Here is a 115,343-nt window from a genome sequence, read left to right as displayed (position 1 = left end):
CATGGGCCTCAGTATCAGCAACCTGTCCAGCGTCCGTCCCTTCACCGACACCACGGACCCCTATGTCCAGGCGCTGAATGCCGCAGGCATCGTGGAGGGCTACTTCAGCAACGGCACCAGCACCTTCAAGCCCTACAACACTCTGACCCGGGGCCAGATCTCCGCCATCGTCTGGCGGATGGAGCAAGCCCAGTAAACCGGGAAAACAACAGCGGACCGCTGAAGCGGTCCGCTGTTCTCTGTTATACAAAAGCACCGCAGAAAACTGAATGCATCTTTCCCCGCTCCTTTGGGGCAACCGGAAACGATGCGCCAAACCTTTCACCACAGCATTTGCCCTTATCTACGATGCGCCCAATGCGTATAAAGGTTTATGGGGGAGAGCGGTCACTTCAGCAGGGCGCTGTACACATCCTGAGGGATGGTGAACTCCACCATGCCCATGTAGCCTGCAGCCACTGCGTACTCGTCGAACACCAGAACCAGATCGCCGTCGGCGTTCCAGTAAAAGCTCTGCTCCGGGTCAATAGCGGTGAATTCGTCCGTCAGATAGCTCAGGGATGCGTCCGCGGCCATCTGCTCCTCCATCTGCCGCAGGACTTCCGCGGACAGGACAGAGACGTAGTCCGCATCAGGCCGGAACAGATCGCTGAGGGTGACGGCTTCACCCGTAGCTTTGTTGATGTGGTAGAATCGGGTGAAATTGTAGCCGCTGGCCTCGGTCCTCGTGGCATCGATCCGCAGAGTGAACCAAGTATCGCTGTCCGTCACCACAGAGGAGGTCACATCCAGGCCCTGGTAGCTCTCGCCCGCAGCCTCGCAGTCCGTCTGGAACTGGGCGATCAGCTGATCGGTATAGGCCTGCACCTGGTCGTTGATCTCGTCTGCAGCGCCGCTGCCGCCCAGCTCCGGGACGTGGACGTCGGCAGTGCTGTGACCATCGTCATACTGGTAATCCCGGAAGGTGATGACCCGCACCACGGCGCCCAGCCCCGGGATTTCTTCCATGGCGGCAGCCGCCGCGGGAGATACATTGGGAATGGCCACGAATACGGCCAGGGCCGCGGCTACGCCGACCAGCCAGCGATAGGAACGTTTTTGCTTGTTTTCTTTCATGTTCGTCTCCTTTAAAGCGGCGCAGGTGTCCCGCACCTTTCCGGCATACGTCTCCGGCAGGGGGAAGGGTTCCTGCTTCGCCCGCTCTTTCAGTCGCTTGTCGAATGGCTCCACCTTGCGCACCTCATTCCTCGTGTAATAGTTGTTTTAGCCGGGACCGCCCTCGGGAGAGACGGGTCTTCACCGCCGCCTCGCTGATGCCCAGAACGGCGCTGATCTCCCGGATGGAGAGGTCCTCATAATAAAACAGGGTCACGACCGCCCGCAGGTCGCTGTTCAGCGCCATGACCGCCTGCCATAGAGACAGGCGCTCCGCCTGGTCTGCCGCCGGAGCCGGCAGGAAGTCCTGGATATCCGCCAGGTCCACCGTGGTCCTCCGCTTCCGGCAGAACTCATAGCACTTGTTGACCAGAATTTTCAGGATCCAGGGTCGGAACCGCGCCGGGTCCCGCAGACTGCCGCGGCCGGCATAGGCGGCGCAGATGGCCTCCTGCACGGCGTCCTCCGCATCTTCGTCCTGGTGAAGGATAGCCTTGGCAGTGCGGAACATGGTCTCCTGGTTTCGGATTACCTGGTCGCAGAATATTTCTTTGTCCAACAAAAAATTTGTCATGGCGGGACTGAGCGCTCCTTTGGGTTCGTTTGACCGGTCACTTATTAGGATGCGGTTTCCGCCGAAAAGGTGACAGCCGGAAGAAAGAAAAACAAAAAACCGTCCGCCTCTTTCCGGCGGACGGTTTCAGGCTCAGACAGACAGGGACTCGGCCAGCTCCAGGCCGGGGTTGTGCTTGGTGAGAAAGCCCACGGACCACTCCCCGCCGAATGCCACCAGCAGGCGGCCCTTGAAGTCCTCCAGCAGGGCGGCGCCGGTGCACAGCACCAGATCCTCCGGCTTGCAGGGGCAGGCGGTGATGACCCGCAGGTGCTCGTAGGGCAGTCCCTCCATGTAGAGCTCTACGCCGTACTCGCTCCTCATCCGGTACTGGAACACGTCGAACTGCAGGGTGCCCACGACGCCCACGATGACCTCCTCCAGGCCGGCGCCGGGCAGCTTGAAAATCTGGATGGCGCCCTCCTGGGCGATCTGCTCCGTGCCCTTGATGAACTGCTTGCGCTTCATGGTGTCCTTGGGAGACACCCGCATGAAGTGCTCCGGCTCGAAGGTGGGGATGCCGGAGAACTTGAATTTCTTTCCAGGCACCGTCACCGTGTCGCCGATGGAGAAGATGCCGGGATCAAACACACCGATGATGTCCCCGGCGTAGGCCTCGTCGATGATCTCCCGCTCTGCGGCCATCATCTGCTGGGGCTGTGAGAGGCGCAGCTTTTTGTTGCCCTGGACATGAAAATACTCCGTGTCCCGCTCAAACTTGCCGGAGCAGATGCGCATGAAGGCCAGCCGGTCCCGGTGGGCCTTGTTCATATTGGCCTGGATCTTGAACACAAAGGCGGAGAAGTCCTCGCTGAACACATCCACCTCCCCCTGGTCGCTGACACGGGGCAGGGGCGGCGTGGTCATGCGGAGGAACTCCTCCAGGAACGGCTCCACGCCGAAGGTGGTGAGGGCGGAGCCGAAGAACACGGGGGACAGGGTGCCGTTCCGCACAGCCTCCATGTCAAACTCCCGTCCGGCCCCCAGCAGCTCCACCTCCTCCCGGAGGGCGGCGGCCTTTTGTGCGCCGATCATGTCCTCCAGCGCCGGGTCGTCCAGGGCCACCTCGGCGGAGCCGACCTTCTTGCCCCGCTCCTCCGCCTGGAAGAACAGGATGCGCTGCTTCTCCCGGTCGTAGACGCCCTGGAACTCCTTGCCGGAGCCGATGGGCCAGTTGACGGCATAGGTGTCGATGCCCAGCTCCCGCTCCACCTCCTCGCACAGTTCCAGGGGGTCTTTGGTCTCCCGGTCCATCTTGTTGATGAAGGTGAAGATGGGGATGTGGCGGATGGCGCAGACCCTAAACAGCTTCCGGGTCTGGGGCTCCACACCCTTGGCGCCGTCAATGACCATGACGGCGGAGTCCGCGGCCATCAGGGTCCGGTAGGTGTCCTCGGAGAAATCCTGGTGGCCAGGGGTGTCCAGGATGTTGATGCAGAAGCCGCTGTGCTGGAACTGCAGCACGGAGGACGTGACGGAGATGCCCCGCTGCTTCTCGATCTCCATCCAGTCAGAGGTGGCGGCGCGGGCCCGCTTTCCCTTGACCTCGCCCGCCTGGGCGATGGCCCCGCCGTACAGCAGGAACTTCTCTGTCAGCGTGGTCTTGCCGGCGTCCGGATGGGAGATGATGGCGAAGGTCCTCCGCCGGGAAATTTCAGTGCGTAGTTCAGACATGGAATATCCTCCAGAAAAATATCAGAGTATGGGCCATCTTCGACCCACGGCGCTTTTGCGCCGTCCAAGCGTTTTGCCAAGGCAAAACCTTGGCGAAGGGCGGATTCACTCCGCCCGGAGCAAACGCAAATCAGGGCTCCCGCAAAAGCGCCAGCTTTTGTGGGACGATGATGGCGAGGGTCCTCCGCCGGGAAATTTCAGTGCGTAGTTCAGACATGGAATATCCTCCAGAAAAATATCAGAGTATGGGCCATCTTCGACCCACGGCGCACAGCTGCATGCGGAATCCGGGGCGGTCAGACCGCGAAAAACGGACGGGAGGAGTCTCCCGCCGTGTGTATTCTCGAACAATGTACCATATTTTGTGCCGCTTTGCAAGATTTCCCGCAGCTATCCCGCAAAAAATCCGATGATTCTGTACCACAGGGAAAACCAGCGGGGACCGGCTGATGCCGGTCCCCGCAGATTGCCTGTTCCTTGGCGGGAGATCACTTGATTTCCACGCCCATGGCGTCCTCGTAGTATTTGGCCAGTGCGCACTGGTCCTCGTCGATCATGCCGCGGGCGTCCATCCAGTCCATCTGCTCCTTGACGATCTCCGTCATGGGCAGCTCCACCCCCAGGTGGGCGGCCACGTCCATGGCGTTGTTGATGTCCTTCAGGTGGACGGCGATCCGGGCACTGGCGGAGAAGTCTCGGCTCAGGAGCTTGGGGACCTTTCCGTCCATCACTGCGCTCTGGGCAAAGCCGCCCTTGATGGCGTCAAAAAGGGTCTGAGGATCCAGCCCGGCCTTTTTCGCAAAGGCGAATGCCTCTCCCATGGCGCACAGATGGATGCCCACCATCATGTTGTTGGCCACCTTGGCGGTGCTGCCGCAGCCGGAGGGCCCCATGTAGGTGGCGGTCTTACCCATCATCAGCAGGTAGGGCCGGACCTCGTCAAAGACCTCTTTCTCGCCGCCGCACATGATGACCAGGGTGCCGCCGTTGGCGCCGGTCTCGCCGCCGCTGACCGGGGAGTCCAGCAGATAGAAGCCCTTCTCCACCGCCGCGGCGTGGAGCTCCTGAATCACATAGGGAGAGGTGGAGCCCATGTCCACAATGGTGGTGCCGGGCCGGGCAGTCTCCATGATCTCCGTGATGGTGGCCTTCACGATGGCGTTGGTGGGCAGGCACATGAAGATGATGTCGCAGGTTTTGTACAGCGTTTTAGCGTCGTCCAGGACCTTACCGCCCCGGGCGGCAAACCGCTCCCGCAAAGCGGGCACGGGGTCGTAGCCATAGATGTCGCAGCCGCTCTTGTCGATCAGATTGCCTGTCATGCCGTAGCCCATCACGCCAAGGCCCAGATATCCAAGTGTTTTCATGCCCATTGACCTCCTGTTCTAAATTCCGGAAAGGACTGCCCTGTTATTTCCTGCGGGGCGGGATGTGGACCGCGCGGCCCAGTGCGTCCAGCGCACACTCCCGCATGGTCTCGGTGACGGTGGGGTGGGAATGGATGGTGGCTGCCAGCTCATCCAGCGTCAGCTCGCTGCCGATGGCAAGCGCCCCTTCGCAGATCAGATCCGTGGCGCGGGGCCCAATGATGTGCATACCCAGCACCTCGCCGTATTCCCTCCCGGCGATGATCTTCACCAGGCCCTCGCCCCCGTTCAGGATCAGAGCCTTGCCGTTGGCGCTCATGGGGAACTTGCCCACCATGTAGTCGATCCCCTGCGCCTTGGCCTGCTCCTCTGTGAGACCCACAGAGGCAGCCTCCGGCTCGATGTACACGCAGGTGGGATTGGTGGATTCGTCGTAGTGGGCCTCCATGCCGCAGATATTCTCCGCAGCCACCTCGCCCATGGCGCTGGCGGTGTGGGCCAGCTGGGCATAGCCCTTGACACAGTCGCCGATGGCGTACACGCCGGGCACGCTGGTCTCCATCTTGTCGTTGACGATGATCCGGCCCCGGTCGTTGGCAAGGCCGGCAGCCTCCAGGTTCAGGCTGGCGGTGTTGGCCTTCCGGCCGATGGCCACCAGGACCTTCTCCGCCTCAAAGCTGACAGTCTCGCCAGCCTTGTTCCGGCAAGTGACCTTGGCGCCCACGGGAGAGGCCTCCACGGCCTGCACCGGGCACTCCAGGTTGAACGCCATGCCCATCTTCTTCATGTGGGCCACGCCGATCTTGGTCAGGTCGCCGTCCAGCATAGGCAGCATGTGGTCCAGCGCCTCCACCACGGTGATCTTGGTGCCGAAGGCCGCGTAGGCGCAGGCCAGCTCCAGGCCGATGACGCCGCCACCGATGACCACCATGCTCTTGGGCAACTGTTCCAAGCTCAGGGCGCCGGTGGAGTCGATGCAGTTGGGATTCTCCTTCAGACCGGGGATGGGCGGCTGGGCGTTGACGGAGCCGGTGGCCACGATGATGGCGTCGGCGGTCATCTCCTCCACGGAGCCGTCGGACTTCTTCACAGAGAGGGTCTTGGGGCCGGTGAAGCTGGCCTCGCCGTCGATCTTCACCACCTTGTTGGCCTTCAGCAGTCCCGCTACGCCACTGGTCAGCTGTTTGGAGACGGCGTTCTTGTGGGCGATCACCTGGGGGAAGTTCACCCGGACGCCGTCCGCCTCCACGCCGATCTCCGCGCCCTGGTCCTTGATCTGGGACACCAGCTCTGCGCTGTGCAGCAGGCACTTGGTAGGGATGCAGCCAATGTTCAGGCAGGTGCCGCCCAGGTGCTCCCGCTCCACCAGGGTCACCCTGGCGCCCAGCTGGGCCGCCCGGATGGCGGCCACATAGCCGCCGGGGCCGCCGCCGATGACCAGCACCGTCCCAGGCCCGTTGGGGGCAGCCGCGGCCTCCACAGCCGGGGCGGCAGGTGCCGCGGCTGCGGTGGGGGCCCCCACCTGCTCGCCGGGCCGGCCGATGTAGCCCAGCAGGCCCTTTACCGGCACGTCGGCGCCCTCCTGGGCCACGATCTTCAGCAGGACGCCGTCGGTTTCCGCCGCCACCTCGTTGGTCAGCTTGTCGGTGGTAATCTCCAGCAGGGGCTCACCGGCCTTGACGGGATCGCCCTCCGCCTTCAGCCACCGCTCCACGGTGCCCTCCTCCATGGTCAGCCCCAGCTGGGGCATTTTGATTTCCGTTGCCATTGTTTACGCTCCTCACAGCAGGATGTCCATGGGATGCTCCAGCAGATCCCGGACTGTCATCTCGAATTTGGCCGCCACCGCGCCGTCCAGCAGTCGGTGGTCGAAGGTCAGGGAGATCCGCAGCACCTGATGCTTGGCGATGGTGCCGTCGTCCTCCATCACCAGCTCATCCTCCGTGCAGTTGACGCCCAGAATGGCCGCGTCCGGCTGGTTGATGATGGGGGTGAAGCTCTCCACGCCGAACATGCCCAGATTGGACACAGTGAAGGTGGAGCCCTTGTACTCGTCGGCGCCCAGCTGGTTGGCACGGGCCCGCTCCGCCAGATCCCTGGCCTTGGCGGACAGGGCCTCCAGGCTCAGAAGGTCCGCGTCCCGGATCACGGGGACGATGAGCCCCGCGTCCAGAGCCACCGCCATGCCCAGATTCACATGGGCCCGGCGGATGATCTGCTCCCCGTCCAGGCTCACCAGGATCTCCGGATGACGGCGCAGGGCCTTGGCCACGGCCTTCAGCACAAAGTCATTGACAGAGAAGGCATGGCCCTCCTCCTTCAGCTTTTTGCGGAAGGCCAGCAGGGCGGTGACGTCCACCTTCACCGTCTGGGTGACGGTGGGGATCTCCACAGCAGAGGTGTACATCCGCTGGGCCACCACCTTCCTCATGCCGGTGAGCTTCTCCACCGTGTCACCCTCCATCAGCTCCAGATTCTTCACCGGGAAGGCGGTGCCGGAGACAGCCGCAGGCGCGGCGATCTTCCGATCAGCAGGGGCGGGAGCAGCTGCCTTGGGCGCGGATTCCGCCGCGGCCAGGATGTCCCGCTTGACGATCCGGCCGCTGGGGCCGGTGCCGGTGAGGACGGTGTAGTCCACGCCCATCTGTCCGGCGATCTTCCGGGCCAGGGGAGAGATTCGGATCCGCTTGCCCCCGGCCGCCGGGGATGCCGCAGGGGCAGAAGCCAGCGCAGCCGCAGGCTCCGCAGACGGGGCAGCAGAAGCCGCGGATACAGCGGGGGCAGTAGTCTCCCCCACCTGTTCGCCGGGCTGGCCGATGTAGGCCAGCAGTCCCTTCACCGGCACATCCTCGCCCTCCTGGGCCACGATCTTCAGCAGGACGCCGTCCTGCTCGCTGGTGATTTCATTGGTGAGCTTATCAGTGGTGATCTCCACCACCACGTCCCCGGCCTTTACAGCGTCTCCCTCGTGCTTGATCCACTGGGAGACGGTTCCCTCCTCCATGGTCAGGCCCAGCTGGGGCATCAGTACTTCATAAGCCATCTCACACGCCTCCTCACTTGTTCAGCACGCGCTTGACAGCCCGCACGATATCCTCCGGATGGGGGAAGTTCTTGTCCTCCAGCACCGGGCTGAAGGGGGAGCAGATGTTCAGGCCGCAGACCCGTTCCACCGGGGCGTCCAGCTCATCAAACAGCTCCTCTGCGATCTGGGCAGAGAGCTCACCGGCGTAGCTGCCCCGCTTGACCTCCTCGGAGACGATGATGACGTTGTGGGTCTTGGAGACGGACTTCACGATGGCATCCCAGTCCAGGGGCACCAGAGTCCGCAGATCCAGGACCTCCACGTCGATGCCCTCCGCCTCCAGGGTCTGGGCGGCCTCCAGGGCGAAGTGGACCTCACGGCTCCAGGTGATGACGGTCAGGTCCCTGCCCGCCCGCTTCACGTCCGCCGCACCCAGGGGGATGGTGTACTCCCCATCGGGGATCTCCTCCTTGTGGGCGTACAGCAGCTTGTGTTCCAGGAACACTACCGGGTCGTCGTCCCGGATAGCGGACTTCAGCAGGCCCTTGGCGTCGGCAGCGGTGCAGGGGGCCACCACCTTCAGTCCCGGGAAGTGGCAGAAGAAATTCTCCAAGCACTGGGAATGCTGGCCTGCGTTCCGGCGGCCGGCGCCCATGGGCGCCCGCAGGACCATGGGGACGCTGCACTGTCCGCCGGTCATGTAGCGGATCTTGGCAGCCTGGTTGAACAGGGGATCCGCGCACTCCGTGGCGAAGTCATCGTACATCAGCTCCACCACGGGCCGCAGCCCCCGCATCGCGGCGCCCACGGCCATGCCCACAAACCCCTCCTCGGAGATGGGAGTGTCAATGACGCGGTTGGGGCCGAACTCCTCCAGAAAGCCCTTGGTGATGGCGAACACATTGCCCATGACGGCCATGTCCTCGCCCATGATGAAAACCTTTTCGTCCCGGAGCATTTCCTCGTGCAAGGCTTCACCGATGGCCTTGCTGACGGTGATCTTCTTGCTCATCTCGCCACGCACCTTTCGTTGTCAGTCACATACATATCATCCAGCACCGTCGCGGGGTCCGGATATGGGGACGCATCCGCGAACTTCACAGCCTCGTCCATCTCGGCCTCTGCGTCCTGCCGGATGGCGTCCAGCTCCTCCTGGGCGGCGCCGCTCTCCAGCAGCCGCCGCCCCAGCTTCTCGATGCCGTCGTTTGCCAGGGCGTGCTCCATGTACTCCTTGGGGCGGTAAACCGCCGGGTCACCGCAGTAGTGGCCCTGATAGCGGTATACCTTGGCCTCCACCACATAGGGTCCCTTGCCGCTGCGGGCGTGGTCCAGGGCGACCTTCATAGCCTCATACACCGCGATGGCGTCCGTGCCGTCCACCACGGCGTAGGGCACGCCGTAGGCCGCGGCCCGGGAGGCCAGATCCGGGGTGTTGGTGACCCGGTGGATCTCCGTGGACACGCCGTAGCAGTTGTTCTCAATGAACCAGACCAGCGGCAGCTTCCAGGCGGCGGCCATGTTCAGGGACTCGTGGAAGGAGCCCTCGTTGGTGGAGCCGTCGCCGAAGCAGCCCACGGTGACGGAGTCGTCCCCCATGATCTTGGAGGCCAGGGCGCTGCCGGCGGAGATGGGCTGCCCGGCGCCCACGATGCCGTTGGCGCCCAGGTGGTTCATCTTCTCCATGTCCGCAATGTGCATGGAGCCGCCCTTGCCCTTGCAGTAGCCGGCAGCCTTGCCGAACAGCTCCGCCATGGCCCGCTTGGGGTCCGCCCCGCGGGCGATGGCATGGCCATGGCCCCGGTGGGTGGAGGTGAAGTAGTCCCTGGGCTCGATGGCCGCGAAGGCACCGGCCTCCGCTGCCTCCTGACCGATGCTCAGGTGGATGTTGCCCGCCAGCATGCCCTTGGTGAAGCACTCGGCGGCGTGTTCCTCAAAGGCCCGGATCCGGACCATGTCCCGGTACAGGGACAACAAAAAGCTCTTTTCATAGGTAGCCACGATTCAACACGACCTTTCTCAGTGTACGATGGAATAGTAGATAAATACAGGGATCAGGGACAGCAGCGGCAGAATGACCGTCTCCATCGCCACGTGCTTGTAGCCCTTCTTATAGGACACGCCGGACAGGGCGAACAGCATCACTACGGTGCCGTTCCAAGGCAGGGTGTCCAGTCCGCCGCAGGCGATGGAGGCCACCCGGTGGATGATCTCCGGCGTGTAACCCCAGGAGATGAAGGTCTCACCGAAGAGCTCCAGCGCGATAGTCAGGCCGCCGGAGGCGGAGCCGGTGATTCCGGCGATGATGGTGGTGATGGCCGCCACCTTCACCAGGCCCGGCAGCGGCAGGTTGATGATGTTCTCCTGCACCAGGGCAAATACATCGGTGGCGGAGACCACCTTGCCCACGCCCACCACGGCAGCGATGATGATGCAGGGGAAGATCCCGTTGTTGAAGCCCTCGGAGACAATTTCTCCAAAGCCCTTGACGCCGCCCAGGGATTTGCAGAAGAACAGGAGGGACAGCACGCACCCGGCCGTGAGGCCGTACAGCAGCTCCACACCGAAGCCGTTGATGAGGACGAAGGTCACCACCATGGGCAGCAGGGAGATCCAGAAGCCCGGAGCCCGCTGCTCCAGCTCTTTCTCGTCCAAAATGCCGCCCTGGACCTGGTAGAGCTCGATGGCCGCCTCCGGGTCGTCATGACCCTTCTTCACCTGCCAGTAGAGGTAGCCGACACCTACGACGATCATGAACAGCGTGGCCAGCACGCCCTCCACCGGGGCGGCGGTCAGCGCCGTGCCCAGAATCTGAGTGGGAATGATGTTCTGCATCTGCAGGCTGCCGGGCATCTGGCCCATGGCAAAGGTGGCGATGGCCAGGCCGGTGATGCCGGGGAACAAGTACCATGGGATGCCCGCCTTGGGGAACAGGATCTTGGCAAAGGGCAGCAGCACGAAGATCATCACGGTCACCTGGATGCCGCCGTACACCAGCAGGGCGCCTACCAGCACGTAGATCAGCAGCGTCCACTGGGTTCCGGCCTTGTTGATGAGGGTGCTGCTGATGCGCCAGGTGGCGCCGCTCTTGTCATACAGCGCGCCCAGCAGGGCGCCCAGGGCGAAGATCACCAGCCAGCTGCCCACGAAGTCCTTCATGCCGATGAGGAAGGGGCCGTCCGCCCCCACCAGGGAGGCCGCCACGTCCAGCCCGCCGAACAGGGCCACGATGGCCGCAGCCAGCACTGCCGCCAGGAACATGCTGATTTTTTTGTAAGCCGCAAAGATCAGCACCGCGAATGCCAGAATGATTCCAATCACGCTCACTACGATCATGTTGTCTATATCCTCCCGTCCTTCTCTGTCAGATTTGATGAAAGCGGCGCCCGTTGCCGTGTACCCTCCTTTCCCGCGCCCCCCAATATGTCTTCCAATTTGAATTTTAGCAACTGGCAATTCAATAGTGAAATACCATGTTTTTATGCAGGAATAACAAAAACTTATAAACAGCTAGTCAAAAAAATGTCAATTCGCACTTTTGGCATAAAGAAAATCTTGATTTTTCAATAAAACTCCTTTATTCTTAAAGAAAAGCGCGGCGGTGCGCCGCCGGAGGGATGGGAGGTCTGCCGGATGCTGAATCTGAAGCGGCTGCAATATCTGGACGCGGTCTACCAGTATAAGAATTTCACCCAGGCCAGCGAGGCGCTCTACGTGTCCCAGCCGGCCATCTCCTCCGCCGTCCAGGCGCTGGAGGAGGAGCTGGGGGTGCGGCTGGTGGTCCGCAGCTCCAAGGGCGTTACCTTTACATACGAGGGCGAGCAGTTTATGATCTGGGCGCGGCGCATCCTCAGCACCTGTGAAGCGGCGGAAAATGCCATGCGGGATCTGGCCGGCACGGCGGAACAGCGCCTGCGGCTGGGAATCTCCCACGTGCTGACGAATCCCATCGTGCCCATGATCTTCTCCACCTTTCTGCGGGAGCACCCCAAGGCGCAGATCTACCTGAACGAGGGCTCCATGAACAAGCACGTGGAGATGGTGACGGGTGAAATGCTGGACCTGGCTTATAACGCCTTCCCCACAGCGCCGGAGGCGGAGGAGCTGGAGATCATTCCTATGGGCACTATGGAGATCCACGCGGTGCTGCATCCGGACCATCCCCTGGCGCGGCTGGACCGGATCCCCCTGGCGCGGCTGGGGGAGGAGAAGCTCATTATGATGGACGCCCAATCCAAGGTGAAGGAGTTGATGAGCCGGGAGTTTGAGCGCCATCAGGTGATCCCGGACATTCTCTTCAACTATGACCAGGTGCTGTGCATGGCGAATCTGGTCCGCTCCTGCCGGTACGTGGGCATCATCAGCGTGGCCCAGGGCCAGCAGGCCCTGGGCTGCGAAGGGCTGGCGATCCGCCCCTTCGAGGAGCCGGTGGTGTTCGACGTGGGGTTCTTTCTCAAAAAGGGGCGCTATCTGCCCAAGCTGGGGTGGGAGCTGATCCGCTTCATCCAGGAGAACACCCTGCGGGGCGGCACCTAACCGCGGGAACTCCTTTCCAAAACATCATGGCAAAAAAGCTGGCTGCCCGACGGGCAGCCAGCTTTTTTGCGACGCAGCTGCATCGCAGAAATTTGTGAACGGTATTTCCCTGCCCTTCCCAGGCAGCAGGATCCGAATGCGCCCCCTCATGCGCAGCGGCGAGCGTTTCTTTTCGCGGTGCGCTGCCGTACTTGTGAAGCTCCGTGCCTGTTCAATGGACCGTATCCTGAAACAGCCGGACCATGGCCGCCACGGCGCGGTCCGCCCCGTCGGGGTCATGGGCGAGGACGGCTTCCATGATGGCGTAATGGGTGTTGTAGATCCGCAAATTGATCTCCCGCAGCTGCTCCGGTGTGTAATCCCGAATCGTCTCCACAAACACATCCGTGTTGAGGCGGACAATCACGTCATTAATCAGAGAGGCCAGCGTGTTGTGGCTGGCCTTGGCCAAAGCGCTGTGGAACGCCACATCATACTCCTGGAAGCTGAAGAGGCTGTCCAGGTTGGCCTTCGCGCCCTCCAGGGTCTGCCGGAGCGCCTCAGCATCCTCCTCCGTGTGGTGGATGGCAGCCAGACGGGCGCAGCTGCGGTCGTTGATATGCCGATACTCCAGCAGCTCATCCAGATTGATGGCCCCCATGGCCACCAGGTTTTTCAGGGGCTCTTCCACGGATTTCAGGGAGACGCCCCGGATCACCGCGCCGCCGGAGCTGCCCACGGCGGTTTCGATCAGTCCCTCCTGCTGGAGCATCCGCAGCGCTTCCCGCACCACAGGGCGGCTGCGCTGGAACATCTCCGCCAGCTCCCGCTCCGGCGGGAGCCGGTCCCCCGGACGCAGTTCCCCGGAAATGATCTTGGGGTAGATCTGATTGTAAATAGCCTCGGACGCCCGCTGGGTCTTGGCAGGCGTGAAGAGGGCCTTGGAAGAAGGCTGCTCCATCATGGTTCTCCTTACCCTTCCTGCTTTTTGTGAAAAGTATATCATACTCGAAAGCCGGAATCAAGGGAGAGTCCGTAGGATGCCTGCAGGAGTGGCGAGACATATCCGCACGCGACATTGTTAAAAATTGTGCAAAATAGCTCGTTATTTTAATAACGCTTGACGAGCATTGGGTAAAGTGCTATAAAATAAAGCAAGAAATATAAATGGTAAAACCATTTATAAGGCAACATATTTTGTTGTCAGGCCGGCGGCACGACTGTCATGTCCCGGCAGCAAGCGACCCTTCGCAGAGAATCGACAGGATAAAAGAAAAAGGAGTGTTTGATGTGAAAAAGACGTTGGCAATGGTATTGGCACTTGTGATGATGTTTACCCTGCTGACAGGCTGCGGCGGTGGAGGCGGTGATTCCGGCGGAGACGGCACCGGCGCGGAATACACCTGGCGCATGGCGCTGAACGGCAGTGCCCCCGGCGAGCTGGGCTATGATATGGCCACGTTCTTCAAGGAGAAGGTAGAGGAGCTCACATCCGGCCGCGTCTCCATTGAATTCTACGGCGGCAACAGCCTGGGTTCCACCACTGAGGTGCTGGAGGGCATGGCTGCCGGCGTAGCGGACATCACCTGCGAGTCCGTGGGCACGCTGGCTCCCTTCACAAATCTGGCAAATATCGACATCATGCCGTACATCTACAACGGTTACGACCACTTCCAGGCGGTCTGGGGCGGCGAGCTGGGCCAGGAGATTCTAGACACCGTGGGCAATGACTCCGGCTTCAAGCTGATGGGCGCCGGTTACCGTGGTGCCCGGATCGTGACCGCCACCAAGGAGATGAAGACCGTGGAGGACTTCGCCGGCTTCAAGCTTCGCAGCCCCAATCTGGAGGGCTACATCAAGGTTTGGGAGTGGATGGGCTCCGCCCCGACTCCCCTGGCTATGGGCGAGACCTACACGGCTTTGCAGCAGGGCACCGTGGATGGGCAGGAGAACTCCATCCTGGACTCCCAGAGCTATTCCTTCCAGGAGGTCTGCCCCTACTGGATTCTGACCAACCATGTATACAGCGCCAACACCATTATCATGGATAAGGCGTACTTTGAATCCCTGCCGGAGGACATCCAGTCCGCGCTGGAGGAGGCTGCCGTCTATGCCGGCGAGCAGATCGGTCAGGAGGTGCTGGAGCGGGAGGATGCCGCCAAGGAAGAGCTGACCGCGGAAGGCGTCACCTTTGTGGATGTGGACAACGCCGCCTTTACCGAGCATTTCAGCGGCTATGCGGAGGCCAACTTCCCCGATCTGGCCGACTGGTGCAACCAGATCCGTGCACTGGCTCCCAATGCCTGACAACCGCCACGAAGGACATAGCGAGGTGTCAAACATGCTGAGAGGATATTCCAAATTCCTAGATGTCCTGGAGAAGGTCGAGAAAGCGATCCTGGCTGTCACCGTAGGGATTATGGTCATCATCATCGCCTACCAGGTCATCATGCGGTACATCTTTGCCCACGCCAACTCCTGGAGCGAGGAGCTGGCCCGGTATCTGTTCATCTACGACGTGATGATCGGTGCAGCCATTGCCATCCGCCGCAACAGCCATCTGCAGATCGACATTCTCATCAATCTGATGAAGCCGAAGGTGCGGACCATCCTCACCATCATCGCCACTCTGGCCGGCATGGTGTTCATGGTATTCCTGCTGTCCTACTCCATCACCCTGGTGCAGACCGGCGCCCGCACCATGTCTGCGGGGCTTGGGATCCCCATGTCCATCCCCTATTCCTGTATGCCCGTCGGCATCGTGCTGATGCTCCTGACTTCCATTGAGGTCCTCTTCAAGAACATCTCTGCCCTGCGCGGGGCCGGAAAGGAGGCCCAGGTATGAACGCCGGCCTGTTAATCATCATTCTGCTGCTGGGTCTCGCCCTCCTGGGATTCCCCATCTACATCGCCCTGGGCATCGGCGCCCTGGCGGCCCTGAACCTGGCGGACCTGCCCCTGATTGTGCTGCCTCAGAGAATGTTCGCGGGCATGAACGGCAGCGCCCTGCTGGCCATCCCCTTCTTCATTCTGGCGGGCAATATCATGTCCCGCAGTATTACAGGAAAACTGATTGACATTTGTAATGCCATTATAGGACACATCAAGGGCAGCCTGTCCCTGGTGACCATTCTGGCCTCCGCCCTGTTCGGCGCTATCTCCGGCTCCGGCGTGGCCACCGCCTCCGCCATCGGCGGCATCACCATCCCCGCCATGAAGCGGGAGGGCTATCCCGCCCCCTTCGCCGTGGGCGTAGCGTCCATCTCCTCCATCCTGGGTCCCATCATTCCGCCGTCCATTGTGCTGATCGTGTACGCCAGCATCACCAATGTGTCCGTGGCGGAGCTGTTCCTGGGCTCCGTGTTGCCGGGCATCATTCTGGCGGTGGCTCTGATTGCCTACGGCCTGTATTACGGCCACAAGCACAATCTGCCGGCCCATGAGAAGCCCAACCTGAGGAAGATCGGCTCCTCCGTGCGCAAGGGCATCTGGGCGCTGCTGATGCCCATCATCATCCTGGGCGGCATCTTCGGCGGCATCTTCACCCCCACCGAGGCATCTGCCGTGGCAGTGGTGTACAGCCTGATCATCAGCCTCTTCGTATACAAGGACATGAGCTTCAAGGAGCTGCCCCAGGTGTTTGTGGAGGGCGCAGTTTCCACCGCCACCATCATGGTGATGGTGGGCCTGTCCTCCGCCTCCAGCTATGTAATCACCACCTCCGGCCTGCCCCAGCAGCTGGTCTCCTTCTTCAGCTCCATCACAAACAGCCCCGTCGTCATTCTGCTGCTGCTGAACATTCTGTTCCTGATCATCGGTATGCTGATGGAGGCCAACGCGGCTGTGGTGATGATGACCCCGATCCTGCTGCCGCTGTTGAATGCCTTCGGCATCGATCTGCTGCAGTTCGGCATCGTCATGAGCTTCAACCTCTGCATCGGTCTGGTGACGCCGCCGGTGGGCCTGTGTCTGCTGCTGTGCAACCAGACCGGCGAAACCCGGCTGTCTCACTCCCTGAAGGCCATGATGCCCATGCTGCTGATCTCCATTATCGTGTTGTTCCTCATCACCTATGTCTCGCCCCTCACCACCTTGCTTCCCAGCATCATGGCGGGCTGATTGCGAAGAAAGGAAGTCTTGGATATGCAAAAAATCGGATTTTTGGGAATGGGCGTCATGGGACTGCCTATGGCGAAAAACGTGGTGCAGAAGTGCGGGCTGCCCGTGCTGGGCTACGATGTGGTCCAGCAGCAGATGGACGCCTTCCGGGAGGCAGGCGGCATCCCCGTCAGTGACCCGGCAGAAATCTACAAGGCCTGCGACGTGATCCTCCAGATCCTGCCCACCCATCCCATCATCCGCAACAGCGTGGAGCAGGCCATCCAGTACGGCAAGCCCGGCAATGTGATTGTGGACCTGAGCTCCACCGCACCGGACATCATTCTGGAGCTGTACCAGCAGGCCAAGGACGCGGGGATGTTCCTGCTGGACTCCCCGGTCAGCGGCGGCAACCCCATGGCCATCGCCGGGACGCTGGCCATTATGACCGGCGGCGACAAAGAGGCCTTTGACAAGGTAAAGCCGGTCCTGGCGTGCATGGGCAGTCCCGTTTACACCGGCGGCCCCGCCAGCGGCAGCGTCACCAAGCTGGTGAACAACATGATCGGCGGCGCCATCCTGGTGGCCATTGCGGAGGGCTATGCCTTCGCGGCCAAGGCGGGCATCGACCTGCAGACCACGTTCGAGGCCACCCGGGGCGGCTTTGCCGGCGGTCCCATGTACGACAACAAGGTGCCCAAGATCATCAAGCGGGACTACACCCCCGGCGCGCGGATCGCCGTCCACCGGAAGGACATCCTGAACGCCAAGCACTATGCCCACAAGCTGGACATCGACACACCGCTGACAGATGTGGTCCTCCATGTGATGGACTGGATGAACGACAACGGCCACATCGACGAGGACCAGGCGGCGCTGGTCAAGTATTACGAGGACAAGATGGGCGTGAAGGTCGGCCGGGAGGAGACGGCAGACTGACGCTTGTCAGACGATCAATCTCAGAGTGCGCGGGGACCGGATGCCTGTCCGGTCCCCGCGCATTTCTGTAAAGAGGGGCCGCCGGCTTTGCCGGCGGCCCCTCTTTGATTCAGGAGATCAGGTCTGCTCCAAAGGCTCACGCCCCGGCAAGGCACTGCTCCAGCGCATCCAGCGCCTCTCCGGCATCCGCTCCGTCTGCGGTGATCGTGATCCGCGTCCCCGCTCCGATGGACAGGGAGAGCACACCCAGCAGGCTTTTGGCATTGACGTTGTTGTCGCCGTATACGACGCGGACGACGCTGGTAAAGCGGTTGGCAGTCTGGATGAACCGGGCCGCCGTCTGATGGTGCAGGCCGTCAGGGACCTGGACCGTGACTTCTCTCGTGCACAGCATAAGAAGACCTCCTCAGTTTCTCCTTGCCGCGGGCTGTCCGCCCGCTGTGATGGAACAAAATGATTATACCTTCTTTTTCCTGTCCGGGCAAGGGGGTAACGCAAACCCGAGAGCGCCGGGATGGCCCCTGACAGAAGCATGGAGACGTGCCGCATCCGAAGGCACAGCCATCCCGCAGCCTCACGGCCTGCCGCTCCGGGCAACCAGGGGTATCCCGCAGGGCCGCATCAGCTGGAGTGCGCAATGCCCAGCGGCAAAATCCCTGATGCGCCGGGTTCCATCCCAGGGGCTTTTCACAGTCTCCGCATCATTTGACACCCGAAAAAGTCCCATGCCTCGGCTCCCGCCCCCTGCTGCCCCGTAAATAGCATCCGCCCCAGCGCATCTCCTCTACGGCAGCATCTGCTTCCGGTCCAGCTCCTCCAGCCAAGCGGCCGTGTTTGCGAAAATGGTCCGGTAAAAGCCGCTGTCCATGAAATCGTCGAAATCCTCCATCTTCAAAAAGGCGGCGTTCTGGGTGTGGCGGCCGTCGATCTCATCCAGGTGATTCAGCACGCCGTACTCTTCGCCATAGAGGCCGATGAACTGCCAGAACACGGGGAAACGGGAGGTCTTGATGAGGATCTCCTCGATCTCCCAGTCGGACTGCAACCGGCCATCCGTCAGGAACAGCACCAGAATGGGCCTGCGCAGGCCGCCGTAGATCATCATGATGTCCCGCATGGCCTCCGGCTCGTTGTTGTACTGGTAGTTGAGCATGCTCATCCACCGCTCGTATCCGCCGGCCTGAGAGAAGGTGTAGTCCCGGATGTTATCCAGCGTCACCGGCTCCAGCTGGCGGCTCTTCGCAGCAAAGGCCCAGCAGTCCAGGGCGCCGCTGTCTGACAGGGTGGAGGACAGGGCGAAGAACTTGTCGAACATCTGCTGGACCCGGCCCCCGCGGTACAGGTCGAACATGGAGCCGGAGGCATCGGCGCACAGGACCGTCTGAAGGTCCCTCTCCGCTGCCCGGGGCACCTGGGCCAGTGCTGCAAAGGAGGCTTTGTACAACGGCGCCAGGAAGTCCAGGTCCCCTTGGCAGCGGCGGGCCAGCCCCTCCATGCGGGTGCAGACATGGGGCGGCAGGGAGCGCAGGATGTCCCCCACGGAAGGAGGCGGACCGCCGGCGGGCGCGGCCGGCTGCCGGGTTGTCCGGGCAGACACAGCTGTCCGGACAGGCGGCGGAGGCGGCGGGACCGGGTCTGACACCACGCCGCCGAAGCTCTCCACCAGGGCCCGGAGGCCGCCGTTGAAGCCCCGGCCCACGGCGCTGAACTTCCAGTCCCCGTTTTTCCGGTAGAGCTCGCCGGCCACGATGGCTCGCTCCCCGGAGAACTCGTTCCCCGCGTAGGCATACCGGGCCATCTCCTCCCCTCTGACCCACAGACCGATGCTGCCCTGTTCCAGCTCCCGCAGGGTGCGGCCGCCGTCAATGGCGGCAGTGAAGGAGAGCCGCTGGATATGGTCCGGCAGGGCCGCCAGATCCACCTGGAATCGGGCCGTTCCGCCGGATGCTCCCTCAGAGAGGGCCATGGCCCCTTCCGGCGAGCGCCGCTGGTTATAGAAAAGAAAATACCGCTCGTCGGAGAGGCGGCCTGCGCTGTCCAGGCCAAAGCAGGACACGTCGACCGCCAGGGGCCCCTGATGCCGCAGCTCCACCTCCAGGGTCCAGGTCCGGCAGACGGTTTGAATGGAGATCTTCTGTCCCCGCTGCAAATCCAACATGACTTCGGCTCCTCTCCCGTGTTATTTGTGGCCCGCCACCCAGCGGAAGCCGAAGTGGTAATGGGCGTCCACAGCCCGGTGGCTGTTGAAAAACAGGTCCTCCCGCCGGACCTCCAGCCCGCCGTCCCGGCCGGTGAGGCTGGCCAGGACGCAGAACCGTTCGTTGCTGTTGGGGTTGTCGATCTGGACCTCAATATCCGGCGTCCCCTGCTGGCTCAACACCACCCGGGCGTTGGTGGACCGCCAGTTGGGCACGCCCTCATAGATGAAGGCGAAAACCACGGCGAAGTCGATCAGCTCCGGCCGGAAGAAGTCCATGTTTTCGCCGTTGGCGCTGGCGCCGGAGCGGTCGTCCTTGTCCAGCTTGATGTAGGGGGGCTGATCGGCGGCACCGAAGCTGTTGCCCAGGGCCTGGATGACCCCCTGCCGCCCGTCCTTCAGCCGGTACATACAGGCCAGATCCAGGTCGATGCCCCGGCTGAACAGGCCCCGCCGCTGGTCCCAGTTCAGGTTCACGTGGATGCGCCGACGGTTTTTCGTCAGGTCGATCTTGTGGCTCTCTCCGCTCTTCTTCAGGCTGATTTTGGAGAAATTCACCTTCGGCTCCGGCGGAGCGGGCGCCGGGGTCGGCGGGTCAGGCTTGACCTCCTCCCCGCCGAAGTGGGCCAGCAGGGCGGAGAGTCCCCCGTTGAAGCCGCTGTCCACCACGGAAAAGCGCCAAATCCCATCCTTGCGGTACACCTCGCAGAGAATCAGGGCCTTCTCCTGCTGATACCCCGCACCGGTGAAGACATAGGCCGCCCGGTCCAACTCTCCTTCCAGCGTCAGGAGTCCCCGGGCCAGCGCCTGCATGGTGCCGCTCTCCGCCGCCACCGTCACCACCAGCCTCTGCAGGAAGCCCGGAAGGCGGTTCAGGTCCACCGAGAACACCGTGGACTCCCCGGACTGGTGCATGGAGACGGCGCCCTCCGGCGAACTGGTCTGGTTGTAAAAAATAAAATAACGGTCGTCGGACAACTTCCCCGCTCCGTCCACGCCGAAGCAGGTCACGTCCGCCTCGCTCCCCGGCAGGGACACCGTCACGGAGATTCGCAGCTGTCCGCTTCCGGTCAGGTCCGCCAGTTTGCACTTCTGTCCCTTCTGCAGTTCCATGGGATCCCGTCCTTTCTCGCATATCCGTTTCTCCGCCCTGCGGGTTTACCTCCCTATTTTAGTGGATGGCGGCCGCCGAATCAAGAAGTGGATCCGGTTTTTCAACCCAGCGGGCGCAGATCTATCCGGCCGCCGCAGGCCCGCTATGCGTCTCCCCGCAGCAGAAACAGCCGGAGGACCTTCTCAGCCAGCCGGACCTCCCGGGGCGTGCACCGGGCCAGCAGGGCCTCTATGGCGGTCAGATCCGCATCGGGCTGAATCTCCTCTCCCAAAAGGATATACTCCATTGAGAGCTGCGACGTCTTCGATAATTTAATCAGCGTGTCAATGGACATCTGCGAGGTCCCCACCTCGATCTGGCCGTAATAGCCGGCGCTGATATCCGCCAGCTCGGCAAACTCCTCCCGGGTGAGGCCCAGAAGGGTCCTCTGCTGCCGCAGCCGGTGCCCCATGGCGACTCGCTCCTGTTTTGTCATCTGTTTCACGCTCCTTTTAGAATAAGTCTATTCTGGAACGTGTCCATTCAAAATATGCTATAAGATATTGATTTTAGTTATCTTATAGTGTATATTTTGAGTGAGAAAATCTCCGTATCCATTGTGGTGCAATGGTTTAGGAGTTTTTTCAAAAGCGGTTTCACGTGTATAACAATTGTCACAAAAAACGTTAGCTTATAGAGAAGATTCCGTCACCCGCAGGCTTCCAAAAGCAGGAAGGTCATTTTTGTGACACACAAGCGTAACAAAACAAGGAGACGCCATGCAGAGTTACACGCTCAACCGCCCCGATGGAGCCTTGCTTTGCCGGGTGCTGGAACAGCATACAAATGATGCCGCGGGAGCCATCCTGCGGCTGGCGTGGATGGCCGGTCTGATGCGGGACGAAATCCAGCACCTCACCTGGGCTCAGGTGGATCTGCTGGGCGAACAGCTCCTGCTGCCGGACCGGGCGGTCCCGCTGGCCCCGGAGCTGGCCGCCTGGCTGGAGGCCCTGCGTCGGGAGCGGAACGGCAGCAGCGAACGGGTGGTGCTGTCGGACCGGGACCAGCAGCCCCTGGCGGCCCAGTCCATCTCCCGCCTGGCCCGCGCCGCGCTGGACGCCGGGGACCTGAAGGCCGTCCGCCTGATCGACCTGCGCCACGACTACGTTCTGCGGCAGCTGGAACGTCACGACTGGCAGTACGTCTCCCGGATCACCGGGCTGGAGGCCGCCGCCATGAACGTCCACTTCGCGGCCTACCTGACGGAGAAGAAGGTCTCCACCCGCATCCGCCGGAAGGCAGCGCCGCAGATCGACGAGTTCGCCCTCTGGAAGCTGCTGCAGGCGGAACAGGACACCCCCGCCGGGGCGGCCCTGTGGCTCACCTGGCAGCTGGGGCTCCAGGTGGAGGAGATCGCGTCGCTGCGGTGGGACCAGGTGGACCTGCAGAAGGAGCGGCTTATCCTGCCGGACAGGCAGGTCCGCCTGACCAGCGGCGTCCTGTCCATTCTCCAGAAGCTGCGCAAGGCGGCGCCGCCAGAGGCGGAGTGGGTCCTGATGTCCCCCCGCAGCCGCCGCCCCTATGAGCGCACCCGCCTGTCCAAGCTGGTGCGGGCGGCGCTGGTGCAGGGCGGGCTGGACGATCTCTCCCTGCGGGACCTGCGCCTGGACTACGACATCCGGGTGGGCGGCGAGAACCAGGTGCTGGACGTTGTCCGGCGCCAGGGCTCCATCACCCGGAATGAGGTGATGGCCCTTCTGCGGGTCTCCAAGAACACGGCCTACAACCGGCTTCGGCAGATGGTGGCCCGGGGAAAGCTGACCAAAGTGGGAAACCGCTATTACCTGCCCAGCACGGTGGTGCCGCCGGAGGACCAGGAGCAGGCGATCCTGGCGTACCTGTCGGAGGCGGGGTTTGCCTACCGCCAGGACATTGCCCGGGTGCTGCGAATCGGCCCTCGCCAGTGCTGGCCCATTCTCCAGCGGATGCTGGCGGAGCACCAGATCGCCAAGGACGGGCAGAAATACATCCTCTTGCAGAAGGAGGCGTGAGACCGGGCAGCCCCGGTTTCCCGCCTCTCTCTTTTTTGGAAATCTGCAACTTTTGTTACATAAATTACCACGAATCAGGCGCTTTTGAACGGCGTGTTTCGTTTGAATAACAATCACGCCGAATCCGTAGACAATCCGGAAAAACACTGATACATTGGCGTTGCGGACGGCGGGAGTGTCACTGGCGGCCGGCTCTGTGGTTGGTGTAGGCCGACACAAGTTGGTTGGCTAGCCCCCACACGAATCTCAGACCCGGCGGCAGGCATACCGGCGGACCGCAAATATTTTAAAGGAGGAGAAATCCCAAATGAAGAAGTTCCTTTCTCTGGTGCTTGCTCTGGTGATGACCATGTCTCTGGTCACCGTCAGCGCCGGCGCCAAGGACTTCACGGACGACAGCGAGATCACCTACAAGGAAGCTGTGGATGTGATCTCTGCTCTGGGCGTTGTCGACGGTTATTCCGGCGGCGACTTCCGTCCCGATGATGTCCTGACCCGCGGTGCGGCCGCCAAGATCATCTGCAACCTGATCCTGGGCCCCACCACTGCCTCCGCTCTGAGCGCAGGCACCGCCCCCTTCAAGGATGTTCCCGTGACCAACACCTTTGCGGGCTACATCACCTACTGCTCTCAGCAGGGTATCATCAGCGGCTACGCTGACGGCACCTTCCGTCCCACCGGCACCCTGAGCGGCAACGCGTTCATGAAGATGCTGCTGGGCGCTCTGGGCTATGACAGCTCCATCGAGGGCTACACCGGCCCCAACTGGACCGTGTCCGTCATCAAGCAGGCCGTGGGCATTGGCCTGGACGACGGCAACGACGAGTTCGTGGGCTCCAAGGCCGTGACCCGCCAGGAGGCTGCCCTGTATGCGTTCAACATGCTGCAGGCCACCATGGTGGAGTATGACCAGCAGAACACCATCGTTGTGGGTGACATCACCATCAACACCACTTCCAGCCGTTCCGATGTGGAGAACAACGGCAAGAGCGACAAGTACATCAATTCCGATGGCAAGATGCAGTTTGCTGAGAAGTACTTCACTGATCTGAGACTGGATGACAGCGGCGAGGATGACTTTGCTCGCCCCTCCAACGTCTGGACCCTGAAGTCCGACGAGATCGGCACCTATGCCAAGGATGCTGACGCCACCTACACCACTAAGGTGGAAGTGGGAGACATCTACAAGGATCTGGGCCTGAACAAGACCGTTGCCAAGGACGATGTCTCTGTGTATGTGGACGGCGTTTCCTCCAAGGATCACCCCAACATGAAGGATCAGCTGCCCGTGGCCATCAAGAAGGGTGACGATGACACCAAGTTCGGTGCCAACGGTGTGTTGACCGAAGTCTTCTATGACGAGGATGACGGCACCGTCACTATCACCGAGGTCAACACCTATGTGGGCCAAGTGAGCAAAAACGTGGCCGCCACTTCTAAGAAGGACGCCTATGTGGTTGTCTCCACCTTGGATGTCGTGCCCTCCGAGAGCGGCAATCTGGAGTTCGAGACCAACGAGGAGTTCGAGGAGGACGCCTATGTCCTGTACACCTACTCTGAAGCAGCTGAGGAAGTGAAGTCGGTTGCCGCAGCTGAGGAAGTCTCCGGCACCGTGACCAAGGTTATCAACAAAGCCTCTGACGATGAAAATAAGGGGCTGACCATTGCTGATACCGCTTACAAGACCTCCAGGACCGTTTCCGGTGAGCTGCTGGGTGACGTGAGCGTGAAGAACGACTACACCGTCTACCTGGATGCCTATGGCTATGTCATTTACATCGAGGAAGAGGAACTGACCGCTCAGGACTATGCCCTGGTGCTGGCCACCGCCAACAAGAGTGACTTCGTCGGCAAGAAGGCCGAGCTCCTGTTTGCCGACGGCACCACCAAGGTAGTCACCACCGAGAAAGACTACAGCAACGATATTGCTGACAACACCATTGTTACTTACAAGGTGGATTCCGACAATGTCTACACGCTGAAGGAAGTTTCCTCCAAGCAGGACAAGGGTGGCTATAACAAGACTGTAAAAGAAACCGATATTTCCAACTTCGTTCTGAAGAACGACAAGGCCAGCATTAATGTGGACGGCACTGCCGTGACCGCCAACTCCAAGACCCTGTTTGTGGTTCAGGATACCGAGGACACCGACGAGTACACCGCCTATACTGGCATCAAGAACGCACCCAGCATTACGGCTGCCAGCGGCAAGGATCGTCAGGTCGACGTGTACTACTTCTGCAAGAACGGCAGCATGGTCACTGTCATGTTCATCATGCCCGAGTCCAAGGTGGACGTGGAGGACGACAGCTCCAAGATGCTGTTCCTGGCCGGCGAGTCTGTCTCCGATCTGATTCACGACGCGGATGACGACTACTTCGAGTACAATGCTGTTGTCAACGGCGAGATCACCACTGTCAAGGTGGCCGAGGAGCTGGGAGATGGGCTGAACGGCCTGTACAAGAGTTTCTCCACCAATAAGTACGGCGTCATCACCAAGGTGACCCGTTACGATTCCTTTGACAACACCACGGATTCCAAGCAGGCTGTGAACGGTGGCACCGGCGTTGACAAGCGTTCCGGCGACTACACCGTCATTCTGGATACTGCGGATGACAACTGGACTGTCAGTGTGGATGATGACGCCGCCTTCTACACCGTCGACAAGAAGGGCAACATCAGCACCGGCTCTTACCGTTCCGTGGTGAAGGACAACAACGATAAGGTCTATGCTGTAATCAGCGACTATCTGGTGCAGTCCCTGTTCATTGAGACCGTTGAGGACGATGAGAAGGACAGCGGCAAGGTGGAGATCCCCTCCAATGTGGTAGTGGACATCTCCGATCTCAACAGCATGACGGTCACCTACCGCACCGGCACCGATAAGCCCAACGCCATGGATGCCGTGGAGTACCTGAAGACCGCCCTGGCCGACAAGGGCTATGAGGTCGGTACAATTAAGAACAACAGCGGCACCTATGAGTTCACTCTGAATGATGTGGAAGGCGCTGCGAAGTTCAACTCCAGCACTGGAATCATTGAGGGCTATGCGGTCTCCATCAACGGCTCTGCCAAGCTGCTGAACAAGACCACTCAGATTCAGAATCTTGGTCTGAAGTCCGGCCTGTATGTAGCAATCACTGATGACGAAGGCAATGTCATCTACGAGAAGATTGCCAGCAATTCTAATGCCATTAAGGATGGCTACCAGTATGAAGATGGCTTCTACAAAGTTATCAAAACTGTTGCCAAGACTGGTACTTTGAACGATAATAGCAGCATCACCGTTGCCATCTCCGATCTCGACGCCAACGCCCTGTACATCAAGTCCGGTGAAGAGGTCGAGATCGAGGTCACTCTGATCGCTCAGGCCGACACTGACTTTACACTGAACAAGGGCATCAATGTTGACACAGTTACAAGCAACAATGGCGGTGCTCTGACCGGCGATGTGAAGAACGTCTCCCTGTGGGATGCTGGCGATATCGCTCCCAAGTCCAGCGGTACTGCGGACTCTCAAACCCTGACGGTTAAGATTTCCGACAGCACTCCGATCACCAATGACATCACTCTGACTGTCACCCTGGCTGACGCCAACGCCTGAGATTCTCTTCGGTATATCAGCATTTCTTTATAACGAAAGCCCCCACTCTGAAAAGAGTGGGGGCTTTTGCTCATTTTAGTCCCGGGCACAGGTAGTCAGCCCAGAAACAAGCAGGAACTATTTTTCTGAGAAAGCCGCCACGCCGCCCCGGCAGAAACAGCCCATAAATCCAGACGCGCAAGCGTCCATCTTCCCAACAGCCGCGGCCTCCAGGAATATTCCTGGAGGCCGCGGCTGCCCCCTGCCCGGAGCACAACGCAGCGGGCGCCATCACATCAGGCACACCAGCAGCGTAAAGGCCAGGCTGATGGGGATGCAGAGGGAGTGGATCGCCCCCACGGCGCCGGAATCACAGCCGCACCGCTCACAGTAGGCCAGGGAGACAGAGGGCACCGGCGCCAGAAGGCTCAGCACCAGCACCTGCCGGACCCCGGCGGGCAGCGGCAGCATCCAGCAGACGGCGGAGGCCGCCAGGCCGAATCCATAGCGCAGCAGGACCACCCGCAGAACATCGGACCGGCTCTCCTGCGGGATCCGCGGCTCCAGCAGCAATCCGATCATCAGCATCGCCAGAAAGGCGTTGGCCTGGCCGAACATCCCCGCCACGGTGTAAACCGTCTGCGGCAGGCGCAGGCCGAGCAGCCCCAGGAGCAGAATGGCCAAAAAGGTGTCGAAGGGCACGGAGCGGAGCATTCTGCCCAGAACAGAGCGGACCGTCAGGCGCTCCCCGCCGGTGAGGGCGGCCGTCAGCGCATAGGCGCCGCCGCAGTTGAAGGGGCTGTTGCCCGCGTCAAACATGGAGACGGCCAGCAGCATGTCCGGCGGCAGAAAGCTCTGCACAAAGGGCAGGACAAAGGTGCCGATATTGTAGCTGGGGGCGTTGAGCAGGTAGAGCGCCCGGACGGGCCCCGGCCGCCTCCGGGTCACCAGGGCGGAGACAGCCAGCAGCAGGACATTGGCGGCTGCTGCCGCGGCGAGAACCGCCAGCAGGGACGGAACCAGCCTGAACGCGCTGAAGCTGGAGAGGAGAGCCCCCGGCAGCGTCAGGTTGACGATGATCCTGGACAGCAGACGGGCATCGCCCTGCTGAAAGACGCCCCGTCTCTTGAGAAGGTATCCCAGCGCCACGATCAGCAGCAGCCCGCCGGTTTTGATGAGTAAAGCGTCCATGCCGAAACCTCCTGAAATGGACACAGCCACCAGGACGTGCCTGGTGACTGTGCCGGAAAAAAGAAGAAAAGAAGATTGGGAAAAATCAGTGCTCAGAGTTGAGGCGCTGCCGGCTGCGGCTGACCACCGCCTGGATCACAATGAACAGGCACAGCAGCAGGGCGATGATGATGCGCGTCCACCAGGCGGAGAGCGTCCCCTGGAAGGTGATGAAGGTTTGGATCACACCCTGGATCAGCACGCCGAGAAGGGTGCCTGGCAGGAAGGCCACGCCGCCGGACATCAGCGTGCCGCCGATCACGGAGGAGGCGATGGCGTCCATCTCCATGCTGACGGCGTGGAGGGGATACCCGGAGAGCATGATGAGGGAGTAGACCACACCGGCCAGCGCCGAGCAGAAGCCGCACACCACGTAGGCGAGGATTTTCGTCCGTTTGGTGGGAAGGCCCATCAGCTGCGCAGACATCTCATTTCCGCCCAGCGCGTAGATGTTCCGGCCGAATCGGGTGAACTTCAGCACCAATGTGGCCGCAACCAGCGTCACCAGCGCGATCACCACGCCCACGGAGATGAATCCGCCGGGCAGGACATAGATCCGCGCGGACGCCAGCGAGGTGTACACGGGATTGTCAATAACAATCGTCTCCCGGGAGATGATCGCCGTCATGCCGCGGGCGAAGAACTGCCCCGCCAGCGTGACAATGAAGGGCTGCATGTTGAATTCCGTAATCAGCCAGCCCTGGACCAGGCCGAACACAGCCCCCATGGCCAGCACGATCAGGATGACGGCGGGCGCGGGCAGGCCCGTGTTCTGCAGCATCTGCGCCGACGACATACAGGTCAGCGCCACCACAGAGCCGATGGAGATGTCAATCCCGCCGATCAGCAGGACAAAGGTGATGCCGATGGTGGCAATGATCAGGGCCGCATTGTCGATCAGCAGGTTGCAGAACACCTGGGGCTTCATGAAGCCCCGGTAGTTCATCATGCCGACCACATACAGCAGCACGAACAGGCTCAGGGTGATGCCGAAGGAAAAATACCGGGAACCGACCAGGCGGTCTTTCAGGCTGCTCTTCTGCTTCATCTCTGCTTCACCGCCTTTTCTGCTGTGCGCTTCTCCAGAACACCCTTGAATTTTTCGGACTGGAGGAGGCAGATCAAAATGACCACAAGGGCCTTGTATACCGGCAGCTGCTCCGAGGAGACGCCCAGCGCGTACAGCGTGGTGGTCATCGTCTGGATGGTGATGGCGCCGATGATGGAGCCGCCGATGTAGAATTTGCCGCCGCTGAGAAGCGTTCCGCCCAAGGCCACGGACAAGATGGCGTCCATCTCCATGTTGAGGCCGGCGTTGTTGGGGTCCGCCGCCGCGATCATGGAGGATTCCATCAGTCCGGCAATGCCGGCGCAGATGCCGGAGAAGACGTACACCATAAAGATGATGGAGGAGACCTTGAGGCCCGTGCGCCGGGCGGCGTTGGCATTGATGCCCACCGCCTGGACGAACAGTCCCACAGACGTCTTTTTCTGGATTAGAACCACAAACAGCACCATGAGGGCGGCAATGAAGATGGTGGTAGGCAGGGGGCTGCCGGGAATGGTGGTGCCGATGTAGGTGAAGGGCTCATAGTACACGGTGACATTCTGCCCCTTGGTAATCAGCATGGCGATGCCTCGTCCGGCGGTCAGCAGGATCAGTGTGGCCACCATGGGCTGGATCTTCAGCTTGGAGACCAGGAAGCCGTTCCACACGCCGCACAGGGCGCAGACCAGCACGGCGATCAGACAGGCCGGCAGCAGCGGCATATTGGCTGTGCCGTCCCCTGCTCCGCCGATCAGGGAGCAGCAGATGGCGCCGGAGATAGCGATGACAGAGCCTTGGGAGATGTCGATGCCCCCGGTGGCGATGACGAAGGTCATGCCCATAGACAAGATCACCAGGATCGAAGCCCGGTTGAGAATGTCAATAATGCGCCCGTAAAACTGGCCGTTCTGGAACTCAATGGCAAAAAAGCCGGGGGTGGCAAACGCGTTGAACACCAGCAGCAGAGCCAGGGCAAACAGCGGCAGAAACAGGTGGTTGGACGTCACCTTTTTCACTTTTCCCATCATTTAGGCACCTCCTGCAATGGCTGCCATCACCCGGTCGGAGTTGATGTCGTCGCCGGTCAGTTCCGCCACCTTCCGCCGGTCCCGCAGGACTGCCAGGCGTGTGCAGGTGCGGGTCATCTCGTCAATCTCGCTGGAGATGAAGATAATGGACATGTGCTGCTCCCGGGCCAGCTGGATCACCATTTTCTGGATCTCCGTCTTGGTGCCGATGTCGATGCCGCGGGTGGGCTCATCCAGGATCAGCAGATCCGGCTGCGTCACCAGCCAGCGGGCGATGATGGCCTTCTGCTGGTTGCCGCCGGAGAGGTTGCGGATTAGCTGCTCCGGAGAGGAGACCTTGATCTGCAGCAGCTTGATGTACTCGTCGGCGATCCGCTCCTGCTCCTTCAGGGGGATGTGGTTCCACATGCCCTTTTTGGCCTGAAGGCCGATGATGATGTTCTCCCGGACGGAGAGGTCCCCGATGATGCCCTGAATCTTCCGGTCCTCCGGGCAGAAGGCGATCTTGTGGTGCATGGCGTCCAGGGGGGAGTTGAAATGGACTTCCCGGCCGTTCATCCGCAGTGCGCCCTGTTCGGGCTTGGCCACGCCGGCCAGAAGCTCTGCCGTTTCCGTGCGGCCTGAGCCCAACAGGCCGGCAAAGCCCACGACTTCGCCCCTGTGGATCTGCAGGTCAAAATCCTGGATACGGCCGAACGCGGAGAGTCCGTCGGCCTCGATCAGCACCTCGTCCCCGCACAGGGCGGTGTTTTTGCCCATGCTCTGAATATCCCCCAGCTCCTTGCCGATCATCTTGGAGATCAGCTCCACCCGGGGCAGCTCCGCCACGGCATAGGCGCCCACCAGCTCACCGTTGCGCAGCACCGTGATCCGGTCGCAGAGCTCATAGATCTGATCCAGGAAGTGGGAGACAAAGATGACCCCCAGGCCCTGGGCCTTCAGCTTGCGCACCACTGCGAACAGGCGCTGGGTCTCCTCCTCATCCAGGGAGGAGGTGGGCTCGTCCAGGATCAGCACCTTTGCGTCCACATCCACCGCACGGGCAATGGCAATCATCTGCTGGACGGCCACCGAGTAGCTCCCCAGCGTCTTTGTCACGTCAATGTTCAGATTCAGCGTAGTCAGCAGCTCCGCGGCCCGGCGGTTGATGGTCTTCCAGTCGATGCCGCCCGCCTTTTTGGGCTCACGGCCGATAAAGATGTTCTCCGCCACGCTCAGATTGGGGCACAGGTTGACCTCCTGATACACGGTGGAAATGCCGCACTTCATGGCCTCCAGCGGGCTGGAGGGGGAAATGGGCCTGCCCTCCATGGCGATCTTGCCGCCGTCCTTTGCGTGGACGCCAGTCAGGACCTTAATCAGGGTGGATTTTCCCGCGCCGTTTTCGCCGACCAGCGCGTGGACTTCACCGGAGTGCAGGGTGAAATCCACATTCTCCAGCGCGCGGACGCCGGGGAAGTATTTACAGATTCCCCGCATTGTCAACAGGGCTTCTTCTGCCACAGGTCATCACATCCTTTGTCTTGGATTCGGCGGGCCTGGCATCCCGCCGGAGGCCCTGGGGAGCCAGGGCAAAACAGTCCGCGGGCGGGGAGGACATCCCCCGCCCGCGGGATCATGGAACGGTTGGCGAAAGCCGGTCAATAGGTGCGGTTGGGCAGCTCCTGCTCGGCAATGTCAGCGGGGAAGATCCCCTCTTCCAGCTCAATGGTGGCGGGTACTTCTTCGCCGGCCACAATCTTCTTGGCGGTTTCCATCAGGGTCTCGCCGAAGTTGGGGGTGTGCTCCACGGCGCAGTTCATCTTGCCCTCGATCATAGCGTTGAACTCGCCCTTGGCGGCGTCGATGGAGACGATGACGATGTCCTCACCGGGCTTCAGTCCGGCAGCCTCAATGGCCTGAATAGCGCCCAGAGCCATATCCCCGTTGCAGGAGAAGAGAATATCGATCTTGTCCCCGTCGGACTTCAGGAAGGACTCCATGACCTCCATGCCCTTGGCACGGGTGTACTCACCGGTCTGGGAACAGATGACGTTGTACTTGCCGCTGTTGGGGGATTCGGCCATGGCATCGGTGAATCCCTGCAGGCGGTCGGCGGCCACGGAGGAGCCGACCGTGCCCTCCAGAATCGCCACCTGGAACTGATCGCCGCCGGCACGGGGAGTCTTGCCCTCAGCAGTCATATACTCGTCAACCCAATTGAAGGCATTAGCACCCTCCTTCAGGGCGTCGGCAAAGATGTGGGTCACATACAGAGAGGGGTCCGCAGTCACGCCGCGGTCCACCAGGACCACCGGGATCCCGGCGTCCTTGGCCTCCTGCAGGACCGTATCCCAGCCGGTCTCCACGATGGGGCAGAAGGAGATCACATCCACGTCAGATGCGATGAAGGAGCGGATGGCCTTGATCTGGTTCTCCTGCTTCTGCTGTGCGTCGGAGAACTGGAGGGTCACGCCGGCGGCCTCCGCGGCAGCCTTGATGTTGTCGGTGTTGGCAGTGCGCCACTCGCTCTCAGAACCGACCTGGGCAAATCCAAGGGTGATGCTGTCCTCACTGCCGGCATCGGCGCTTTCCGCGCCTCCATCACTGCAGGCGGCCAGAGACAGGGCCATCGCAGCGGCCAAAACGCCGGTCAACCATTTCTTCAGTTTCATACCTTTCAATCCTTTCTCGCTTTCTTCATCTTCCGAATGGGCGGTCTCGCGCCCTGTGTTAAATAATATACAAGACGCCTCCACCTTTGAAAAGAGGCGCTCCAACGGGTTTTTATTTGAATTTTACAGAAAAAAGTCCGGCCGGAAAGCCGGACTTTTGCTTTTTTCTGCTGCTTCTCAGCTTTTTTACGATTTTGCCGGAATCTGCAGTGTGACCCGAGTCCCGCAGCCCAGCCGAGAACTCACGTGAATGCCGTAATCCGCTCCATAGGCCAGCTGAATGCGCTTTTGAATATTGGGCAGCCCAAACCCGCCCTCGGAAATCTGGCCGAGATCTCCGGCCACCTCCCGTTGCACTTCCTCCAATTTCTCAGGCGTCATGCCGCAGCCGTCATCTGCCACCTGAACCACCAGGCAACCGTCCTTCACATCGGCGCAGACGCGGATGGTGCCGCCCCCCCGCTTCTTTTCAATGCCGTGGTACAGCGCGTTTTCCACAAGGGGCTGCAGGCTCAGCTTTTGGATCCGGCAGTCCAAGGCTTCGGGCTCCGCCTGGATCTCATAGTTCAGGATATCGGCATAGCGCACTTTCTGAATATAGAGATAGCTTTGGATGCAGGACAGCTCCTCCTGAAGGGACACCACTGCGCGGCCTTTGCTGAGGACCACCCGGAAAAACCGGGAGAGGGACTGGACCACCTGAATGACCTGCTCCTTGTCCCCGGACTCCGCCAGCCAGACGATGATCTCCAGCGTGTTGTAGAGAAAGTGGGGATTGATCTGTTCCTGAAGCAGCCGCAGCTCCAGCTGCTCCTGGGTGCGGGTGTCCTCCTCCACTTTTTCCATCAGGCGCTGGAGTTTTGCCGCCATGCGGTTGAAGCTCTTGTTGAGGATGGTGACCTCATTCTCCCCGGCATCTTCCATCAGGGCATCAAAGTCGCCCTCCGCCAGCCGCCGGGTGTTTTCCACCAGCGCCTGGATGGGGTCGTTGATGGTCCGGTTGATGCGCATCAGCAAAAATGCCAGAACCGCCACCATCAGCACCACCGCCGCCAGATCCCCCAGCAGCAGCAGCTGAAATCCGGTCTGGAGCATCTGATCAATGGACTCCCCCCAGAGCAGCTCCAGATAAATGTATTCCTCAATCTGGTTGTACACCAGGGCGGAGACATCCCGAATCTGCTCCAGCGTCACATTCTGCAGTTCCAGGGACACGTCCGCATCAATCTCCTGCCCCAGCTTCTGACAGTACCGCTGCAGGGTGCCGAAGGTGCGCGTGGCAATCTGCAGCTGGATCCGGCCGTTTTCAGAATTGTTCTCCTGCTTCAGCAGATACAGCCCCTGGCGAATTTCCTCCATGTGGTGGAAGAGCTGGGTCGTCTCCAGGGTGCGGCGCCCCGCCACCAGATAATAGGCGTCCAGGCTCACGTCATCCCGGACAGTGGGGATCAGCTTGTTTGCGGAAATGACCCGCTCCGCCAGGATATGGTATTCTCCCAAAAAGTGGTGGGACAGGCCGATAACCAGCAGGTTGATACTCAACATCCCCACCAGGATGACCGTAAACCCCGCCAGGATCTTGCTCCGTATGCTCCCACGGCGGCCCAGGGCGGTTTTCAGGGCGCCGGCTGCACGACTCATCCGTCTCATAGCGTGTGGGAGCGGCGGTACTGGCTGGGCGTCTGCCCGGTGTTTTTCTTGAACAGCATGCTGAAATACTCCATATTCTGATACCCCACCCGTTCTCCGACCTCACTGACCCGCAGATCGCTGGTAATCAGCAGGCGTTTGGCCTGGCGAATTCGGACCTCCGTCAGATATTCACTGAACCCGACGCCAATTTTGGATTTGAAAAGCGTGCTGAGGTGGTTGGGGCTTACAGACACTGCATTCGCAACCGAGGAGAGGGACAGCTCCGGGTCCATATAGTGGCGGTCGATATACGCTCTGGCTTGCTCTGCGGAGGGCGTGTGCCGGCTGCCCCCGGGGCGGACCTCCATCACCTCTTCGCAGAGCTGGCAAGCCAGCGTCAGGAAATCATCTACGGAATTCGTCAGCAGAATACGCTTTTCCAGCAGATCCTCCTGGCGCAGGGATTCCGGAAGGGGGATCCGGTTTTCCTGGCAGAACTCATGGACCACAAAGAAAAGCTCTGTATAGAGATAGCAGCGATAGACAAAGGAGGAATACCCGGACTCGATGGTCGGCCGGTAGTGGGCCCAAAATGACGGAAGTGCAGACGGCTTCCCAGTCCGCAAAAAGTCCAGCAGGGTGTCCCGCTGGAAGGAGGTGGAGTGGGACAGCGTCTTGCTGTCTGCGGACTCCCGCTGCTTTTTCTGAATCGTCAGCAGATGGTATGCTTTCGGCAGGTCGCTGAGCCGGGCCGCCTGTTTTCCAGGCAGCAGATGCACGCTCAGTCCCTCCTGCCCGGCCAGCGCCTCCAGCCATGCAGAGAACTCCCGCAATTTTGGGGGAAGCCCGGCCGCGTCTTCCGCCAGCAGCAGGAACGTGGCCCGCTCCCCATCAAAGCCGGAGCCGTATGCCATTGGCGCGGCATACAGCTTGTCCCGCAGCGCCTCCCGATCCGGTATCACACCGTCCAGCTCCGTCAGGATGATCTGGTAGGCTCCTGCAGCCAAAGAGATCCCAAGCTGCGCCGCACGCTGGAGCATCTGCGCCGGTCCCATCAGGATGCCGCTGTACAGATTGCTGAAAAAGAGCTCCCGCTGTGTGATGCTATGGCTCTGCCGCTCAATCCGCCGTGCGCGGCATTCCAAAATCTGCGCCTTGCTGCGGTCCACGGCTTCCAGAATATCCCTGCTGGAGACAGGCTTGAGCAGATAGTCATTTACGCCCAGGGTGATGGCCTTTCTGGCATATTCAAATTCATTGTGTCCGCTGAGGATGATGATGCGGGTATCCGGCAGCTCCTTCCGCACGATCCGGGCCAGCTCCAGGCCGTCCATAAACGGCATCTTGATGTCCGTCAGCAGAATATCCGGCCGTTTTTCCAGGAGCTGCGGCAGAGCGACTTCTCCATCCGGCGCATCCCCCAGGAACAGGATATCGTGTTCCTGCCAAGGAACATTGTCTCGGATACTCTCCCGGGCAATCCGCTCATCCTCAACAAGAAACAGCGAAATCATGAGTCTCCTCCCCATACGCAGTGTTCTGAATTTCAAACAGCTCCCGCCGGCAAATCCCACCGAATCCATTCCATGCAAACGGAGAGGCAGCGTCCCGGCTGTGGAACAGGCGTTTTTCTTTATTATATCGTATTTTGTCGAAAAGAAAAGGTGCTGAATCATTTTTGCGGATTTTCCGGCTGTCGGCGTATATGCAAACCGCCGCACGGACAGGCCCCTCCATCGTCCCGGTTCGTGGGGAGAGAGCTATCGGGGCGGCGGCTTTGTGAGGCGAAATATTCAATTCCCGGAAATGAAATGTTGGGGTCTTCGGGCGCAATCAGTCCGGCGGAGGATCCCGCCGTTCCGGCCAAGCAAAGCCACAAACCTGGAGCCGAAGGCCGCTAAGTCTTACTTCGGGAGTCGGCACACCTCTCACATAGAGAGTTTGTTCTCCTGATCTGCCGGCAAAATCTTAATGGTATGAGAATCGTGGGCAGCACAGTCCGGCCCAGTGCCTGTAACGGCTGCTTCTGCTCGCTTTTCAGTCCAGTCAATCGGCTCGAATTGAGAACCGGAAATGGTAGGAGACACGTCTACGGCCCACATAGCTGATTTCCAGAAGGTCCCTTGCCTTTCTCTCACTTAACTGCCAAATCCATTCATTGATGACGCCCATTCAGATTTCATCCGGACTTGATTCCTCCTTTTGTTCGTTCCGGTGGTTGGCAGCTCTCTTCCATTCCAGCAAAGGAGGATGCTTTTTCAGAGCTTAGGCTTTGGGGAACCTCCGGCTGTTCCGGCAGTTTTCTTTATGCACGGAAAAGCCGTCTGATTTCTTAAAAAATCAGACGGCTTTGTGGCTGCTGGGGCCGGATTTGAACCAACGGCCTGCGGGTTATGGGCTGCTGTCGGTTTCTCCATCTGCATGGCCTGGGGGCAGCATCAGTTGAGATGTACTTGGGTTGTGATTACCCGATCATCCGAATGAGCTCCGGCAGCTGGGACAAATCGTTCAGCACAAAGTGGGCTCCAGCGGTGCGGAAGGTCTCCTCTGCCCGGCGGCAGGCATCCCTGCGCACCTCCGGAGTGAGGGCCTCGTACTCTGTCTGGCTCAGACCCAGGACGGAGCTGCCCTCGATGACCCCCACTGACCACACGCCGGCGTTGACCCCCTCCCGGATGTCGGAGACAGTGTCCCCCACCTTCACGGCGTTCTTCACACTGGGGACCTCCAGCGCCTTCAGGTTTTCAAAGATCATGTAGGGATCGGGACGGCCCCTGCCGCCCACCCCGTCGGGGCTGATCCAGAAGTCGGGGGCGTAGCCCAGCCGGGCGGCCTTGGGTGCGACAATGTGCATCATGGAGTCGGTATAGCCGGTGGTGGAGCCAATCTTCAGCCCCATCTCCCGCAGGGCGGCCGCTGTTTCCACCGCAAACGGTTTGGGTGTGGAAAACCGGTCCAGGATGGAGAAGAGCTTGGGCTCAAACAGGGCGTACACAGCCTCCACGTCCTCCTCCCCCGCGGGGCGGCCGTGGGTCTCCTCCCAGACCCGGGCGATGCGCTCCATTCGGAGCATGGTGCGGATGTGGTCCCGCTTCAGCATACCCATGGGCTTACGGGTCTCCTCCAGGGTGACCGGCACGCCGTGGTGGGCGAAGGCCTCCTGAAAGGCCTGGACGGGGGCGAAGCAGCCGTAGTCTACAGTGGTGCCCGCCCAGTCAAAGATGACGGCCCGGATCATGCGATCTCCTCCTTATGGGCGGCCAGGAAGCCGGCGATGATGGAAGCAAGTTTCTCAATATCCTCCGGGTAGATCTCTCCGATGTTGCCCACCCGGAAGGTATCTGCATCGGTGAGCTTGCCCGGGTAGAGGACGTAGCCCCGCTCCTTGATGTAGGTGTAAAACTCGGAGAACTGGAAGGGTACCCCGGCGGGATAGAAGAAGGTGGTGATGATGGGGCCCTGGCGGCTCCCGTCGATGTATGGGGCAAATCCCATGGCGCGCATCTTCTCAATGAGCAGGCGGTTGTTCTCGGCATAGCGGCGGTGCCGGGCGGGGATGCCCCCCTCCGCCTCCAGCTCGTCCAGTGCCTTGGAGAAGGCCAGCACCACATGGGTGGGGGAGGTGAAGCGCCACTTGCCGTCCTTCTCCATCCCCTTCCACTGGTCCAGCAGGTCCAGAGACAGAGAGCGGGCCTTGCCCTCGCTGGAGAGCAGCTTGTCCCGGCGGCACAGGATGAAGGAGAAGCCGGGTACTCCCTGGATGCACTTGTTGGCGCTGGACACCAGAAAGTCGATGCCCCAGTCGGAGACGGGGATATCCACCCCGCCGAAGGAGGACATGGCGTCCACGATGAAGGTCCGCCCAGCGTCCCGGACCACCTTGCCCACGGACTGGATGTCGTTGAGGATGCCGCTGGTGGTCTCACTGTGGACCATGGCCACGTGGGTAATGGCCGGGTCCTGAGCCAGCAGACGGGCGACGCGGGCGGGGTCGGGGATGTGGTCATAACTCTCGGCGTAGTGGACATAGGGAATGCGGTTCCGGTCACAGATCCGGGTCATGCGCACCCCGTAGGCCCCGTTGGAGCAGATGAGGACCTTGTCCTCGTCCCCCACCACGCTGGAGAGGACGCTCTCCACTCCGAAGGTGCCGCTGCCCTGCATCAGGACGGCCGTGTAGTCATCCTCCGACACGTGCCCCAGCTGGAGCAGCTGGCGGCGGATCTTCTGGGTGACGGCCTTGTAGTCGTCATCCCAGGTGCACCGGTCCACCAGCATCTCCTCCTTCACCGTGTCGGTGGTGGTCAGGGGCCCGGGGGTCAGTAGTTTATAGGTATTCATGGTCGGTTCCTCCTTTTCTCACAGACAAGCCAGTTCAGCCCTTGGCCCGTTCGGAGAGCTCCTGGTGGGCGGTGAACAGCTCGAAGGTCAGGGGCTCGTCAAAGATGCTGGGGTAGTCGGACTGGTTGGCGGGGTCGGCGGTCTCGCCCTCATAGAGGGGATTCGGGTAGGTTTGGATCAGCTCGGCGCGGCCGTTTTCTATGATGCACCGCGCCATCTCCATGGCCAGGGGGTTGGTGTCCTCCCCCTTGTCCAGGACGGCCACGGACTCAGTAAGGGAGAAGTTGCCCTCCGTGGGGTCCACGTAGTCGATGGGCAGGCCGTCAGCCTTGTCGGCCACTGCCTGGTGGCGCAGACCGAAGCCGATGGCCACCTCGCCGGCCCGGCACAGCTTCAGGGGGCCGGAGCCGGAGGTCTCGATGTGGGCGCCGCAGTTGTCATAGATGGCGGCCAGCGTCTCCTCGGCCCCGTCCTCGCCGTAGGCGTCCACCAGGGCCTGGATCAGCAGCCATGCGGTGGAGGAGGACTGGATGTCAGTGACGGCCACCTGTCCGGCGTACACTGGGTCAGCCAGGTCCTTCAGGCAGGTGGGAGTGGGCAGGTTCTCTGAGGCCATCAGCTCAGTGTTCAGGATGATGGCCCCCTCCTGGGAGGTGATGGGGGCGGTGTAGTCAGGCACCTCCTCCAGGGTGTTCACCTCAAAGTCCAGGGGCAGGAACATGTTGTTCTGCTCCTGGGCGCTCTGGAGATAGAAGGTGCTCATGGTCACGAGATCCGCCTCTAGGTTGGTGCCCTCGGCCAGCAGCTTGCCCCCCAGCTCGGAGGTGCCGTAGGTCTGCACGATATACTTGCCCTCATAGCCGCCTGCGTCCAGAGCGTTCTCCATGGCAGTGACGGCCTCCTCATCGGCGTTGGAGTAGATGACGATCTGGTCATCGCCGGAGCCGGAGCTGCCGCAGCCGGCGAGAAGGGTCAGGGTCAGGGCGGTTCCCAGGGCGAGGTATTTTTTGAAATTCATTGGACTGCTTCCTTTCTGTTTCCAAAGAGTTGGATGGAACGGCGCTCTTTCACCGGATGGGATGCCTTATAGCTGGCCAGGCAGGAGAAGAGCCCCTTGGCGATCAGGTTAGTGGCCAGGATCAGCAGGGAGAGGACGAACACCTCGTTGAAGCGGTTCACGTACTGCAGCTGCTTGATCATGGTGGTGAGAACCATGGTCCGGGCCCCGGCGATGAAAATGAGGGCGCTGATGGTGACCATGGAATTGATGAAGTAGTAGCTGAACACCTCGATGAGACTGGACAGAGCGTTGGGGGTGACCACCCGGAGGATGGTCTGGAGCCAGCTGTCCCCCATGAGCATGGCTGTGGTCTCCCAGCCGGCGTTCATCTTGGACAGGGAGTTCTTCATCATCAAATAGGGGGTGGAGAAGTAGTGGACGATGTTGCACAGGATCATCAGCAGCAGGGTATTCTGCAGGCCGCTGCCGGAGAAGAGAAACAGATAGGCCACACCCAGCACCATGCCGGGGATGGCGTTGGTCACCAGGGCAATGCTCTCGATGACCCGCTTGTACCGCGGGGGCAAGGTGCTCCGGGCGGTGATGAGGGCGGCGCCGTAGGCCGCCAGAGTGCCCAGGAAGGCAGTGAGCAGGGCCATCACCAGAGAGTGCCAGTAGACGGTAATCAGCTCGCTGTCGGTGAATACGGCGGCGAAGTGCTCCAGGGAGAAGCTGGTCTGATAGGGCCACTCCTCCACCAGGGGGACCACAAAGATCACCGCGAAGATAGACAGGATGGCCACTGAGATCGCCGTGCTGGAGACGCCCCACCCCGTATCCCGCAGGGGGTTCTTCCGCAGGTCCGCCTGGGAGATGCGGGTATAGCGGATATTGAACCGCTCCAGCAGCTGCAGGATGCAGATGCTGCCGATGGAGGGGATGAGCAGGATCATGGCGATGACCGCCCCCCGGTTGAAGTCGGGGATGCCGCCCAGCATCTGGTTGTAGAGGAGGGTGGCGATGACCTCATAGCCGCCGCCCACTGAGGCGGGGATGCCGAAGTCGGTGAAGCACAGGAAGAAGGCCTGAATGAAGGCGCCCGCCAGAGTTCCCAGCAGGGGGCGAAGAATGGCGATCCAGAAGGTGGCCAGGTCCCGGTCCCCCATGGCCTTGGAGACAATGATGGTCTTTTTGTCCACAAAACCCATGGTGTTGTGGATCAGCAGGAAGGCCACCGGAATGGTATAGATCACATAGCCCACCAGCAGCCCGCCGAAGCCGTAGATGTCAAAGAACTGCCGCCCCAGCAGGCGGGTGAGCAGCCCCTGTTTGCCGAAGGAGTAGATGATGGCAAAGCCATAGGTGATGGTGGGCAGGAACATGGGCAGGGTCGCGATGGCGGTGATGAGCCGCTTGGCCCACCTGGGCAATCCGGTGTAGTGGACCGCATAGGCCATCAGGAAGGCGATGACCGTGGCCGTCACGGCCGATGCGGCCGCCACCGCAAAGCTGTTGCCAAGGGCCGTGAGAAATCCCTCCCGGGTCACCACCGAGGCATAGAACTCCCAGGTAAATCCGCCCTCCCCCACCAGGGACTTGCCCAGCAGCAGGAGGATGGGGGCGGCCAGGAAGCCCACGAACAGAAGGGTGATGATCCAGAAAATCCCCTTCAGCTCCCAATTTTTCCGTCTCATGGCGCCTTTCCTCAAACAGCCTCGCCGGCCAGCTGCGGGCGGTCGCCGAACAGGGCGTAGATATTGCCGCGCTTGATCTCCAGCTGGCGGAGGATGAACTTGCGCACAAAGTCGTTCCTGGGCTGGTGGACGATCTCGTCCGGCCTGGCGTACTGGGAGATGGACCCCTGATCGATGATGAGCACCCGGTCGGACAGGGTGAGGGCCTCCTCCGGGTCATGGGTGACGATGATGGTGGTCAGGTGGTACTCCCGGGCGATGGTCTTGATCCGGTCCTTGATGGATTCCTTGATGACTCCGTCCAGGGCGGACAGGGGCTCGTCCAGCAGGAGAATCCGGGGTTTCATCACCAGGGTGCGGGCCAGGGCCACCCGCTGCTTCTGGCCGCCGGAGAGCTGGTCGATGCGCTTGCCCAGGTGCTCCCGCAGGCCCAGCAGGTCGATGAGCTCATCCACCTCCTCCCGGGAGGAGATGCCGGGCTTGTTCCGCAGGCCGTAGGTGATGTTCTGCTGTACGTTTAAATTGGGAAAGAGGGCGTAGTCCTGAAAGACGATGTTGAAGCCCCGCTTCTCCATGGGGGTGCGGGTCAGATCCTCCCCGCTGTATCGGATCTCTCCCTGGTCGGCATCCACGATGCCCAAGATGATATTGAGCAGGGTGGTCTTGCCGCAGCCAGAGGGCCCCAGGATGGAGACGATCTCTCCGTCCTCCACCTGGAGAGAGAGGTCCTTGAGTACAGGCACGCCGTCAAATGCCTTCTGGATATGCTCCAGTTCCAGCATGAAAAACCGCTCCTTTCTCGGTTTCAAAAGTTCTTGTGGGCGCCGCCGCACGTCCGGCGACGGTGTAATCCTAGCAAATTCCAGCTCCGCAAAACAAGCGTAAAAGGTTTAATTTTCCGTTAGAGAAACGTAAAAAGGCATCAAAAACAGGGGGCCTTCCTTGTAGAAAAATTACAAAGAAAGCCCCCGCCGGGGAATCTCACGCCTCCGGATAGCCTCGGTCGGCAATGACCGCTCCGCTTTTGTCCAGACTGCGGGAGAACCGCTCATAGTCGCTCTGAATGATCCCCATGTACAGCAGATCCACCACCGCCAGATCGGGAATGCGGGAGAAGATGGCTGTGCCGTAGATCACAGTGTCCTCTCCCCCGGTATACAGGCACACGTCGGCGTACTTGGCCAAGAGAGGATTCTTCCGACTGGTGACGGCGATGGTGTTTGCCCCCGCCCTTCTGGCCAGTCTCAGCGCCTTCACCGTATCCATGGAGCAGCCGGAGTGGGAAAAGGCTACCGCCACGTCCGCCACCCCCAGATGGGCGGCGGCGATCTGCTGGAGATAGGCGTCGGTGTGCATCCGGCAGCAGAGCCCCAGATAGGTCAGCTTGGTCAGGAGATCACTGGCCGGCGTGCAGGAGTTCTCCACCCCGTAGATGTCGATGGTCCGGGCAGTGGCAAGCATCCGCACGGCCCGGTCCAGCTCCTGGACGGACAGGGACTTCAGTGCCTCCTCCAGCAGGCCGCCGGACACCCGAACCTCTTTCAGGGGGAGGTCCTCCAGCTGGTCCCAGGGCTTCAAGTCGAAGCCTCCCAAGTGGTCGAAGCAGGCCTCCCGGGCCGCGCCGCCGCTGCGGTCCCGGATGAGGCAGTATTTGAAGTTGCGGTAGCCGTCAAATCCAAGGGCCTGCACGAAACGGATCACTGTGGGCTGGCTCACCTGCACCTGGTCTGCCAGCTCTGAAATGGTGCACCGGGTACAGGTCTCCGGGTCCTTCAGCACATAGTCCGCCACCCGCTGCTCCGATGGCCGCAGGGAGGCGTAGGCGCCGCGCACCCGGTCCAAAACCCGAATATCCTGCCGCATGATCTGATCTCTCCTATCCCGTAGCAAACTTACAAGGCGGTGCCTGTTCTCATGAAAAGCCCCCCCTCAGCGGGAATCGGCCGCTTGTAGAAGAGGCGAAATATTTTTCTCCAACAAGGCCGGCCCGTCGGTTGATACCAGTATAAAGGGAGAGGCGGGGGTCGCTCCACCCCCTGTTTGTAAAATCGAAGTTAAAGCTGTGCTGGAAGGATTCTCTTCCATCAAGGAGCAGGTCCCCCCTCGGGAAGGAACACATCCCCTCCATCTGCATGTCAGCGGCAGTTCCGGACGAGGTCCAGCCTCCTGCCTTGGGCCGTCAAAGCTGACATGCAGAGAAGCGGATCGCGTCTGCCTGCCGCCCTCCGGCTCTATTTCAGGAACCGCCGCCGGCCTAACGGTTGAATGGATCCCTCTTTGCTCCTTGTCTGGCCCCTCGCTGCCGTGTCCTGCCGTACGGCCAGCGACTTCATGGGACGCCCCTCTATGCCCGAAACTCCCCGGGACGCACAGTGCGTCCCAGGGAGTTTCATAGACATTGCGGCACATGCAGGAGATATATCCATTCATCTCGTATCTTGACGGCTTTGCATCCCGCCATCGGACAGAAAAACAGGGCGGCCCCGAAGGACCGCCCTGAAGCAAAGCATGGTACTTACATCACATTTTCAAAGAACCGGTACAAAATCACCGCAAACTGGGCGCGAGTGGCCGTGCCGGCAGGGTTCAGCAGGCCCTCAGTGGTGCCGGAGATGATCCCCTCTGCGATAGCCCAGGTCATGGGTTCCGTGGCGTAAGCGGCCACGGAGGCGTTGTCCGGGAACGCGGACAGATCGGCCCGCCCGGACACGTCATAGCCCATCTGCTGCGCCCAGCGGTACAAGATGGTCACCATCTGCTGGCGGGTCAGGGCGCCGCCGGGGTTGCTGCCGTCGGAAATCTTGCTCTCCACGGCCCAGTGCTGCGCCTCGGTCATGTTGGAGGGATTGAACTCCGTCAGACGGGCCAAAACCATCCACAGCTGCTGGCGGGTCACCGTGCTGCCGGGGGCGAACCGCTCGGCGCTGACACCGTTCATATAGCCGTTTTCATAGGCCCAGGTGATCTCCTCCACGGCCCAATAGTCCTCCGCCACGTCGGCAAAGGGCAGGTTCTCCTCTTTCTCCAGAGTGAATGTGGCCTCCACAGTGACCTTGCTGCCGGGCATGGTAAACGTGTACTTGTTGCCGCCCTTGCTCTGGAGCTTCACAGTGTCCCCGTCCTTGTCGGTGACAGTCAACTCGTCCAGCTCATAGCCATTGTCGGGCTTGACGGTGATGGTCACGGTATCGCCCTTGTCCGCCCGCTTGGGACTGACGGTGACGGTGCCGTGCTTGCTGTTCTCCACGCTGACGGTATAATCACCGCTGCTGGAGGAAGAGGATCCGCCGCCGGAGGGAGCGGAATAAGTAATCGTGATCTTACCATCGCTCACGCTCATGCTGCAGCGGCTGCCCAGCGTGATCTTGTCCTTATCATAAGTGTGTCCATCGAGGTCAATGGTCACGCTCTTACCGGAGACAGAGATCTTCTCGTCACAATCCTGCGTCAAAACGATGGTATCGCCGGACTTCGCGGCGTTCACAGCCTCCTGCAGCGTGCCGTACTCGCTCTCACCGATCTTGGCGGCAACTGTCAGCTGGCCGTTGAGCACAAAGGTGCTGAAATGCTTAACATGCAGCACCGCGCAGCCATCCTCCACAGTGAAGCCGGAACCATTCAGATATCGCTCACGGGTGCCGTCATCCGCAATGTGCATGATCTCCTGGGGCTCCAAGTCCGCCGGAATCGGCAGGCGGACCTCAATGAGGGTCTGGCCGTCCAGATAGTCGTTGGTTACGGGAATCTCTTTCCCTACGCTTTCGTCGTTGACTATGACCTTCGCCACAGGCTCTGCCTTATAGGAGACATACATCTTGTCCGCTGTGGTCAAATCCGCTTTATCGGCGGTCAGACTCACGGTGATCTCCACCACCACTTTGTCCTCGGGCTTCAGTTCTCCCTCCACCTGATTGATAATGGCATTCTGCGCGGACTCCGTCACCGCGTCAGAAACGCCGCTGACCTGCGCATTGTCGATGACCGCTTCGATCTTTTTCTGGTCTTCCAGCTCGATACTCTCGCTTACTTCAGTCTCCGTCTTCTCCGTGACAATGGGATCGACCTCCGTAGGCTTCGTGGTGGTCACCATGTAGGCGTAGCCCGTCTTGTCGGAAGCGACCACAAAGAGCTTGGGTTCCGCATTTTCCGGTACGTAATCGCTGGGATCAGAGGTGAAGTAGCCGCCGGTAACACTGATTTTGTCGGCAGCCTGGGTATCAATCTCAAAAGCGTCCTTTTTGCTGCCGGCAGAGAAGTTGCCTCCGCTGACTGTCAGCGCCGCAAGGTAGCTGACAATCTTGGTATTCTCATTTGTTGTCCACTGGCCGTTTACACGTTCCAAACGGTATACGGCAATCGCCGCATTGTTGCGGCTGGTCAGCGTACCGCCGGTGATATTCACGGTCATGGTCTGCCCCTCGCCCTGATAACCGCCGCCGCGGGAAACAACAGACAGGGCCGCGCCATCATCGGTGCTGCCATCCCCCTGGGAAGCGGGCTTGGTGGGAAATTCCGTAAAGGGCAGCGTTGCGGTAATCACAGCATTTTCAGCAATGGTCAGCGTACCGGCGCCGCAATACTGCACGCCGTTCGGGCCGATCAGTTCTGCATCACCCTTGATCGTCAGGTCGCCTACCTGGGGATGATAGATGACATTTCCCTCAGTGGATTCCAGTCTGCCGCCGGTAATCACTGTCTCCGTATAGTCGGCAGAGCCATTTCCGGCAACCGCAAATGCGACCGCCTGTATCTCCCCGCCGTTGATCTCCACAGCGGTTTTGTTTGCCTCATCACTTGTACCAACTGTGTTGATACCATAGGTGCCTGTGTATTTGCCGCCGTCAATTACGGCCTTTGCTCCGTTCTGAATAAAGACGGCATAGTTGCCGGAAACCGTACCGCTTTTGAAATACGCCTCAGTGCCCTGACCATTGACAACAACTGCAATATTGTTGCTGCCGGAGCCAGTATTCTGGATCTTGCCGTTCCCCTTGCTGTCCTGAACGGTCACACGGCTGGCTTCCAGCCACAGCGTATTGGTCGCGTTAGAACTTGTAAGCGTGCAGCCATTCAGATCCAGAGTGACCGCTTTGTTGATCGTAACTCTGTCGCTGCCAAGATCCACCTCTCTCAGCAACGTGATGGTATCATTTTCTTTTGCTTCGGTGATGGCCTTGGCCAGCGTCTGATAATAGGTATCGCCGATTCTGACGGCAGCAAATCCCTCTTCGACCTTGCCCACAGTACCGTTGGCATCCTGTCCAAGACCCTCGGCCAGATACTTGCTCACATCGCTGGAGAACGTGCCGCCGGTGATGATTGCATCACCCTTTGCGTAACCGCTGACCGTACGAATATTTCCCTCAAACGTGCCGGCAGAAATCTCCAGCTTGCCGCCGCTCAATTCAATATCGCCGGTAATGGTGCCTGTGGTATTGATCTTCACCGTGGGAATCTCGTAACTGCCAAACTTGCAGGAATCAAAAGCCGTTTGGTTTTTATATGCCTTTATACTCGTATTTCCGATAAACTGAACAGTACCGCAGTTATTGGAAATCGCATACTGACAGGGTGCGCTTGCCTGACTGGCATCAATCACCATATTCTCAAGCGTCAGGTTGCAATAGTTCTGCAGGCCGATCAGCAGGGTCTTCTGATTGGCAAAGATGATGGACCCGTTTTTCAGCGTCAGGGAACCACCCGTCAAGAACTGAAACGCGTTGGTTTCTGTACCGGAAGACCCCACCGTGCTTCCGCTGACCGTATAGGAGTGGGTATTGAAGTCGATCGTCAGGTTCTTTTTGGATGTATCGATCACAATTCCGTCGCCCTCTGTATCTTTGAGCAGCGTAATGACAGACTTGTCCGCAGCCGCTTCCACAGCCTCTGCCAGGGAGGTATACTGTTCCACCCCCTCTGCGGTTGTGACCTCGGCAACCATCATCTCTTCCCGGGAGCCGACCTCGCCGTTGGCGTTCTGCACATAGCCCTCGGCCAGATACTGTTCATCGACTTTGCTGGAGGATGTGCCGCCAGTGATGTTCAATCCGCCCAAGGCTACATCTACCTTGTAGGCCGGAATTCCTTCAGGTGCGCTGAATTGACCGCCTCTGATTTGGAGAACCGCCTGTTCTTTCAGGCCCCCGTCGTTGCTGTTTCCAACCAGAACGGCAGTCTGCTTCCCCTCCGTCACAAATGTACCGTCATTTACAACAACCTGTACGGCACCGGCTTCTCCGGCCACATAAAGCGCATAGAATACAGCGCCATGCTTCTGGGCGCAATCTACCGTCTTATAGCTGCCGCCATTGACTTCCATTGTCCCAGCGGTCGCACTAAGGGCTCCCTGCGTGCCGGTCACAACAACGCTTCCCTCAGACGACGGCGTAATCGTCAGCTTGGCATCAGGATCGTTGTCCACGCCGCTGCGGACCGTATATCCCCAATTTTGGCTATCGCACCTGCTGCAAGACGTATTCGTAAAAATTCCGCCGGTAATCAGCGTTTCTCCGTTTACATCAACAGCGGGATAAACACTATTTGTAAAGCTTCCGCCGGTAATTGTCGTATTGGAGCCTTCAAAGCTGCGAACAATCGTTGCCCCACCGCTAAAAGTTCCGCCATTAATCACAGCCTTACCGCCATCCTGATTTCTCAGATGAACGGTCATGGCTTTATCAGCTATCTGAAATGTTCCGTTTTCCACAGTCAACGTGCCATAGTTATTGATGAAGCCCTTGTAGCTTGTCGCCTCAGTTGCATCAAAGGTACCGTCGCCTGTAATTGTAAGTGTGCCATTGTTTACGATCAAATTTTTACTGCTGTCCGAAAAGCCAATAGACAACGTCTCACCATTCATGTCTAAAATGATCGTCTTTCCGCTGTCAATGGTCACCTGATCTGACAATGCAATACTGCTCGTCAATTCAATCGTGCCGCTGCCCTGCACAGCGTCAACAGCAGCCTGCAGTGTTTCATACTGCTGACCGTCGACCTCTGCCACATACGAAGTGTCTGCCGCCGTCAGGGCTGCGTCGGACTCGCCTGCGGCCCCATCCTCAGAATTGCCTGTCAGGTCATCCGCAGGTCCCTCTGCCGGATCGTCCGGGATGTTCCCGCTGCCGGAATCCTGCTGCTCCAAAGGCGTCTCGGACGAAGGGGTCTCCTCCGCAAACGCCCCCACGGTCAGCAGACTCATCGTCATGACGACCGCCAACAGCAGAGCCAGCAGTTTCTTACCTGTTTTCATCTTTCTCGCTCCTTCTTCTGTTATTTTCGCCGGAAAACAAAGCTCCTTATTTCCGCAAAGCGGAAATAAAAACGGTATATACCGTTTTGGAGGACGCCGGTCTCTTACACCCCTATCATACTTCATGACTTCGCAGAAAACAAGCAAAAAATAAGACATAATATTATTTTTGAATCAAATTATTTTTAGCTGGATGAAGCCGGGGAAGCGCGCCGCCCCCCTCCGTCTCTCCATTGGAAACAGTACGTATAGCGCATAAGTAATGCTTATATGCTTATGCAGGCTGTGGAGTGATAAACCCGCTCCTCAGCCGCCATATTTTTTAACGTAATATTTTTTCTGTCGTATTTAAAACCAGCAGTTTGAGAATGACACCGCGGTGCCATCTGTTATGTTGCTGTAAAAGGTATAAGCGACACGGAAAAGGGCCGGGTGGACTGGAACCGGAGCAAGAGACCATTCAAGGGCTTGAGCCCTAAGACAGCGCAAAGCATTCACCAGATCATCGTCTCGGCTATGAAGCCAACAAATGCTTATCACAGCAGCTCAGAATACGGCAAAACCACGCAAAAATTCTTCCAGATACCATCTAATTCTTTGAAGGCGCAGGAAACCCGGCTGATTTCTTTGGAAATCAGCCGGGAGAGAAGCGGAATGCAATACCAGGCGGTAGCCTGTGTCCACTTTGAAAAGGCAGAGAAAAAGGGGCAATGCCCACTGCTCAAGGTGCGGCAGAGATAAGCCCGAGATTTCCATCTATGAGCCGATGCTGTTTCAAACAGCTATAAAGCCAGGTTGGGTCTGCCAGACCAATTTGAGCTTGTTTTACATGGCCCCGTAAAAGGCAAAAAACGTCGCGGTACGAGAACACAGAGTCTCCTCCGGGCGGCATCGCGTCGGCCAACTGTGACGCAAAAAAGCAGAAAGCGTATGACAGCAGGCGTCAGGCCGGAAGCAGCATTCTATCCCGCCACGACGGGCAGAACGGCACTCCTTCCACGTACATATCCTGATTTTTTGTGCGCATTCCTAATTTTAGGAAAGTGACAGGCGCCGAAGCGCCTGCCCTTTTCTCGAAGCCGCAATCGCATTTCTGCCCGAATGCCCTGCAGTCTGCACGTAAGCCGCTTCCGGCTCATGCATTGACACGCGATGATGGCGGAAACCTGTACCCCATCAGTGGAGATGGGCTGATCCGTCCAGGTTACAACCGCTTTGGATACGGGAAATGCTGTCAAGATGCCCTCGGTATGCCCCGCGGGTAATAAACGTCGTATTCCATAAAATAGTGGAACAAAGTCTCTCATATAGAACAATATGCAGAAGGAATCCGGGAATAATTTTTGAGATTCTCTCACTTGTTGTCTCCGCGCCAGTCCCCATTGTAATCCAACCTGGCGGGAATATCGGCGTGCGTCAGGCAGGAGTCGTTCACATCCTGATAAATCGTTGGGGTCCAGTGTTCAGAGCGGTTCCCTCCCCCCACATCTTTTTACACGTCCGATACCATAAGAACTCCCTTTTCAATCCGAAAACGTATGGCAACATGAGGCTGATCCGGAGCATACTGACACGGTACTGCATCCGTAAAAAAGCATTCAACGCCAAACTGCGACAAAAGCTGAATAATTTTTTTGCTGGGGCAGTCATCTGTCCGATCATCCGAGACCGAGATAACGGCGTACCGTGGCCGCAGCATCTCCAGAAGTCGGGATGTCAAGGCGTCCCCGTGCCCATGGTGGGGCAGCTTTATGAGGGTGCAGGGCGGGAGCTGGTGCCGCTCCCAGCAGGAGGCATACACATCCCCCGGCAGCTCAATCTCCTGCCCGGCATAGGATAGCCGCAGGCGGATACTGGTGTTGTTGATAAAGCCGTCAAGCGCCTCCAGGTCCCCGCTGCTGCCCGCGCCAGAAAGGACGGCGTCCCAGATGGAAGCCTGCCGCAGCCGGAGTTCTTCATCCTCCAGAAAAACACCGGCAGACAATGTCTCCGTCAGCCGCCGGCAATCACAGGGCGTCCGGATCAGCCGGATCTCCGTCTTCTGGCTTCGCAGATGAGCCAGGGCTTTTACATAAATCCCCATAGAGGTCATCAGACACCGGGCGCCGGCTGGAGCTCCCGGCACTGCCGGGAGTGTGTGCCCCCACATCTCCTCCGGCGGGAGGTAGTTGGTCCAGAATTCCCGCACCCGGACCCCCGGCAGCAAATGAGTCAGTCCGCCGGCGTGGTCCAGGTGGAGGTGGGTCAGCACCAGCAGGTCCAGCTCCCGGATCCCCTCCCGGCGCAGGTAGTCCGCCGCAGTGATCCGCCGTCCGTCCGGTCGGGAGCGCCCGATGCGAGCGTCCCCGCAGTCCACCAGCATGGCGAAGGGTGTCTCCGTCTCCCGCAGCAGGATCGCGTCGCCATAGCCCACATTGATAAAGTCAACCAGCAGCATCCGCACCACCGCCTTTCAGCACGTGGAGCTTGCGAGTATCCAAACGAAGCTGCACATCCCCTGTCCGGGCGCCGGTGAGGTCCACATTGGCGTCATCAATGACAAAGACCTCCTCCCCTACCCGCACCCAGTAGCGGATCATACGACCCAGGAAGCTGTAATTTTCAATGGTGCCGCGCAGCGCCGTGCCCTCCGGGACAGTCTCTTCCAGCCCCATCAGGCTGATACCCTCCGGGCGGACCACCAGAGTCACCGGCTCGCCGCCCTGAAGGTCCGTGTCCTCGTCCACCCGGAGGCGCATACCCCTGTGGTCCACGGACAGGCTGCCGTCTGCCTCCCGATGGGCCGTACCCTCCAGGAAGTTCACCGTGCCGACGAAGTCCGCCACAAAGCGGGTGGCGGGGCGGAAGTAGATTTCCCAGGGGCTGCCGATCTGCTCGATGCGGCCCCTGCGCATCACGGCGATGATGTCTGACATGGACAAGGCTTCGTCCTGATCGTGGGTGACGTACATGGTGGTGATCCCGAACTTCTGCTGGATCTGCCGCAGCTCCGTCCGCACCTCCACCCGGAGTTTGGCGTCCAGGTTGCTGAGGGGCTCATCCAGCAGCAGGATCTCCTGCCCCATCACCAGCGCCCGGGCAAAGGCCACCCGCTGCTGCTGGCCGCCGGAGAGCTGCTTCGGGAACCGCCCATCCAGTCCCTGGAGGTTGAACATCTCCAGCATCTCCGCCACCTTGCGGTCCTTTTCCTCCTTGGGCGCCTTTTTCAGCTTCAGGCCGTAGGAGATGTTCTCATACACCGTCATGTGGGGAAACAGCGCATACTCCTGGAACACCAGCGGCGTATTGCGCTTGAAGGGCGGCAACCCGTTCATCCGCTTGCCGTCCACCAGGACGTCGCCCTCCTCCGGCTCGGAAAACCCCGCCAGCTGGCGCATCAGGGTGGTCTTGCCGCAGCCGGAGGGGCCCAGCAGCGTCACGAACGCCCCCTTTGGGATCTGTAAGGACACATGGTCCAGAGCCACAAAGTCGTCGAACTTCTTGACGACGTTCCGAAATTCAATATAAGCATCCATACGTTCCGCCTCCCTTTACAGTTCCAGCTTGATGCCCTGGCGGCCCAGGAGCCACTGAGCCAGCCGCAGCACGGTAAACGCGATGGTGATGAGCACCACAGTAAACGCCGCCGCCTCGCCCCACTGTCCGCTCTGCACGAGGACCATCACAGAGATGGTGCCCACGGTGGTGGAGGGCGCGTAGAGGAAGATCACCACGCTGAGGCAGGTAACCGACCGCAGGAAGGACAGCACGAAGCCCGAGAGAAACGGCGCCTTCAGCAGCGGAATGATGACATCCTTGAAAGAGCGGAAGCTGTTGGCTCCCAGATTCAGGGCCGCGTCCTCCACCGAGGCGCCGATCTGCTGCAGGCCTGCTGTTGCCGCACTGTAACAGGTGGGCAGATTCCAGAACAGCAGCGCCAGCACCATGATGGCGCCCGTCCCCGTCAGGGACAGCCAGCCGCCGTTGAACGCCAGCACAAATCCGATGCCCAGAAACATACCGGGAATGGCACCGGGCAGGATGGCCAGGAAGTCCAGAAACTTGTTGAGGCCTACCTGCTTCTTCTGTACGATGTAGGCCAGGACCATGGCCAGCAGCGCGGCGCCTAAAGACGCCAGGAGGCCGTATTTGATGGAGTTCCAGATCTGTTCCCCTTTCAGGAACACGTACTGCAGGTTCTCCCAGGTGAAGGACCAGTCATATCCCCAGGTCTTGGTGAAGGCCCCGTAGAAAAGGGTGCCGTACACCAGAAGGACGAACAGGGAGATCAGCATGGTCAGCGTGAACAGGGTCCACTTCACCCACTTGGGGACCGGAAAGGGATTTAGCGAAATCTCCTTGCCGGTAATGGTAACATAGGACCGCCTGCCCACCCAGAAGCGGTTCACCAGGAACAGCGCCACGGCCGGGATCAGCAGTGCCACCGCCAGGACGGAAGCTGTACTCATGTCGTACCAGCCGTTGATCTGCATATACGCCTCCGTGGGCAGCAGGGCCAGATCGCCGCCGATCATGATGGGGTTGCCGAAATCCGTCAGGACGTTGATGGCCGCGATGAGGGCGCCGCCGGCCACGCCGGGGCGGCACAGGGGCCAGAACACATCCCGGAACACCTGCCACCGGGTGGCGCCCATGTTGTAGGCTGCATACTCCAGATTGGTGGAGATGCCCTTCATCACGCCGTAGATCACCGAGTAGGCGTAGGGGAAGAAGGTGACAGTCTGGACGATCCACAGTCCCAGGCGGCCATAGATATCCACATGGAGTCCCAGCAGGCCTTTTGTGATGATCCCCTGGACGCCGAAGAGCAGGATATAGCTCAGCGCCACGATAAAGGGCGGAGAGACAATGGGAAGCAGTGTAATAAATCGGAACAGCCCTTTGCAGGGCACATCCAGGCGGGCGATGACATAGGCGAACAGAAATGCCACCGCCGTGCAGGAGATGGTGGAGACCAGGGTCATGAACAGGCTGTTTTTGATGGCGGTGAGCCAGCGGGGCCGGTTGAACAGCTCCAGATAGGTCCCCCCATCGGGGAACAGGATGACCTTGACCACTGGATAGATCACAAATATTCCCACAAACAGGATAATGGCGATGATGACCAGCAGCAGGAGCGGTTCATTTTTCAACCGCTTCATTTCTTTGACGGATTCCCGTGCGGACGTGCCCGCGACCATAGGGACTCCTCCTCGTATAATAAGTTTCAAAGTTAATAGTTTCAGGTATCAGCAGGCTTTGAGGTGCCCGTGATACAATAGCTGTAGGACAGCAGGGTCAAGTTCTGAGTCCTCCGGTTGAGCCGTAAGGCTACTTCACTGAAAGTCTGTTCCCCTGAACCGGAAGTTAGCTGCAAACTCATTGGCTGTTTGCCTGGGACAAGACCGCCCTTTCAGCAGTGAGGGCTATCGCATTGGTCTGCCCAGGAATGATTCTGATAAGCGAGGGTGCCAGATGCTCCGGTTATCATGGGTATCTCAAAGCCTGCTGGCCTGAAATCTCCATGCGGGGAGGTGAAAATTGTGAATCCACTATTCGTTGGCATTGATGTGAGCAGCAAGAACAATGTGGCCTACCTGATGAAACCGGACGGCAGCAAACACTCCAGCTTCTCCGTGCAGAATAACCTTGGCGGTGCTAAACTGTTATCAGAGAGAATCGTATCGGCACTTGGCTCCATGCAGCTTGAGCGTGTGGTGATTGGCCTGGAGGCCACCTCCATCTACGGGGACAGCCTAGTCTATGCTCTTCGTGAGGATGGCCGCTTGGGGCGGTTTCAGAGGAAAATCCATGTTCTAAATCCAAAGCAGGTGCGGAAATTCAAGGAAGCCTATTCTGACCTGCCAAAGAACGACTGGGTGGACGCCTTTGTGATTGCCGACCATCTCCGTTTCGGCAGAATCAACAGGGAGGTCTACATGGACGATTACCGCTACAAAGCCCTGCAAACCCTTACCAGAGCCAGATTTGATGTCATCCAAAACTTGACCCGGGAGAAGCAGCGGTTCGCCAACTACTTATTCCTCAAATGCTCCGGCATGGCCCAGGACAAAGACATTCAGAACACCAGCGCCACCACCATCGCACTCATGGAACACTTTGAAACCGTGGATGACTTGGCGAATGCCGACCTGGAGGAACTGACTGCCTTTATTACTGAAACAGGCCGTGGCAAATTTGCTGACCCGGATGCTACCGCCAAGGCAGTTCGGGCTGCAGCCAAAGGCTCCTATCGGCTGCCCAAAACAGTAAACGACACTGTAAACCAAGCAATGGCTGTTTCTATTGCCTCCATGCGCGCCTTGAAAGGGCAGGTCAAAGTATTAGATAAGGCCATTGAACAGCAGTTTGAAATCATTCCGAACACTTTGACCTCCATCCCCGGTATTGGCAAGGTCTACTCCGCCGGTATCATTGCTGAGATTGGTGATATCCACCGTTTTGATTCCCAAGCCTCGGTTGCCAAATACGCCGGCCTTGTCTGGAACAGGAGCCAGTCTGGCGACTTCGAGGCCGAACACTCCAGAATGATTAAATCCGGCAACCGCTATCTCCGCTACTACCTGCTGGAAGCCGCCAACTCCGTGAGAAGATGCGACTCCGAGTTCCGGCGTTACTATGACCTCAAATTCAAAGAGGTCAACAAGTACCAGCATAAACGCGCACTCGCTTTAACTGCCAGAAAACTGGTCCGGTTGGTCTTTCGGCTGCTAAAGGACAACCGCCTGTATATCCCGCCGGAGGGCTGAGAGCGCAGCTTGCCACTCTGACTCATAGGCCCTGTTTCAAAATTTCTCAGGGACAGGGCTTTGGTTGGTGTTGCCTTTTTGCTGTCTACACAGTGCTTTTTACTCTGTTTCGCTTAAAATTTTCTTGCATCACCTACTTGACTTCATACCATTGGACTTTCCGGTTTCGTCAGGCAGATGCTCAGCGGACTTCACGATTTCAATTGCCTCCGCGACTTCGTCGGAGTTGTTGGTGAGTTCAATCTTGCCTGCCATAGCGGCTACATTCTTGATAAGCTCACTGATGGCTTGAATGAACATCAGTGCAGCGCCCAGAGGCACCCAAAACCGGATGGTCCACATGGGAGACCCCCACACGGAAGAGATCCGTTCATTGAGGCGGAAGGACAGTAGGAAGATGTTTATTCCGTAGATAAATACCAGCCCCATACAGATTAGGACCAGAATGGCGGTGGCGATATTGATACCGCAGCGGACTTTGACAGGGAATTTATTATAAAGCAGATCCACTCGCACCAGGCCGCCCTTCCAGTAGCAGTATCCGCCGCAGGCCATCAGCATCAGGCCCCAGATCTGGATAATCAGCTCCCATGCCCAGACGGTTGGAGACTTGAGGACATAACGTGAGAATACCTCAAAGGCGGTGAGGCAGATCATGGGCAGAAGAATCCAGGCGAAGATTCTGCCAATGGTCCGATTAATGGCGTCAATGCCGCCTGATAATTTCAATAGTGCGTTCATGTCTCACTTTCCCTTCTCTTGAATTCTATTTTTCTGTGAGGAACGCGCGGACTCAGTAATCCACTTGGCGGCCATAGTCACGGTTTTGCTGCTTGATGATCTCGATACCGCGGGCCATACGCTCGCTCTTGGCGGCCAGCTCTTCCCAGGTCTGGGTGACAGCAATTTCACGCATCTCGGCCAGGACGTCATCAGGCAGCGGAGACAGCTCAGTGTAGCCGCCCTGGATAGCGTCTCGAACACTTTTCTCCGTACCAACCACATGGGCCTGGCCGATGACGCCGATGTTGGCCAGCCGGATGGTCTCGTCCACGATGCTCCGCAGGTCCTCAGGGAGCTTGTTCAGGCTGTCCTGATTCACCACGGTGGCCATTTGGCAGAAGCACATGGAGGGGCTGAGGGCGTACTGCGCCACCTCGCGGATGTTGTTGGAGTCACTCAGAGAGGACCATCCATACAGAGCGCCGTCAATGGTGCCCAGCTGCAGGGCCTGATAGACCTCTGTGCCGGCGATGTTGGTGGGAGAGGCCCCCAACGCAGCCAGGAAGTCGCCCCACACGCCCAGAGCGCGGATCTTTTTGCCGTGGAAGTCCTCCAGGCTCTCTACCTGGAAGTTTGCCAGGACGTTGTAGTTGGGCTCATGGGCATTCCAGTAGTATTTGAGATTCAGTTCTCCGTAGGCCTCCTGGATCACATCCAGCAACCCATAGTTCTCCATTACGTCATAGATTTCGGCGGAGCTCTCCCATGCAAAGGGGATGCCGCAGGCCAGATCCGCCTCCGGAATCAGGCCGGAGAAGGTGGAGCCGAAGATGACGGCACAGTCAAAGGCATTTTGCGAGAGATAGGTCAGTATATCGGAGGTCTGGCACAAAGCGCCCGGCTCATACAGCTCCACCTGAAGGCGGCCATTGGTAGCGGTCTCCAGAGCCTCCTTCAGGTTGGTGGCCATATCGCCCTGCAGGGAATTCAGGGAGTAGCTGCTCTGCAGGCGCCAGGTGATCGTCTCGCCACCGGAGGAGCTCTCTCCCACGCCTGAATCGCTGCCAGCGGTATCGCCGCCGCAAGCAGTCAGCAACGTCAGCGACATACACAGTGCCAGAATCAGCGCAAACAGTTTTTTTGCATTCTTTCTCATGATCCTTCCTCCTAAAGTCTTGTATGGGGGATGTGTTTTACTGGCCGGTATACTGCGGCTCCCGCTTTTCCAGGAAGGCGGAAACACCCTCCTTGAAATCCGCATGACGAGCCATGTAGCGGGTGTAAGTCACCTCCAGCTCATCCTTCCGGTGGATCTGGAAATCCTCCTGCTCATTCATGCAGGCTTTCAGGTACCGCAGCACCAGGGGACCACGGCGGCACAACTCCCGCGCCTTGTCCATGGCCGCGGGCATCAGTTCCTCCAGCGTGTCTACCACCATGGTGACACCGCCGTACTTGTCGTGGAGCTCTTCTGCGGTGATGAAGGTGCCGCAGTAGCTCATATCCCGCTGGATCTGGGGGGGCAGAATGCGGGCTAGATGGGCGCTGCCGCCCACCACGCTGAGCTTTGCCTCCGGTGCGCCGAAGAGGGTCCCCTTCACGGCGATAGAGATATCCGCACCGGCGGGGTAGCACACGCCGCCGCCCAGGCAGTGGCCGTGAACTGCACAGATCAGGGGAACCCGCAGTTCATAGAGGGCCTGAGCACCATCGTAATAGACCTCCTGGGTATTGGTGACATCCTTATCCAGGATGCTCTGATAGAATCGCTTGATGTCCACGCCCACGCAGAAGGTTTTGATGTCGGAGTGCATAATGCACACCCAGATGTCGTCCTCATGGTTGATATAGTCGCACAGGAGCAGGATCTCCTCCTGCACCACGCCGTCTGCCGCATTCACCGGGGGATTGTGGAGGGTCATAACGGCGATGTGATCCTCCACGGACAGGAATACCTTTTGTAAGGTATGTCCATTGACGGCCTCAATTTTTTTCTCGGACATATTACTGATCCTCCTTGCCATAGCGTTCGTAGTAAGCTTCCCAGAGCTGATCCCGGAACTTGGGGTGGGCGATGTTGATGAGGAGCCGGGCCCGCTCCCGCAGGCTCTTGGCCCGCAGGTTGGCGACGCCGTATTCCGTCACGATGTAGTGGACGTCCGTACGGGTGGTGGTGACAGTGGTGCCGGGCTCAAACACCGGGACGATCCGGGACACTTCCCCGTGCTTGGCCGTGGAGGGCATGGCCAGAATGGCTTTGCCGTCGGGACACATGGCCGCGCCGCGGACATAGTCCAGCTGACCGCCGATGCCGGAGAATTGCTTGGTGCCCATGGACTCGGAGTTCACCTGACCGTTGAAGTCCACCTGTAGGCAGGAGTTGATGGACACCACTTTGGGATTCTGGCAGATCACGGCGGGGTTGTTCACGTAGTCCACAGTCCGCATCATCACGTCCGGATTGTCATCCACAAAGTCGTAAAGCTTTTTGGAGCCCATCAGGAAGGCAGCCACCATCTTGCCCTTGTCCAGCCGCTTGTTGGCACCGGTGATGACCCCCTTCTGGTACAGATCCACCACGCCGTCGGAGAACATCTCGGAGTGGATGCCCAAATCCTTCTTGTCCCCCAGGAACTTCAGCACCGCATCAGGGATGGTGCCGATGCCCAGCTGCAATGTAGAGCCGTCCTCCACCAGGGAGGCCACATTCCGGCCGATGGCTTCCTCCACTTCGCCGATGGTGCCTCCGCCCAGCTCCGGCAGAGGCGTGGATGCCTCCACACAGCAGGTCAGCTGGGAGACGTGAAGGAAGGACTCCCCCATGGTGCGGGGCATCTGGTCGTTGACCTGGGCAATGACCATTTTGGCGTTCAGGCAGGCGGGCTTGGTGCCGCCCACGGAGACGCCCAGGGACACATAGCCGTGCTTGTCCGGCGGAGTGACGGAAACCATCGCCACGTCAATGGGGAAGGTGCCGTCAGAGAAGAATCGGGTGGACTGGTGGAAGAAAAAGGGTGTGTAGTCCGCCCGTCCTTCCTGCACAGCCTTGCGGGTTGGGCCGCCCACAAACATGGCATTGTGGCGAAGGTGCCCCTTCATCTTGGGATCGCAGTACTCCCCTTTTCCCATGGGAACCCAGTGGACGATCTCCACATCCTTATATTGCTCATAGTTTCGCACCAGCGCATCCACCAGGACGGGGGGTTCATTGGCCGCATGGCCGAAAAAGACCCGGGAACCATCGGGGATCTGCCGGACGGCCTCATCTGCCGTCATTAATTTGGAAGCATAGAGTACCTTCCAGTCTTCCATCTCTTGTACCTCCTTAAAATCTCACATATTTCATCGATGGTATGTCTGGCGGGGGATTTCCGCCACCAACACATTCCGTTGGAATTCGACAAATCATTATAGCAAAAATCTTGCCAATTTAAAAAAACATTCCAGCGAAAAGCCAGAAACCCCTATGACTGTATGGAATTGCGGTTCCTCCTGAAATTCAAAAAAGATCGAATTATTTTCCATGACGGAAACGGGGCCTCGATTATGTGAAAAAAATTGCAATTTTGTGTTCCAAAATTGGAACGAATTTTGAGCAGAGTGCTCCGAAATTGGAACTTGTGAAAACATAAGATTTATGATATAGTCATTTTTGTTAAAAACAAAGCAAAGATGATATGAGTTTTGACGATAAAAAGTGTGATTTCAAATTTGAAATTGCACAAAAGAGCAAAAGGCGAAGGGAGGTGTTCCATTTTTGGAGCAAAAGCAGGTGCGCTCGCAGTTTTCCCATGAGACCATGGAGGAACTGCGCAAGCGAGTTTTGGATTTGGAAGAACAGAACCGTGTCCTGGATGCTTTTATCGAGAACTCTACGGATGCCATCCAGATCTCAGACCGGAATCTGGTGACGCTGCGGATCAACCGGGCTTATGAGGTCCTCACCGGGATTCGGAGAGAGGAGTTAGTGGGGGTGCCGGTGGAGCAGTTGGTGAAAAACCATCTGATTTCCGAATCCTGCGGTGCTATCGTAGCAAAGACCAAAAAGCCACACACCATTGTGCAGACCTTCTATCGCACAGGGCGCAGTGCACATGTGTCCTGCACGCCGGTATTTGATAGCTGCGGTGAGATTGAATTCTATATCTGTAATGACCGGGATTTGGACGAAATCAGCTCTTTGCAGCAGGAGCTTGATAAGATCCGGGGACTGAATGACCAATATCTCCAGGAACTGGAGAGCATCAAGGCCCGGATGGGTGGCCAAAGCAAACTGATTGTGGCCGATAAGGAGATGCTGAAGGTGCTGGCCCTGGCCGCCCGGATAGCCAAGGTGGACTCTACCGCCCTTCTGCTGGGAGAAACCGGTGTAGGTAAGGATGAGATTGCCAGATTTATCCACCAGAACAGCGGGCGGTCCAACCGGCGGTTTGTTCCCATCAACTGCGCTGCCATCACAGAGTCTCTCTTTGAGAGCGAACTCTTTGGACATGAAGGCCATGCCTTCACCGGCGCTGGCAGTAAAGTGAAGCCAGGCCTTCTAGAGGCAGCAGATCACGGAACGCTGTTTCTGGATGAGGTCGGCGAGCTGTCTCTGAATATGCAGGCCAAACTGCTCCATGTGCTGCAGAACCGCTCTTTCATCCGCGTGGGCGGCAACGAACCCGTACAGGTGGACATCCGAGTGATCGCCGCTACTAACTGCGACTTGGAAGAGATGGTGCAGCAGAAACGCTTTCGGGAGGACCTGTATTACCGGCTGAATGTCATGCCGATCCATATTCCGCCGCTCCGGAAGCGAAAAAATGACATCATTCCTCTGGCTCAGCATTTTCTAGATTACTACAATCAAAAATACGACTTTCATCGGAAACTGTCCCCAGCAACCTGCTTTGCGTTGCTGAACTATCGGTGGGAAGGGAACGTCCGCCAGCTGAAAAACAGCATTGAGCAGGCAACCATCATCACGGATACAGACTTGATTCAGCCGGAGAGCTTGCCGATGAACGTGGCGGGTCCGGAGCCTGTTCAGGATGCTCCGGCAGAGGCGGGACTGAATGAGATGCTGGAGCGTATGGAGCTGCGGTATCTCCAGACATTCTACGAGCGGTACGGAAGTATCCGTAAGGCTGCGGAACGCCTGAAACTCCCGCCCACTACGTTCCTACGCCATTGGGAACAGCTACGGCAGAAATATGGAACCTCTTCAGCAGAAGGCAAAGAATGAGGATCTGACAAAATAAACATCCGCTAATGCAATGTGGATACTATGTATTCAAATTCCAAAATGCAATATGAAATGAGTTGGGCCACGGGATGCTTGGAATGCGGGCAACTCTATGTAAATGGCACAGACCTTTGGACCCATGTGGGGAGCTGGGTAAAATCAGCGGGGCGGCTCGTGCGGCTCTGCTGATTCTTTGTACAAGACCATCCGGGCTTTTTTGTGGGCAAGCATCTCGTCCAGCTATACGGCGGCTGCAGTTCTGGGCAGAAGCCCGGCCCCACTTTTGTGGCCAGAGGACGAAAGATAGGGAGAGGGAACGCGCTTTTGCTAAATACGCGAATTACGACGCCGTCGACAAAGAAGCCTTTTTTCTCTGTCATTGAGCCCCCAACAATTCCGCCCTCGTTTGCCCCTGTGGGCCGCTGTGTCGGGCGGACGAGGCCGGGGCGGCATCCGTTGCCCACAAACAACTGCCTTCGGCCCTTGTCGGGCCAGCGTGGCGAAAAGACGAGATACCTCACGCCTGCATTGGCCTTTCTCATCAAATGGCAAGATGACATGAGGTTTGCCCACAACGATTGGCCCCACTTCCGTTGGAGGATTCCCATGTTTCTGGAAGTGAACCGGGGGACGAAAAAAAGCAGGAGAAAGAACCGGCGCTTTTGTTGCGCCGATTCGCTCACAACTTCCCGCAGTGCGGGCAGTTGCGGGATTTTGAAAGAGCGTTGTTCCACACATGAAATAGCAGCAATGACGCTTTTCTCCGCAAAATTCGGCTGTCTCCTTAGATCCGCAGAGTGCCGCTGGGGCGTTCCGGGGCTATTGAGGCACGAAAGCCCCTTCAAAGAATGCGTCGCTGAAAACAAGACAAGGATTCCAATCAGGCAGACAAATTGTTACTTTTCTGATAGTAGGCGCCGTGTCCCCTGGCTATTGAGCCAGCATCGTGACATGCTTTTCCGCTGACAAGGAGGCGGTACGATGTACGACTACTTGAAGGCCTTGCACGCAAGGTCCTGCCAGGAGCCAGAACTTCAAAAAGTCCGGGCGGAACTGGACCAAGCCTACAGAGAAATCAACGCAAGGTTAGGCCAACAAGATCAGGAGACCTTGCTCCAGTTGGCGGATCTGGAGAATGAACTGCGGGAGGAAACCTCCTGACATTCTTCATCACCGGGCTTCAGTTAGGTATAGGGATCGCCGGGGAGATGGAACGGTATTGCCTTGAGGACGAGGAAGAAACGCGGGCCACAGAGAGGGCGAAAATGAAGGATCCCCAGGTCAAAATTGATGTGCTATACAAAGAAAAGAGCCGCTGTCGGCCGCTCTTTCTTAACTTTTTGATAACAGTCACCTTTCCATCTGGCTATTTCTTTTTTCTGTGGCATTTTGTTTCGCTGATGAGAGCTCGCTGGCTCCATAAATGTGAGCAACCGAGCGAAGCGAGACGCTTATCGAGTCGTAAAGGGAGGCGGATGCCATGGCAAAGAAACGGGCCAACGGTGAAGGTAATATCAGGAAAAGATGGCCGGTGGGAAGGGCGGTATACCGCCGGGCATAATCCGGAGACCAGGAAGCTAATCTACAAAAACGTCTTGGGCCGGACCCAGGCAGAGGCGAAGAACAAGCTGAAAGCGGCCATCGAGGAAACCAAGAGCTTGGACGTCACCAAGGCGGGGAAGTACACGGTAGGTACCTGGATGGACGAGTGGTTCGAAAATTACGCAAAGATCAAAGCGAGACCGTCCCCCCACCAGACCTACCGGGGGTACATCAACAACCACATTAAGTCGAATATCGGCAAGGTCCCGCTGGAAAAGCTCACTTCTCTGGAGTTACAGAAATTCTGCAAGAAGCTGCTGACCAGCGGGAGAATTGACAGGGTCGAGAGCAAAAATCAGGCAAAGGGTTTGAGCCCCAAGACGGTGCGGAACATCTGCCAGATCATCGCCTCGGCCATGAAGCTGGCCAAAGAGCAACGGCTGATTGCAGCAGACCCCACAGAGGGCTGTGCCTTGCCGAAGCTGAAACGCAAGGAGATGAAAACGCTGCCCATTGAACAGCTGGCATCCTTCCTTAGAGATGCCAGAAACAGTAGGATATTCGAGATGTACTATGTGGAGCTGGCAGCAAGATTGAGAAGAGGCGAATTGCTTGGCCCGAAATGGGAAGGCATCGATTTCGAACACGGAAACCTTTGGATGAAACAGTAGATCGCCCGGATCAGCAGAAAAATCGTAGATGCCTCCCTGAAAACCAAGAAGGCCTACCGGACGCTGCCCCTGGCAGAGGACACGATCCAGGTTCTGAAACAGCAGAAGAAAAAAGCGGGCAGTAGCCTCTGGGTGTTCCCCGGGCCCACTGGCGGGCCCATCTCACCAGACAGCGTCCTGCATATACTCCACCCGGTGCTGAAGCGGGCGGGGTTGCCCAGAGTTCGATTCCACGACCTCCGGCACACGTTCGCTATGCTGGCACTTCAGAATGGGGTGGACATTAAGACGGTGTCCGGGATGCTGGGACATTTCAGCGCAGGCTTCACGCTGGACACCTACGCCCACGTCACGACAGCGGCGCAAAAGGAGGCGGCCAGGACTATGGAAAAAGTCCTGACGGCGGCAATCTGAAAGCGAAAAAATAATCCCAAACAGCAGGAAAGCCTTGGCGCAGAAGGGCTGCGCCAAGGCACGTTTTTTGCTAAAGTGCTCCCCAAGTCAAGGACAAAATCATTTGACCCATTGCGGCAGCATTCCGGCGGGGTGCTCACCTGTGGAGATGTACTCGTAAAATTCGTTTGGGGACAGCTTCGCCAAGTCCCACTGGCAGCGGTCCTGGTTGTAATAATCCATCCAGCGGTCAATGGATGCCTTCGCATCCGCAAAGGATGTCCAACCGGGGATCTCACCGGCCAGCTCGTCTTTCATGTGCCCGAAAAAGCTCTCCTGGGGTGCGTTGTCCCAGCAGTTGCCCCTGCGGGACATGGAGCGCCGCAGCTCCCGGCTCTCCACCAGTTGAATGAATTTCAAGCTGGTGTAGTGGGTGCCCTGGTCACTGTGGATCACAGTCTCTTTGTTCAGCGAGGTGCCGTAGTTCTGCACCAGCCGCTCCACCATCTCCAGAACGAAATCCACTTCCAGAGATTCGCTCACGGCATAGGATAAGACCTGTTTCGTGCAGGCGTCCAGGATCGTGGACAGATAGCAGAACTTCCCATTCAAAGGGATATAGGTAATATCCGTCAGGAGGATGGCCCTGGGACCGCGTGATTCAAATTCCCGGTTCACCAGATTCTCCGCGGTGCTGCCCATCCGGATAGACCTCTGTAATCTGCGGTAGGGATTCGGCTTCCGAATGGGGCAGGTGAGACGGTACTTCCGCATGAGCCGGCGGATTTTCTTCACATTCATCCGCACGCCCATGTGCAGCAGCCGCATGTGGATGCCCCGGGCGCCCTTTGCGTAGCTGCGGAACCGGTACGCCTCTAAAATCCACTCAAAATCTGCCCGGTCCCTCTGCTCCCTCGTTTCCCTGGCTCGTTCGGAACGCACCCAGTTGTAATAGCCGGAGCGGGACACACCGGCCAATTCGCACAGCTCTTTCACGGTGAGGATGTTCTTCCGGTCCGCCAACGCCTCCTGGATGGCCGCGAACCGTTCTCCGGCACTGTCCATGACTACTGTTCCGGCTTGTCGTGCAGCCGCATGACTTTTTTTAAAAACGCCATCTGCTGCTGGAGGCACAGGATCTCCCGCCGCATCCGTCTGGCAGCTTCGACAGACGGGGAGTCCGCCGATGTTGTCTCCTTCTGCAGGCGCACGCCGCCCCGGGTGCCCTCACGAAGCCCTTCCAGAGACTTGGCTTCCCGCCGAATGCGCTTGGTGGTGTTGTGGACCCGCTCGAAGCCCAGGACTTCCGTGTTATAGCCCAGCTTGCGGAAGGCGGCCGGTCCGGTGTACCCTTGCAGGCTCAAGGCCCAGAACGCCTCCTTGAAGGCGAGGGTGTAGGAGATCGTGTCCGCTGTCACGCACCGTGTGTACGGGTTTGCCCGTAGATGCCGGATCTCCTCCGGCGTGAATTGTTTTTTTGTGCTCATGCAGCACCTCCATCTGGTGATCTTATTTTATCACAGATGAGGTGCCTCTGACCCTATGGGTCAAATGCGTGTCCACTAAACGGGGCCGTGGGTCAAATCCATCGTGTCCATTTTCTTGGGTACAGTTTAGCTCCCGTTGGGGTCAGCGTTTGGGTCAGAAAAAATGGGAAGTAAGTTATTGGGCACAAAAGTGCGGAAAAAGTCCTGATTTCGCAAGAAATCAGGACTTTCTGGTTGCGGAGACAGGACTCGAACCTGCGACCTCCGGGTTATGAGCCCGACGAGCTACCAACTGCTCTACCCCGCGATATTCTGTTCTGTGGTGCCGGTGACCGGACTCGAACCGGTACAGTATCGCTACCGGGGGATTTTAAGTCCCCTGTGTCTACCAATTCCACCACACCGGCAGCTGTCGGCAATGATTAGAATACCATACTCTCCAGTCATTGTCAAGCACGGGCAAGGAAAACCTTTCAAATTTTTTCGACAACTCCCGTTGCAAAAAGTCCAGACAGGTGCCCGTTTCCGTGCAATTTTCCGCCCGGAGGCGCATATACTGGCTGAGAACCCAAATGCAAAGGAGGAAATAAAATGATGAGACACCAGACGATCAGCGGCGGGGATGTGGATGACCTGATCTTTCAGGACAGCTGGACCACCAGTCAGCGATAAGAACTGCAGGACGCCGCTTTCGCGGCGTCCTTTTGCGTCACGGACAGATGGTGCCCCCGCCCAGCACCAGATCTCCATCGTAGAACACCACCGCCTGCCCCGGGGTGACGGCCCGCTGAGGCTCTGTGAACACCATGCGGATGCGGCCGCCGGGCAGCGGTTCCACTGTGGCGGCAGCTTCCCGCTGGCTGTACCGGGTCTTGGCGGTGACGGACAGGGGGCGGTCCGGCTCCGGTACGGAGAGCCAGTTCACCCGCTCCGCCGTCAGCTCCCGGGTGTAGAGGCGGTTGTCCTCCCCTAGGATCACGGCATTCCGGTCCGGGTCCTTCCCCAGCACGTACTGCGGCGCGTTGGCGCTGACGCCCAGCCCTTTCCGCTGGCCGATGGTATAGCATTCCATTCCCCTGTGGCGGCCCAGCACACGGCCTTCTGAGTCCAGGAAGTCACCGGGGACGGGCTCCACGCCGCCATACTGCCGCAAAAACGACACATAGTCCCCATCCGGCACAAAGCAGATGTCCTGGCTGTCGGCCTTCTGGGCGTTGGACAGGCCGTTGGCGGCCGCCAGGGCCCGCAGGGCAGGCTTTTCATAGTCTCCCACCGGCAGCAGCAGATGGGCCAGCTGGTGCTGGGTCAACTGATAGAGGAAGTACGTCTGGTCCTTCCGTCGATCCGCGCCCCGCAGCAGCTGCCAGCGGCCGGAGGGCGTATCGAGGCGGACTCTGGCGTAATGGCCGGTGGCCATGGCGTCCGCGCCCTGGTCCAGCGCCCAGTCCAGCAGGGCGCCGAACTTGATCTCCCGGTTGCAGTCAATGCAGGGATTGGGTGTGCGGCCGTGGGTGTAGGCCCACACAAACCGGTCCATGACCCGCTCGCGGAACAGATCGCACAGGTCCAGCACCACATGGGGAATCCCCATGCCGGCGGCCACGGCGCGGGCTGTCTCGATATCATCCGCAGAGCCGCACAGGCCCGGGCGGTCCTTATAGGGATGCAGGCGCAGCGTCACGCCGGTGACATTATAGCCGGCCTGCCGCAGCAGCAGCGCCGCTGCGGCGCTGTCCACGCCGCCGCTCATGGCCACAAATACACGCTGGGACATAAATGGGTTCCTCCTGAAAAGGCCGACGGAGCGCCGGTCGTGTGATAGGGCTATTGTAGCCGATTTCCGGAAAAAAGGAAAGCCGCTTCTGCGAAAAAAACCGACCCCAGCCGGAGCCAGGGTCAGTCCAGATGGCGCTGGGAGAAAGCCTGGGGGGGCAAGGCGTCCGCCAGGGCCAGGAGGAGCGGATTGAAGCCGCCGTTGTAATCGAACTTCACGTCCGACACGTCCGCAGTCCCGCATCGCCGGTCCGGCAACGACAGGGTGAAGCGGGACCCCTGCCCCGGCCGGGACTCGGCAATCATGGTGCCGCCGTGGCGCTCTGCGATGTGCTGGCAGATAGGCAGTCCCAGGCCCAGGCCGTGGGGCTGGGGCGCCATCGCATCGTCGTGAAGGTAGCGGTCGAACAGGAAGGGGATCTGGTCCTCCTGGATACCGCAGCCGGTGTCGGACACGGACAGGCGGACCCATCGGTTGATGAATTTCAGCTCCACGGTCACCGCGCCTCCGGCGGGGGTAAACTTCAGGGCATTGGAGAGCAACTGGTAGAGCAGCAGCTCGATGGAGGGCTGGTGAAAAGCGCAGGTGTGGCAGTCCGCAGCGCTCCGGAATTCCAGCTGGACCTTTTTGAGCGCAAACAGACCCTGAGCCCCGGCACAGACCGCACGGACCGTCTCCGTCAAATCCCGGTCCCGGACGGGGAGGGGCGCGTCCTGCCCCAGCTCTCCCGCCGCCGTCAGATTGTTCACCAGCCGCAGCAGGCGGTAGTAGCTCTGATCCAGCAGGGAAGCTGTGGAATCCAGCGCCGGATCCCCCTCCCGCCGGATGGCAGGCGCCAGCTGGGCGGCCGCCAAGTGCAGGTTTCCCAACACGCTGCGCAACTGGGCGGCGATGTTGGGGAACACAACGGAGAAGTCAAATTGCTCTGCTTCCATAGGCGCATCCTTTCAGCTGGGATTCTCTCTTGTAGCATATACGGGGAGGGGCTTTCAAACCGTGGAAAAGCCTGCCTCGAACACCAATAGGATAGCAAAAAAGGGATGCAAAGACAAGGTCTTTGTCGAAAAAGGGGGAAAATTGTCGAAGTCCGGCAGACACGGCCGAACAGAAGTCCAGTCTGTGCAAAACGGACAACAAATCTTGCGTTTTATATGCGCAATTTTACGCAAAATTGCGGTGACATTTTCCGGTAATATGGTATAATGAGGACAACATCCGCTGCGGCGGAATACGGAATACAGGAAGGAATGGGAACATGGCGATCAAAGTGGGAATCAACGGATTTGGCCGGATCGGCCGCGTGGCACTGCGGATCATGGTGGAGCGCGGCAGCGCCACCTATCAGATGTGCGGCATCAACCTGCGGAACGCGGACCTGGACTACATGGTCTATCAGGTGAAGTACGACTCCGTGTTCAAGACCTTTCAGGGCACGGTGGAGCGGGACGACCGTCACCTGATTATCAACGGCAAGAAGATCCGGGTTTACAGTGAAGACGACGCCGCCAACATCCCCTGGGACGACTGCGGCGCCGAGTACATCATCGAGTCCACGGGCGCCTACTGCACCACGGAAAAGGCCTCCGCCCACTTCCGGCACGGGGCGAAAAAGGTCATCATCTCCGCCCCGGCCAAGGACGACATCACGCCCACCTTTGTCATGGGAGTGAACCACAAGCGGTACACCCCGGAGATGGACGTGGTCTCCAACGCCTCCTGCACCACCAACTGCCTGGCCCCCATGACTAAGGTCATCAACGACACCTTCGGCATCGAGCAGGCGCTGATGTCCACCATCCACGCCGCCACCGCCAAGCAGAAGGCTGTGGACGCCCGGGCGGGCCGGGACTGGCGTACCGGCCGCAGCGTCCTGGGCAACATCATTCCCTCCACCACCGGCGCGGCCAAGGCGGTGGGCGTGGTAATTCCGGAGCTGAAGGGTAAAATGACCGGCATGAGCTTCCGGGTGCCCACCAACGACGTGTCCGTGGTGGACCTGACCGCCCGCCTCAAGCAGCCTGCCAGCTATCATGATGTGTGCGTGGCCATGGAAAACGCCGCCCAGAACAGCATGAAGGGCATCATCACCTGCACCAACGACCAGGTGGTGTCCTCCGACCTGACGGGGTTTTCAGAGACCTGCATCTTCGACGAGACCGCCGGCATCATGCTGGACAACAACTTTGTGAAGCTGATCGCCTGGTATGACAACGAGTGGGGCTACACCAACAAGATCCTGGATCTGATGGCCTACATGCATACAGCGGACCAGAGCCGGTAATACGCTTTTTAGGGCGCGGGCAGCTGCCTGCGTCCTATTTTTTTCATATTAACATAGTACTTTGTACGTTGTCAATAAAGTACTAGACTATATTTTTCTTTATTGGGAAATAGGGTACACTTTTCTCAAACAGCAGGAGCAGTGCTTTTATGAGAAAACGTGACCCAAACAGAATAGAGATGGGACGCCGCTTTCGGGAAGCCAGAGAGCGACTCAACTGGAGCAGAGAAGTGCTTGCCGAGCGGGCCGATCTATCTGTGTCCTTTATTGCGGATTTGGAGCTGGGAAACACCGGCACCCGGCTGGAGAACTTTATCCGCCTGTGCCGCCTGCTGGATTTGAACGCCGACTATGTGCTCTTCGGCGCGCCCGGGGACGCTGTGCAGCGGATCACGGATCTGCTGCGGGACCGGGACGAAGAGACGGTCCGGGTGGTGGAGCGGACCGTGGAGGCCCTGCTGCGGGCCCTGGACGAACAGCAGACAACGTGACAGACGGCGCCCGGCCAGACTGGCCGGGCGCCGTGTTGCCCACTGTGGCGGATTCAAAGAGGCCGCGCCAAAGGCGCGGCCTCTTGTCATGCTTTTTCTGCCTTGGACCGCTCCGCCCGCTTCCGGCGGCGGCTGGCACCGCTGCGGCGGGATCTGGCGGCCGGGGCGGCAGGCTCCGCCGTCCCGGCAGGCTCCTCCGCATCCTGTGGGGCGCTCTGGGCCGGGGCGGGCTCGGCGGTCTCCGCCGGCTTCGCCGCCGCGCGGCTGCGCCGCTTTCCGGGCTTGGACGCCGCCTTGTTTTCCGGCGCGGGGGAGGGGGCCGCCGCCTCCTGGACCGGAGGCGGGGTGAGCAGGGCCTCCAGATGCTCATAGGCCAGCTGACCCTGCACGGGGCCGTACTGCCGGGCCAGGGCGGCGGCCAGCTCCTCCCGAGTGCCTGCCCGCAGCAGGAACGCCGCCTGGAGACAGTCCTGAATGGAGGGGCGCAGAGCCACCTCCCGGAACGTGGAGGCGTATCGTGCGTGGAGGGCACTCATGGCGGCCTCATATCCCTTGTCCTGGCTGATGACATAGGCGAAATCCGCCTCTCCTCTTCCCACCAGGACGCCCAGCTCCGTGATGATCTGGAAGTCCAGGGAGTTCTTGCCTCCCTTCACGCTCTCCAGATACTGCACCTGGGCCTTTGTGCCGGCGCACAGCTTTTTCACGTTGGCCAGGGTCTGCCCCTTGCCGAAAAAGACCAGGACGGTGTCCTCGGCAGTCAGCAGGTCGATACCCTGGAGCCCGGTGCCAATGTTGTTGTCGCCGTCCACCAAAAAAATCATCTTCATCAAATTGTTCTTTCTTTCCTCGTATTTTGACCCATAGCGGGGATTTGCCGGTATCAGTATAGCAGAAGATGCCGAAAAGGACAAGAGGCATTGCGCGCCATCTCCGGGGCGGAGCGAAAAAGGGCGGAGCCGCTGACGCGGCTCCGCCCTGTCTGCCAGGTACGGGTCACTCCTCTTCATCCGTGACGATCAGGCCGTATCCGCCATTTTTCCGGCGGTAGACGATAGATAGGCCGTCATCCTCACTGCTGCGGAACACGAAAAAACTGTGGTCCAGCAGGTTCATCTGCAGGATGGCCTCCTCCGGACTCATGGGCTTCACGGAGAAGCGCTTGGTACGGACGATGGGGAACTCCTTCTCCTCAGCCACCTCAAAGTCGTCCGCCGGGGCGGGCGGGGGGAAGCCCTCAGTCCGCAGGCGCTTGGCCAGGCGGGTCTTGTTCTTCAGAATCTGCCGCTCGATATATCCCACAGCGGCGTCAATGGCGCCGCGCATATCTCCGTCAGGAGCCTCCGTCTGTGCCCGCAGCAACGTGGTGCCGCCGCGGATCGTGATCTCCACCGAGCACAGATGGTCCTTCTCCACAGAGAAAGTGACAAACGCGGTGGTATCCTCCTCCCGGAAGTATCGCTCCAGCTTGGAGATCTTCTTCTGGGCATATTCCTTGATGGAATCATTCAGCGGGACTCTCTTGCAGGCAAAGGTATACTTCATAGGGATCGCTCCTTTCGTGTGGGAGAGATCGGGGATCTCTCCCCTTTTTATTAATATAGCACAAATCTTTCCATTTGAAAAGGGGCGAGCCGGTGAAATTCACAAATTGTTCAGAGCCCGCAGCGATCCGACAAAAGAGGAGCCGATCCGACAAAAGCTCCTATTTACAAGGGATGCAGGGCGGGTGTATGATAATCCCGGAAGCTTTCCAATATCCCACCCGCTTGGGCCGCGCAGCGTGAAACCGCTGGGCGGCCCTTTTTTATCCGGCGGACATGAAAAAGGCGCGCGGCATTGCCGCGCGCCCTGGTGTTATCTGCGCCGCCGGCCGCCGCCCCGCCGCCCGTCCAGGCTGCGGTTCAGGTCGGCCATCTTCCCCTCAGAGGAGGAGAGGAACTGCTTCAGCTTGTCCTCAAAGGACTGGTCGCCGGAGGGGGGCAGCGGCTGCTGCGCCCGGGCGGCGGGCCGGGCCTGGGCCACGGGACGGGACGTCCCCGCCGGGTGGCTGCCGCTGGGCCGGGGACTGCGGGCGGGCCGCTCCGGCCTGGGGAGCGTCCGCTTGATGGAGAGATTGACCTTTCCATTCTCCGTGGAGAGCACCAGGACCTTGACGGCCTGCCCCTCCTGCAGGTAGTCATGTACGTCGTTGACAAACGTGTTGGCGATCTCGGAGATGTGGACCAGGCCGGACTTCCCATTGTCCAGGGCCACGAACGCGCCGAATTTGGTGATGGAGGTCACCTTTCCTTCCAAAATGCTCCCTACCTGAAGCTCCATATAGTGTACTGTTTCTCCTTCCGGATGGTTTTCCCGCTCCCGTGGAAGCGGGTCGTATCAAAAAAGACCGGCTCCCGGCACAAGCGGGGGAGGCGCTCCGCCTCCCTCGTCGCCCGGCTCCGGTCAGTTGCCCACAGAAAACACACGCTGATTGGGGGAGATCAGCCCCAGCTCTTCCTGCGCGATCTCCTTCATCTTATCCTCGGTGGCGCCCTCGGCGATGTCCGCGGCCAGGGCGGCGTTTTCCTGCTCCTGGGCCTGGACCTGGGCCGTCAGGGCGTCCCGCTGGGCCTGGGCGTCCTGCACCTGGCTGTGGAGGCTGCGTAGCTGCAGTCCGATCGCCGCCAGAATCACCAGGATCAGAAGCTTGGTGAGGACGCTTCCTCTGGACCGCTTCTTTGGCTGCCGTCCTGCTCTTGCCATGCCGCCCGCCTCCTTTGTAAAGCCTTCTGCCGTGCTTGGTGTTTTTTATTGTATAACATTTGCGAATAAAATAAAAGAGATTTTTTTCCCATCTGCCAATTTTTTTACACAAATTTTCCGCTCCCCGCAGGGGAATGGCGGTCAGATGCAGCAAAAATGCCAGGGTATCCACCCAAAAATCCCACACCGGCCGCAAAAACGGGGAGAAGGCGGTGAAAAACAGCACACCGCCGCCCACCGCCCCCAGCAGCAGATACAGCCGCAGCTGCCCCTGCGCCCGGCGGAGCATGAAGAGGAAGACCGCCAAGCCCGCGGCCATGCAGTACAGGATGTCCAGCGCCGACGTCAGGCGGGGCAGCCGCAGGCGGAAGGCCCGCAGCAGGTCATACAGCAGCGCCGCAGCCATGCCCAGCAGGATCGCCTGACAGAAGAGCAGGAGCGGCTGGGAGAGAGCAGGGGCCATGGCGCCTCACCCGAACAGCCGGTGGAAAAGGCCCCCCCGCTCCTGACCGCCGTCCTCATAGGAGACGGAATCGATCCGGCCGTCCACATGGAGCTCGCCCCCGTCCAGGGACAGCTTGCCGATGTGCAGGTCCTCTCCGGTAATGACCAGCGTTCCCACGCTGGTGGACATGATGATGCCGGTCTCGTCGAACCGCTCCACGTCCTCCACTCCGGAGACCGTGAGCCGCTCCCGGCCGATCAGCTCCAGACGGTGGCCCGCCTGGGACATGGCGTTGTTGTAGTCGTTCATTCCGCGTCCCTCCCTGTCCCAACTATATGGGAGGGGCGGGGAGAATATGCGTCCGGCCTTACCGGCCGATCTCCCGGTACAGCGTGCCGGCGTCCGCCTGGCGCACCGTCTCCTGGACGTCCAGCACCTCCACCGTTACGATGCGCTGGCCGAAGCGCAGGGAAATCTGGTCCCCCACCTTCACGTCGTAGGAGGCCCGGGCAGGCTTGCCGTTGACGGTGACCAGGCCGTTGTCACAGGCCTCGTTGGCCACAGTCCGCCGCTTGATGAGGCGGGAGACTTTGAGATATTTATCCAAACGCATGGGCGGCTCCTTTCTCATGGGAAACGGGACTGCCGGCACCACAGCACCGGCAGTCCCGAAATCACAGGGTCAGATCACTTCGCCACGGCGTCCTTCAGGGCCTTGCCGGCCTTGAACACGGGCACTACAGAAGCGGGGATCTCAATGGACTCCTTGGTCTTGGGGTTGCGGCCCACGCGGGCGGCACGCTTCTTGACCTCGAAGGATCCAAAGCCCACCAGCTGCACCTTGTCGCCGTCTTTCAGGGCGGCAGTGATGGCGTCAAACGTGGCGGACACAACAGCCTCGGCCTCCTTCTTGGAAACGTCGGCAGAAGCGGCGACAGAATTGATGAGTTCAGCTTTGTTCATGGATGTTATCCTCCTATACAATGTGTGATGCGCTTGCTAGATGATTTATTCCTAACGCAGGCAGGCGCGCCCGCGATTAAGACGGATCGTGGGATTTTGCATCGTTCCAGAGGGCCAGCAGCTCCGCCTCACCGCACTCCGGCAGAGGCTTGTCCGCGGCCTCTTCCACCGCGCGGAAGCGGCGGTCAAACTTGTCGCAGGCCCGGTGGAGGGCGTCCTCCGGGTCCACGCCCGACATCTGGGCGATTTTGGCGGCCATAAACAGCGTGTCGCCCAGCTCCTCCCGGATGCCGTGGGGCGCGTCGGCGGCCTGACCGGCCTCCAGGGCGGCCCGGAGCTCCCGGACCTCCTCTTCCAGCTTGTCCAGTGCCTGGAGAGAGCTTGTCCAGTCAAAGCCGGCCTTGGCGGTCTTGGACTGAATCTTTTCCGCCCGCCACAGGGCAGGCAGCGTGTGGGGCACGGCCTCCACTGCGTCCGCCGTGGACCGCTGGCCCTTCTCCCGGCGCTTCAGCACGTCCCAGTTGGCCAGGACCTGCTGGGAGGTATCCGCCTGCACGTCCCCAAAGACATGGGGATGGCGGTACACCAGCTTCCGGGCCACGCCGTCCACCACATTTGCCATGGTGAAGCGGCCCCGCTCCGCCTCGATTTGGGCATGGAAGGCCACCTGCATCAACACGTCGCCCAGCTCCTCGCACATGCCGCTGGCGTCGTCGTGGTCGATGGCGTCCAGAACCTCATAGGTCTCCTCCAGGAAGTTCCGGCGGATGGAGCTGTGGGTCTGCTCCCGGTCCCAGGGGCAGCCCCCGGGAGCCCGCAGCAGCCGCATGATCTCCAGAAAATCCTCGTAGCTGTAAAAATCCTTACGCTGAAACTCTACCATAAGATGCCTGCCTTTGCAAGAAAAATTCACGGGAAACCCCTGATTTTTCAAGGAATTTTAGCGGATCGCCCCCTTGGGAAGGGGGCGCGGCCGCCCGGTTTCTCATTTTAAGTGCAGAAGTTTAATAAGCTTTTCCCCGCGGGGAATGGACCGCACATCCTCCGCCCGCAGGATCCGCAGAGCGATCACCAGCACACCGTAGACGATCACGCCGGCCAGGATGCCCAGCAGGACACAGGCGGCGTTGGCCAGATATACAGACCAGAGCTGGATCTTATCCGGATCCGCAAACATCTGCTGTGCCAAGGCGAGGAAAGCCCCATCCAGCACCCGGCTGGCCAGGCCATAGACCGCCCAGGCCGCGCCGCCCATGAGCAGGGAAGCGGCCACGGGCTTTGCGAAAACTTCGAGATACCGTGGCTTCTGGGGCGAGTATTTCCACACGAAGAACAGATTCAGTACCACGATCACCAGATAGCAGCATAGCGTGGAGATGGGTGCGCCGTGGATGTTGATGTCCGGATTCCCCACCAGGAAATAGTTCATGATGATCTTGACGATGCCGCCGACGATCACGGTGAAGATGGGCAGCTTCTCCTTGCCGTAGGTCTGCAGGATAGCGTTGGTCAGGATCATCAGGCAGATGAAGATGAGGGCGATGCCCAGCACCTGAAGATGGGGGCCCGCCGCCAGGGCATCCTCCCGCTGGGCCGGCAGCACCAGGACCATGATGGGCGTGGAGAGGACACTGAGGCCGATGCCCGCCGGCAGGGCCAGAATGGCGATGATGCGGAAGGCGGAGGAGATGATCCGGTCCGCTCCGGCATGGTCCTGCCGGGCCAGCGCCGCCGCCGCGAATGGAATCAAGCTCATGGTCACCGGGTACACGAAGGAGGCCACCATGTTGGGCATATCCATGGCCATGCTGTACTGGCCGTTCAGGGCAGCGGCCGATTCCTCCGACAGCAGCAGGGCGTTCTGCAGCTGGCCCATGACGATCTTGGTGTCGATGATGTTCAGGATGCTCATTGCGGAGTTGCTGAGGGTGATGGGGATGCCAATGGCCAGGATCTGCCGGATCAGATGGCTGCTGCCGGAGGGGACATCCAGGGACTGTGTCCGATTCCGGTGCTTCGTCAAATATCCCACCAAAAACAGCATGGAGACCGCCGTGCCCGCCGTGACGCCCAGGATGGCCGCGGCGGCGCCCATCTCCAGGCTCATGCCGATGCGCAGTACATACCACGCCAGCGGCAGACCGATGGCCAGTTTCAAAAGCGCCTCCAGTACCTGGGAAACCGCCGTAGGCGTCATGTTGCCCTGGCCCTGGGTGTAGCCCCGCATGCAGGCCAGCAGGCACACGCAGAACACCGCCGGAGCCAGCGCCCGGATGGGCTGGGCCGCCAGGCTGTTCTCCAGAAACCCTGCCAAGCCCTCTGCCTGGAAGAACATAAACAGGGCGCCCACCGTGCCCAGGACGAAAAACAGCACGATGGCGGTTCGGAAGATCTTCCGCTTCTCGTTCTCCCGTCCCTGGGCATGGGCCTGGCTGGTCAGCTTGGAGATGGCCAGAGGCAGGCCCGCCGTGGAGAAGGTCAGCAGGAAATTGTAAATCTTATAGGCAGTGTCGAAATACGTCTTGCCGGGGCCGCCCAGGATGTTGTTCAGGGGGACTTTGTAGAAGAACCCGATAAATTTCACCACAACGACAGCTGCGGCCAGGATGGCGGCGCCGCCCAGGAAGGATTGCTTTTTTTGATTAGACATGAAGCGATTACCTCAAATTACAACAGAGAACTAGGGCGGCGGAATCTGCTGCCCCTATGAGCCTATGGCCTGCCGCTGCCGTTTATAACCGGGCCAGACACGCCTTTACCAGGGCAGAGAACCGGGGCCCCGCCGTGGCGGCGGCGGCAAGCACCTCGTCGGAGGAAAGAGGCTGGTCCAGCACCCCGGCCCCCATATTGGTGCAGAGCGTGAAGCCCAGCACATCCATGCCGCAGTGGGCGGCCACAATGGCCTCCGGCACCGTGGACATGCCCACGGCGTCCGCGCCCAGCACCCGGGCGGCACGGACCTCCGCCGGCGTTTCGTACTGGGGGCCGGGGAAGTACATATAGACGCCCTGGCGCAGGGGGATGGACAGCTCCTCCGCGGCCTCCCGGGCGGTGTCCTGGAGTCGGGGCGTGTACACATGGCTCATGTCCGGGAACCGGGGGCCGAACTCCTCCAGATTGGGGCCGCAAAGGGGGCTGACACCGAAGAGTTTGATGTGGTCGGTAATCAGCATGATGTCCCCGGCGGAGAAGGCGGTGTTCACCGCGCCGGCAGCGTTGGTGACTACCAGCGTTTCCGCCCCCAGCAGCCGTAGCACCCGGACGGGATAGCTGACATCCTCAAAGGACCAGCCCTCATAGGTGTGGAGGCGGCCCTGCATCACCGCCACGTCCTGACCCGCCAGGCGGCCGAACACGAACCGGCCCGCGTGGTCCGGGGCGGTGGATCGCTTCATGTGGGGCACATCCTCATAGGGGACGGCAATGGGGGACTCCACTTCGTTGCCCAAAGAGCCCAGGCCGGAGCCCAAGATCAGCAGGCACCGGGGGCGGAACGCCCCCAGGCGGTCTCTCAGCGCCTGGGCGCTCTCCTGATATTGTGCGAATGTATATTCCATCTTACGCTTCCTCCTTACAGCTTTTGGCCGCATTCCCGGCAGAATACGTCGCCGCTCCGGGCGGCCGCCCCGCAGAAGGGGCACACCGCGCCGCCCTGGAGCCGAGCGATCTCCCGCTCCAGCCGGTCGATCTGCTGGCGGAGCCCGTCGATCTCCTGAAGCTTTGCCAGCAGTACCTCGGACTCCGTGAGGGTGCCGGTGTGGGTGGCGTAGATCATCTCCCCCACCTCCCGCAGGGCGGTGCTCACCGCTCCCTTCAGGTCCATGATCCGGATATTCAGCTTGGCCACGGACAGGAGCTCTCCCGCCCGCTTTCCCATGCCGTAGGCGGCATCCGCCGCACTGCCGCCCACCTGGGAGGCAGTGCGCTGCACCGCGTCCAGCAGTTCCTGCAACCGCTCATTCATGGCTTGTATGACCTCCAAAGAAAGATTGGGGCAGAGGGGCAGCCCCGCTCAGCTGGGATAGATGCTGCCGCCGATGAACTCCCGCACCAGGGAGCTGGGGGCGATGTTGGACTCCTCCATGATCTCGATCCGCTCAAATCCCCGGAGGATGTCGTCCGCGATCTCGTACTTGCCCTGGGGCAGCGCCTCCAGCAGGGGGACCACGAAGGGCTTCAGCACCGCCACCTCATCCGGCAGGGAGGAGTCGAACATCAAGTCCGCATTCTCCTTATAGGGGGAGATATACAGCTTTTCCCCCCGGCGGACATTGGGCCACATCTTCAGGGTGAAGTTGGCGTCGCTGCCCCGGAACTTGTAGTCCCGCACGATCCGGCGGCACAGGCGCAGCCAGGGGTGCTGGAACACCACGGCGCCGTCCTCGTCCACCACATTGGACCGGGCCGCGATATACAGCTTGAAGGCCTTGGGATTCTTGCCCACGATCACGTCGTTCAGGGCGTGGATGCCCTCAAAGATAGCCAGCTCGTCGGGCCCCAGCTTCAGCGGCTGAGACAGGATGTCGGAGCGCATCTGTCGGGCGAACTCGTACTTGGGCACGTGGATGGTCTCCCCCCGGTCCAGCATGGAGAAGTGTCGGTTCAGCAGCTCGATGTCGAGGCAGAAGGGAGACTCGTAGTCGATGGCGCCCTCCCGGTTCCGGGGCGCCGTCTCCGGGTCGATGGTGTTGAAGTAGTTGTCCATGGAGATGGTGTGGGTCTGGATGCCCATTTTCTCCAGCTGCTCTTCGATCTTCAATGCCGTGGTGGTCTTGCCGGAGCCGGAGGGGCCGGACAACAGGATGATGCGGGACTCCTTCCGGTGATCGGCAATCTTCTGGGCCGCCGTCTCCACTTTTTTGGCAAAGGCGGCGTCGCACGCCTCCGCAAAGCCCTTGGGGTCAGAGCGGACAGCGTCGTTGATCTCTTTCAGGGAATAGGCCATGGCGATGCTCCTTTCACAGTGCTTCATAAAAGGCGGCGAAGGCGGTCTGGTTGGCCTGCCACTTCTCCGGCCGCTGGATATACTCGGTGGGATATTTCACGTTGAACGCCCGCTGGATCTGGTTGGTGCCCGGCACCACCATCTTGGTGGACCCGGCGGCGCCGAAGGACAGGATGGAGCACAGCTCCGACATGATGTCCACGTTGTACCAGCACTCGCCGCCGCTGCGGCACCAGCCGATGTTCTCAAAGCTGCCGGACATGTACTTCTGCCGGTATAGGTAGTAGGGACGGTATCCGGCGGTCCGGAGGGTCGGAGAGGCGTAATCCAGCATCTCGGCCACCGTCTCCGCGCCGGGGATCCGCAGTCCCTCCGTCAGGATGCGGCTGCCCTTTTTCAGCGCCAGGGTGTGGACGGTGATATCGTCGGGGCCGTAGGTCAGGCACCGGTCCAGGGACCGGCGGAAGCCCTCCGCCGTATCCTCCGGGAGTCCGGCGATCAGGTCCATGTTCACGTGGGGGAAGCCGCACCGGGCCACCAGCCCCATGGCGCGGTCGATGTCCGCAGCCGTGTGACACCGGCCGATGGCCCGCAGCACGTTCTCTTCAAAGGTCTGGGGGTTCACCGAGACCCGGGTGACCCCGTGGGCGCGGAGCACCGCCAGCTTTTCCGCCGTGATGGTGTCCGGCCGGCCCGCCTCCACAGTGATCTCCTCACAGGCGGTACGGTCGAAGGAGGTCTCGAAAGCAGTGAGGACCCGGTCCATCTGCTCCGCCGTCAGGGTGGTGGGGGTGCCGCCGCCCATGTAGAAGGTCCGCACCCGCAGTCCCGCCCGGCGAACCATCTCGCCGCCGGCGGAGATCTCCCCACACAGGGCGTCCACATAAGGGGGCACCAGGGCAAAGCTCCGCTCCACCGACTGGCTGACAAAGGAGCAATAGGCGCACCGGGTTGGGCAGAAGGGAATGCCCACGTACACGTCAATGTCCCGCTTCTCCAGCCGCCGGGCGGCCTTGGCCGCGGTGGCGCCGGTCTCCAGGGCCAGGGCGGCCCGGGAGGGGGTGACGAAATAGTGCTCCTCCAAATACGCCCGGGCCTCTTCCGGGGACTTCCCGTCCTCCAGGGCCCAGGTCACCGGCTTGTCGGGCCGGACGCCGGTGAGCATTCCCCAGGGGGGCGTCACGCCGGTGACCGCCCGGGCCGCCAGGAAGAAGCAGGCGCCGACGGCGTGGCGGCGGAGGCCCTCCCGCTGGAAATCGCCGCCGGAGAGGGGCTCCTGATAGGTCTGCTCGGTGGTCTTGCCGCCCCGGCAGAGGGAGACCGCCACCCGGCAGAGGTCCCCCGTCTCCTCCAGCGAGATCACGGCCCAGCTGTCATCGCCTGGGGTGATCGGCTCGTAGACAGGCAGTTCCCCGGGGAACAGATTCATCAGGCTCTGCTCCACCACATACCGCTCGTCATGGCCGCGGAAAACCAGTTTCATGGGCGCGCCCTCCTCACTGCATGGCCTGGAGCAGATAGGGGTTCCAGCGCCGCTCCCGGTCCAGGGTGGATGCCTCCATGTGGCCGGGCAGGACCCGGAGGTCTCCCTCCAGCTGCCCCAGCCGCCGCAGAGAGTCCATCATCTTCTCCATGGACCCGCCGGGGAAGTCCGTCCGGCCGCAGGAGCCCGCAAAGAGCGTATCCCCGCAGAAGAGGGCGTCTTGGCACCGGAGGGTGACAGACCCCTCGCTGTGGCCGGGGGTGGCCAGAACGGTCACCGTCAGGCCGCCCACAGCCACCGTGTCCCCCTCGTCGTAGTCCCGCACGTCCCCGCTGAGGAGCGGGAACAGCTGCTGGGTGCAGGCATCGGCGTACACATCCCGGCGATTCAGATACACCGGGGTCTCCGGCCATTTGGCCTGGAGCTCTCCCACAGCGCCGGTGTGGTCGTAGTGGCCGTGGGTCAGCAGGATGGCGCAGGGCACACAGCCGGTTTCCGCCACCGCGGCGGCGATCCGCGCCCCATCCCCGCCGGGATCAATGACGGCGCAGGTCTTGGCATCCTCGTCGCAGAGGAGATAGCAGTTGGTGCCGATGGGGCCCACCTGCAAGCACTTGATCTTCATGGGAGACCTCCCTTGCCAAATGAAAATATCAGAGGCAGGCGGCGGAAATCCCGCCCGCCCATGTGTGGAATGGACAAATGCCCTGTCACTCCGCAGGGCGGATCATGCCCGCGTCCCACAGGGTCTCAAAGGTGTTCACAGCGCCGCCGTGCTCCACGATCTTTCCGCCCTCCACCCGGTCGATGTTCACGCCGGTGAAGATCAGGCGTTTTCCCGTGGGGACTGTTCCGGGCCAAGGGCCCAGGTGGGTCCCCTCCATAACACACTCGGAGACGACATACGGCGCGGCCCAGTGCTGGCGGAGGATGCGGACCGTGTAATCCGGATACGTCTCCCGCAGAGCCGCCAGATGCCGCACCATGCCGCCGGGACCCAGGGGAGTGGTCCACTCCCCCTGGCGGAGCACGCAGCCCTCCTCGACGAAGCGGGGCAGGTCCTCCAGACGGTGCTGGGAGACCACGGTCTCATAGAACGTCCGCACCAGCTCCGGCGGCGCCATTTCGCCGCCGCCCTGCGCCGCTTCCCTCATAAGGGCCGCTCTGTGTCGAAGAGGATGGTGACGGGGCCGTCGTTCCGGGAGTCCACCTGCATATCAGCGCCGAACTCCCCATGCTGAACGTCGAAGCCCCGCTCCCTGCAGTGAGCCATGAATCGCTCATACAGGGGGATGGCCGCGTCCGGCTTGGCGGCGCCGGTAAAGCCGGGGCGGCGGGAGGAGGTGTCCGCGTACAGGGTGAACTGGGACACCACCAGCAGGGCACCGCCTGTCTGCTCCAGATTCAGATTCATTTTGCCGTTTTCATCCTCAAAGACCCGCAGGTTGCAGATTTTCTCCGCCAGGCGGTCGGCGGTCTCCTCGGTGTCGTTGGGTCCCACGCCCAGCAGCACCAGGAAGCCACGGCCGATCCGGCCGTTGACGTTCCCGGCAATGGTTACGGAGGCACCAGCCACCCGTGTCACAACTGCACGCATACAATGGATTCCTTTCTATGGTTCACTCAAAATGGAAGGCTTCTATTTCTGCGGGGAATATCAGCCATGCTGACGGCCGTGCAGATGCGCCCCCATTCTCTTTTTGTCAGCGCCAAAAAGAGAACGCGCCGCGCCCGGTATAAGAGAAAAAGGCGCTTTGGCCGCAACTTTACACATGCGTGCAAAGTTGCTGTACGGGGGGCGGCGCGAGAGGGTGCCTGCGTGTTTGCGAGGGTCCCCCGACGGGCGCGGCGGGGTGCGGTGCAGACTTAGCGGCGGATTCCCGCGGCGTAGTGCGTCTTGGATTGGAGGACACGGGCGCATTTGAACCGCTCCTCTTTTCCTGTCTCGCGCTGCGGCGCTCCCCGTATTTCCGTCACCAGTGTTCTACTGGCTCCTCCTTCCGCGCGTTCCGCTTGCCCGCAGGGAGCACGCCGCATCCGTAAGACGGCAGAGCCACCAACAGCTGCGCAGTCGCTACGCGCTGCCTGGGCGGTTGTGGCGGCTTGTGCTGGCGGGCGGACAAGGGCGTCCGCCCCTACCGGGCTTGTGGCCTTCGTCACCCTCGCAAGGGCCGACACGCAGGTCGGCCCCCACAAAATGCGCAAGGCCGACGGTATCTCCGTAGGGGCCGATGCCTTTATCGGCCCGCTACGCCAGTTCCCCCGAGGGGCAGCCAGCGGCAGCGAAAAGAGAAGCAATTCCATGCGATAACCACCCCGACAAGGTTGGTACTCCCGCCATGGGACGGCAGTTAGGAAAATCGCAGAAGGCCCAAGCGTGCCCGAAGGCGGGCCAAAATCGGCGCTTGCACCGATACGTCGACCTCCGTCAGCGCGGAGGGCCACTGCACCGCAGCGCGCCACACACTTTTCTCTTTAGACCGTGCACGGCCCATTTCTCTTTTGGCAAGACCGAAAGGGGCCCCCGCCGCGCCCCGCGCGGTGGGGAGAGGAGGAGCAAGGGAGCGGGCGCAGTTTTCGCCGCAGGCGGAAACGGAGCTGAGCGGACTTTGCGACGACGACAATGGGGGGCGCATCCCCCGTGGAAGCGGCCCCCTGCGGGAGCAGAATCCCCCGTGGCCGCCGTTCGGCGGCCCAAATCATCTCCGGGCGGTTGATCGCCGCCCCTACATCCCCCCGGAAGCTCTTCCGCCATCGAATCACCCCGGCGGAAGCCGCTCTCACCCCGCCGGTCGGTTGACCTTCAGCACCCCGGAGATCTGGTTCAGCTTGTTCATGACGGACTTCAGCTGGGCGCCGTCCTTCACCCGGATCTCCAGCCGGAAGATGGCAAACTGGTCCTCTGTACTGCGGGAGTTGATGCCCAGCACAAAGGTATTCGTCGTGGAGAGGGCAGCGGAGATGTCCAGCAGCAGGCCCTGCCGGTCCTTGCACACCACCTCCAAAATCGTGGGATAGCTGTCGTTGGTGTCGCCGCCCCAGGAGACCTTGATCCAGCGCCCCTCCTGCCCCGGCTGGGATCGCTTCTCCTCCGAGGCGTTGGGACAGTCGCACCGGTGGACGGACACGCCGTACCCCCGGGTGATAAAGCCGATGATGTCGTCCCCCGGCACCGGGGTGCAGCACTTGGAGAACTTCACCAGGCAGTTATCCAGGCCCTCCACGATGATGCCCTGCTCGCTCTTCACCCGCTTGGGAGCGGAGGGCTGTTTGGCAGGCTCCGCCGGTTTGGCCTCCGCCAGCTCCTCGGCGGCCTTTTCCGCCTGGTGGAGCTTCGCCACCCGGTTCAGCTCCCCCTGGATCCGGCTCACTGCCTTCTGGGCGGTGAAGCCGCCGTAGCCGATGGCGGCGTACATGTCGTCCAGAGAGCCGTAGGACACCCGCTTCAACAGCACCGGCAGCATCTCCGGCGAGAGAACGTCCTTCATGGAGATGCCGCAGTGCTTCAGCTCCGCCTCGAAGGCGGCACGGCCGTTTGCGATGTTCTCCTCTTTCTTCTCCTTCTTGAACCACTGGCGAATCTTGCTGCGGGCCTCGCTGCTTCTGGCAATCTTCATCCAGTCCCGGCTGGGACCCTTGGCGTTCTTGGAGGTGAGGATCTCCACGATGTCGCCGTTTTTCAGCACATGGTCCAGCGTGACGATCCGGCCGTTCACCTTGGCGCCCACCATCCGGTTGCCCACGGCGGAGTGGATGGCGTAGGCAAAGTCGATGGGCGTGGCGCCGGCGGGCAGGTTCTGCACGTCGCCGCCCGGTGTGAAGACGAACACCTCATCGGAGAACATATCGATCTTCAGAGAGTGGATATAGTCCTCTGCGTCCGCGCCCTCCTGGTTTTCCAGCAAACGGCGGACCCACTCGTAGCGCCCTTCGGTGCCGGCGCCCTGGCCGTTCTGCTTGTATTTCCAGTGGGCGGCCACGCCGTACTCGGCGATCTCGTGCATCTCCTTGGTGCGGATCTGCACCTCGAAGGGCAGGCCGTCCGCGCCGATGACCGTGGTGTGGAGGGACTGATATCCGTTGGGCTTTGGAGTGCCGATATAGTCCTTGAAGCGGCCCAGAATGGGCTTGTAGAGATCATGGATGACACCCAAAACGTTGTAGCAGTCCCCCACCGTGTTCACGATCACCCGGAAGGCGAACAGGTCGAAGATCTCGTCCAGGCTCTTGTTCTGGTTGAACATCTTCCGGTAGATGGAGTAGGGATGCTTCATCCGGCCGTAGACGATGTGATCGATGTCCAGCTCCTTCAGCCGGTCGTCGATCTGGATCTGGATGCGGCGCATGAAGTCCTCGTACTCCTGGTGCTTGGCCTCCAGCTTGGAGACGATTTCCTCGTAGCCAATGGGGTCCAGATATTTTAAGGACAGGTCCTCCAGCTCCCACTTGATGCGCTGCATACCCAGCCGGTGGGCGATGGGGGCGTAGATCTCCATAGTCTCCAGAGACTTCTGCTTCTGCTTGGCGGGAGACTGGTACTCCATGGTCCGCATGTTGTGGAGCCGGTCGGAGATCTTGATGAGGATCACCCGGATGTCCTTGCTCATGGCGATGAGCATCTTCCGCAGGTTCTCCATCTGCTCGTCTTCCTTGGTGGCGTACTGGATGCGGGTCAGCTTGCTGACGCCTTCCACCAGGTCGGCGATGGTGGGTGAAAAGAGTTTGGATACCTGTTCGTGGGTGGCGGCGGTGTCCTCGATGACGTCGTGGAGCAGGGCGGCCTCGATGGACTCGCTGTCCAGCCGCAGCTCCTCCGCCACAATCTGCGCCACCGCCAGGGGATGGATGATATAGGGCTCCCCGCTCTTGCGCTTCTGGTCCTTGTGGGCCTCTGCCGCAAATTCAAAGGCCGCCCGGATGTGCTGGAAGTCTGCCGCAGGATTGTAGCCCCGGACAGTCTTTTCCAGGTTCTCATACTGTTCCTGAATGGTCATGACACAACACCTCCACTCTTGCCGGCGGCGTCCTCCCGCAGGCGGGACAGATAGGGGCAGGCGAAGAGATCCACCTTCCCCTGGATGGGATTCAGCGAAAGCGTCACCTGGTCCCCCTGGACGGACAGGGCGATCAGGCCCCGCTCCTGGAACACGGCCAGGGCCAGGCCGGCCCGGAGGAAGCTCTCACACCCGCCGGAGAGTGCCGACAGCCGCCGCAGAAAGGGCAGCATCTCCTCCTCCGCCTTTCCCCGGCGGAGCTGCCGCTCCAGCACGGTCCAAAAGGCGGCGAACTGGCTGCGGGACGCCTGGAGCCGGGCCCGCTCCTGCCCGGTGAGGCCCTCTCCCGCCACGAGGCGGTGGAGCAGGTCCAGGTCCGCCGCCTCATGGCGGCTGGGGGTCAGAGAGGGGCGGATGTCGATGAGCTGCAGCTGCAGGGTGGTATTGCCCCGGAAGGTATTGGCCTGGAGATAAAAGGCCGCGTCCACCCGCATGCCCGCCGCCACGCCGCACGTCTCCTCCGTCATGGAGAAGAAGATGGCGTCAAACCGGCACGTGCCCTTGGAGAGGCGGAGCTTCAGGTGCTTCCCCTGGCCCACGGGCTGCAGGACGTCCACCGTGGCGCCCAGCAGGGCGAACACCGGCCGGGGATTACCCGCGCCATAGGGCTCCAGCTGGTCCAGCTGCTCCACCTCCGCCAGCGTCACCTCGCCGGGGCAGGAGATGGGCGCGTCCACGTCCAGGCAGGATACCGCCCGTTCCCCGCCGGAGGCGGAGCGGACATACCGGTTCATCCGGGCCCGGAAGGCGTCGATGTTCTCCTCGGAGATGGTAAAGCCCGCCGCCAACTCGTGGCCGCCGAAGCCCTCCAGCAGGTCGGCGCAGGACTCCAGCGCGGAAAACAGGTTAAACCCGCCGTAGGACCGGCAGGAACCCTTGCCCACGCCGTCTTTTAGATGAATCATGAAGCTTGGGCAGGCGTACTTCTCGCTGAGGCGGGAGGCCACAATCCCCACCACGCCCTGGTGCCAGTCCTCGCTGGAGAGGACCAGGGCGCTGCGGTCCTCGGCCCGGAGGCGCTCGATCTTCTCGGTGGCGTCGGCGCAGATGGCCTGCTCTACCGCCTGCCGCTCCCGGTTTAGGTCACACAGAGCCTTTGCCAGCTCCTCGGCCCGGGCGGGGTCATCGGTCTCCAGCAGGTCCGCGGCCAGATCCGCCGCACCCATGCGGCCAGCGGCGTTGATCCTGGGGGCCAGCACAAAGCCGATTTGGACAGAGGTGATGGGCTTGCCCAGAAGCCCCGCCTCCTTCAGCAGGGCGTGGACGCCCACGAAGTCCGTGTGGGGCAGGGCCTCCAGCCCGCAGAAGGCGATGGTGCGGTTCTCCCCCTCCATCCGCATCACGTCGGCGATGGTGCCAATGGCCGCCAGGGTGCAGTACCGGGCGAACAGGGCATCCTCCCGGCTCTCGCCTCCCAGGGCCAGCACCAGCTTCAGCGCCACACCCACTCCCGCCAGATGCTTGAAGGGATAGGGGCAGTCGCTGCGGTGGGGGTCCACCACTGCCAGCGCCCGCGGCAGCTCCTCCTTGCACTCATGATGGTCGGTGATGACCACATCCAGCCCGATGGAGGCAGCGAAGTCCACCTCCTCGTTGCCGGTGATGCCGCAGTCCACGGTGATCATCAGCGTGGCGCCCTGGTCCCGCAGGCCTTGGATGGCCTCCTTGGACAGGCCATAGCCCTCCTCGATCCGGCGGGGAATATGCCGCAGGCAGCGGACGCCGCAGCTTTTGAGATAGTCCATCAGCAGAACCGTGGAAGTGATGCCGTCCACGTCGTAGTCGCCGAACACGGCGATGGTCTCCCCCTGGCTGATCGCCCGCTGGATGCGGGCGACGGCTTTGTCCATATCCCGCATCAGCATGGGGGACATGCTGAGGCTCCTGTCCCGCTCCAGCGCCTCGGCCGCCGCCTCGGCAGTGGTGACACCCCGGGCCGCCAGGACCGTGGAGAGGAGATAGGGGTATCCGGCACTCCGCAGGAGGGCAACGTCCCGCTCAGCCGGGGTCCCGATGTTCCATTTTTTGAATCTCATGGCACGTTCCCTCCCTTTCAAAGGTAATAAAAAGCCATCATAACTAAATTATTATAGCAGGCAAGGGGTGAAACGTAAAGGTTTTTCTGCGTTCCGACACCGTTCGTTTGACGGCGGCGGCAGATTCTGGTACAATGGCATACCGACAGAGGGCGAATCCGGGCATCTCTGCCAGAATCTGAAAGAAATCTGACGCTAAAGGAGCGAAGAATGACAACATGAAAAGACGACTGCAATGGTTCTGTTCCTGCGCGCTGCTCTGCGCCCTGCTGGTGACAGCGGCGCTGCCGGCGCCCGCGGCAGCGGCCTCCACCGGCTTTTCCGACGTGCCGGAGAGCCACTGGGCGGCGGACTCCATCCGTCGGGCTGTGGACCTGGGCTTGTTCCAGGGGCAGACGCCCACCCGCTTCGGCTTGGGGGCTCCCATGACCCGGGGGGCCTTTGTGGTGGCCCTGTGCCGCCTGTTCGGCTGGGAGATGGTAACACCGGAGGCCGGGGCCTATACGGACAACCAGGACAAGAGTGCCTGGTATTACAGCGCGGTGGAGACCGCCTATGCCAACGGGGCCATCACCCGGCAGACGGATACGTTCCGCCCCCGGGAGCCCATCACCCGGGAGGAGCTGGCGGTCATGCTGGTGCGGGCTATGGGCTACGGCACCATCGCCGGTTTGGCCCAGGACCTGCCCATGCCCTTCCGAGATGTGACCACCAACGTGGGCTATATCGCCATGGCCCATGAGCTGGGGCTGGTGAACGGCACTGCGGCCACCACCTTCTCCCCGGATCAGACTGCCACCCGGGAGCAGGCGGCGGTCATGCTGATCCGGCTGTATGACAGCTATCACGCCGCGGCCCCGGAGAAAACCGGCATCGCCTATTCCGCGGAGGGTCTGACAGACCTGACCGGCTATGGCGCCGTGGCGGTGGGCGGCGCCCGGCTGATCTACGCCGGGGAGTCCCGGCTCGCCGGTACCCCCGATGCAGAGACCGCAGCCGCCCTGCAGGAGACCATCACCGCCGCCGGTGCCGTGCCGCTGCTGCATGTGGGCGGGAGCGCCTCGGCACTGAAGGATGACCCCAGCCACACCGCAGAGGTGCTGGCGGCCGCGGTGGAGAGCGGCGGTTATGAGGGGCTGTTTCTGGATCTGGCGGAGCTCTCTTCCGCCCAGAAGAAGGATTTCACCGCGCTGGCGGAGGCGCTGCGGGCCGAACTGGGAGAGGACCGGCTGCTCTATTTGATGGTGGAGGCGCCCGTCTGGCAGGGAGCCGCATACAACGGCTATGACTATGCCGCCCTGAGTGAGCCGGCCGACAAGCTGGTGGTGCGGGTGGCGGACTATGGCGACGTGTCCGAGGACTTCCCCATCGCCCCCCTGGCGCCGCTGGAGGAGGTCTACTACGCCCTGGCCGAACTGGCGGACCAGGTGGATTCCGACTGTCTCAGCCTGCTGCTGACCACCACGGGCTCCGCCTGGACGGATGGGCGGCACACCGGCCAGGCCTCCGCCGCCGAGATCGAGCAGCTGCTGTCCGCCTCCCAGACGAAAGATTACTACTCCGACCGCTACGCCTGCGCCTATCTCACCTCCGGCAGCGGGGACACCGCGGTGTGGTATCTCAACGGCGAGGCCGCCCTGGAGCGGGCCCGGATGGCTGCTTTCTTCGGCGTGGACCAGCTGTGCCTCAGCGACCTGTCCTCTGTGGCGGACTATGACAATTACAATCTGCTGGAGGGGCTGGACGCCGGATCCTCCCAGGTGCAAATCTGAAACCTGAAAAACGCCGCCTCTGCCAGTTGGCAGAGGCGGCGTCTGTGTATATGGGAAAGCGCAGCAGCCTTACAGGAACTTCTGCATCCCGTCGGTAGCCAGGGAGAGGTCGGCGCTGATGGTGACGGTGAACTTGATGTTGTTCTTCTCGCCAAAGGCGTCCAGCCAGTTCAGGAAATTCTCGGTGTCCTTGTCCACTTCCCGGCCGATGGTCTTGCACAGGTTGTCGATGAACACATGGGAGATATCATAGTTGCCCGCATACAGGCCGCTGATGAAGCCCCGGAAGAGCTCGTAGCTGTCCAGATTGTACTCCTGGGCGTCGATCAGGCGGATGTGGTAGTGGATATCGTATGTCATGGTGCGGTTAGCCTCGATGCAAACCACGTTGCCGGGCTCGTCCTTCGCCGCGTTGTTGATCAGTTCAATGAGCTGCTTGGTCTTGCCGGAGCCCTTCACGCCCATAATCAGTCTGACCATAGTAATCACTCCTGTCAATTAAAGTCGCTGGGGGAAATTCGGTATGTTAAGCATACCACAAGATCGCGTGAAAAACAATGGAGAAATGAAGATTCAAACTTTGTTCATAATGGAGATTGACAGTGGGCGGCAGGACGGGTGCCGCCCAATCCGAGGCTGGTCACCCCTCCAGCTTGCTCTCCAGCTGCGCCCGCCGGTCTTCATAGCCCGGCTTGCCAAGCAGGGCGAACATATTCTTCTTGTAGGCCTCCACCCCCGGCTGATCGAAAGGGTTCACGTCCAGCAGATAGCCGGAGAGGCCGCAGGCGTACTCGAAAAAGTAGATCAGCTGCCCCAGGTCTGCCGGCGTCCTGCCGGAGGTCTCCACGATCAGGTTGGGCACGCCGCCCTCCGTGTGGGCCAGCAGGGTGCCCTCCATGGCCCGGTCCCGGATGAAGTCCAGGGACTTGCCCGCCAGGAAGTTCAGCCCGTCGCCGTCCGCCTCGTCCGCCGGGACTGTCAGCTGTCGGTCGGAGGGACCCAGGCGCACCACGGTCTCAAACATCAGGCGCTTGCCCTCCTGGATGTACTGGCCCATGGAGTGGAGGTCCGCGGTGAACTCCACGCTGGCGGGGAAGAGGCCCTTGCCCTCCTTGCCCTCGCTCTCGCCGAAGAGCTGCTTCCACCACTCCGCCATGAACCGGAACGCCGGGTCATAGCAGGCCAAGAGCTCAATGGACCGGCCCGCCCGGTACAGCTCGTACCGGATGGCGGCGTACCGCCAGGCAGGGCACCGGAAGGAAGCCTCGGTGCAGGTCTCCATCATCTCCGCCGCTCCCTGCATCAGGGCGGTGATATCCACCCCGGCCACGGCAATGGGCAGCAGGCCCACGGCGGTCAACACGCTGTATCGGCCGCCCACGTCGTCGGGGACCACGAAGGTCTCCCATCCCTCGCTGTCCGCCAGGGACTTCAGGGCGCCACGGGCCTTGTCCGTGGTGGCGTAGATCCGCTCCCGGGCGCCCTCCCGGCCGTACTTCTTCTCCAAGGCCTCCCGGAAGAAGCGGAAGGCCACGGCGGGCTCAGTAGTGGTGCCCGACTTGGAAATCACGTTGACGGAGAAATCCACATCCGCCACCAGGTCCAGCACCTCCCCCATAGCGTCGGAGGAAAGGCCGTTGCCCACAAAGTAGATGTTGGGGGTATCCTTGCGCTTCAGGTTGTAATTGGGAGAGCGCAGGCAGTCGATGACACCCCGGGCGCCTAAGTACGAGCCGCCGATCCCGATGACCACCAGGGCCTGGGAGTTGGCCCGGATCCGGGACGCGGCCGCCTGGATGCGGGCGAACTCCTCCCGGTCATAGTCCCGGGGCAGATGGACCCAGCCGGTGAACTCTCCGCCGGCACCGCTGCCGCTCTGGAGCTTCTCATGGGCCCGCTTCAGCCGCGGCGCCAGGACCTCCTCATAGGGCAGGGGCAGAAAAGACTGTAATTGGAACGATTTGACATCCAGCATCATGACCGGCCTCTCTTTCGTAAAGCTGCGCGGGTTTGTTGCTTTATTATACCATGCTCCGAAACGGGACACAAGGGAAAGCGGTCGCAATCCGCCGGGATTTCAGGGGGCGCAGCGCCCCCCACCGCCGTCAGCCGCAGAGGAAGGCCGTCCGCAGCATCTGGACCAGCATCTGGCTGAAGGTGACCCGTGGGATCTCCTCTCCTGCCAGGATGGGCAGCTCCGCCACGACCTCTTCCCCGGAGGTGATGGTGAGGGTCCCCAGTTGACTGCCCGCCGCCACCGGCGCCTCCACAGAGTCCGCCAGGGTGACCAGCTGCTGCAGGCTGCCCGCCTTGGTCTTTTCCAGTAGGAGGTGCGTGTTCTCCCCCAGCACTGGCTGCACTGTGGCCTGGGTCCCCAGGGACACGGGCACCGGCGGCAGGGCGGACTCCGGCACCACATTCTCCAGCGTGTAGGTGGAAAAGCCATAGTTCAGCAGATTGGTGGCATCCTCAAACCGCTGGGTGGAGGTTGGTGCCTTCATGATGACGGCGATCAGCTCCATGCCGTCCCGCTCGGCCGTACCAGAGAGGCAGTACAGCGCACTGTCTGTTGAGCCGGTCTTCAGGCCGGTGGCTCCCTGGTAGAAGCGGATCAGGCGGTTGGTGTTCACCAGGGAGGAGGCCCCGTCCCGCAGGGAATCCATCCAGATGGTGGTGTACTGGCGGATGTCCGGGTGGTTTCGGATCAGTTCCCGGCTCATAAGGGCGATGTCGTATGCGGAGGTGACATGCCCCTCCGCCGGCAGGCCGGTGGCATTACAGAAGTGGGTATCGGCCATGCCCAACTCCGCGGCCCGCTGGTTCATTCGCTCCACAAAGGCCTCCTCGCTGCCGGCCACCGTCTCCGCCAGCGCCACGGCGCAGTCGTTGGCAGAGACAACGCACACCGCCTTCAGCATATCGCTGACCGTCATCTGCTCATTCTCCTTCAGCCAGATCTGGCTGCCGCCCATGGAGCAGGCGTGGGCCGACGCGGTGACCACGTCGTCATAGTGGAGCTGTCCGGCGTCGATGGCCTCCATGGTCAGCAGCAGCGTCATGACCTTGGTGACGCTGGCGGGCTCCAGCTTGGCATGTTCGTCCTTGGCGAAGAGGACGGTGCCCGTCTCCTTTTCCATCAGCAGAGCCGAGGGCGCGGATACTTCCAGCGCCTGGGCACTGCTCCCCAGCGCCAGCAGGGCGCACAGCAGCACGACGAGTTTTTTCATGGTGATCCCCCTTTGCTTCGATGGTAGAATCTATGTCCGCGAAAAGGCGTTCATGCCGGAGAAGATTTGGGGGTTGCAAAATATGAAGCGGTCTGGTATAATAACAACTCAGATGCGGCTGTAGTTCATCGGTAGAACGGCAGCTTCCCAAGCTGCATAGGTGGGTTCGACTCCCATCAGCCGCTCCAAAAGAAAATGCGACTTGTTTCGACAAGTCGCATTTTCTTTTGGGTTTCGCTCCCGTTGGTCGCTCCACCCTTCAGTGATTGAAATGCTCGGGCGAAGTGAATTCGCCCTGCGCCAAGGTTTTGCCTGTGGTAAAACGCTTGTACGGCGCAAAGGCGCTGCCGGCCAGAAGGCCGGTTAGATGCTTCTCAAGAAAAATTGCAAATTTGAATGCAAGAGAGTTCGACCGACCTGAGAGGATTTGGATTGTTACCCCTTGCCATGAAAGAGAGACATCTGCTAAAAGCAGATGTCTCTCTTTCGTTCCGCCAAGGGGTTTTCCTGCGGCGAAAACGCTTGCAGGACGCAAAAAAGGAAAGCCTTGAAACCTGACGGTTCCAAGGCTTTCTGTGGCGGAGAAGGAGGGATTCGAACCCTCGAGACCCTTTAGGGGCCTACATGATTTCCAATCATGCGCCCTCGACCAACTAGGCGACTTCTCCATAGCTGTTCTGGTTCTAATTTCTGTATACGAGGCGTCGCCAAATGCGACAGCGTTATTATTATACCAGAGCTTTTCCCAAAGTCAAGCCCCAAAAACGATTTTATCAAAAAAGGCGGAGAGCCGAGGCTCCCCGCCCTGCGCGTCAGCGCATTTCGGAAACGATGCTGTCCACGGCATGGTCCACGGCGACACCCAGCTTGTGGATACTCTTTCCCACCTGCGTTTTCATGGGATCCCTGCCGTAGGGCATCATCATTCCCACTGCCGCGCCGGCCATCAGTCCGGCGCCGATACCGACCCAAAATCCGGTACACATTCTCATCTTCAGTCACTCCTTTGCGGCCTGAGCGTAGTATAGCCGCTTTCCCGGAAAAAAAACGCGTTAGAGCGATTTGCCAGAAACCGGCAGATCCGTTATAATGATGATAACGACATCCAAATCTCAAAACGGCGGGCCCAGGCCCGGACGGAGGAAACCATGACCACCATCTATCTGATTCGCCACGCAGAGGCGGAGGGCAACCTGTACCGCATCGCCCAGGGACAGGCCAACAGCAGCATCACAGACCGGGGCGAGCGGCAGATCCAGGCGCTGGCGCGCCGATTCGCGGATATTCCCATCGACGCGGTCTACGCCAGCGACCTCTACCGCACCTGCGCCACCGCCAGCGCCATATACAAGCCCAAGGGCCTGCCCCTGCACCGGCGGCGGGACCTGCGGGAGATCTGCGTGGGCGTGTGGGAGGAGAAGACCTGGGGAGAGATCGCCCGGCAGGACCCGGCGCAGCTGGAAAACTTCAACCACCGGCTCCACCTGTGGCACGTAGAGGGCGCGGAGACGCCCCAGGCAGTCCAGACCCGGCTGCTGGCGGCCGTGCGGGACATTGCGGCGGCCAATGACGGAAAAACGGCGGCGGTGTTCTCTCATGGCTGCGCCATCCGCCTGCTGCTGGCGGCCCTGCAGGGCATCCCGCTGGAGGAGCTGGGGAAGACGCCCACCGGCAGCAACACCGCTGTCTCTCTGCTGCGGGCGGAGGGGGCGCGGATCCAGGTGGTCTGGCGGGACGATGCGAGCCATCTGACAGACCCGGCCTTCACCCAAGGATGCACCGTGAAGCAGCGGGCCAACGGACTGGAGCCCGGCCTCTATTTCCGCCCCCTGGCGCGGGAGCAGGCGGAGTTTCCGGCGGCGTGGGCGGGGACCTCCGGGGCACTGTCCGCCGGGGCGCCTGTACTGGCGGGGTATCTGGATGGAACGCCTGTGGGCGCGGTGGCCTTTGACGACGGCCGGGAATCGGAGCGGGGCTGCGGCTGGATCCCCCTGCTGGCAGTGGCAGAGCCCTGGCGGCGCCGGGGTTACGGCGTGCAGCTGATCGGCCAGGCAGTGATGCACTATCGCCCCATGGGCCGGGACCGCCTGCGGCTGCCCACGCCGGAGACGGAGGCTGCGGCGGGCTTTTACCGGGAGTTCGGCTTTTCTCCGGCGGCGGACGGGCCGGCGTGGGAAAAGTTCATCGGATATGACCCGGAGTTTCTGGGCACATAAATCCTCCATTCTAAACAGGCAGGGCCGGAGCGAATGCTCCGGCCCTGCCTGTGCTCTTTATTCCAGGTGGCGGACGATGTCCTGGGTCAGGCGGGCGGTCATACCCCAGACGGCGTGGCCCTGCCAATACCAGATGGGGACCTCCACCCGGCCCCGGGCCCAGCGGTAGTCCGCAGGAATCCCCACGGTCTCATAGGGAAAGTCCCCCGGCACGTCCGGCTGCAGGGCATAGACATACTGCTCCGGAGCGGTCTCCCGAAAAAAAGCCAGGGGGACGGTGAATGCCTCTCCCACCTCCGCAGGGGAGGGCGCCACCGCCGCAAAACCGGCGGCCGAGACCAGTCCCAGCACCGGCTGCATCAGAAAGCCCGCCTGATTGCAGATGAAGTCCGGCCTGCCCAGGACCTCCACCTCCTGACGGGGGATGGCCAGTTCCTCCTCCGTCTCCCGGAGGGCGCACTGCTCCGGCGTCTCCCCCGCCTCCATCCGGCCCCCGGGGAAACACACCTCCCCGGGCTGGCGGTGCAGGGCGGCGGAGCGGACCTCGAAGAGCAGGTGCAGGCCGTCCGGCCGCTCCACCAGGGGACAGAGGACGGCATAGCTGTGCCGGGCGCCCAGAAGCCCCGGCACATGGTCTGCGTACCGGCGACGCAGATGTTCCAAGTCTCTCATAACAGCATCCTCAGCGCCCGCTGTCGATTGACAATGTCCACCACCGGCACGCTGGGGGCATACTCTCCGTCCAGGGACCAGGGCAGCTCCTCCTCTGTCTCCAGCCGGAGGGAGGAGACGTGGCGGAACACCAGGCCCTGGCTGTCATACTGCTGGTTCAGCAGCGCCAGCACCAGATTCTGCAGATCCGCGGCTGTCTTGGGGCTGGGGACCAGCAGCATCTCGAATTTCCCGTCATCCAGCACCACCCGCTCCGGGTCCAGCTTCATCAGCCCGCCGATGGAGGTGGAGTTGCACACGGCGCCGAACAGGTAGTCCCCGTCCAGCACCTCTCCGTCAGCGGTGAGGCGGATGTGATAGGGGCGGAGGGTGTTCAGGTCCTTCATCCCCTCCAGAATATAGGCAAAGTGGCCCAGGGCGTTCTTGGCCGCCTGAGAGGCGGCATAGGAACTGCGGGTGAAGGCGCCGAAGGAGGCCACATAGATGAAGCTCCGCTCATTCCACCGGCCGATGTCCAGTTCCCGCATGCGGTTCTGTACAATGTTTTTCGCGGCGGACGCCGGGGTCCGTGGAATCTGGAGGCTGGAGGCGAAGTCGTTGGTGGTTCCCTGGGGGAGATAGCCCAGGGGCGGCGGGGCATCCAGCCGCATCAGGCCGGAGATCACCTCGTTGAGGGTGCCGTCTCCTCCGGCTGCCACCACCAGATCGTATCCGGCGCCCTCCCGGGCGGCGGTATCGGCCGCGTCTCCTGGGGCGGAGGTCTCGTGGATCCGGATGAGGTAACCCGCGCCGGAGAGGATGGCCAGCGCGTCAAACAGCGGACCGTGGGGCTTGTTCCGCCCGGCCCGGGGATTGAGAATGAACAGCAGTTTCTTCGTTTTCAAGAGTGACACCTCCTGACTGGGATGGGCGGCCCCATCCAAAGCGATGTAAATTAGTATAGCACGCCGCCCCCGGAAATTCAATTCCGCAGGTGTGACGGATTTGTGAATGTTTCTCCCCCGAACAGGCTGTTTTTTTGCGAAAGCCCTTGCAATCCCCGGGGCGTTCGTGTACAATACACCCTTGCAGGGCAAGCGTTATAAAAATAACATGCCCTGTGAGGCTCCTTTTAAAATTGAATAGAGCCGAACATTTCTGTCAGGGCGGACAGTTTCCGCCCAACACTGACTCGAAATGAGCAGTGATGCAAAGGAGAGAACCATGAAGAAGAGGCTTATGGCGCTCCTTCTTCTGACGGGCCTCCTGAGCGCCGCACTCACCGGTTGCGGAGGCGGCAGCACAGAGCAGGCGTCAGAGGATGGACAGACAGCGGACGGCTCTACCGAGGCGCGGGCCCAGGCGAACGAGATCGTGGTGGGCATCGCGCAGGACCTGGACGAGAGTCTTGACCCTCACCTGGCGGTGGCGGCAGGAACCAAGGAAGTCATGTTCAACGTATTTGAGGGCTTGGTGAAGCCCACGCCTGACGGAGACCTGGTGCCCGCGGTCGCTGACCATTACGAGATCTCTGAGGATCAGACCACATACACCTTTACCCTGCGGGAGGGTGTGCAGTTCCACAACGGGGACCCGGTAGAGATGCGGGATGTCACATATTCCATCGAACGCTGCGCCGACGATTCGGAGGGAACGCCTCTGATCCCGGCGCTTTCTGCTATTTCCAGCATCCAGGCTGATGACACCACGCTGACCATTACCCTGGATCAGCCGGACAGCGAGTTTTTATCCTATCTGACTCTGGCCATCCTGCCGGAGGACTATACGGACCAGGCCACCGCCCCGGTGGGCACGGGGCCTTTCAAATTCGTCTCCCGGACAGCCCAGGACTCCATCGTTCTGGAGCGGTTTGACGGCTACTGGGGCACCCCGGCCCAGCTGGACAAGGTGACCTTCCGGATCATTGAGAACGCGGACAGCCTGGTAATGAGCCTGCAGAGCGGAGCCATCGACATGTTCGCCCACCTGACCAGCACCCAGGCCGCCCAGCTGGGGGATGACTTCCAGGTGCTGGAAGGCACGATGAATCTGGTGCAGGCGCTGTATCTGAACAACGCCGCGGAGCCTTTCAACAATGAAAAGGTCCGGCAGGCCCTGTGCTACGCCGTGGACAAACAGCAGATCATCGATGTGGCCTTCGACGGGTACGGCAGCCCCATCGGCTCCAGTATGTACCCGGCGTTTCAGAAATATTTTGTGGAGGACCTGACAGACTATTATCCCTATGACCCGGAGCGGGCCAGGGAGCTGCTGGCGGAGGCCGGGTATCCCGACGGGTTCTCCATGACCATCACCGTCCCCTCCAACTATCAGCCCCACATCGACACGGCCACTGTGCTGGTGGAGCAGCTGAAGGCCGTGGGCATCACCGCGGAGATTCAGCCTGTGGAGTGGGGTGCCTGGCTCAGCGAGGTGTACGGAAACCGGCAGTTCCAGTCCACCGTGGTAGGCGTAGACGCCTCCAACATGACTGCCCGGGCGCTGCTGGAGCGGTTCACCTCTGCGGCGGACGACAACTTTATCAACTATCAGAACACGGACTATGACGCCCTGTTCCAGCAGGCCCAGGCCACGGCCGACGACGCAGAGCAGACAGAGCTCTACAAACAGATGGAGCGGAACCTGACGGAACACGCCGCCAATGTCTACATCCAGGACCTGGCGGACCTGGTGGTTCTGCGGAACGGGCTGGAGGGATACCAGTTCTATCCCATCTATGTGATGGACCTGTCCACGGTCCATTACGCCCAGTAAATCCAATGCGCGGCAGGTATGCTGCCGCTGCCCCGGAAGGGAGATGATGCCATGAAGTACGTATGCAAGCGGATTTTGATGCTGCTGGTCACCATGGTCATCGTCTCCCTTCTGGCGTTTGCGGCCTTTGAATTGATCCACGGCAGTGCGGCGGAGATCATGCTGGGCACCCAGGCCACGCCGGAGCGCGTGGCGGAGCTGGAGGCGGAGCTGGGGCTGGACCGCCCCTTCGCGGTGCGGTATCTGGAGTGGCTGGCGGGCTTTTTCACCGGGGACCTGGGGATTTCTTACAGTTATAGCCAGCCGGTGTGGGAGCTGATTGCCCCCAAGGTGGGGATTACCCTGTGCCTGAGCCTTCTCAGCTTCGCGCTGATTGCCGTGGTGTCCATTCCCCTGGGGCTGTGGGCCTCCCGCGGGCACAGCAGGGTGGGAGACGCCGTGGGGACGGTGTTGGACCAGCTGTGCATGGCGGTGCCGCCGTTTTTCACCGGCATCCTGATTTCCTGGCTGTTCAGCATCACCCTCCGCTGGTTTGTCCACGGCCAATTCCCGGATCTGGGTGCGGACCCGACCGGGGCGTTCCGGTATCTGTTTTTCGCGGCTGCGGCCATCGCCATCCCCCGGATCGCCATGACCGTGCGGATGCTCCGCAGCACCATTCAGGGGGAGATGCGGCGGGACTATGTCCGCACCGCCATCTCCCGGGGCAATGACCGGGGGGCGGTCCTGCGGCGCCATGTGCTGCGCAACGCCCTGGTGCCGGTGGTGACCTTCCTGGCCCAGACCATGGCGGAGATCGTGGCGGCTGGCATCGTGGTGGAGCAGGTGTTTGCCATCCCGGGGCTGGGACGGCTGCTGGTGGCCTCCATCTCCAACCGGGACTACCCCGTGGTGCAGGCCATCGTGGTGATCCTGGCCTTCTGGGTGGTGCTGGCAGGCACCGTGGCAGACATTGTCAACCAGCGGATCGACCCCCGCCTGCGGCTGGGAGGTGCGTCATGAAGCGGCGGATGAACGGATACCTGCTGGCCGGGCTGATTGTCACCGGCCTCATGGCGGCGCTGATCCTGGTCGGCCTGGTGTGGACGCCCTACGACCCGGACGCCCTGCTGGCAGGGCCCAAGCTGGAGGGCCCCTCCCTGGCCCACTGGCTGGGGACCGACAGCTTCGGCCGGGACATCTTCAGCCGGGTGCTGCAGGGGGCGGGCACCACCTTCCTGATCGCCCTGAGCACCGTGGCCATCGGCGCGGTGTGCGGCACGGCAGCGGGCGCCCTCACGGGCTATTTCGGCGGCGTGGTGGACGAGGTCCTGATGCGCCTGAATGACGCGCTGACCGCCTTTCCCAGCATCCTGCTGGCCCTGGTTCTCATCAGCATCCTGGGGCCGGGGAATAAATACAACGTGGTGATCGCCCTGGGGATCGTGTTCATCCCCAGCTTTGCCCGGGTGACCCGCACCGCCTTCGCGGCGCTGCGGGACGTGAATTATGTGAAGAGCGCCCGGCTGATGGGGGCCTCCAGCGGCCGCATCCTGGTGCGGCAGATCCTGCCCAACACCACGCAGGTGCTGCTGCCGGCCATCACCATCGGCTTCAACAACGCGGTGCTGGCGGAGGCCTCCATGAGCTATCTGGGCATCGGCGTCACGCCGCCGGACGCCTCCCTGGGCTACATGCTCTCGGAGGCGCAGGGGATGCTGACCAGCGCCCCCTGGTATGCCCTGGGTTCCGGCGGCGCCATCGTGCTGCTGATCTTCGGCGTGGGTCTCATCGGCGAGGGCCTGCAGCGCCGGAACGGGGGGGTGTCCTGATGCTGGAGATCCGAGATCTGCATGTGAAATTCCACACCCGGCAGCGGGAGGCCGTGGCGGGCGTGTCCCTGACCATCCACGACGGGGAGATCCTGGGGCTGGTGGGCGAGTCCGGCTCCGGCAAGTCTGTCACCGCCATGAGCGTGGCGGGACTGCTGCCCCGAAAGCAGTGCGACTTTTCCGGGGAGATCCTGCTGGACGGCGCGGAGCTGCTCCACGCAGACCGCACGCTGCTGCGGCAGGTCCAGGGGAGGGAGATCGGCGTGGTGTTCCAGGAGCCGCAGAGCTGCATGGACCCCCTGATGCGTATCGGCCCCCAGGTGGAGGAGGTGCTGCGTATCCACACAGACCTCTCCCGGGAGGCGCGGCGGGACCAGGCCCTGGCGGCCCTGGCAGCAGTGGAGCTGCCGGACCCGGCGGGCGTGTATCGGAAGTATCCCCACGAGCTCTCCGGCGGGATGCTGCAGCGGGCCATGATCGCCGCGGCCGTCGTGGCACGGCCCAAGCTGCTGCTGCTGGATGAGCCCACCACCGCCCTGGACGTGACCATCCAGGCCCAGATTTTGGAGCTTTTGAAAAAGCTGAACCGGGAGTCCGGCATCTCCATGCTGTTCATCTCCCACAACCTGAACGTGGTGCGGAAGCTCTGCACCCGCACGGCGGTGATGCAGCGGGGCGTGCTGGTGGAGGAGGGGGACATCGAGACGGTGTTCCGCCATCCCCGGCACCCATACACCCAGCGGCTCATCGCCGCCATTCCCACCCGGCACCGGAAGGAGGAGACGCCATGAGCGAACAGGAGCTGGTGCTCTCCGTCCGGCACGTCACCAGCGGATACCGGGACCGCGGGCTCTTCCGCCGTGGCCCCTATCAGGAGGTCCTCCGCGACGTGACCTTTGATGTGCGCCATGGGGAAATCCTGGGTCTGGTGGGCGAGTCCGGCACCGGAAAATCCACCCTGGCCAGGACCATCCTGGGCATTGTGAAGCCCGACCAGGGGCAGGTGATTCACTACACCAAGCGGCCCCAGATGATCTTTCAGGACCCGTACAGCGCGCTGAACCCCGCCTATTCGGTGGAGTGGACCCTGGAGGAGCCGCTGCGGGTCTACGGCAAGTATGACGCCCCGGAGCGCAAGCGCCGGGTGCGGGAGATGCTGGACCGGGTGGGTCTGCCGGAGGAGTGTCTGGCGGCAAAACCGGCGGAGCTCTCCGGCGGACAGCGGCAGCGGGTGTCCATTGCTGCAGCGCTGATCCAGCGGCCCCGGTTCCTCATTGCCGACGAGCCGGTGTCCGCCCTGGACGTGACCATCCAGGCCCAGATCCTGGACCTGCTGCGGACGCTGCGGCGGGAGCTGGATCTCAGCTATCTCTTTATCTCCCACGACCTGAATGTGGTGTACCAGCTCTGCGACCGGGTGCTGGTGATGAAAGAAGGCCGCATCGTGGAGCAGGGAACAGTGGATGACATCTTCGACCACCCGAAAGACGACTATACCCGCCAGCTGCTGGCGGCAGCGGAGTGAGCATGACATTTTTCAAGTCCCACCAAAAACTGCACATCTGGCTGCTGGCGGACCTGGTCCTGCTGGCGGCCTTCTGGATCGCCCGGGAGCACCGGGACTGGATGAACGCCCTGGAGCGATTTGTATCCGCCCCGATCCGGAGATCTCTGGGCAGCCTGTGCTATCGGGTCTCCTTCTCTGTGATGGAGGTGCTGTATGTCCTGGCGGCCGTCCTCGCGCTGGCCTATGTGGTATGGAACATCACGGCGGTAGTCAGGGCCAGAGGGCGGCGGAAGCGCCGGGCTTACAGCGCGGTTCTGGGGGCGGTCTGCGCCGGGCTGAGCGTCTGCGCCGCTACCTGCCTGCTGTGGGGGGTGTGCTATTACACGGACACCTTCCAGGACCGGTCCGGCATCCGGGCGGAGGAGGTATCGCTCCCGGATCTGACGGCGGTGACCGCGTGGTTCGCGGAAAATCTGGCGCAGACAGCCGACCAGGTGCCCCGGGATGAGGCGGGGACGTTCAATGCGTCTCTGAACGAGATCTTTGCCGGGAGCACGGACATCTACCAGGGCGCGGAGGACCTGTTCCCCTTCCTGGAATTTGAGGACCGAGCGCCCAAGCGGATGTTCTTCTCCAGGGTCATGAGCGCCATGAACTTCACCGGCGTCTACTTTGCTTTCACCGGGGAGTCCAACATCAACGTGGACGCCCCCGCCTGCCTGATCCCCTCCACCATCGCCCACGAGCTGTCCCACCAGCGGGGCATCGCCTCGGAGCAGGAGTGCAACTTCCTGGCGGTGCTGGCCTCCACCACCAGCGGCGATCCGGTGTACGAATACTCCGGCTGGCTGATGGGGTACATCCACCTGGGCAACGCCCTGTACCAGGCGGATCCGGCGGCCTGGCAGGCCATCCGGGACAGCCTTCCGGACACGGTGCTGGCGGATCTGGCATCTAATAACGCCTACTGGGCATCCTTCGAGGGGGCTGCGGCGGATGCCAGCCAGAAGGTGTACGACACGATTTTGAAGGGCTACGGCCAAGAGGACGGCATCCGCTCCTACGGGACGGTGGTGGACCTGCTGGTGGCCTATTACCGGGACACGGCCCGGACCAACGGATCGGAGGGCTTGACCACATGAACATTCTGGTGACACTGGACCGCAACTATCTCCCGCCCCTGCGGGTGATGCTGGGCTCTCTGCTGCGGAATGATCCTGGCGAGACCTTTGAGATTTACGCCATCGGAGACGGCCTGCTGCCGGAGGACTGGGCGGCACTGGAGGAGCTCTGCGCCGGTCGGGGGCGCATCCACCCGTTGGAGGTGCCGGCGGACCTGTTCGCCGACGCGCCGGTGGCCCGGTACTGGACCCGGGCCATGTACTACCGGCTGCTGGCGGCGGAGCTGCTGCCGCGTTCTCTGGACCGGGTGCTGTATCTGGACCCGGACATTCTGGTAATCAATCCCGTCCGGGCCCTGTATGATACGGACCTGGAGGGAGACCTGATGGCCGCCGCCACCCACACCGGGCTGCTGGCGGGCATCACAGACCCGGTGAACCGGCTGCGGCTGGAGAACTATGAGGCGGAGGCCTACTACAACTCCGGCGTACTAGTGATGGATCTGTCCGCCATGCGGCGGGAGGTCCGGCCGGGTGACATCTTCGACTATGCCCGGGAGCACGCCGACATTCTGCTGCTGCCGGACCAGGACGTGCTCAACGGCCTGTACGGCGGACAGATCCTGGGGGTGGACGACAGCCTGTGGAACTACGACGCCCGGCGGTTTGACCGCTACCTGCTGCTGAGCCAAGGGGAGCGGGACATGGACTGGGTGATGGACCACACGGCCATCCTCCACTTCTGCGGCAAGCGCAAGCCCTGGAACCACAGCTATCAGGGCCGGTTTTCCGCCCTGTACAAGCACTACCAGCGGCTGGTGGAGCGGCGGTGAGGGCGGTACCGATCCACGCGGCTGTCTTCTCGGGTGGCCGAGGGCGGCCGCCCCTACCCGATGGAAAAAACGCCGGGATGGCAGAGAGATCCGTCCTGAAGCAAATCAAACAAGCGGTCCCGGGTTTTACCCGGGACCGCTTTTGCGCATGGTATTTTATTTCATCAGCTCGCACACCAGATCAGTGTAGCCGGAGGGATCCTCCAGGGGCAGACCTGCGATCAGCAGAGCCTGGTCGTACAGCAGCGTGGCGTACTTTTTGGCCTTCTCCGGGTCCGCTGTCACGGCGGCCTCCAGGGCCTGGAAAGCTGGGTGCTCCACATTCAGCTCCAGAATCCGCTCGGCGCGGATGGCGCTGTCCGGCTGGACCGCCTGGAAATACTTCTCCATCTCAAAGCTCAGGCCCTCCCCTGCCGTCAGGCACACGGGATGGGACTTCAGCCGGGCGCTGGCCTTGACCTCCTTCACCTGATCTCCCAGGGTCTCCTTGACGAAGTCGAACACGGCCTTGTGGGCGTCTGCGGCCTCCTCGGCCTTCTTCTCGGCACCCTCCTCGATCTCCTGGTCCAGGACAGAGCGGAACTCCTTGTCCTGGAAGGTGTGAAGGATCTGGGCGCAGAACTCGTCCACCTCCTCCGTGAAGTAGAGGATCTCCGTGCCGGACTCCCGCAGGCCCTCGGTCTGGGGCAGTTTGTCGATCTTCTCCAAGCTCTCGCCGGCCGCGTAGTAGATGAACTTCTGCTCCTCCTTCATCCGGGAGACATACTCCGCCAGGGTGACGGGCTTCTTTTCCGTGGAGGAGTAGAACAGCAGCAGATCCTGCAGCAGGTCCTTGTGGGCGCCGTATTCGCTGACGACGCCGTATTTGATCTGCCGGCCAAAGTTCTTCCAAAATTTCTCGTAGCCCTCCCGGTCGTCCTTCAGCAGCTTACCAAGCTCGCTCTTGATCTTCTTCTCCAGGTTGGCCGCGATGACCTTCAGCTGCCGGTCGTGCTGGAGCAGCTCCCGGGAGATGTTCAGGGACAGGTCGGGAGAGTCCACCACCCCCCGGACGAAGCGGAAGTGCTCCGGCAGCAGGTCGGCGCACTTGTCCATGATGAGGACGCCGTTGGAGTACAGCTGCAGTCCCTTCTCGTACTCCTTGGTGTAGTAGTCGAAGGGCGTGGCACCGGGGATGAACAGCAGCGCCTTGTAGGTGACGGCGCCCTCGGCGGACACGGCGATGACCTTTTGGGGGTCGGCGTAGTCGTGGAACTTGTCCCGATAGAACTTGTTGTACTCCTCCGGCTTCACGCTGGACTTGCGCCGCTGCCAGATGGGCACCATGGAGTTCAGCGTCTCCTCTTCCTGATACGTCTCGTACTCCGGCTTGTCGTCGGGGCTACCCTCCTTCCGGCGGGTCTTGGAGACCTCCATTCGGATGGGGAAGCGGATGTAGTCGGAATACTTCCGCACCAGCTCTTGGAGCCGCCAGGACTCCAGGAACTCACTGTACTTCTCATCATCGGTGTCCGCCTTGATGTGCATGATGATGTCCGTGCCCACGGCATCCCGCTCGCATTCGGTGATGGTGTAGCCGTCGGCGCCGGAGGACTGCCACATCCAGGCGGCGTCGGCGCCGTACTTCCTCGTCACCACGGTGATGTGGTCCGCCACCATAAAGGCGGAGTAGAAGCCCACGCCGAACTGGCCGATCACGTCGGTGTCCTTGGCGTCGTCCCCCACCTCCTGCTTGAACTTGTAGGAGCCGGAGGAGGCGATGACGCCCAGGTTGTTCTCCAGGTCCTCCTTGTCCATGCCGATGCCGTTGTCGGAGACGGTCAGAGTCCGGTGTTCCTTGTCCACCTTGATCTCGATCTTGAAGTCCTTGCGGCTCATGCCCACGGCGTCATCCGTCAGGGCCTGGTAGCACAGCTTGTCACAGGCGTCGCTGGCATTGGAGATGATCTCCCGGAGAAAGATCTCCTTGTGGGTGTAGATGGAGTTGACCATCAGGTCCAGCAGCCGCTTGGACTCCGCCTTGAATTGCCGTTTTGCCATGATATTGCACTTCCTTTGGTGTTTTTTCTCAACAGAAATCAGTATAGCACTTTGAACAAAACAAATAAATGACCAATTTGTAAATTCCGCCCGCAAACGGTTGTGCGGCGGTGGGTTTGCGTGTAAAATAATGACAGAATCACACCCTGCGGCAGGAGCCGCCGGAAAAGGAGTCCTTATCTATGGGAGTCTTTCAAAAAATCGGGAACGCACTGGCCCGGCTCATGTACGGACGCAACGGCGTGGACCAGTTGAGCCTGGCCATTGTGGTGGGAAGTCTGGTTCTGGACCTCGTCTCCATGTTTGTGGCCCCCCATCATCTGTGGCTGGGGAATGCGCTGTACCTGGTGTCCATCGCCGCTTGGGCCTTCGCCCTGTTCCGCATCTTCTCCCGGAATCTCACCAAGCGCCGGAGCGAAAACCAGCGGTGGGTGAACTGGATGTGGCGGATGAAGAGCAGCCGCCAGAATGCCAAGGCCCGCCATGCGGACAAGGCCCACAAATACTTCACCTGCAAGAACTGTAAAACCATCTGCCGGGTGCCGGTGGGCAAGGGGAAAATCGTCATCACCTGCCCCAAGTGCGGCGCCCAGATTCATGCCAGGACGTAAGGGGCGGCGGAGATGGCTGAAAGAGAAGCCCCGGGAGCGCCGGCGTTCCGCTTTGCCGCGCCAGCAGACAGCGCCGCCCTGCTGAAGATCTACGGAGAATACCTGGACACTCCCATCACCTTTGAGTGTGCGCTGCCCTCAGAGGCGGAATTTGCCGGACGCATCGCCGCCGTCGGCCGGGAGTATCCCTATCTCGTATGCCTGGAGAAGGGGCGGATCGTGGGCTATGCCTACGCCCACCGCCAGGCGGAGCGGGCCGCCTATCAGTGGAATGCGGAGCTGTCCGTCTATCTGGACCGCTCATGCACCTCCCGGGGGCTGGGAAGGCGGCTGTACGGCGCCCTGATAGACATTCTGCGGCTGCAGGGCATCCGCACGGTCTACGGCTGCGTCACCGTGCCCAATGAAAAGAGTGAGGGGCTCCACCAAGCCCTGGGCTTCCGGCGGCTGGGCACCTACCGCAGCACTGGGTACAAGTGCGGCGCCTGGCGGGATGTGGCCTGGTTTGAAAAGCCCATCGCCCCCTACGATCAAAATCCGGAGCCGATCCGCCCCGTGGGAGACATCCCGGCTGAGGCTCTGGCCGCCATTTTAAAGCGTTATGAAGCGGAGCAGCCCTGAGCGGGACGCAGGAAAAGAGCGGAGCCTTTCGGCTCCGCTCTTTTTGACGATGGGAACTCAGCCCTTGCACACGGGGACGATCCAGCCCTTGGTGTCGGGCAGCTTGCCCCACTGGATGCCGGTGAGGGTGTCGTACAGCTTCTGCGTCAGCTCGCCGATCTTGCCGCCGCTGATGAAGACCTTGTCGCCCTTCCAGTCCAGTTCCTTGACGGGGGAGACGACGGCGGCGGTGCCGGTGCCGAAGACCTCCTCCAGCTTGCCGTCGTGGCCGGCCTTCATGATGTCGGCGATGGCCACGTGCTCCTCGCAGACCTCATAGCCCCAGTCCTTCAGCAGTTCGATGATGGAGCGGCGGGTGACGCCGGGCAGCACTGTACCGGTGCAGGGGGCGGTGTAGATCTTGCCGTCGATCTTGAACATAATGTTCATGGAGCCGACCTCTTCCACATACTTCTTCTCCACGCCGTCCAGCCACAGCACCTGGGCGAAGCCCTGCTGCTCGGCCATCTCGCCGGCCTTGATGGAGGCGGCGTAGTTGCCGCCGCACTTGGTGAAGCCGGTCAGGCCGGGCGCGGCGCGGATGTACTCGTCCTCCACGTAGATGCGGACGGGATCGATGCCCTCGGCATAGTAGGCGCCGGAGGGAGCGCAGATGACGCAGAACGTGTAGTTCCGGCTGGCGTGGACGCCCATGCCCACATCGGTGGCGAATACAAAGGGACGGATATACAGGGAGGCGCCGTCAGAATGGGGCACCCAGTCCTTGTCCACTTCCACCAGGGTCTTCACGGCCTGGACGAAGTCCTCCACAGGGATCTTGGGAATGCACATCCGGTCAGCGGAGTCCTGCATCCGCTGGCCGTTACAGTCGGGGCGGAACAGCTGGATGGTGTTGTCCGCGGTCCGGTAGGCCTTCAGGCCCTCAAAGATCTCCTGCGCGTAGTGGAAAATCACGCAGGCGGGATCCAGGGGGAAGGGCTGATAGGGGACGATGCGGGCGTCATGCCAGCCCTTGTCCGGCGCATAGTCCATGACGAACATGTGGTCGGTGAAAATCTTGCCGAAGCCCAGCTTGCTCTCGTCCGCGGGCTTGGCCTTGGGGCTGGTGGTCTTGGTGATTTGAATATCCAGCATATTGATCGCTCCTTAAAAATAGTTTGAAGTTTTGGGGGATAGCAAAAAGACTTTCGCGCACTCCTGCCCTGCACAGGAGAGGCGAAAGTCAAACTTCCGTGGTACCACTCTCGTTGCCGCTGGTCCAGCGGCCGCTCGTCTGCCCCGATAACGGAGGGCGTCCGGTGCGGCGTACTGGGAAAGCTCTGTTCCGCCCACTGCTCCCGGGGGAGGCCAGCAAAGCTGCCCCCGCTGCCTCGCACCGTCCGGCAGCTCTCTGAGGGGAGAGATCTTCGCGGCGTGTCCCGTTCCACGCAATATAAAGCCATATTCTTCTATGATATCTTTTATACGCTGATACACAGCCAAAGTCAACTGTTAAAATGCACAGAAAGCGCAGGGCCCGCCAAAGAGAGAGGGCCGGTGAGCAAACTCGCCGGCCCTCTGAAACAAATCACTGCACGCAGGCCATGCCGCGGCGGAACGCCTCGATGTTCAGGGGGACGAACTTGGCCTTGGCGCCGGTGAACATCTCCTGGATCATCTTCTCGATGGTCTCCGCCTTCAGCACCTTAGTGCCGGCCACATAGGCGCCCAGCATCACCATGTTGCTGACCTTGGGGTTGCCCACCTCGTCGGCGATCTGGGAGCAGGGGATGTAGTAGGCCGTCAGGTCCGTGCGGGAGACTTTATCCGTCACCACGTCGCTGTTGACGAATACCATGCCGCCGGGGACGACGCCCTCCTCGAACTTGACCAGGGAGGGCTCATTCAGGGCGATGAGCTCGGTGGGATGGGCGAACACGGGAGATCCCACGGGCTTGTCGGAGAGCACCACAGAGCAGTTGGCGGTGCCGCCACGCATCTCGGGGCCGTAGGAAGGAGCCCAGGTAACGTTCAGGCCCTCAGCCATGCCGGCCTCTGCCAGATTCTTGCCGATGGCCAGGCCGCCCTGGCCGCCGAAGCCGGAAATGACGATCTCTTTTTTCATCTCATTTCACCTCCGCGCCTTCCGGGGCCGTCTCCTTGATGACACCCAGAGGATAGTAGGGGACCATGTTGTCCTTCAGCCACTGATTGGCCTTCAGCGGCGTCATGCCCCAGTTGGTGGGGCAGGTGGACAGCACCTCGATAAAGGTGAAGCCCTCGCCGTTCATCTGCTTCTGGAATGCCTTCTTGATGGCCTTCTTGGCCTTGTTGATGTTGGCGATATCCGTGACGCAGACCCGCTCGGCATAGGCGCAGCCGTCCAGGGTGGAGAGCATCTCCGCCATGCGGATGGGCATACCGGCCTGCTCCCGGGTGCGGCCCTCCTGGCAGGTAGTGGCCTTCTGGCCGATCAGAGTGGTGGGGGCCATCTGACCGCCGGTCATGCCGTAGATGGCATTGTTGACAAAGATGGTCGTGAACTTCTCGCCCCGCATGGCGGCGTGGACGATCTCCGCCGCGCCGATGGAGGCCAAGTCACCGTCGCCCTGGTAGGTGAACACCGCCTGATGGGGATGGGTGCGCTTGATGCCGGTAGCTACGGCAGGCGCCCGGCCGTGGGCGGCCTCCTGCATGTCGCAGTTGAAATACTTGTACGCGAAGACGGAGCAGCCCACGGGGCACACGCCGATGGCGTCATCCAGCAGACCCAGCTCCACCAGCGACTCTGCCACCAGCTTGTGGATGATGCCGTGGTGGCAGCCGGGGCAGTAGTGGAACTCCACGTCCGTCAGGCCCCGGGATTTCTCATATACGATCGCCATGTCACTTGCCCTCCTTCAAGGCCTTCTTGGCCGCTTCTACCATCTCTTCCACGGTGGGCATCACGCCGCCGGCGTGGCCCAGGTAATGGATGGGCTTTCTGCCCTCCACGGACAGACGGACATCGTCGATCATCTGGCCGGTGGAGCTCATCTCCACATCCAAAAATGCCTTCACGTGGTCGGCCTTGGAGAGCTTGCGCAGGGCCTCCTCCGGGAAGGGCCACAGGGTAATGGGACGGAACAGGCCCACCTTCAGCCCCTCGGCGCGCAGCGTCTCAAGGGCGGTGAGGGCGATCCGGGCAGGGGTGCCGTAGGCGGTGATGACGATCTCGGCGTCCTCGCACTCCGTCTCGGACCAGCGGACCTCGTTCTTCTCCATCAGGGCGTATTTCTCCGCCAGATGGTCGTTGTGACGGTCGCACTCCTCCGGATCCATGTACAGGGAGTTGATGATGTTGTTGTGGTCCCGGTCCTTACGGCCGGTGGTGGCCCAGTCCTTGGGGGGCAGGTCCCGCTTGGGGACAGGACGCCACTCGATGGGCTCCATCATCTGGCCAATCAGGCCGTCCATAACCACCATGACGGGGTTGCGGTACTGGTCGGCAATGTCAAATGCCTCCTGGACGAAGTCCACCGCCTCCTGCACATTGGAGGGGGAGAGGACCAGCGTCCGGTAATCGCCGTTGCCGCCGCCGCGGGTGGCCTGATAGTAATCGCCCTGGCCGGGCTGAATGGTGCCCAGGCCCGGACCGCCGCGCATGCAGTTGACGATGACGCAGGGCAGCTCGGCGCCGGCGATGTATGTAATGCCCTCCTGTTTCAGGCTGATGCCGGGGGAGGAGGAAGAGGTCATGGCCCGCATGCCGGCGCCGGCGGCGCCGTACACCATGTTGATGGCCGCAACCTCAGACTCAGACTGCAGGAACACGCCGCCCGCCTTGGGCAGATGGGCGGACATATACTCCGGGACCTCGCTCTGAGGCGTGATGGGATAGCCGAAGAAGCAGTCGCAGCCGGCGCGGATGGCGGCCTCGGCGATGGCTTCATTTCCTTTCCAAAGTTCTTTTTCCACGGTCGATGACCTCCTTCTCAGAATTTTTCCACAGTGATGATGGAGTCCGGGCAGATCTTCGCGCAGCTGGCGCATGCAATGCACTGGCTGATGTCCGTCACATGGGCGGGGTGATACCCCTTCCGGTTGATGACGGCCTGATCGATGGCGACGATGTGCTTCGGGCACACAGTGGTGCACAGCTCACAGCCCTTGCACCGGTCAGAGTTGAAGGTTACCTTTGCTGTCATGGTTGCAGGATGCCTCCTTTTTTCCTGCCGCGGAGTCAGCGCTCCCACGGCTTTTTCATATTGATGGCAATGGGGAACACGGGTTCCCCCAGGTCTGACAAGGATTCTAAGAACCGCCGCTCCGCCGTGTGGCAGAGGATCGGGATTCCGGTCTGCCGGGAAACCTCTTGTGCCAGGGCGGCGCCCTTGCGGATTTCGGCCGGCGTGGTCTCGCCGCACAGATGGGTGTTGTTCACCAGGCCCGAGCAGGTGAGGCCGGTGACGGCCTCAATGGAGCGGAGGTAGGCGGCGGCGCTCTCCGCATCCCGCACCTCCGGCCGGTTGGCGTTGAGGACGAAGATCAGCTGGTAATCCTCCTGTACGATCTTGGGCTGAAACCGGGCCAGCACCCGGGCGCCCACCGGATCGCCGCCGATATCCAGGATGCCCCGGATCTCCCGGTTCTCCAGAATGGTCAGCAGCTCCGCCGGCAGGGCGGGGACATCCGCGTCCGAACAGGCCTGGGAGGAGGAAATCACCCGCACACCGGCTTTTTCCAGGAGGGGCCGCCGCTCCCGAGAGCGGAAATAGGGGTTGACGATATCCAGATCCGCCAGCATTACCTGTTCCCCCTCAGCGGCCAGCGCCAGGGCCAGATTGACGGAGACCTCCGTCTTTCCGGTGCCGTAGTGGCCGGTGAGGATCGAGACGCGGTGGGAAAACATGTCCTTGGCCGTCACAAGCGGTTCACCTCATTTTTTCACAAAATAGTTGTATTATTTTTTCATTTGTTGTATGATGTCATTGTACTCTAAAAGAGATATGATGTCAAGGACATTTCCGTACTGGCCGGAAAATCCAGTGGAGAAATGCCTGACCTCACCACGGATGATGGAGGGATGCGCATGGGTGAGGGACGGAAAGTCAAATTGTCGGAGCGGACGGCCGACCGGCTGTGCGAGCTAATCATGGACGAACGGCAGTTCACGCCGGGGAGCAAGCTCCCGAATGAAAACGAACTCAGTGAGGCGCTGCACGTCAGCCGCACCACGCTCCGGGAGGCCATCTCCTTTCTGGTGGCCCAGGGCGTGTTGGAGATCCGCCGGGGCAAGGGCACGTTTGTCACGGAGGATCTGCCCGCCAGCGCGGTGGATCTGACGGCGCTGTCCAACCTGCGGTCCCGGGTCCGGGCCAGGGACCTGTTTGAAATGCGGCTGATCTTTGAGCCCGCCACCGTGGCGCTGGCCTGTCAGCGTGCCACAGACGAAGAACTGGCGCAGATCCGCCAGAAAGCGGAGCGGATGGAGCGCATCGCAAAGGCGGGCGGAGACTGGCCCCTGGCGGACCAGGAGTTCCACATGGCCATCATCAAGGCCTCCCACAACGAATATATGCGGCGGCTGTACCCGATCATCAACGGCGCGGTGAACGAGATCCTGCAGGTCTCCGTAAATCGGGCGCACATGCAGAGCATCGCCATCGCGGACAACTACATGATTCTGGACTTTCTGATGCAGCGGGACGAGGCTGGCGCCCGCCACGCCATGAGCATTCACATCCGGCACCTGCTGAACACCCTGAAGGGGTGAGAAGCCAGGACTTAAAAAGCCCCCCGGCAGAGGCCGGGGGGCTTTTTGCTGTAGGAGGGCGCAGAATCTTCTGTCCCATGGCCTGCCGCTGTCACGGGCGCTTCCGCCACTTCAGCAGCAGAGAGGAGTTGACAATCACCAGCACGGACCCGGCGTTGTGGACCAGGGCGCCCACCACCGGGTTCAGGATACCGGTGATAGCCAGGGCGATGGCGATGAAGTTCAAGGTCATGGAGAAGGCCAGATTGCTCTTGATGGTGCGCATCATCCGCTTGGAGAGTGCCAGCAGATGGGGCAGCTCCCGGATGTCGTCGTTTACCAGGGCGATGTCCGCGGCGTCCACAGCGATGTCGCTGCCCACGCCGCCCATGGCAATGCCCACATGGGCCCGCTTCAGGGCTGGAGCGTCGTTGATGCCGTCCCCCACCATGCAGACCAGATGGCCGCTCTGCTGGCTGCGGTCGATCCAGGTTAGCTTATCCTCCGGCAGGCACTCCGCCTGGAAGGTGCCGATGCCCAGCTCTCCGGCAATATGCCGGGCGGCCCTCTCGTGGTCGCCGGTGAGCAGCACCGGGGTCACGCCGGTGGCCCGGACATCCCGGATGGTCCCGGCGGCGTCCGGCCGCAGGGTGTCTGCCAGGGCCAGAAAGCCCGCCGGGCGGCCGTCTACCGCCACATAGATGACGGTGCAGCCCTGCTCCAGGGCAGGGACGGCAGCCTGGGACAAGGATTCCCAGGGGACATGTTCCTCTGTCAGCAGCTCCCGGTTACCGGCGACGAGGTGATGACCCGCCACAGTGGCAGAAACACCCCGGCCGGGGAGCATCTGGAAGTCCGCTGTCTCCGGCGGCGCCGCGACGGTCTCGGCTCGCCAGCCCTGAACAACGGCACGGCCCAACGGGTGCTCGGACCGGAGCTCCGCCCCCGCAGTCCAGGCGTAGAGCGCGTCCCGGGATACGTCCGGCAGCAGGCTCTCCACCAGCTTCACCTGGGGGGTGCCGAGGGTCAGAGTGCCTGTTTTGTCAAAGGTCACCTGGGAGACGGAGGCCAGCCGTTCCAGAGCGTCTCCCTCCCGCACCAGAAAGCTGTGCCTGGTGGCGTTGCCGATGGCGGCCATGATGGCAGTGGGAGTGGCCAGCACCAGGGCACAGGGGCAGAATACCACCAGAATGGTCACCGCTCGGATGGGATCCCGGGTGATGAGGCCCGTCAAGGCGGCGGCGGTCAGGGCCGCCACTACGATCCAGGTGGCCCAGCGGTCTGCCAGCCCCACGATCCTGGCCTTGCCGGCATCGGCGGACTGGACCAGCCGGATCATCCGCTGGATAGAACTGTCCTCCCCCACCTTCGTCGCCCGCATCTCGAAGGCGCCGAACTGGTTCACCGTGCCGCTGGAAACCTCGTCTCCGGGCCCCTTGTCCACAGGCAGGGGCTCGCCGGTCATCACCGCCTGGTTGATGGAGGTCTGTCCGGTGAGAATCTCTCCGTCCACTGGCACGGTCTCGCCCGGCAGCACCCGGAGCACGTCGCCCACAGCCACCTGCTCGGCGGGAATGGCCTCCTCCCGGCCGCCGGTGAGGCGGCGGGCGGTCTGGGGCGTCAGATGCACCAGCTTCTCGATGCCGGCCCGCGCCCGGGCCACCGTGAGATCCTCCAGCAGGGCGCCCAGCTGCATGATGAAGGCCACCTCGCCGGCGGCGAAGTCCTCCCCAATGATGAGGGAGGCAATCAAGGCGATGGACACCAGCACGTCCGCCTTGATGTCAAAGGCTGTCACCAGGCCGATGACTGCCTCCAAGATGATGGGGATACCGCAGAGGACGACAGCTGCCCAGGCGGCGTCAAAGGGCAGCTGCGGCAGCAGGTCGAAGATGCTGACAAGCAGGGCGATGCCGGAGAAGACCAGGCAGGTCACGGCCTTCTTCACGCCGCCCCACTCCAGAAATCGCTCCAGAGTATGGATCAAATGGCTCACATCCTCTCTTTATACCTATGGGGGTATATGTATATTATACCCATAGGGGTATGCCTGTCAAGAAAAAGTGCCGCCGTTTTCAGGCAAAATACCTTGCGGCACACAGATTCTTCCTGTAAAATGACCACAAAACAGGAAGGAGAGAACAGAAATGCGACTACGGCGCTACCGGACAGAAGACCTGCCCATTCTGGCCCGCCTGTTCGGTGAGACGGTTCGGCAGGTGAACTGCCGGGACTACACCCTGCCCCAGGTGGAAGCCTGGGCCGCCGGAGAGGCGGATCTGCTGACACGGGACAGCTGGTTTCAGCGGCTGTACACCCTGGTAGCAGAGGCGGGCGGGCGGATTGTGGGCTACGGCAATGTGGAGGATACCGGTTATCTGGACCACCTGTTCGTCCGGTGGGACTGCCAGGGACAGGGCATCGCCGCAGCCCTGTGTGACGCGCTGGAGGCCCACTGCCGGGAATTGGGGGTGGACGCCGTCACTGTCCACGCCTCCAAGACCGCCCTGCCCTTCTTCCTCGGCCGGGGCTATGCGATAGAGCGGGAACAGCAGGTGCCCTGCCGCGGACAGGTATTGACCAATTACGCTCTGGAGAAAATCCTGTAACATATACAAAGGGGATCGGCTTTTCAGCCGATCCCCTTGCCTTCAACCCATGTTGGAGAACCGCTCCACCGCCTTGGTGAAGCTCTCGATGGTCTTGTCCGCATCCCCGTGCTGGATGCCGTCCCGGACACAGTGCTGGATGTGCCCCTCCAGCACCACCTGCCCGCACTTGTGGAGGGCGGACTTGGCGGCGTTGATCTGGGACAGCACATCCTCACAGGGCACGTCCTCGTCTACCATGCGGTCAATAGCCTGCACCTGGCCGACGATCTTCTTCAGCCGCCGGTGCAGGTTGTCCGCATCCATACATTGTCTCATGCCGACACCTCCCGGATACCCAATGGGGTATGGGCATATTATCCGTCAGAGACCGCCGTTTGTCAAGCGTCCGCGCCGCAGAGAAACCGCAGGGCCTCCACATATCCCTGGAGCCCATGGCCCCGGATGGTGGCCGCGCAGGCGGCCCGGATGTAGGAGACACGGCGGAACTCCTCCCGGCTGTCCGGGTCGGAGACGTGGACCTCCACCGTGGGGATCCCCACCGCCTTCACGGCATCCAGCAGGGCCACACTGGTGTGGGTGTAGGCTGCCGGGTTGATGATGATGCCGTCCACATGGTCGAAGTATGCCTGCTGGATGGCGTC

102 protein-coding genes, 4 tRNA genes and 1 pseudogene (2 of these 107 cut by a window edge) are annotated in these 115,343 nt (G+C 60.9%); 30 read left to right on the top strand and 77 right to left on the bottom strand.

Annotation, left to right across the window (positions count from 1 at the left end):
- On the top strand, positions 1-196 hold the final stretch of the coding sequence (locus DN611_RS01060; protein ID WP_119310444.1) for an S-layer homology domain-containing protein. Its footprint begins 2,759 nt before the window's first position; 196 of the gene's 2,955 nt are visible here — the last part of the coding sequence; the start codon falls outside the window, past its left edge; it ends in the stop codon at positions 194-196.
- A 191-nt stretch (positions 197-387) separates the two neighbouring features.
- Here the strand turns inward: DN611_RS01060 and DN611_RS01055 are convergent, their stop codons facing one another.
- From DN611_RS01055 to DN611_RS01015, 9 genes are all read right to left on the bottom strand, one after another.
- The gene (locus DN611_RS01055; RefSeq protein ID WP_145985040.1) at positions 388-1,230 is read right to left on the bottom strand and encodes an RsiV family protein; all 843 of its coding nucleotides are present in this window, start codon (positions 1,228-1,230) and stop codon (positions 388-390) included.
- Positions 1,231-1,240: 10 nt separating this feature from the next.
- On the bottom strand, positions 1,241-1,729 hold the full coding sequence (locus tag DN611_RS01050; protein WP_021751404.1) for an RNA polymerase sigma factor: 489 nt from the start codon (positions 1,727-1,729) through the stop codon (positions 1,241-1,243).
- Positions 1,730-1,861: 132 nt separating this feature from the next.
- A complete protein-coding gene (locus DN611_RS01045; RefSeq protein WP_021751403.1) occupies positions 1,862-3,442 on the bottom strand; it encodes a peptide chain release factor 3 in 1,581 nt (526 codons plus the stop codon).
- Between the two features lie 488 nt (positions 3,443-3,930).
- Complete coding sequence (locus tag DN611_RS01040) at positions 3,931-4,809, bottom strand: NAD(P)-dependent oxidoreductase (RefSeq protein WP_025545638.1); 879 nt, start codon at positions 4,807-4,809, stop codon at positions 3,931-3,933.
- Positions 4,810-4,852: 43 nt separating this feature from the next.
- A complete protein-coding gene (gene lpdA, locus DN611_RS01035; protein ID WP_119310442.1) occupies positions 4,853-6,577 on the bottom strand; it encodes a dihydrolipoyl dehydrogenase in 1,725 nt (574 codons plus the stop codon).
- Positions 6,578-6,589: 12 nt separating this feature from the next.
- Positions 6,590-7,852 (bottom strand): dihydrolipoamide acetyltransferase family protein, encoded by a 1,263-nt coding sequence (locus tag DN611_RS01030; protein WP_025544777.1) that lies wholly within the window; start codon positions 7,850-7,852, stop codon positions 6,590-6,592.
- Between the two features lie 13 nt (positions 7,853-7,865).
- Positions 7,866-8,846: an alpha-ketoacid dehydrogenase subunit beta gene (locus tag DN611_RS01025; protein WP_119310441.1), complete on the bottom strand. Its 981-nt coding sequence runs from the start codon at positions 8,844-8,846 to the stop codon at positions 7,866-7,868.
- On the bottom strand, positions 8,843-9,787 hold the full coding sequence (locus tag DN611_RS01020) for a thiamine pyrophosphate-dependent dehydrogenase E1 component subunit alpha (protein WP_051319924.1): 945 nt from the start codon (positions 9,785-9,787) through the stop codon (positions 8,843-8,845). Before DN611_RS01020 ends, DN611_RS01025 begins: the two co-directional genes overlap by 4 nt.
- Positions 9,788-9,850: 63 nt before the next feature.
- A complete protein-coding gene (locus DN611_RS01015) occupies positions 9,851-11,167 on the bottom strand; it encodes a GntP family permease (RefSeq protein WP_021747770.1) in 1,317 nt (438 codons plus the stop codon).
- A 297-nt stretch (positions 11,168-11,464) separates the two neighbouring features.
- Between DN611_RS01015 and DN611_RS01010 the strand changes: the two genes are divergently transcribed.
- Entirely contained in the window at positions 11,465-12,367 is a 903-nt protein-coding gene (locus DN611_RS01010; RefSeq protein ID WP_025544778.1) for a LysR family transcriptional regulator, read from the top strand.
- Between the two features lie 211 nt (positions 12,368-12,578).
- Here DN611_RS01010 and DN611_RS01005 read toward each other — a convergent pair whose 3' ends face one another.
- Positions 12,579-13,307 (bottom strand): FadR/GntR family transcriptional regulator, encoded by a 729-nt coding sequence (locus DN611_RS01005; protein WP_025544779.1) that lies wholly within the window; start codon positions 13,305-13,307, stop codon positions 12,579-12,581.
- Positions 13,308-13,636: 329 nt separating this feature from the next.
- Here DN611_RS01005 and DN611_RS01000 point away from each other — a divergent pair, with 329 nt between their 5' ends.
- The 4 genes from DN611_RS01000 to DN611_RS00985 are packed head-to-tail and all read left to right on the top strand — an operon-like array spanning position 13,637 to position 17,383.
- On the top strand, positions 13,637-14,653 hold the full coding sequence (locus tag DN611_RS01000) for a TRAP transporter substrate-binding protein (protein ID WP_036629491.1): 1,017 nt from the start codon (positions 13,637-13,639) through the stop codon (positions 14,651-14,653).
- Positions 14,654-14,687: 34 nt separating this feature from the next.
- Positions 14,688-15,191: a TRAP transporter small permease gene (locus tag DN611_RS00995; protein ID WP_025544782.1), complete on the top strand. Its 504-nt coding sequence runs from the start codon at positions 14,688-14,690 to the stop codon at positions 15,189-15,191.
- On the top strand, positions 15,188-16,465 hold the full coding sequence (locus DN611_RS00990) for a TRAP transporter large permease (protein WP_021747776.1): 1,278 nt from the start codon (positions 15,188-15,190) through the stop codon (positions 16,463-16,465). Before DN611_RS00995 ends, DN611_RS00990 begins: the two co-directional genes overlap by 4 nt.
- 24 nt (positions 16,466-16,489) lie before the next feature.
- Complete coding sequence (locus DN611_RS00985; RefSeq protein WP_021747777.1) at positions 16,490-17,383, top strand: NAD(P)-dependent oxidoreductase; 894 nt, start codon at positions 16,490-16,492, stop codon at positions 17,381-17,383.
- A 136-nt stretch (positions 17,384-17,519) separates the two neighbouring features.
- Here DN611_RS00985 and DN611_RS00980 read toward each other — a convergent pair whose 3' ends face one another.
- The 4 genes from DN611_RS00980 to DN611_RS00965 form a co-directional block, all read right to left on the bottom strand.
- Positions 17,520-17,777 carry an HPr family phosphocarrier protein gene (locus DN611_RS00980; protein ID WP_021749720.1) on the bottom strand — a complete coding sequence of 86 codons (258 nt, stop codon included), beginning with the start codon at positions 17,775-17,777 and terminating at the stop codon, positions 17,520-17,522.
- A 390-nt stretch (positions 17,778-18,167) separates the two neighbouring features.
- Complete coding sequence (locus tag DN611_RS00975; RefSeq protein ID WP_021749718.1) at positions 18,168-19,541, bottom strand: VWA domain-containing protein; 1,374 nt, start codon at positions 19,539-19,541, stop codon at positions 18,168-18,170.
- 21 nt (positions 19,542-19,562) lie between these two features.
- A complete protein-coding gene (locus DN611_RS00970) occupies positions 19,563-20,693 on the bottom strand; it encodes a TerD family protein (RefSeq protein WP_119310440.1) in 1,131 nt (376 codons plus the stop codon).
- 143 nt (positions 20,694-20,836) lie between these two features.
- A complete protein-coding gene (locus DN611_RS00965) occupies positions 20,837-21,169 on the bottom strand; it encodes a helix-turn-helix domain-containing protein (RefSeq protein ID WP_021749716.1) in 333 nt (110 codons plus the stop codon).
- A gap of 283 nt (positions 21,170-21,452) precedes the next feature.
- Between DN611_RS00965 and DN611_RS00960 the strand changes: the two genes are divergently transcribed.
- Together DN611_RS00960 and DN611_RS00955 are read left to right on the top strand one after the other, a co-directional pair.
- Positions 21,453-22,724 carry a DeoR family transcriptional regulator gene (locus tag DN611_RS00960; protein WP_021749715.1) on the top strand — a complete coding sequence of 424 codons (1,272 nt, stop codon included), beginning with the start codon at positions 21,453-21,455 and terminating at the stop codon, positions 22,722-22,724.
- 307 nt (positions 22,725-23,031) lie between these two features.
- On the top strand, positions 23,032-26,328 hold the full coding sequence (locus tag DN611_RS00955; protein WP_119310439.1) for an S-layer homology domain-containing protein: 3,297 nt from the start codon (positions 23,032-23,034) through the stop codon (positions 26,326-26,328).
- Positions 26,329-26,598: 270 nt separating this feature from the next.
- Here DN611_RS00955 and DN611_RS00950 read toward each other — a convergent pair whose 3' ends face one another.
- The 14 genes from DN611_RS00950 to DN611_RS16910 form a co-directional block, all read right to left on the bottom strand.
- A complete protein-coding gene (locus DN611_RS00950) occupies positions 26,599-27,498 on the bottom strand; it encodes an AEC family transporter (RefSeq protein ID WP_119310438.1) in 900 nt (299 codons plus the stop codon).
- Between the two features lie 85 nt (positions 27,499-27,583).
- A complete protein-coding gene (gene yjfF, locus DN611_RS00945) occupies positions 27,584-28,585 on the bottom strand; it encodes a galactofuranose ABC transporter, permease protein YjfF (protein ID WP_021748032.1) in 1,002 nt (333 codons plus the stop codon).
- Complete coding sequence (locus tag DN611_RS00940; RefSeq protein ID WP_309452332.1) at positions 28,582-29,613, bottom strand: ABC transporter permease; 1,032 nt, start codon at positions 29,611-29,613, stop codon at positions 28,582-28,584. The genes yjfF and DN611_RS00940 overlap by 4 nt, the downstream gene beginning before the upstream one ends.
- Positions 29,614-31,092 (bottom strand): sugar ABC transporter ATP-binding protein, encoded by a 1,479-nt coding sequence (locus tag DN611_RS00935; protein WP_305148300.1) that lies wholly within the window; start codon positions 31,090-31,092, stop codon positions 29,614-29,616.
- 161 nt (positions 31,093-31,253) lie between these two features.
- Complete coding sequence (locus DN611_RS00930) at positions 31,254-32,267, bottom strand: ABC transporter substrate-binding protein (protein ID WP_119310437.1); 1,014 nt, start codon at positions 32,265-32,267, stop codon at positions 31,254-31,256.
- Positions 32,268-32,453: 186 nt separating this feature from the next.
- The gene (locus DN611_RS00925; RefSeq protein WP_160117384.1) at positions 32,454-33,908 is read right to left on the bottom strand and encodes a sensor histidine kinase; all 1,455 of its coding nucleotides are present in this window, start codon (positions 33,906-33,908) and stop codon (positions 32,454-32,456) included.
- Positions 33,909-33,913: 5 nt separating this feature from the next.
- Positions 33,914-35,413, bottom strand: coding sequence for a helix-turn-helix domain-containing protein (locus DN611_RS00920; protein WP_158629783.1), 1,500 nt, complete (start codon positions 35,411-35,413; stop codon positions 33,914-33,916).
- A 950-nt stretch (positions 35,414-36,363) separates the two neighbouring features.
- The gene (phnX, locus tag DN611_RS00915; RefSeq protein WP_119310434.1) at positions 36,364-37,137 is read right to left on the bottom strand and encodes a phosphonoacetaldehyde hydrolase; all 774 of its coding nucleotides are present in this window, start codon (positions 37,135-37,137) and stop codon (positions 36,364-36,366) included.
- On the bottom strand, positions 37,134-38,240 hold the full coding sequence (locus DN611_RS00910; RefSeq protein ID WP_021748043.1) for a 2-aminoethylphosphonate--pyruvate transaminase: 1,107 nt from the start codon (positions 38,238-38,240) through the stop codon (positions 37,134-37,136). The genes phnX and DN611_RS00910 overlap by 4 nt, the downstream gene beginning before the upstream one ends.
- A gap of 34 nt (positions 38,241-38,274) precedes the next feature.
- Entirely contained in the window at positions 38,275-39,258 is a 984-nt protein-coding gene (locus tag DN611_RS00905) for an ABC transporter substrate-binding protein (protein ID WP_119310433.1), read from the bottom strand.
- Positions 39,255-40,934: an ABC transporter permease subunit gene (locus tag DN611_RS00900; protein ID WP_021748045.1), complete on the bottom strand. Its 1,680-nt coding sequence runs from the start codon at positions 40,932-40,934 to the stop codon at positions 39,255-39,257. Before DN611_RS00900 ends, DN611_RS00905 begins: the two co-directional genes overlap by 4 nt.
- Positions 40,935-40,945: 11 nt before the next feature.
- On the bottom strand, positions 40,946-41,716 hold the full coding sequence (locus DN611_RS00895; RefSeq protein ID WP_119310432.1) for an ABC transporter ATP-binding protein: 771 nt from the start codon (positions 41,714-41,716) through the stop codon (positions 40,946-40,948).
- 199 nt (positions 41,717-41,915) lie between these two features.
- A complete protein-coding gene (locus DN611_RS00890) occupies positions 41,916-42,797 on the bottom strand; it encodes a MurR/RpiR family transcriptional regulator (protein ID WP_119310431.1) in 882 nt (293 codons plus the stop codon).
- Between the two features lie 652 nt (positions 42,798-43,449).
- The gene (locus DN611_RS16910; protein WP_333637352.1) at positions 43,450-48,183 is read right to left on the bottom strand and encodes an S-layer homology domain-containing protein; all 4,734 of its coding nucleotides are present in this window, start codon (positions 48,181-48,183) and stop codon (positions 43,450-43,452) included.
- 432 nt (positions 48,184-48,615) lie between these two features.
- On the opposite strand from DN611_RS16910, the gene DN611_RS00875 reads away from it, so the two are divergent.
- Positions 48,616-48,924 (top strand): hypothetical protein, encoded by a 309-nt coding sequence (locus tag DN611_RS00875; RefSeq protein ID WP_119310429.1) that lies wholly within the window; start codon positions 48,616-48,618, stop codon positions 48,922-48,924.
- Between the two features lie 751 nt (positions 48,925-49,675).
- Here DN611_RS00875 and DN611_RS00870 read toward each other — a convergent pair.
- The 3 genes from DN611_RS00870 to DN611_RS00860 are packed head-to-tail and all read right to left on the bottom strand — an operon-like array spanning position 49,676 to position 53,363.
- Positions 49,676-50,620: a ComEC/Rec2 family competence protein gene (locus tag DN611_RS00870; RefSeq protein WP_119310428.1), complete on the bottom strand. Its 945-nt coding sequence runs from the start codon at positions 50,618-50,620 to the stop codon at positions 49,676-49,678.
- Positions 50,607-51,698 carry an ABC transporter ATP-binding protein gene (locus tag DN611_RS00865; protein ID WP_025544010.1) on the bottom strand — a complete coding sequence of 364 codons (1,092 nt, stop codon included), beginning with the start codon at positions 51,696-51,698 and terminating at the stop codon, positions 50,607-50,609. Before DN611_RS00865 ends, DN611_RS00870 begins: the two co-directional genes overlap by 14 nt.
- A gap of 15 nt (positions 51,699-51,713) precedes the next feature.
- Complete coding sequence (locus DN611_RS00860) at positions 51,714-53,363, bottom strand: ABC transporter permease (protein WP_025544009.1); 1,650 nt, start codon at positions 53,361-53,363, stop codon at positions 51,714-51,716.
- Between the two features lie 342 nt (positions 53,364-53,705).
- Between DN611_RS00860 and DN611_RS00855 the strand changes: the two genes are divergently transcribed.
- The gene (locus DN611_RS00855; RefSeq protein ID WP_009261591.1) at positions 53,706-54,932 is read left to right on the top strand and encodes an IS110 family transposase; all 1,227 of its coding nucleotides are present in this window, start codon (positions 53,706-53,708) and stop codon (positions 54,930-54,932) included.
- A 129-nt stretch (positions 54,933-55,061) separates the two neighbouring features.
- Here the strand turns inward: DN611_RS00855 and DN611_RS00850 are convergent, their stop codons facing one another.
- Genes DN611_RS00850 through DN611_RS00835 form a run of 4 tightly spaced genes read right to left on the bottom strand, consistent with a single transcriptional unit; the run spans position 55,062 to position 58,967 of the window.
- Positions 55,062-55,673, bottom strand: a complete 612-nt coding sequence (locus DN611_RS00850) for a TRAP transporter small permease subunit (protein ID WP_119310427.1) — start codon at positions 55,671-55,673, stop codon at positions 55,062-55,064.
- Between the two features lie 52 nt (positions 55,674-55,725).
- The gene (gene dctP / locus DN611_RS00845) at positions 55,726-56,811 is read right to left on the bottom strand and encodes a TRAP transporter substrate-binding protein DctP (protein ID WP_021749570.1); all 1,086 of its coding nucleotides are present in this window, start codon (positions 56,809-56,811) and stop codon (positions 55,726-55,728) included.
- Between the two features lie 37 nt (positions 56,812-56,848).
- Positions 56,849-57,658 (bottom strand): enoyl-CoA hydratase/isomerase family protein, encoded by an 810-nt coding sequence (locus DN611_RS00840; RefSeq protein ID WP_021749571.1) that lies wholly within the window; start codon positions 57,656-57,658, stop codon positions 56,849-56,851.
- 1 nt (position 57,659) lies between these two features.
- Positions 57,660-58,967: an acetyl-CoA hydrolase/transferase family protein gene (locus DN611_RS00835; RefSeq protein WP_119310426.1), complete on the bottom strand. Its 1,308-nt coding sequence runs from the start codon at positions 58,965-58,967 to the stop codon at positions 57,660-57,662.
- Between the two features lie 445 nt (positions 58,968-59,412).
- On the opposite strand from DN611_RS00835, the gene DN611_RS00830 reads away from it, so the two are divergent.
- The 4 genes from DN611_RS00830 (at position 59,413) to DN611_RS16900 (ending at position 63,509) form a co-directional block, all read left to right on the top strand.
- Positions 59,413-60,882, top strand: coding sequence for a sigma-54 interaction domain-containing protein (locus DN611_RS00830; RefSeq protein WP_119310425.1), 1,470 nt, complete (start codon positions 59,413-59,415; stop codon positions 60,880-60,882).
- Between the two features lie 981 nt (positions 60,883-61,863).
- Positions 61,864-62,043 carry a hypothetical protein gene (locus DN611_RS00825; protein ID WP_025544248.1) on the top strand — a complete coding sequence of 60 codons (180 nt, stop codon included), beginning with the start codon at positions 61,864-61,866 and terminating at the stop codon, positions 62,041-62,043.
- Between the two features lie 47 nt (positions 62,044-62,090).
- Entirely contained in the window at positions 62,091-63,095 is a 1,005-nt protein-coding gene (locus DN611_RS16905; protein WP_267288434.1) for a tyrosine-type recombinase/integrase, read from the top strand.
- On the top strand, positions 63,096-63,509 hold the full coding sequence (locus DN611_RS16900) for a tyrosine-type recombinase/integrase (RefSeq protein ID WP_333637356.1): 414 nt from the start codon (positions 63,096-63,098) through the stop codon (positions 63,507-63,509).
- 99 nt (positions 63,510-63,608) lie between these two features.
- Here DN611_RS16900 and DN611_RS00815 read toward each other — a convergent pair whose 3' ends face one another.
- The 6 genes from DN611_RS00815 to DN611_RS00790 form a co-directional block, all read right to left on the bottom strand.
- Entirely contained in the window at positions 63,609-64,553 is a 945-nt protein-coding gene (locus DN611_RS00815) for an IS3 family transposase (RefSeq protein WP_025544101.1), read from the bottom strand.
- Between the two features lie 2 nt (positions 64,554-64,555).
- Positions 64,556-64,975: an HTH domain-containing protein gene (locus DN611_RS00810; protein ID WP_025544103.1), complete on the bottom strand. Its 420-nt coding sequence runs from the start codon at positions 64,973-64,975 to the stop codon at positions 64,556-64,558.
- A gap of 231 nt (positions 64,976-65,206) precedes the next feature.
- Positions 65,207-65,282 (bottom strand) — tRNA-Met (locus tag DN611_RS00805).
- A 13-nt stretch (positions 65,283-65,295) separates the two neighbouring features.
- Positions 65,296-65,382 (bottom strand) — tRNA-Leu (locus DN611_RS00800).
- A 302-nt stretch (positions 65,383-65,684) separates the two neighbouring features.
- Entirely contained in the window at positions 65,685-66,749 is a 1,065-nt protein-coding gene (gene mnmA / locus DN611_RS00795; protein WP_119310424.1) for a tRNA 2-thiouridine(34) synthase MnmA, read from the bottom strand.
- 122 nt (positions 66,750-66,871) lie between these two features.
- A complete protein-coding gene (locus DN611_RS00790) occupies positions 66,872-67,684 on the bottom strand; it encodes a sensor histidine kinase (protein WP_021748501.1) in 813 nt (270 codons plus the stop codon).
- A gap of 320 nt (positions 67,685-68,004) precedes the next feature.
- Here DN611_RS00790 and gap point away from each other — a divergent pair, with 320 nt between their 5' ends.
- A complete protein-coding gene (gene gap / locus DN611_RS00785; protein ID WP_021748499.1) occupies positions 68,005-69,030 on the top strand; it encodes a type I glyceraldehyde-3-phosphate dehydrogenase in 1,026 nt (341 codons plus the stop codon).
- A gap of 149 nt (positions 69,031-69,179) precedes the next feature.
- Complete coding sequence (locus tag DN611_RS00780; protein WP_119310423.1) at positions 69,180-69,521, top strand: helix-turn-helix domain-containing protein; 342 nt, start codon at positions 69,180-69,182, stop codon at positions 69,519-69,521.
- Between the two features lie 86 nt (positions 69,522-69,607).
- On the opposite strand, the gene DN611_RS00775 is transcribed toward DN611_RS00780, so the two are convergent.
- From DN611_RS00775 to recJ, 19 genes and pseudogenes are all read right to left on the bottom strand, one after another.
- Positions 69,608-70,351 carry a PIN domain-containing protein gene (locus tag DN611_RS00775; RefSeq protein ID WP_119310422.1) on the bottom strand — a complete coding sequence of 248 codons (744 nt, stop codon included), beginning with the start codon at positions 70,349-70,351 and terminating at the stop codon, positions 69,608-69,610.
- A 166-nt stretch (positions 70,352-70,517) separates the two neighbouring features.
- Entirely contained in the window at positions 70,518-71,066 is a 549-nt protein-coding gene (gene hpf, locus DN611_RS00770) for a ribosome hibernation-promoting factor, HPF/YfiA family (RefSeq protein WP_119310421.1), read from the bottom strand.
- Between the two features lie 312 nt (positions 71,067-71,378).
- On the bottom strand, positions 71,379-71,843 hold the full coding sequence (locus tag DN611_RS00765; RefSeq protein ID WP_119310420.1) for a S1 RNA-binding domain-containing protein: 465 nt from the start codon (positions 71,841-71,843) through the stop codon (positions 71,379-71,381).
- 123 nt (positions 71,844-71,966) lie between these two features.
- Positions 71,967-72,266, bottom strand: coding sequence for an FtsB family cell division protein (locus DN611_RS00760; protein ID WP_021748472.1), 300 nt, complete (start codon positions 72,264-72,266; stop codon positions 71,967-71,969).
- Positions 72,267-72,522: 256 nt separating this feature from the next.
- Positions 72,523-72,672, bottom strand: a pseudogene (yabQ, locus tag DN611_RS17205) (spore cortex biosynthesis protein YabQ); the annotation flags it as partial.
- A gap of 63 nt (positions 72,673-72,735) precedes the next feature.
- Positions 72,736-73,020: a YabP/YqfC family sporulation protein gene (locus tag DN611_RS00750; protein ID WP_021748470.1), complete on the bottom strand. Its 285-nt coding sequence runs from the start codon at positions 73,018-73,020 to the stop codon at positions 72,736-72,738.
- Positions 73,021-73,078: 58 nt separating this feature from the next.
- Positions 73,079-73,324 carry an RNA-binding S4 domain-containing protein gene (locus tag DN611_RS00745; protein WP_025545076.1) on the bottom strand — a complete coding sequence of 82 codons (246 nt, stop codon included), beginning with the start codon at positions 73,322-73,324 and terminating at the stop codon, positions 73,079-73,081.
- Positions 73,325-73,398: 74 nt separating this feature from the next.
- A complete protein-coding gene (locus DN611_RS00740) occupies positions 73,399-73,674 on the bottom strand; it encodes an HU family DNA-binding protein (RefSeq protein ID WP_021748468.1) in 276 nt (91 codons plus the stop codon).
- A 76-nt stretch (positions 73,675-73,750) separates the two neighbouring features.
- Positions 73,751-74,557: a nucleoside triphosphate pyrophosphohydrolase gene (mazG, locus tag DN611_RS00735; RefSeq protein ID WP_021748467.1), complete on the bottom strand. Its 807-nt coding sequence runs from the start codon at positions 74,555-74,557 to the stop codon at positions 73,751-73,753.
- Between the two features lie 102 nt (positions 74,558-74,659).
- Positions 74,660-76,324: a putative polysaccharide biosynthesis protein gene (locus DN611_RS00730; RefSeq protein ID WP_119310419.1), complete on the bottom strand. Its 1,665-nt coding sequence runs from the start codon at positions 76,322-76,324 to the stop codon at positions 74,660-74,662.
- 82 nt (positions 76,325-76,406) lie between these two features.
- On the bottom strand, positions 76,407-77,231 hold the full coding sequence (locus DN611_RS00725) for a purine-nucleoside phosphorylase (RefSeq protein WP_119310418.1): 825 nt from the start codon (positions 77,229-77,231) through the stop codon (positions 76,407-76,409).
- 14 nt (positions 77,232-77,245) lie between these two features.
- Positions 77,246-77,638 carry a zinc ribbon domain-containing protein gene (locus tag DN611_RS00720; RefSeq protein ID WP_021748464.1) on the bottom strand — a complete coding sequence of 131 codons (393 nt, stop codon included), beginning with the start codon at positions 77,636-77,638 and terminating at the stop codon, positions 77,246-77,248.
- A 48-nt stretch (positions 77,639-77,686) separates the two neighbouring features.
- Entirely contained in the window at positions 77,687-78,619 is a 933-nt protein-coding gene (locus tag DN611_RS00715; RefSeq protein WP_025545074.1) for a uridine kinase family protein, read from the bottom strand.
- A 13-nt stretch (positions 78,620-78,632) separates the two neighbouring features.
- The gene (gene hemZ, locus DN611_RS00710; RefSeq protein WP_119310417.1) at positions 78,633-80,102 is read right to left on the bottom strand and encodes a coproporphyrinogen dehydrogenase HemZ; all 1,470 of its coding nucleotides are present in this window, start codon (positions 80,100-80,102) and stop codon (positions 78,633-78,635) included.
- A gap of 13 nt (positions 80,103-80,115) precedes the next feature.
- Positions 80,116-80,727 carry an MBL fold metallo-hydrolase gene (locus DN611_RS00705; protein WP_119310416.1) on the bottom strand — a complete coding sequence of 204 codons (612 nt, stop codon included), beginning with the start codon at positions 80,725-80,727 and terminating at the stop codon, positions 80,116-80,118.
- A gap of 85 nt (positions 80,728-80,812) precedes the next feature.
- Complete coding sequence (locus tag DN611_RS00700; protein WP_249390656.1) at positions 80,813-81,256, bottom strand: ester cyclase; 444 nt, start codon at positions 81,254-81,256, stop codon at positions 80,813-80,815.
- Positions 81,253-81,699 carry a D-aminoacyl-tRNA deacylase gene (gene dtd, locus DN611_RS00695; protein ID WP_021748459.1) on the bottom strand — a complete coding sequence of 149 codons (447 nt, stop codon included), beginning with the start codon at positions 81,697-81,699 and terminating at the stop codon, positions 81,253-81,255. The genes DN611_RS00700 and dtd overlap by 4 nt, the downstream gene beginning before the upstream one ends.
- Positions 81,700-82,882: 1,183 nt before the next feature.
- Positions 82,883-85,096, bottom strand: a complete 2,214-nt coding sequence (locus tag DN611_RS00690) for a RelA/SpoT family protein (RefSeq protein ID WP_036628787.1) — start codon at positions 85,094-85,096, stop codon at positions 82,883-82,885.
- Entirely contained in the window at positions 85,093-87,192 is a 2,100-nt protein-coding gene (recJ, locus tag DN611_RS00685; protein WP_021751353.1) for a single-stranded-DNA-specific exonuclease RecJ, read from the bottom strand. Before recJ ends, DN611_RS00690 begins: the two co-directional genes overlap by 4 nt.
- 218 nt (positions 87,193-87,410) lie before the next feature.
- On the opposite strand from recJ, the gene DN611_RS00680 reads away from it, so the two are divergent.
- Entirely contained in the window at positions 87,411-88,964 is a 1,554-nt protein-coding gene (locus DN611_RS00680) for an S-layer homology domain-containing protein (protein WP_119310415.1), read from the top strand.
- 69 nt (positions 88,965-89,033) lie between these two features.
- On the opposite strand, the gene DN611_RS00675 is transcribed toward DN611_RS00680, so the two are convergent.
- From DN611_RS00675 to DN611_RS00665, 3 genes are all read right to left on the bottom strand, one after another.
- Entirely contained in the window at positions 89,034-89,444 is a 411-nt protein-coding gene (locus DN611_RS00675; protein WP_021751350.1) for an ATP-binding protein, read from the bottom strand.
- A 160-nt stretch (positions 89,445-89,604) separates the two neighbouring features.
- Positions 89,605-90,939, bottom strand: a complete 1,335-nt coding sequence (locus tag DN611_RS00670; RefSeq protein ID WP_119311868.1) for a glucose-6-phosphate isomerase — start codon at positions 90,937-90,939, stop codon at positions 89,605-89,607.
- A 130-nt stretch (positions 90,940-91,069) separates the two neighbouring features.
- On the bottom strand, positions 91,070-92,191 hold the full coding sequence (locus DN611_RS00665) for a D-alanyl-D-alanine carboxypeptidase family protein (protein ID WP_021751348.1): 1,122 nt from the start codon (positions 92,189-92,191) through the stop codon (positions 91,070-91,072).
- 114 nt (positions 92,192-92,305) lie between these two features.
- Between DN611_RS00665 and DN611_RS00660 the strand changes: the two genes are divergently transcribed.
- A tRNA-Gly gene (locus tag DN611_RS00660) sits at positions 92,306-92,379 on the top strand.
- 388 nt (positions 92,380-92,767) lie between these two features.
- Here DN611_RS00660 and DN611_RS00655 read toward each other — a convergent pair.
- Together DN611_RS00655 and DN611_RS00650 are read right to left on the bottom strand one after the other, a co-directional pair.
- Positions 92,768-92,859: transfer RNA gene (locus DN611_RS00655), tRNA-Ser, on the bottom strand.
- Positions 92,860-93,003: 144 nt separating this feature from the next.
- Entirely contained in the window at positions 93,004-93,183 is a 180-nt protein-coding gene (locus tag DN611_RS00650) for a hypothetical protein (protein ID WP_021751346.1), read from the bottom strand.
- A gap of 156 nt (positions 93,184-93,339) precedes the next feature.
- Between DN611_RS00650 and DN611_RS00645 the strand changes: the two genes are divergently transcribed.
- Positions 93,340-94,407: a bifunctional histidine phosphatase family protein/GNAT family N-acetyltransferase gene (locus DN611_RS00645; protein WP_119310414.1), complete on the top strand. Its 1,068-nt coding sequence runs from the start codon at positions 93,340-93,342 to the stop codon at positions 94,405-94,407.
- A gap of 57 nt (positions 94,408-94,464) precedes the next feature.
- Here the strand turns inward: DN611_RS00645 and DN611_RS00640 are convergent, their stop codons facing one another.
- Together DN611_RS00640 and DN611_RS00635 are read right to left on the bottom strand one after the other, a co-directional pair.
- Positions 94,465-95,079, bottom strand: coding sequence for an NUDIX hydrolase (locus DN611_RS00640; protein WP_025545295.1), 615 nt, complete (start codon positions 95,077-95,079; stop codon positions 94,465-94,467).
- Complete coding sequence (locus DN611_RS00635; RefSeq protein ID WP_249390654.1) at positions 95,076-95,972, bottom strand: diacylglycerol/lipid kinase family protein; 897 nt, start codon at positions 95,970-95,972, stop codon at positions 95,076-95,078. The genes DN611_RS00640 and DN611_RS00635 overlap by 4 nt, the downstream gene beginning before the upstream one ends.
- Before the next feature lie 310 nt (positions 95,973-96,282).
- Between DN611_RS00635 and DN611_RS00630 the strand changes: the two genes are divergently transcribed.
- Genes DN611_RS00630 through DN611_RS00600 form a run of 7 tightly spaced genes read left to right on the top strand, consistent with a single transcriptional unit; the run spans position 96,283 to position 103,105 of the window.
- Positions 96,283-97,833: an ABC transporter substrate-binding protein gene (locus DN611_RS00630; protein WP_119310413.1), complete on the top strand. Its 1,551-nt coding sequence runs from the start codon at positions 96,283-96,285 to the stop codon at positions 97,831-97,833.
- Between the two features lie 51 nt (positions 97,834-97,884).
- A complete protein-coding gene (locus DN611_RS00625; protein WP_025545294.1) occupies positions 97,885-98,835 on the top strand; it encodes an ABC transporter permease in 951 nt (316 codons plus the stop codon).
- The gene (locus tag DN611_RS00620; RefSeq protein ID WP_021748026.1) at positions 98,832-99,644 is read left to right on the top strand and encodes an ABC transporter permease; all 813 of its coding nucleotides are present in this window, start codon (positions 98,832-98,834) and stop codon (positions 99,642-99,644) included. The genes DN611_RS00625 and DN611_RS00620 overlap by 4 nt, the downstream gene beginning before the upstream one ends.
- A complete protein-coding gene (locus DN611_RS00615; protein ID WP_021748025.1) occupies positions 99,644-100,435 on the top strand; it encodes an ABC transporter ATP-binding protein in 792 nt (263 codons plus the stop codon). Before DN611_RS00620 ends, DN611_RS00615 begins: the two co-directional genes overlap by 1 nt.
- Positions 100,432-101,169, top strand: coding sequence for an ABC transporter ATP-binding protein (locus DN611_RS00610; protein WP_021748024.1), 738 nt, complete (start codon positions 100,432-100,434; stop codon positions 101,167-101,169). Before DN611_RS00615 ends, DN611_RS00610 begins: the two co-directional genes overlap by 4 nt.
- A gap of 2 nt (positions 101,170-101,171) precedes the next feature.
- Positions 101,172-102,293 carry a DUF3810 domain-containing protein gene (locus DN611_RS00605; RefSeq protein WP_119310412.1) on the top strand — a complete coding sequence of 374 codons (1,122 nt, stop codon included), beginning with the start codon at positions 101,172-101,174 and terminating at the stop codon, positions 102,291-102,293.
- Complete coding sequence (locus DN611_RS00600; protein WP_021748022.1) at positions 102,290-103,105, top strand: glycosyltransferase family 8 protein; 816 nt, start codon at positions 102,290-102,292, stop codon at positions 103,103-103,105. Before DN611_RS00605 ends, DN611_RS00600 begins: the two co-directional genes overlap by 4 nt.
- Positions 103,106-103,261: 156 nt before the next feature.
- Here DN611_RS00600 and htpG read toward each other — a convergent pair whose 3' ends face one another.
- Positions 103,262-105,145: a molecular chaperone HtpG gene (gene htpG / locus DN611_RS00595; protein ID WP_119310411.1), complete on the bottom strand. Its 1,884-nt coding sequence runs from the start codon at positions 105,143-105,145 to the stop codon at positions 103,262-103,264.
- A 182-nt stretch (positions 105,146-105,327) separates the two neighbouring features.
- Between htpG and DN611_RS00590 the strand changes: the two genes are divergently transcribed.
- Both DN611_RS00590 and DN611_RS00585 read left to right on the top strand, forming a co-directional pair.
- Positions 105,328-105,756: a hypothetical protein gene (locus tag DN611_RS00590; protein ID WP_021748020.1), complete on the top strand. Its 429-nt coding sequence runs from the start codon at positions 105,328-105,330 to the stop codon at positions 105,754-105,756.
- Between the two features lie 12 nt (positions 105,757-105,768).
- Positions 105,769-106,377, top strand: a complete 609-nt coding sequence (locus DN611_RS00585; protein ID WP_119310410.1) for a GNAT family N-acetyltransferase — start codon at positions 105,769-105,771, stop codon at positions 106,375-106,377.
- 57 nt (positions 106,378-106,434) lie between these two features.
- Here the strand turns inward: DN611_RS00585 and DN611_RS00580 are convergent, their stop codons facing one another.
- From DN611_RS00580 to DN611_RS00555, 6 genes are all read right to left on the bottom strand, one after another.
- On the bottom strand, positions 106,435-107,511 hold the full coding sequence (locus DN611_RS00580; RefSeq protein ID WP_021748018.1) for a branched-chain amino acid aminotransferase: 1,077 nt from the start codon (positions 107,509-107,511) through the stop codon (positions 106,435-106,437).
- A 433-nt stretch (positions 107,512-107,944) separates the two neighbouring features.
- Positions 107,945-108,481 carry a 2-oxoacid:acceptor oxidoreductase family protein gene (locus DN611_RS00575; protein WP_021748017.1) on the bottom strand — a complete coding sequence of 179 codons (537 nt, stop codon included), beginning with the start codon at positions 108,479-108,481 and terminating at the stop codon, positions 107,945-107,947.
- A 1-nt stretch (position 108,482) separates the two neighbouring features.
- Positions 108,483-109,241: a thiamine pyrophosphate-dependent enzyme gene (locus tag DN611_RS00570; RefSeq protein WP_119310409.1), complete on the bottom strand. Its 759-nt coding sequence runs from the start codon at positions 109,239-109,241 to the stop codon at positions 108,483-108,485.
- Between the two features lies 1 nt (position 109,242).
- Positions 109,243-110,313 (bottom strand): 3-methyl-2-oxobutanoate dehydrogenase subunit VorB, encoded by a 1,071-nt coding sequence (locus DN611_RS00565; protein WP_021748015.1) that lies wholly within the window; start codon positions 110,311-110,313, stop codon positions 109,243-109,245.
- Positions 110,314-110,330: 17 nt separating this feature from the next.
- The gene (locus DN611_RS00560) at positions 110,331-110,543 is read right to left on the bottom strand and encodes a 4Fe-4S dicluster domain-containing protein (RefSeq protein WP_021748014.1); all 213 of its coding nucleotides are present in this window, start codon (positions 110,541-110,543) and stop codon (positions 110,331-110,333) included.
- Positions 110,544-110,578: 35 nt separating this feature from the next.
- Positions 110,579-111,262, bottom strand: coding sequence for a P-loop NTPase (locus tag DN611_RS00555; protein ID WP_021748013.1), 684 nt, complete (start codon positions 111,260-111,262; stop codon positions 110,579-110,581).
- A gap of 165 nt (positions 111,263-111,427) precedes the next feature.
- Here DN611_RS00555 and DN611_RS00550 point away from each other — a divergent pair, with 165 nt between their 5' ends.
- Positions 111,428-112,111: a FadR/GntR family transcriptional regulator gene (locus DN611_RS00550; RefSeq protein ID WP_025544674.1), complete on the top strand. Its 684-nt coding sequence runs from the start codon at positions 111,428-111,430 to the stop codon at positions 112,109-112,111.
- 91 nt (positions 112,112-112,202) lie between these two features.
- Here DN611_RS00550 and DN611_RS00545 read toward each other — a convergent pair whose 3' ends face one another.
- Complete coding sequence (locus DN611_RS00545; protein WP_197714234.1) at positions 112,203-114,086, bottom strand: heavy metal translocating P-type ATPase; 1,884 nt, start codon at positions 114,084-114,086, stop codon at positions 112,203-112,205.
- Between the two features lie 151 nt (positions 114,087-114,237).
- On the opposite strand from DN611_RS00545, the gene DN611_RS00540 reads away from it, so the two are divergent.
- Positions 114,238-114,699 (top strand): GNAT family N-acetyltransferase, encoded by a 462-nt coding sequence (locus DN611_RS00540; protein ID WP_025545247.1) that lies wholly within the window; start codon positions 114,238-114,240, stop codon positions 114,697-114,699.
- Positions 114,700-114,741: 42 nt separating this feature from the next.
- On the opposite strand, the gene DN611_RS00535 is transcribed toward DN611_RS00540, so the two are convergent.
- Complete coding sequence (locus DN611_RS00535) at positions 114,742-115,017, bottom strand: metal-sensing transcriptional repressor (protein ID WP_119310408.1); 276 nt, start codon at positions 115,015-115,017, stop codon at positions 114,742-114,744.
- Between the two features lie 62 nt (positions 115,018-115,079).
- Positions 115,080-115,343 carry the 3' portion of a type II 3-dehydroquinate dehydratase gene (aroQ, locus tag DN611_RS00530; protein WP_025545245.1) on the bottom strand. The gene runs 171 nt beyond the window's last position, so 264 of the gene's 435 nt are visible here — the last part of the coding sequence; the start codon falls outside the window, past its right edge; the stop codon is at positions 115,080-115,082.

The organism is Oscillibacter sp. PEA192, assembly GCF_003574015.1.
Classification (GTDB): domain Bacteria; phylum Bacillota; class Clostridia; order Oscillospirales; family Oscillospiraceae; genus Oscillibacter; species Oscillibacter welbionis.
This window is presented reverse-complemented; position numbering and strand designations above follow the sequence as displayed.

Bases quoted from the DNA above. Each gene is read 5' to 3' on its own strand.
- DN611_RS01050 (WP_021751404.1), bottom strand. From the start codon at position 1,729: ATGACAAATTTTTTGTTGGACAAAGAAATATTCTGCGACCAGGTAATC.
- DN611_RS01045 (WP_021751403.1), bottom strand. From the start codon at position 3,442: ATGTCTGAACTACGCACTGAAATTTCCCGGCGGAGGACCTTCGCCATC.
- DN611_RS01040 (WP_025545638.1), bottom strand. From the start codon at position 4,809: ATGAAAACACTTGGATATCTGGGCCTTGGCGTGATGGGCTACGGCATG.
- lpdA (WP_119310442.1), bottom strand. From the start codon at position 6,577: ATGGCAACGGAAATCAAAATGCCCCAGCTGGGGCTGACCATGGAGGAG.
- DN611_RS01030 (WP_025544777.1), bottom strand. From the start codon at position 7,852: ATGGCTTATGAAGTACTGATGCCCCAGCTGGGCCTGACCATGGAGGAG.
- DN611_RS01025 (WP_119310441.1), bottom strand. From the start codon at position 8,846: ATGAGCAAGAAGATCACCGTCAGCAAGGCCATCGGTGAAGCCTTGCAC.
- DN611_RS01020 (WP_051319924.1), bottom strand. From the start codon at position 9,787: ATGGTCCGGATCCGGGCCTTTGAGGAACACGCCGCCGAGTGCTTCACC.
- DN611_RS01015 (WP_021747770.1), bottom strand. From the start codon at position 11,167: ATGATCGTAGTGAGCGTGATTGGAATCATTCTGGCATTCGCGGTGCTG.
- DN611_RS01010 (WP_025544778.1), top strand. From the start codon at position 11,465: ATGCTGAATCTGAAGCGGCTGCAATATCTGGACGCGGTCTACCAGTAT.
- DN611_RS01005 (WP_025544779.1), bottom strand. From the start codon at position 13,307: ATGGAGCAGCCTTCTTCCAAGGCCCTCTTCACGCCTGCCAAGACCCAG.
- DN611_RS00995 (WP_025544782.1), top strand. From the start codon at position 14,688: ATGCTGAGAGGATATTCCAAATTCCTAGATGTCCTGGAGAAGGTCGAG.
- DN611_RS00990 (WP_021747776.1), top strand. From the start codon at position 15,188: ATGAACGCCGGCCTGTTAATCATCATTCTGCTGCTGGGTCTCGCCCTC.
- DN611_RS00985 (WP_021747777.1), top strand. From the start codon at position 16,490: ATGCAAAAAATCGGATTTTTGGGAATGGGCGTCATGGGACTGCCTATG.
- DN611_RS00980 (WP_021749720.1), bottom strand. From the start codon at position 17,777: ATGCTGTGCACGAGAGAAGTCACGGTCCAGGTCCCTGACGGCCTGCAC.
- DN611_RS00975 (WP_021749718.1), bottom strand. From the start codon at position 19,541: ATGTTGGATTTGCAGCGGGGACAGAAGATCTCCATTCAAACCGTCTGC.
- DN611_RS00970 (WP_119310440.1), bottom strand. From the start codon at position 20,693: ATGGAACTGCAGAAGGGACAGAAGTGCAAACTGGCGGACCTGACCGGA.
- DN611_RS00965 (WP_021749716.1), bottom strand. From the start codon at position 21,169: ATGACAAAACAGGAGCGAGTCGCCATGGGGCACCGGCTGCGGCAGCAG.
- DN611_RS00960 (WP_021749715.1), top strand. From the start codon at position 21,453: ATGCAGAGTTACACGCTCAACCGCCCCGATGGAGCCTTGCTTTGCCGG.
- DN611_RS00955 (WP_119310439.1), top strand. From the start codon at position 23,032: ATGAAGAAGTTCCTTTCTCTGGTGCTTGCTCTGGTGATGACCATGTCT.
- DN611_RS00950 (WP_119310438.1), bottom strand. From the start codon at position 27,498: ATGGACGCTTTACTCATCAAAACCGGCGGGCTGCTGCTGATCGTGGCG.
- yjfF (WP_021748032.1), bottom strand. From the start codon at position 28,585: ATGAAGCAGAAGAGCAGCCTGAAAGACCGCCTGGTCGGTTCCCGGTAT.
- DN611_RS00940 (WP_309452332.1), bottom strand. From the start codon at position 29,613: ATGATGGGAAAAGTGAAAAAGGTGACGTCCAACCACCTGTTTCTGCCG.
- DN611_RS00935 (WP_305148300.1), bottom strand. From the start codon at position 31,092: ATGCGGGGAATCTGTAAATACTTCCCCGGCGTCCGCGCGCTGGAGAAT.
- DN611_RS00930 (WP_119310437.1), bottom strand. From the start codon at position 32,267: ATGAAACTGAAGAAATGGTTGACCGGCGTTTTGGCCGCTGCGATGGCC.
- DN611_RS00925 (WP_160117384.1), bottom strand. From the start codon at position 33,908: ATGAGTCGTGCAGCCGGCGCCCTGAAAACCGCCCTGGGCCGCCGTGGG.
- DN611_RS00920 (WP_158629783.1), bottom strand. From the start codon at position 35,413: ATGATTTCGCTGTTTCTTGTTGAGGATGAGCGGATTGCCCGGGAGAGT.
- phnX (WP_119310434.1), bottom strand. From the start codon at position 37,137: ATGATCCGGGCCGTCATCTTTGACTGGGCGGGCACCACTGTAGACTAC.
- DN611_RS00910 (WP_021748043.1), bottom strand. From the start codon at position 38,240: ATGAATACCTATAAACTACTGACCCCCGGGCCCCTGACCACCACCGAC.
- DN611_RS00905 (WP_119310433.1), bottom strand. From the start codon at position 39,258: ATGAATTTCAAAAAATACCTCGCCCTGGGAACCGCCCTGACCCTGACC.
- DN611_RS00900 (WP_021748045.1), bottom strand. From the start codon at position 40,934: ATGAGACGGAAAAATTGGGAGCTGAAGGGGATTTTCTGGATCATCACC.
- DN611_RS00895 (WP_119310432.1), bottom strand. From the start codon at position 41,716: ATGCTGGAACTGGAGCATATCCAGAAGGCATTTGACGGCGTGCCTGTA.
- DN611_RS00890 (WP_119310431.1), bottom strand. From the start codon at position 42,797: ATGCGGCAGGATATTCGGGTTTTGGACCGGGTGCGCGGCGCCTACGCC.
- DN611_RS16910 (WP_333637352.1), bottom strand. From the start codon at position 48,183: ATGAAAACAGGTAAGAAACTGCTGGCTCTGCTGTTGGCGGTCGTCATG.
- DN611_RS00870 (WP_119310428.1), bottom strand. From the start codon at position 50,620: ATGCTGCTGGTTGACTTTATCAATGTGGGCTATGGCGACGCGATCCTG.
- DN611_RS00865 (WP_025544010.1), bottom strand. From the start codon at position 51,698: ATGGATGCTTATATTGAATTTCGGAACGTCGTCAAGAAGTTCGACGAC.
- DN611_RS00860 (WP_025544009.1), bottom strand. From the start codon at position 53,363: ATGGTCGCGGGCACGTCCGCACGGGAATCCGTCAAAGAAATGAAGCGG.
- DN611_RS00850 (WP_119310427.1), bottom strand. From the start codon at position 55,673: ATGAACGCACTATTGAAATTATCAGGCGGCATTGACGCCATTAATCGG.
- dctP (WP_021749570.1), bottom strand. From the start codon at position 56,811: ATGAGAAAGAATGCAAAAAAACTGTTTGCGCTGATTCTGGCACTGTGT.
- DN611_RS00840 (WP_021749571.1), bottom strand. From the start codon at position 57,658: ATGTCCGAGAAAAAAATTGAGGCCGTCAATGGACATACCTTACAAAAG.
- DN611_RS00835 (WP_119310426.1), bottom strand. From the start codon at position 58,967: ATGGAAGACTGGAAGGTACTCTATGCTTCCAAATTAATGACGGCAGAT.
- DN611_RS00825 (WP_025544248.1), top strand. From the start codon at position 61,864: ATGTACGACTACTTGAAGGCCTTGCACGCAAGGTCCTGCCAGGAGCCA.
- DN611_RS16905 (WP_267288434.1), top strand. From the start codon at position 62,091: ATGGAACGGTATTGCCTTGAGGACGAGGAAGAAACGCGGGCCACAGAG.
- DN611_RS00815 (WP_025544101.1), bottom strand. From the start codon at position 64,553: ATGGACAGTGCCGGAGAACGGTTCGCGGCCATCCAGGAGGCGTTGGCG.
- DN611_RS00810 (WP_025544103.1), bottom strand. From the start codon at position 64,975: ATGAGCACAAAAAAACAATTCACGCCGGAGGAGATCCGGCATCTACGG.
- mnmA (WP_119310424.1), bottom strand. From the start codon at position 66,749: ATGTCCCAGCGTGTATTTGTGGCCATGAGCGGCGGCGTGGACAGCGCC.
- DN611_RS00790 (WP_021748501.1), bottom strand. From the start codon at position 67,684: ATGGAAGCAGAGCAATTTGACTTCTCCGTTGTGTTCCCCAACATCGCC.
- gap (WP_021748499.1), top strand. From the start codon at position 68,005: ATGGCGATCAAAGTGGGAATCAACGGATTTGGCCGGATCGGCCGCGTG.
- DN611_RS00780 (WP_119310423.1), top strand. From the start codon at position 69,180: ATGAGAAAACGTGACCCAAACAGAATAGAGATGGGACGCCGCTTTCGG.
- DN611_RS00775 (WP_119310422.1), bottom strand. From the start codon at position 70,351: ATGAAGATGATTTTTTTGGTGGACGGCGACAACAACATTGGCACCGGG.
- hpf (WP_119310421.1), bottom strand. From the start codon at position 71,066: ATGAAGTATACCTTTGCCTGCAAGAGAGTCCCGCTGAATGATTCCATC.
- DN611_RS00765 (WP_119310420.1), bottom strand. From the start codon at position 71,843: ATGGAGCTTCAGGTAGGGAGCATTTTGGAAGGAAAGGTGACCTCCATC.
- DN611_RS00760 (WP_021748472.1), bottom strand. From the start codon at position 72,266: ATGGCAAGAGCAGGACGGCAGCCAAAGAAGCGGTCCAGAGGAAGCGTC.
- DN611_RS00750 (WP_021748470.1), bottom strand. From the start codon at position 73,020: ATGAACGACTACAACAACGCCATGTCCCAGGCGGGCCACCGTCTGGAG.
- DN611_RS00745 (WP_025545076.1), bottom strand. From the start codon at position 73,324: ATGCGTTTGGATAAATATCTCAAAGTCTCCCGCCTCATCAAGCGGCGG.
- DN611_RS00740 (WP_021748468.1), bottom strand. From the start codon at position 73,674: ATGAACAAAGCTGAACTCATCAATTCTGTCGCCGCTTCTGCCGACGTT.
- mazG (WP_021748467.1), bottom strand. From the start codon at position 74,557: ATGGTAGAGTTTCAGCGTAAGGATTTTTACAGCTACGAGGATTTTCTG.
- DN611_RS00730 (WP_119310419.1), bottom strand. From the start codon at position 76,324: ATGTCTAATCAAAAAAAGCAATCCTTCCTGGGCGGCGCCGCCATCCTG.
- DN611_RS00725 (WP_119310418.1), bottom strand. From the start codon at position 77,231: ATGGAATATACATTCGCACAATATCAGGAGAGCGCCCAGGCGCTGAGA.
- DN611_RS00720 (WP_021748464.1), bottom strand. From the start codon at position 77,638: ATGAATGAGCGGTTGCAGGAACTGCTGGACGCGGTGCAGCGCACTGCC.
- DN611_RS00715 (WP_025545074.1), bottom strand. From the start codon at position 78,619: ATGGCCTATTCCCTGAAAGAGATCAACGACGCTGTCCGCTCTGACCCC.
- hemZ (WP_119310417.1), bottom strand. From the start codon at position 80,102: ATGAAACTGGTTTTCCGCGGCCATGACGAGCGGTATGTGGTGGAGCAG.
- DN611_RS00705 (WP_119310416.1), bottom strand. From the start codon at position 80,727: ATGAAGATCAAGTGCTTGCAGGTGGGCCCCATCGGCACCAACTGCTAT.
- DN611_RS00700 (WP_249390656.1), bottom strand. From the start codon at position 81,256: ATGAGGGAAGCGGCGCAGGGCGGCGGCGAAATGGCGCCGCCGGAGCTG.
- dtd (WP_021748459.1), bottom strand. From the start codon at position 81,699: ATGCGTGCAGTTGTGACACGGGTGGCTGGTGCCTCCGTAACCATTGCC.
- DN611_RS00690 (WP_036628787.1), bottom strand. From the start codon at position 85,096: ATGACCATTCAGGAACAGTATGAGAACCTGGAAAAGACTGTCCGGGGC.
- recJ (WP_021751353.1), bottom strand. From the start codon at position 87,192: ATGAGATTCAAAAAATGGAACATCGGGACCCCGGCTGAGCGGGACGTT.
- DN611_RS00680 (WP_119310415.1), top strand. From the start codon at position 87,411: ATGAAAAGACGACTGCAATGGTTCTGTTCCTGCGCGCTGCTCTGCGCC.
- DN611_RS00675 (WP_021751350.1), bottom strand. From the start codon at position 89,444: ATGGTCAGACTGATTATGGGCGTGAAGGGCTCCGGCAAGACCAAGCAG.
- DN611_RS00670 (WP_119311868.1), bottom strand. From the start codon at position 90,939: ATGCTGGATGTCAAATCGTTCCAATTACAGTCTTTTCTGCCCCTGCCC.
- DN611_RS00665 (WP_021751348.1), bottom strand. From the start codon at position 92,191: ATGAAAAAACTCGTCGTGCTGCTGTGCGCCCTGCTGGCGCTGGGGAGC.
- DN611_RS00650 (WP_021751346.1), bottom strand. From the start codon at position 93,183: ATGAGAATGTGTACCGGATTTTGGGTCGGTATCGGCGCCGGACTGATG.
- DN611_RS00645 (WP_119310414.1), top strand. From the start codon at position 93,340: ATGACCACCATCTATCTGATTCGCCACGCAGAGGCGGAGGGCAACCTG.
- DN611_RS00640 (WP_025545295.1), bottom strand. From the start codon at position 95,079: ATGAGAGACTTGGAACATCTGCGTCGCCGGTACGCAGACCATGTGCCG.
- DN611_RS00630 (WP_119310413.1), top strand. From the start codon at position 96,283: ATGAAGAAGAGGCTTATGGCGCTCCTTCTTCTGACGGGCCTCCTGAGC.
- DN611_RS00625 (WP_025545294.1), top strand. From the start codon at position 97,885: ATGAAGTACGTATGCAAGCGGATTTTGATGCTGCTGGTCACCATGGTC.
- DN611_RS00620 (WP_021748026.1), top strand. From the start codon at position 98,832: ATGAAGCGGCGGATGAACGGATACCTGCTGGCCGGGCTGATTGTCACC.
- DN611_RS00615 (WP_021748025.1), top strand. From the start codon at position 99,644: ATGCTGGAGATCCGAGATCTGCATGTGAAATTCCACACCCGGCAGCGG.
- DN611_RS00610 (WP_021748024.1), top strand. From the start codon at position 100,432: ATGAGCGAACAGGAGCTGGTGCTCTCCGTCCGGCACGTCACCAGCGGA.
- DN611_RS00605 (WP_119310412.1), top strand. From the start codon at position 101,172: ATGACATTTTTCAAGTCCCACCAAAAACTGCACATCTGGCTGCTGGCG.
- DN611_RS00600 (WP_021748022.1), top strand. From the start codon at position 102,290: ATGAACATTCTGGTGACACTGGACCGCAACTATCTCCCGCCCCTGCGG.
- htpG (WP_119310411.1), bottom strand. From the start codon at position 105,145: ATGGCAAAACGGCAATTCAAGGCGGAGTCCAAGCGGCTGCTGGACCTG.
- DN611_RS00590 (WP_021748020.1), top strand. From the start codon at position 105,328: ATGGGAGTCTTTCAAAAAATCGGGAACGCACTGGCCCGGCTCATGTAC.
- DN611_RS00585 (WP_119310410.1), top strand. From the start codon at position 105,769: ATGGCTGAAAGAGAAGCCCCGGGAGCGCCGGCGTTCCGCTTTGCCGCG.
- DN611_RS00580 (WP_021748018.1), bottom strand. From the start codon at position 107,511: ATGCTGGATATTCAAATCACCAAGACCACCAGCCCCAAGGCCAAGCCC.
- DN611_RS00575 (WP_021748017.1), bottom strand. From the start codon at position 108,481: ATGAAAAAAGAGATCGTCATTTCCGGCTTCGGCGGCCAGGGCGGCCTG.
- DN611_RS00570 (WP_119310409.1), bottom strand. From the start codon at position 109,241: ATGGCGATCGTATATGAGAAATCCCGGGGCCTGACGGACGTGGAGTTC.
- DN611_RS00560 (WP_021748014.1), bottom strand. From the start codon at position 110,543: ATGACAGCAAAGGTAACCTTCAACTCTGACCGGTGCAAGGGCTGTGAG.
- DN611_RS00550 (WP_025544674.1), top strand. From the start codon at position 111,428: ATGGGTGAGGGACGGAAAGTCAAATTGTCGGAGCGGACGGCCGACCGG.
- DN611_RS00540 (WP_025545247.1), top strand. From the start codon at position 114,238: ATGCGACTACGGCGCTACCGGACAGAAGACCTGCCCATTCTGGCCCGC.
- DN611_RS00535 (WP_119310408.1), bottom strand. From the start codon at position 115,017: ATGAGACAATGTATGGATGCGGACAACCTGCACCGGCGGCTGAAGAAG.